Below are 115,343 nucleotides of genomic sequence, written 5' to 3' on the forward strand. Positions count from 1 at the left end.
GTTCTACACCAGACGACGATGTGGGACATGGAACTCATGTGGCGGGTATTATCGGCGCATTGACCAATAACGAGGAAGGTGTCGCCGGCATCAGCTGGTACAACAAAATTCTGCCGGTTAAAGCGCTCGACAACTCGGGAGCAGGCACAACCTACTCCGTTGCTGAAGGCATTATCTGGGCAGCCGACAACGGTGCTAAGGTCATCAATCTCAGCCTCGGTAACTATGCCGATTCACAGTTTTTACATGATGCTATTAAATATGCCTATGATCGCGATGTAGTAATCGTCTCCGCATCAGGGAACGACAACACTGAACGCCCGGGCTATCCGGCTGCCTACGAAGAAGTGCTCGCCGTTGCCGCTACCAATTCCACCGGAGAACGAGCTTCCTTCTCAAACTACGGGGAATACATTGACGTTGCAGCACCAGGAGAAAGCATCGCCAGCACCTATCCCGATAATCAATATGCGGCGTTATCAGGAACTTCAATGGCGAGTCCGCATGTTGCTGCGCTTGCCGGGCTGGTTCGCTCACTGAATCCGGCCTTAACCAACAAGGAGGTCATGGAACTGATGACCGCTAATGCGGTCGATCTTGGTGAGGCGGGGCATGACAAATATTACGGCTGGGGCCAGGTTGATATTTATAAAACACTCCGGGCTGCAGGCGGAAGTGATGTACCTCTTCAGCTGTTCCCCCAGCATGTCGGGCAGCAGCTGAAAAGCCTGCAGCAAAGTCTGGAAAAAGGCCATTAAAGGCCGGAGCCTAGATGCTCTTTCAGCAGCAGGAGGAACTGCCTCAGGCCCTGTTCCATCTCCGTTTCCGTCATTTGTGAATAGCAGAGCCGGATGTGCCGGGAAGGCTTCTCGCCGGAATAACAAACATCGCCCGGAAGAAAGGATATCCCCTCCTGTTCGGCCCGCGCATGCAGCCCTGCGATCCCGTCTGCTGCGGGCAGCTGCAGCCACAGGTTCAATCCTCCTTCCGGAAGGTTCCATGTGACTCCTGGCGGGGCATGCTGCTTCAGCAGCTTTGCCGCTGTCTCCATCCGTCCCCGCAAGGCAGCCCGCAGCTGCTCTGCGTAAGCCTCATATTTCCGGGCAATGAACGGAAGCACTGCCCGCTGATTCAGTAGCGGACTGCCAAGATCACTCGCTGATTTGGCGGCAATCAGCCTGGAGAGGATATTGCCTCCGGCGGCGACACAGGCAATCCGGCAGCCCGGCGCAATGACCTTGCTGAAGCTTTTCATATAGACTACATGCCCCTCCTCATCCAAGGATTTGATTGGCGGCGGCGGGGGCTTGCGGAAATAAAGATCACTGAACGGATCATCCTCGACAATGAGACAGCGGTAGCTTCTGGCCAGTTCCAGCAGCCGCTGTCTTCTTGTTATGCTCATAGTGACTCCGCTCGGATTCTGAAAGGTAGGATTGGTATAGATCAGCTTCGGCGGCCGCCGGTCACACAGCTTGGTCAGTACATCAATTCTCATTCCCTCATCGTCCATGGGTACAAAGATCATCTCCGCTCCCCGTCCAGCGAAAACATCGATTGCTCCTGTATAACTGGGTGCTTCCAGATATACGGTATCTCCCGGGCCCACAAAAGTCCGGGCAACCAAATCAATCCCCTGCTGGGACCCGCTCGTAATCATTATGCCGGAGGCCTGTACAGCAACCCCGTGTTTTCTCAAATGGCGGGACATCACTTCACGAAGCTCCGAATCCCCCTGGAAATTCCCGTAGGAGGCCATCAGCTCAGGCTGTTCAAGTACAAGCCGGGACATCGTCGATCCAATCTCATCTAAAGGAAGCAGATCACTGTGAATTGCTGCTATATGAAAAGGGTATCGCACGTTAGAGTAATCAAAATTCCGCCAAAGCTGGGCCCGGGGCAAAAAATCATCATACCCGTCCTGCCAACCGAACCCGGATTCCTGCGCTTTTTGCGGCTTCTTTGCCACAAAACAGCCCTTCCCCTGGCTGCACAGAATATGTCCGTGGCTCTCCAAATCGTCATAAGCTTTGCTCACCGTGACCTGGCTGACCTTCAAAGAGGAGGCCAGACTGCGTACAGAGGGCAGGCGCATGCCCGGCTGAAGCAGACCGGACGTGATTCGCTGAGCCAGCGTCTCGCTGATTTGCTGCGGCAGGGATTTAGTGCTGCTGCGGACTAACTCAATATGCATTCGGCCTTCCTCCCACTGTTATATTCATCGCTTTACTGTTATACCGCTATGCCGTTATGATACAACAAAATTCAATTGCGGGGAGCTTTTTTTATGAAGATCAATTACGCTGAAATGACAGGTCATCTCGGATCGTCAGCCGTCCGTGATATTCTCAAGGTTACGCAGGGCAAGGACATCATCTCCCTGGCAGGCGGATTGCCCGGAGAGGATCTGTTTCCGGTGGAGGCTGTCCGGGATGCCTACAACCGTGCGCTATCCGGAAGCGCCTCTTCTCTTCAATACGGACTTACCGAAGGATATGCACCGCTGCGCGAGGCTGTAGCCGCCAGATTAACACGCCAGGGTATTCCCGTTCAAGCTGCCGATCTGCTCCTGACCACAGGCTCCCAGCAAGCTATCGATCTGTTCTGTAAAGTCCTGCTTGACCCGGGCGACACCGTACTGATTGAAGCGCCTACTTATCTGGCAGCCCTGCAGGTACTGGGCTCTTACCGTGCTGATCTCCAAACCGTACAAACCGATGAATTCGGAATGCTGCCGGATCATCTGGAGGAACAGCTCCGGCTGCACCGTCCCAAGCTGCTCTACACCGTGCCCACCTTCAATAATCCCTCAGGGGCAAGCTGGAGCAGGGAACGCCGTGAACGGACGGTTGAACTATGCCGGCGTTACAACGTGCTGATTCTAGAAGATAACCCTTATGGCGAAATAACATTCGATGAAACACCGGGAGCTTATCCGCCGACCATGGCTTCCATTGACAGAAGCTCCGGCGAGGATAGCTGTGTCGTGTACACGGGTACCTTCTCCAAAATCGTTGCTCCCGCTCTGCGCACCGGCTGGATTACCGGACCCTCTGAGCTGATCCAAATGATCGCAAAAGCCAAGCAGGCCGCTGACCTGCACTCCAGTGCCATTGACCAGCGCGCCCTGCATGAATTGCTTCAGGGATTTGATATTGATGCGCATATCCGTGTCATATCACGGGAATATCATTCACGGATGAAGCGGCTCTCCGGCGAGCTGTCCGGACGGGGTTGGGAGGGCGCCAGCTTCAGCGAGCCGCGGGGCGGCATGTTTCTGTGGCTGAAGCTGGCTCCGGAGATTAACACTACCGAACTTCTTCCACTGGCCGTAGAGCAGGGCGTGGCCTTTGTACCCGGTGCAGTGTTCTATGCAGCCGATCCGCTTACGAACGCGATGCGCCTGAACTTCACGCATACCCCGCCAGCACTGGTACCGCTTGCTGTACAGCGGCTTGAGACAGCACTCGGGAACTATGCAGAGAAATCTGCAAAGGCTATGGGTACAATCGTCTGAAATCCGAAAAAGAGCAAAAAAAGCGGCCTTCCAAAAGGAAGGCCGCTATCTTGTCGTTTATAAGCTTCGTAATAGAGCTATATCACTATGAGTTGTCAGTTAGGAAAGTTTGCCGTAAGCCGGGTTCTGTGCTCGTTGTGGTTCAACCGGGAACTACCCTCCCACCATAAGCGACAATCATCTATCTAGGCCGTACATTACTGCACAGCTCCAGCGACCAACCTAGACACGCCTCAGGCGAAGGCTGCTCTTCCGGTAAAGGAAGCGCTGTGTCTCATTAGGTCTTGCTCCAGATGGGGTTTACCAGGAACGAAGTCACCAGCGTTCCTCGGGGTCTCTTACACCTCGGTTCCATCCTTGCCTGTGCCGCCCGAAAGCGGCCATCGGCGGTCCATTTCTGTGGCACTATCCTTCGGCTCGCGCCGACTGGACGTTATCCAGCACCCTGCCTTGTGGAGCCCGGACTTTCCTCCCGCGGCTAAGCCGCCGGCGATTGTCTGTCAAACTTCCCGAACAACATTGTATATTATACAGACTTGCACCAGTCTGCACAAGTGTAAAATAAAGGAACTTTACAGAAACTTGAAAGGCTCTGTATCGATTTGCGAAGCATAGACCGCTGTATCATACTTATGCTCAGTCAGCTTTCCGCTCATCCACTCCGCTACATGCTCTTTCATAATCTTCTCCGCATTATGTCCCGGATCGATTAGGGCAATCCCGGCCAGGAACGCATCCTGCGCCGTATGGTAATCAACATCACCGGTCACCAGCACATCAGCTCCCTTAAAGATGGCACTGTTATAGTATTTGGCTCCGGATCCGCCCATCACCGCGGCTTTGCGGACCGGACGGTTTAGGTCTCCAACGACACGTACATGATCCACCTTCAGCCCGCGCTTAACCGTTTCGATGAACTCACCTAATGTCGTCGGCTCTTTAAGCTTGCCTACTCTGCCCAGTCCAAGGCTCCGGCCTTTCAGATCCATCGAATAGAGATCGTAGGCAACCTCTTCATACGGATGTGCCTTCAGCATGGCCTGAACCACCTTATTGCGGATGGAGAGCGGAACAATCGTTTCAATGCGGATTTCCTCGGCACGCTCCATTTTGCCCGCTTCCCCAATATAAGGGTCGGAGCCTTCACGCGGAACAAAAGTACCATAGCCTTCAATATTGAAGCTGCAATGGCTGTAATTCCCGATCCAGCCTGCACCAGCATTCAGGATCGCATCGAGGACCTTCTGATGATGGTCTTTCGGCACGAATACGACCAGCTTGGACAGCTGTTCCGTATGAATATCCTTGATCGGCGCCCCGTTCTCAATCCCAAGCGCATCCGCCATCCAATCGTTCATTCCGCCTTCGGCAACATCAAGATTGGTGTGGCTGATATAGACCGCGATGTCGTTTTTGATCAACTTTTCATAGAGCTTACCCATAGGAGTATCGGTCTGAATTCCCTTGATCGGCCGGAAAATAATCGCATGATGGGCAATAATCAGATTGCAGCCCTTAGCAATGGCTTCGTCCACAATAGCGTCGTTAACGTCGAGGGCAACCAGCACACCGCTGATTTCCTTCTGCAGACTGCCAAGCTGAAGGCCTACATTATCCCATTCCTCCGCCAGATGCTTCGGGGCAAGCTGCTCCATATAGCCAATTACAGTTTGTCCTTTGGCAAACATTCCAGCACCTCCGAAATTTTCTTGATCTGCGCCCGGATTTTGCTCCGCTTTTCTTCCGCCGATTCAAGCTCCGAACGGGACAACGAGCCAAGAATACCTTCCAACTTGGCAATTTCGCCCAGCCATTTAGCGGTAAATACGGCATTGGGCTTCTCCAGCAGCCAAGGTCCCATTTGCAGCAGCATGTCCGGGCTGCAGATAACTCCTCCTGGCAGCACCCGCTCCAGGTACAGCTGCTCATTCGTCAGTCCGAAGGCCTCCCCTTCAGGATAGGCGGTCAGCACTTCGTAGATTTTGCCGTCCTCTTCTAGAATATGCTCGGCAGTCACTACCCAGCCGTTATTCAGCAGCCAGCGGCGCAAAATATCCTCGCCTACATTCGGCTGCAACGCCAGCGTCTTCACACCTTCCAGCTTGCCGAGGGCCTGGCCGCGGCCCAAAATGGCAGCGATCAGCGATCCGCCCATTCCGGCAATCGTGATGCAATCGGCTTCGCCCGGTTCAAGCACTTCAAGCCCGTCACCGCGCCGTACAGCGATTTGTTTGCCGAGTCCGGCTTCTGCAACGCCTTTTAGCGCCGCTTCATACGGACCCTGATTTACTTCACCTGCAATTGCCGAAACGGCTTTTCCGCTCTCTACAGCAGCTACAGGAAGCAGCGCGTGATCGGAGCCGATATCGGCGAGTCTGCTTCCTTCCGGCACCTGATCCAGCAGGAGCTGCAGCCGGTCTGATAATTTTACTTTGTTCATGAGGCCACCCACGTTATCCATTTTTTTCGGAAAATAAACAGCAGAGCCAATCCGGCAGCAACCTTCACTATCAATAACAGTGACACCCAGCCCGGATAGTCCTGTCTTAACCACAATGCATCGATCTCCGGCATTAGCCACAGCGACACGCCAACTCCCAGATAGACACCTGACACTCCGCTGACCTTATGATAAAGCAGCCAGCTTAACCAGACCATCAGCACACACAGCGGCAGCCAGATCAGCTCGAGCTCCAGCATCGAGGCATCCGGACGCATTTGCCCGGAGAATCCGGCATATAGGAGGGCCCAAAAAGCGAATCCGCAGTAGTGCAGCAGGCCAATCCGCAGGGTGAAGCCCAAGGCGCACCACAGCAGCCCGCAGCCTGCAATCAGCAGAGGTCTCCAAAAGTCAGGATCAAGGTCATGAAGTGCGATCAGCCATAGGCCAAAACCCAGTGTCAGCACACTGCCGACTCCAGCCAGCAGGAGACTGATCATATTGTTTCGGTCCCGGTAAATGGCCGAATAACCGTAACAGACCACTAAAACACAGAGCGATGTTGCAAGTTGCAAAGGCCAGGGAAAAACGCTAAAATAAAGACTAATCAAGAAAATCAAGGAAATAATTCCAAAACCAAACAACCAAACTTTGATGCTTCCCTGCTGTAGATTTTGCAGCGATACCGGATTGCTGTCCTTGATCTCCGCCTCATCATTGTAGAGGTTGGTCAAGAAGTCACAATATTGTTCGGGCAGCAGCTTGCTTCTTCTCCAGTACTGAATTTCTCTTATAATAATTTCACGTTTTTCCAGATTCAACGGCTTATCCCTCATTTCACCCTTGCGCTAGATGCTTCTCAAGCTAAAAGAACCTCCTGCCACTATGCAGCAGAAGGTCCGGTTATCGAATCTATTCGAGGAAATCCTTAAGACGTTTGCTGCGGCTCGGGTGACGCAGCTTGCGCAGCGCCTTGGCTTCGATCTGACGAATCCGCTCACGCGTAACACCGAATACTTTGCCGACTTCCTCAAGCGTTCTTGTCCGTCCGTCATCCAGACCGAAACGGAGTCTAAGCACGTTCTCTTCACGCTCAGTGAGCGTGTCCAGCACATCCTCCAGCTGTTCCTTCAGCAATTCATAAGCAGCGGCGTCCGCAGGCGCCAGCGCTTCCTGATCCTCGATGAAATCGCCGAGATGCGAATCATCCTCTTCTCCGATAGGGGTTTCCAGCGATACCGGTTCCTGAGCAATCTTCATGATTTCTCTAACCTTCTCAACTGTCAGCTCCATTTCTGCAGCAATTTCCTCCGGCGAAGGCTCACGTCCCAATTCCTGCAACAGCTGGCGGGAGACACGGATCAACTTGTTGATCGTTTCCACCATGTGCACCGGAATACGGATCGTACGCGCCTGGTCAGCGATAGCCCGGGTGATCGCCTGGCGAATCCACCATGTAGCATAGGTACTGAATTTAAATCCTTTGTTGTGGTCAAACTTCTCCACCGCTTTGATCAGACCCATATTGCCTTCCTGAATCAAATCCAGGAACAGCATACCGCGTCCGACATAACGTTTGGCGATACTTACTACGAGACGCAGGTTGGCTTCGGCCAGACGGCGTTTGGCTTCCTCGTCACCATTTTTGATCCGCATAGCCAGCTCAACTTCATCATCTGCCGAGAGCAGCGGCACACGTCCGATTTCCTTCAAATACATCCGGACAGGATCGTTAATTTTGATTCCCGGCGGCAAGGACAAATCGTCATCGAAGCTGAAATCATCACTATCGCTGTTCTCATTGTCCTCGCTCTGCCGAAGCGGATTGGAGCCTTCTTCATCATTCTCATTGACAACCTCAATCCCGAGGTCGCTGAGCTGCTCGTAGAATTCCTCCATCTGCTCGGGGTCTTGATCAAACGGCGACAATTTTTCCATAATATCTTTGTAATTCAATGATGATCTTTTCTTGCCGTGTTCAATAAGCTGGTCCTTAACCTGATCCAGAGTAAATTCTGCTTCCAGTTCAGTATGCTGATCGTTCGCCATAATTCGACTCCCTCCTCCCTAGGTACATCCTGTCAAATTCTCACTGTCTCTCTAGGGTTATAATCTCACTTGCTATTTGTGCCGCACGTAAAAAGTCACCGGATTTCTCCGCTTGAATCATCTCTTCACGCTTTTGCTCCATCTTGCGCTGTGTAGGATATTTCTTCACTTCACGGATGCAGTCATCCAGAACCTGCGTATTCCAGTCTGGAGGTGTGTCCATCATGGATATTGCTGTAGCAGTCTTCTCCAGACGGTCATCCTGAAGCGATGATAGAAACCGGCTGATGCCGGGTGGTTTGCCTTGCGCGTAATAGGCATATAGATAAGCGGCAATTGCCGCATGATCATCGATGTTGAACTCTTCTCCGAGGCGTTCGCCTACATAAGCAGCAGCTTCCGGATCCTGTATCATAAAAGACAGCAGGCGCCGTTCTGCAGCATGATAAGCGGGCAGCAAAGTTGGTGTCTGCACTTGCCCTTTTTTATGCCTACCATTATTCCACCTTTTGTCGTTATTATCCCCTTCGGGCATGTTTTTTTGCATCGACGCGCGGAGTAAGTTGCAGTCCTGTTTCAAGCTATCATATGACAGCTCGAGCTCGGAGGATATTTCCCGCAAATAAACTTCCCGCTCTGTGGAGGAATGAAGCGTCGCAATAATTTGGAGCGCCTCCTTGACATAGGCTATTTTGCCGTCTTCCTCTAGGAGTATATGGTTTTTTTTCAGATATATAAGCTTAAATTTTATGGCTGAAACCGCCGAGTCAATCACCTGCTCCATGAACCTTTCCCCGCCGTGACGAGAGATAAACTCATCCGGGTCCAGCCCGCTTGGAAGCACGGCAACCTTAACCCTCAGCCCGCTATCCTCCAGCACCGGGATTGCCTTCAGCGCTGCAGCTTGTCCTGCCTTGTCACCGTCATAGGAGAGAATAATCTCATCTCCAAGACTTTTCAACAATGCCACATGGCTCTCCGTCAGTGACGTTCCCATTGTAGCCACACCGTTATGCACACCTGCTTCCCAGGCCGAAATGACATCGCCATATCCTTCGAAGAGGACGATTTGCCGCGTTTTGCGGATGGATGCTTTGGACTGGTGCAAATTGTACAGAATCCGGCTCTTGTTAAATAATCTGCTTTCCGGAGAGTTTAAATATTTTGGCTGACCGTCTCCGAGAATTCTTCCGGCAAAAGCAACTACCTTGCCCGTCCGGTTCGCAATCGGGAAAATGACCCGCCCGCGAAAACGGTCGATATAGCCCTTGCCTTCTCCTCTGGCAGACAGCAGCCCGCCTTTCTCCATTTCGGCGAGATCAAAATTCCGCTTCTCCAGGAATTGCAGCAGCGTATCCCAGCGGTCAGGAGCAAACCCAATCTGGAACTGGTCGATCATTTTGTCGCTGAAGTTCCGGGATCTTAAATAATTCATCGCGGCTGTGCCGTATTCCGTGTTCTTCAGCAGAAAATGATAAAACTTTGCTGACAATTCATAAGCCTGAATCAGCCGGTCCCGTTCTGGATCGGGTGGAGACAATGGCCCACCTTTGCCCTCGGGAATGGCAATGTCGCTTTCTTCCGCCATTATTCTGACTGCTTCGGGGAAGGATAATCCTTCGATTTCCATCCTGAATTTAATGGCATTACCGCCCATTCCGCAGCCAAAGCAATGAAATACACCCCGGTCAGGGGTCACGGTGAAGGAAGGGGATTTCTCCGAGTGGAACGGGCAGAGGCCCCATAAATATTTCCCCTGCTTAGTTAGATGGACGACCTTGCCGACGGTTTCGACAATATCATGCCGAGCCAGCACGCTCTCGATAACTTCTTCCGGAATATTACCGTGTCCGCTTGCCACTTTTAGCCACCTTCATCTCTTAACAAATAAATATAATTCGCTATTGCTGCACATTCTCCTGCAAAAGTGTTAAAAGTTTTGTCAGTTTATGTTGAAAAAGATTTTTCTCTTCGGCCGTGATCGCTTTCGGTCCTTTGGAATAGTGCCCGCGCCGGCGTTCTACAGCCCTGGCATGCCTGCCTTCCAGCATAAAATCCATCTTGGTATCCTCATATTCCTGTCCGCGGTTCGAAAGCACCCTGCAGCGTTTGCCCAGCGCCAGTGCAGCTAGTCCATAATCCTGCGTGATGACAATATCTCCGGCAGAAATATGATTGGCGATGTACAGATCAGCACTGTCAGCTCCGCGGTCAACCTGCACCACTGCCACACCCTCTTCCGCCTGAAGCACATGGTCAAAAGACGAGACCATCAGCACAGGTACGCCGAAGGAACGGGCAACAGCAGCAATTTCTTTTTTGACCGGACAAGCATCCCCGTCGACCACGATTTTTCTTCCGCTGGGCTTTTCCATGATCATCACCAAATTCCCGTGTAATATATATACGCTTTACCCAAACCGAATTCCTTCTTTGATAAAGCATAAATACGGAACGAATGTCAACTTACGCATTGGCACCGTTCCGTATATTTATACCCCAAACCATCGATCTATACCATAAGTTACACAAAATCACAAATTTGCTGTGGCAGCAAAGCTCTAATTCAGCCGGAAACTACCAAACCAGCTTGCCGAAATCGGCAAACACTCTGGAGTCTGCATCTACAGCAGCCAGGAGAGCAAGGCGGTTCGTGCGGACCTGTTCGTCTTCAGCCATAACCATTACGGAATCGAAGAATCCGGTAACGGCATCCTTCAAGCCGGAAAGAATGCTGAGCGCTTCTGCGGCATTTCTGGCTGCGAGTGCTTCCTGGTAAGGCGCGTGGATTTCCTGCCATGTCTCAAATAGCTTCACTTCGGCTGCTTCTTTTAGCAGGGAAGGCTGGATAACGGAACCCTCTGCCGCTTTGGCCGCCAGATTGCTAACACGGGTCAGCGAGTCGACGGTGATTTTGAAATCAGCCTGAGTATTTACAGCCTCTGTGAGTGCACGGCTTCGGTTAACAACATCAACGATGTCATCAAAACCTGCAGCAGTGACAGCTTCCACAACATCGTAGCGGATATTATCGTCGGATAAAAGGCGCTTCACGCGAAGGCCAAAGAACTCGTAAAGGTTTATACGCAGTTCAGGGGCAAAATGTTTCTCTGCGCGCAAATTTTCATGAACTTCCACGGCCGCACTGAAAATTTCCTGCAAACTGACCGGCAGCTTATGCTCCAGTACGATCTGTACGATACCTGCTGCCTGACGGCGCAGTGCGTAAGGGTCCTGTGAACCCGTCGGGATAATACCGAGCGAGAAGCTTCCGACAATCGTATCGATTTTATCAGCGAGGCTGACGACCATACCTGCCTCAGTCGAAGGCACACTGTCTCCGGCAAACCGCGGCTGATAATGCTCGAAAATACCTTTGGCTACATTCTCCACTTCTCCAGCTTTGCGGGCGTAGTCTTCACCCATCGTGCCTTGAAGCTCAGGGAATTCACCCACCATTTGCGTTACAAGGTCGAATTTGCAAATATCCGCCGTACGGCTGACTTCAGCTGCCGCAGTTGGAGAGAGCTCAAGCTTAGCTGCGAGTTTGTCGGCAATAGCGCGGATTCTGCGTACTTTGTCGCCGACACTGCCCAGTTCAACTTGATACACAATGGTTTCCAGCTTAGCCAGGGCATCGCTGATTTGCAGCTTCTGATCTTCTTCATAGAAGAATTTTGCATCCGATAAACGGGCGCGCAGCACTTTTTCATTTCCTTTGGCAATCACATCAAGCGACTCCGCATTACCATTCCGAACGGTAACGAAGAACGGCAGGAGCTTGCCCGCAGCATCAAATACCGGGAAATACCGCTGATGCTCACGCATCGAGGTAATCAGCACCTCCTGCGGAATGTTCAGGAAGGAAGGATCAAAGGTACCGAACAGTACAGTCGGCGTTTCCACCAGGAACAGCACTTCTTCCAGCAGATCTTCCTTGATTGCGATAGTCCATTCTTTTTCTGCAGCCAGCTTATTGATCTGATCCAGAATCAGCGTTTCGCGCTCCTTCACATCAACCAGCACATGCTGGGTCCGCATGGTTTCAACATAAGCTGCAGGTTCTGTAATGACCGTCTCTGCACCAAGAAAACGGTGGCCGCGGCTCACGTTGCCTGCTTGTACACCGGTAATCTCCAGATTGATAATGTCTTGGCCGAACAATGCAACGAGCCAGCGGATCGGACGGACGAATTTGAAATCATAAGCGCCCCAGCGCATATTTTTCGGAAAGCTCATCGAGCTGACGATACCTGTAAGTCCCTCGGCAAGCAAAGAGGAGGTCTCTACACCATCGCTGTTTTTGGTGGCATAGATATACTCCACCCCAGCCAGTTCCTTAAAGGTGAATTGGTCGGGGGATACCCCCTGGCTGCGTGCAAAACCAAGTGCCGCCTTGCTCCATTCGCCGCTGGCATCCAGTGCGATTTTGCGTGACGGGCCTTTCACTTCTTCACTGATATCCGCCTGTTTCTCCGCTGCGTCTTTCACCAGTACAGCAAGTCTGCGCGGGGTGGCGTAGGCTGTTACTCCGCTATGCTCAATGCGCGAAGCTTCCAGCCATTTGACTGTTTTGTCCTGAAGCTGCTCCATCGCCGCCCGGATAAAGCGCGCCGGAATTTCCTCCAGACCAATTTCGAACAAGATATCTTTAGACATGTTCAGCACCTTCTTTCTTCAGCAGCGGGAAGCCCAGCTTCTCGCGTTCCTCCAGATATGTCGCCGCAACGGTACGGGCCAGATTCCGCACTCTTGTAATGAAGCCTGTACGTTCAGTGACACTAATGGCCCCGCGCGCATCCAAAAGGTTGAAGGTATGCGAGCACTTCAGCACATAGTCATAGGCCGGGAATACCAGATGGTTCTCCATGGCTCTGCGGGCTTCTTGTTCGTAGGTGTTGAACAGGGTGAACAGCATCTGGACATCAGATACTTCAAAGGTATAGGTGGAATGCTCCACCTCCGGCTGATGGAATACGTCACCGTAGGTCATTCCGTCTACCCATTCGAGATCGAATACATTTTCCTTTTCCTGAATGTAAGAAGCCAGACGCTCCATACCGTAAGTAATTTCTACGGCTACCGGACTGGTCTCTATTCCGCCCACCTGCTGGAAATAGGTAAACTGTGTAATTTCCATACCGTCCAGCCATACTTCCCAGCCGAGGCCTGCACAGCCCAGGGACGGGTTCTCCCAGTTATCTTCAACAAAGCGGATATCATGCAGCAATGGATCTACACCCAGCGCCTTCAGACTTTCCAGATACAGCTCCTGGATGTTGTCCGGTGAAGGCTTAATGATTACCTGGAACTGGTGATGCTGGTACAACCGGTTCGGGTTCTCGCCATAACGTCCGTCCGACGGGCGGCGGGAAGGCTCAACATAAGCTACTTTCCACGGCTCGGGTCCAAGCGAACGCAAAAACGTCATAGGGTTCATCGTGCCCGCCCCTTTTTCCGTATCATACGGCTGGACGAGGATACAGTTCTGTTCTGCCCAGAACTGCTGCAGCGTCAAAATCATCTGCTGAAAGTTCATACTACCGACTCCTTCGCTTTACAAGTTTGGTGGCAGTCTCTGCCATGAAGCTTCTTACTGTGCCGCGATGGAGGCGGCGCTCTTATAGGCCTGCAGCGTAGACCCGAAGGTCCGCCACAAGGCAAAAAAGCTCCCGCCCCCATGCCTGATTTCCAGACATAGGGACGAGAGCTTAACATATACTCCCGCGGTTCCACCCTACTTGATTACGCACTGCGTCCCCGGCCATTTCGGCTCAGTAAAACGCAAGTTGACGAAATCCACTTTTCATTCTGCCGTTTCCGTACTCCCGGGTGCCCTGTTCATGAACATTGTCCTGCCAGGCTTCCACTATCCCCGGCTCGCTTAAGCGACAACTGGCGTCCACTACTTTCCCGATCACTGCACGTCTCTAAGACTTCAGAGTGACATCGGCTGTAAATTAAAAAGAAACTGATCCCATAGTAACGGAAATTTAAGGATTCGTCAAATGTTGTATTTATCGAGCTGATCAAGGAAACCTTGCGACTTCAATTTCAGCCCGAGCTGCATATCCATAAACGCGCGCATTACTTTTTTAAGTTCACTCCGGGTTGCTTCCTTCACATCCACATTTCCGAGGCGTGTCAGATCAAGTGCTGCAAACAGGCGCAGCAGCTTAAGCGCGCGGGGAGAAATCTCCATCGCCGGCGGATCATTGTGTCTGCAGCCGCGGCATAATACCCCGCCGAGGCGGGGGCTAACGCGCAGTTCTTCATCCGGCTTATCCAGTCCGCAGGCAATACAATGATCGAGTTCCGGCCCGTATCCCGCAGCTTGCAGTATTTTCATCTCAAATACATTAAGAATGACACCGGGTTCCTTATCTTCTTCAAGTGCATTCAAACACGCCGACAGCTGCCGGAACCAGAAGCTGCCGGTTTCCTCCTCATGCAGCACACGGTCAAGCAGCTCGCAGGCATATGAAGCATAGGCTGCTTTGACCAAATCTGTCCGCAGCGAATGATGGGACTGTGTTATTTCTCCTGCGTTCAGGGTTCCTAAGCCCCCATTGTTGCGAAAAAATACAAATTCCCCAACCGTGAACAGCTGGATTAGCGCAGCATGGCGGCTTTTAACCTTCTTGGCACCGCGGACGAGAACGCCTACTTTACCGGCGTTCTCGGTGCAAAGCGTAATAATGGCGTTCCCTTCACCGTAGTCCATGCTGCGGATGACGATCCCTTCCACCCTGTGTAGCATGCCTCTTCCCCCAACCATTCGGCAAGCAACCAGTCCTTATTGCGCTTCTTCATCAAGGGCCTTCTCTTCCTCCGCGAGCAGCGGTCCGCCTTCTTCAAGCGGATCTCCGGCTTCTCTATACAGCAGATAAGCATCGACATCTCCAGTCTTTGCAAAATACTTCCACGAAAAGTCTCGCATTCGTATTCATCCTTTCTTCGGAAACACGATGTCTCTTCAGAAATAGGATGTGCGCTGAGCTGAGGTTTATCCTTGCAATTCCTGCCAAGCAGAAACGGCCTGCCGTCCTGCTTGGCAGGCGGGGCCGTTTCCAGAAGCTGCGGAGCCCAAGTTTTAAAGGTCTTTGTGGAAGCCCAAATCGCGCAGTACGCGTTCCTGATTGCGCCAGTCTTTTTTCACTTTTACCCATAGCTCTAAGAAAATCTTCGAACCCAGCAGGTTCTCGATATCCGTGCGGGCCCGTCTGCCGACTTCCTTCAGCATTGCACCCTGCTTGCCGATAATAATTCCCTTCTGGGAGTCGCGCTCGACAAAAATAACCGCATTAATATGCACTACGCCGTTAGGCTCTACGCGCATATCCTCGATGGCCACCGCAATGGAATGCGGCACCTCTTCACGGGTCATGTGGAGAATTTTCTCACGGATCAGCTCGGCGCAGACGAACTGCTCCGGATGGTCGGTAATCTGGTCGTCAGGATAATACTGAGGACCTTCCGGCAGATATTTGGCCACCTGATCCAGCAGCGTATTGACGTTGCTGCCGAGCTTGGCGGAAATCGGTACGATTTCAGCGAATTCATGCAGCTTGTTGTACTGTGCAATCAGCGGAAGCAGCGCCTCCGGCTCGATTTTGTCGATCTTATTCAGCACTAAAATAACAGGTGTCTTAACGCCGCTGAGTTGCTCAGCGATAAAGCGGTCACCGCCGCCCAGACCCTCTGAAGCATCCACCAGGAACAGTACCGCTTCTACTTCATGCAGCGTGCTCATCGCCGTCTGGTTCATGTAATCGCCCAGCTTCGACTGTCTTTTATGGATACCCGGTGTGTCCAGGAATACGATCTGCGAATTATTCGCCGTATACACCCCGTGAATTTTGTTTCTTGTAGTCTGCGGCTTGTCCGACATTATGGCGATTTTTTGACCAATCACCTGGTTCATTAGTGTCGATTTGCCTACGTTCGGTCTGCCGATAATGGCGACAAACCCTGATTTGAATTTCATATGATCTTCCCTTCTGCATGAAAAAAAATAAAATCTTTTAAAACTTGCTTTTCGATCCCCCTAAATCCCCCTTAGCCAAGGGGGACCCCAAGGGCCCCGGCCCTCTGGACACCCGGAACTGGCGTAGGAGCAGGAATCGGCGTATGGATCGGTCTGGTGGAGCAATGAGCGCTTTCGTTCCCTGCGGGAACACGCTGGACGGCGGCGAGAATCAAATTTGTTAACTAACTTTCGCCCGGAACGCACCAACAGCACTCGAACACTGCTTTAATTGTATTTTGTACAGATATTTCAGATTGAATCTACAACTTTCTCATTTAGTTGTATTTCGTGCAGTTATTATTGGCAATTTGGACGATTTACTAGCAAATTGCAAATATAACTGCAGAAACTGCAATTAAAATCAGATACTGTGCAAATTAAGCTGATTTAATTGTACGTTGTGCAATTAAATCGAAAGTACACTCCATTATCGAAAGCACACTCCATTGCGGCTACTGAATTCCGCCGACTATGTAGAGCCGATTTACTCGGGAGCCTGTCCCTGCTCCAGATCAGCCGGGCCAAACGCGCCGGGAAGCAATTCGCGCACTGTCGTTTCGACGATATCGCCCTTCAGGTTGCCCAGAATAACTTTCATATCTGGACCGCACAGCTCTACCATGACCTGGCGGCAGACGCCGCAGGGCGATACAGGTCCGTCGGTATCAGCAACGACGGCAATAGCTTGGAAAGTGCCGGGTTTGTGGCCGTCTGCAATGGCGCGGAACATTGCCGTACGCTCTCCGCAGTTCGTCGGGCCGTAAGCCGCATTCTCGATATTGCAGCCATGGTGCACATGGCCGTCCTGATCCAGCAGCGCCGCACCGACTCCGAAACGGGAATAAGGTATATATGCATTGGCTCTTGCCTTGATCGCTTCCTGAAGAAGTTGAGCAGATTCCATAGTGGCCCTCCTAAAAGTTTTGTCAGCATACTCTACTTGGATTACTTCGTACAAAACTGGCTTCGTAAGCATTCACTTAGTTTTGTCAGCATACTCTACTTGGATTACTTCGTACAAAACTGGCTTCGTAAGCCTCCGCTCAGTTTGTTTTGTTAGACTTCTCATCATTATTCATCAGCAGGCAACCACGCAATATCCAGCCGTCCTATTTGAGATTTGCCCCTATACACACCTTTGAAATTGAGCTTATCTGCAGGACATTTGCTTCGAAAGAGTATGGCCTAATTAAAGATGACGGAGGGCAAAAAAGCCGGTCCGCCTCTTAGGTCAGCTGAAGTTGTAAACTGATTATGACATAAGTCCGGTGATCCAGTCCATCACAGGATGATAAAAAACATAGATTCCGACGATAACGGCAAAGACCGCCGTAAGCAGCACAGCTCCTGCGGCGGTATCTTTGGCAGTCTTAGCCAGGGGATGAATATCCGGCGACACCAGATCAACCGTCGCTTCAATAGCCGTGTTCAACAGTTCTGAGCTTAGAACAAGCGTAATTGCCAGCAGCAGCAGCATCCAGCTTGAAGGAGGAAGCCTGAAAACCGCGGCGGCGACCAGCACAATAACAGCCAGGCCGCAATGCACCTTCATGTTCAGCTCGGATTTGAACGCTGAGGCAATGCCGTGCGCAGCAAATCTAAAAGAATGCCAGAATTTTTTGTGGCCCACCGCCGTATTTTTGACCATTAGCGGGTCAACCCCACCTGAGCCAGTACATGCTCCTGTTTGGACATCATTTCGGCCTCTGAGGCCGCATCCTGATGATCATAGCCCAGCAGATGCAAAAAACCGTGAACGAACAGGAATCCAAGCTCCCGTTCCAGAGAATGCCCATACTCCAGAGCCTGCTCCTGCGCCCGTGTAACAGAGATAATAATATCTCCCAGCGCATTAGGCACATCCCCGAGTTCATCATTCTCATCAAACGCATATATAATCTCCGGCTCATCTTCTCCGGTTTCATTCATCGCAAAGGATAACACATCCGTCGGACGGTCAATTCCCCGGTACTCGCGGTTCAGTTCATGAATGCGCTCATTATCGACAAAAGTTAGGTCCACCTCACCTTTTTCAATCCCTTCGGCTTCCCCCGCTTTTTGCAGAATGCTCTCCAGCAGTGCGATAAGACCGTCATTGATTTCGTATTCTTCCTGTTCGTTGCTCCAATTGATGGCTAAACTCATGTAGTAGCCGCCCCTTCCTCTTTCTTCGGTTTCTTCACTTCCTCAGGGTATTCGATCCGGGAGTGAAAAATCCCCATTACCGTTTCTTTCAGCGTCCGCGCGATAATGTCCAATTCCTTGATCGTCAGATCACATTCATCGAATTGGTGATCGTCCAGACGGCTCTTTATAATCTTCTCGATCATCGTCTCCACCTGCACAACGGTCGGCTTGCGGAGCGAACGGACAGCAGCCTCCACACTGTCGGCAATTCCGACCACGGCTGCTTCTTTGGACTGTGCCTTAGGTCCGGAATAGCGGAAATCCTCTTCGGTGAAATCCGGCTCAACGCCTTTTTCCTCCGCCAGTTTTAGTGCTTTATGGTAAAAATAATGCAGGAACGTCGTGCCGTGATGCTGTTCCGCAATATCGCGGATCGGTTTAGGCAGCTTATACTCCTTGAGCATTTCCACACCGTCACGGGCATGAGCAACAATGATCGATTTGCTGAGCGCAGGTTCAATCGAATCATGCGGATTTTCCATATTGTTCTGGTTCTCGATAAAATAAAACGGCCGCTTCGTCTTGCCGATATCATGATAGTAGGAGCCGACACGGCACAGCAGGCCATCAGCACCTATCGCCTCTGCCGCAGCTTCCGACAGGTTGCCGACCATTACGCTGTGATGATACGTTCCCGGTGTTTCGGTAAGCAGCTTACGGAGCAGCGGATGATTCGGGTTGGACAGCTCGACCAGCTTCAGCGCCGATAAAATACCGAAGGTAGCTTCGAAGAACGGCATCAGCCCGATCACCAGCACCGCTGTCAGCAGACCGCTGGCAAAAGCAAAACCTACCTCATACAAGGTCTGTGTATCATTCCATTCCCCGCCTCCCAGCAGCTTCAGCATAAATACTGTTACACAGCCGAATAAGGAGACCATAATCCCGCCTTTCAGTAGGGTCGAGCGCTGTCCGGCGCGGTGGGTTGCAAAAATGGCGACATACGAAACTACAAGCGCAAAGAAGCCGAAGGTAAAATCAAATACTGTATTCTGCTGTACATTCAGAATAATGCTTGCAAGCACACCGAACAAAATGGAGCAGAAATATGCCAGAGTCATATCCAGCAGCATGGCAATCAGCATCGCCCCGATCGCGACCGGAGCCAGGAAGCCGACATAGGACCTTACATCGGTCTGCAGGAACGCGGCAAGCTTCATGGTGAAGATGGTAATGATAAAGACGAGCACCAGCATCAGCAGCTGAGAGTTATTATACTTAAAGCCGGCAGTGCCTCCGGAATAGCGGATAAATACCATTAGTCCTGCTGAGAGCATGATCGACAGCAGCAGCAGCCCGAATTGCGGCCAATAGTTAACTTCATTGCTGAGCAGTCCGTTCTCATCCAGCAGCGCGTACAGATCCGGTGTAATCGTATCTCCTTTGGCTACAAGCACATCACCTTGCTCGATAAACACGTCCGGCGTGTTCTCACGGGCCTGCACCTTTGCTTCCTTGGTGGCTTCCTCGTCAAAGAACTTGTTAGGCATAATAACCAGCCGCACCAGCTCCTGTGTAACCTCACGGGCTGTACGCTGGCTGAGGGAGCTTACGCTGACCTGCTCCGCAACCTTGGCGCGCACCGTCTGGGCGTCAACGATCTGATCATTCATCAGCTTAATCACAATTTCCCGGGCAACCTGCTTCATTTCGATGATATCCTGGGAGGTCAGACGCGGGATTTTGATATAAGTCTCTTCCGGAATGGTGTAGGCCTGCTCAGCGATGACCGACTGTATCTCATCTAGGAGTGTATCAGAATAAGTGCCTGAATTACGGCTTGAATTGATAAAATTAAGGATAAAATCATTAGCCCGCTGGGGAATCACATCTTTGTAAATACCGACCTTATCGCTTTGTGAAATCAGATCATCCTGATTCAGGCTGTCAATCCGGTCCAGCAGCGAGGTGACCAGACTGTCGGCTCTAATCGGAATAATCTCATACTTGTTGGGTACATTCTCGGCAGCCGCCTCCTGGGCCTTCAGCTTAGCCTTATTATCAAGGATTTGCTTGGGGGCCGTGATTTCTTTGGCGCTGGTAGTATTCACTTTTATATCATACCGTTTGGGCAGCAGATCAGAAGAGAGACTGAAATAGAAGACAATCCCCAATAACAGGAAAAGAGCATAGCGCGTTGCCGCGCTATACTTCCATCCGGTATTGCTATATACAAATCCGCTTAATTTCGATGGTTGCTTTGAAGCCATGAGGACAGTCCCCTTTGTTAGTCGAGGTTTTCGGCAGAGCGGTCATAGGCTACGATAATTTTCTGCACCAGGGAGTGCCTTACTACATCCTGTTCTGCAAAATAAACAAAACCCAATTCCTCAATACCGGATAAAATCGCCTTAGCTTCGATTAATCCCGATTTCTTACCGCGTGGCAGGTCAATCTGGGTCACGTCACCTGTGATGACCATCTTTGAACCAAACCCTAGCCGGGTCAGAAACATTTTCATTTGCTCAGGGGTCGTATTCTGGGCTTCATCCAGAATGATAAATGAATCATCAAGTGTACGTCCCCGCATATAGGCAAGCGGTGCAATTTCAATTAATCCCCGTTCAAGTGCCTTGGCCACCTGATCTGGTCCCATAACGTCATACAAGGCGTCGTAAAGCGGACGAAGATACGGGTCTACCTTCTCCTGCAAATCACCAGGTAGAAAGCCCAAGCTCTCCCCTGCCTCAACGGCCGGGCGGGTAAGCACAATACGCTTCACAGAACCCTCTTTGAGGGCTGTAACGGCAAGTACAACGGCAAGGTAGGTCTTGCCTGTTCCTGCCGGACCGATACCAAAGACGATATCGCGTTTCTTAATGGTAGTAACATAGTGCTTCTGGCCAATGGTTTTGACACGGATCGGCTTGCCGCGGAAAGTGGTTGTGATTTCACCCTTGAACAGGTCAAGCAGCTGATCGGCGCGAAAATCCTTAGCCAGCTCTACCGCATATTGAATGTCCCGTTCACTAAGGATGTAACCGCTGCGAACCAGGGACAGCAGAACATTGAACAATTGCCCCAGCATGTCCACTTCGCGCTCCGCCCCGCGTATCGTAACCTCTGCCTCACGCGAGTCAATGACCGCCGGAATTTCACTCTCGATTATTTTAAGGAATCCATCCTGCGGGCCGAACAGGGATTGCGCTTCTCCCGCATTTTGCAAAGATATACGAATGCTTGCAGTCTGTTCTGACAAGTAGCCTCATTCTCCTCAGTTGTTTACTATCGGAAGTTCTTCCGCAATTTTCTCTTCCACTTCAAACAGCACTTTCATATAAACTTTACCATTGTCTTTCTTCTCATGCAAAATTTTTTGACTTTTTATGGTGCTGTCAGCGCCGTAACGAGCCAAAATATCATTTTTTGCCCGTGCAATCCCGTCTGCCCTGGCCTCTTCCGCCGTTTTTACAGAAGACGTGTATTGGACCTGCAGTTCCTTCTCCGTCATCACCCCGAGCGGCAGCTGCAGGGACCGCCAGGTGAGCATATTATTCTCTGTGAGCGTGCGTGATTTATCAAAACCGGATTTCCCGTAGCCCCACAACTGAACTGCCCAATCACCAAGCACAAGGTAAGTGCGGTCTTTCCGCTCTCCCGTGTAGGAGCTGCTTGTCGTTTTCAGGGGAACCTCGATATTGTATTCATGCCAGACAAGGCCCTTTACCTCACCTTTAGCCACTACATATTGCGTATTCTCCTCATCGCCCAAAGCTCCGGAGATCAATATCTGCCCTTTTTTGACCCGTGAATGGATTCCCACAACCGGTCTGCCCTGCTCGGCATAGATTTCGGTAACCACAGCATCAGTTCTGCTGACCAAATGACGCTGGCTTAACAAAGGCTTGCTCTCCGGCCGATCAGCCTCGACTACCTGAATCGTAATGCTCGTCCCCGTCCGCTCCACACCGACCCAGGAAATACCCGGGACACGGGAAGCCAGCTTTTTGGAGAGCTTGTCCGGATCTTCCATACGCCAGATCCACTGGTACGGATATACTCCCTCCTGGCGGGCAGCAGCTAATATATCATCGGAGGCAATCAGCTTGTTTCCTTCAACCCGGATGGTCCAAATCATCGAACAAAACAGCAGAAGTGTCACCCCGAACAGGAATATACCTGCGGCAAAAAGCTTGCGTCTCCACAGCCGTGCCGCCCTGAAGGGAAGTCCGTTTCTGGCGGTGACATGCATGCGGCAGCCTGTCTTTTTCAGGAGCGGCCGGAGAGCAAAAAAGTCATCCAGCAAGAGATTCAGGGAAGCGCCGTCTCCGGCAGGCTTCACCTCCCAGATGACGATGCCGGCTTCGGCTACGGCATTGATAAACTTTTCCACCTGCGGTCCCGTCACATGCAGTGTAACGAACCCCCGCAATGTTGACAGAGGCGGCTCTTTCATGGTTTCTCCTCGCTTCCCTTATATCTGATTTCACCGATAATACCTTCAACAGCCAGCTCCTGGCCGAGTATGTTCCGGATCATAAGCCCTTCCCCGGAAATTTCAAGTGATCCATTCACTAACGCGATCGTAAGCTGTCCAGAGGAAAAGTTCAGCACGCCGCGGTGATTCTCAATGTGTAGTTCCTTATTGCCGATCAGGGTGATCCGGGGCAACTCCTGCAGCACATCCTGCGGAAGATCCAGTACCCCGTTTGTCCATCCCCGCAGCCTGCGGCCGATACGGGTCATATGTAGACTTCTCCCCCTTCCTGCCTTCTGTACACCATATGCGGGGATAATGTTTTTTATGAGCAGAAGTCACATGGGAAGCGAGATTCGAGGGCCTTCGTAGCCCGGTAAATACAAAAAAGCCTCCAGGACCTTTAAAGGCCCTGAAGGCTTACCTGTACATGAGAGAACAGCTGCCGCCCTAAACCGCAGCATAGCTGACTCTCGGCAAAATTGTTATCTGCGGGTAGAATGCGGCTGTCGGGAACGCGGGGGACCGAGAATTTCCGACCAGACCAGCCCGTTCTGCAGGGCTTGACGGTTGGTCGCCAGACTGCTCCGGAGAGGGGCTGATCCTGCGCCGCCCTGCTCACGGGCCGCCACAGCGCCTCCTAAGCCCTCTTCCTTCCCCCGACCAGCCATCCCGTCAAATGATGACTGCAACCGCTCCAGCTCACGCTGCATGCGCTCTGTACGCGCCTGTACACTGTCTTCTCTATCCCAGGGCTGCTCCAGAGACATTCCTTCGCCTGTCTCATAATCGGGTGTAGGGATCTCCGGAGATTCTCTCCATGCCGGAGAGAGCTCATGCTCATGCTCCTCATAGGACGCCGTTGTCCGTCCAGGATAAGACGAGGGAACTCCGGGCGCCGGAAACCCGCTGCCTGAGCCTGCCGGGCGTGCTGCCTCCCGGTCAGGCTCAGGGCGCCGTGCCCGGCGCAGCGGATCATCCCCGCCTCCGCCAAAGGTTGGCATGCCGCCCCGTGCGTTAGGCTTTTTCTTGTTCTTAGCCGCTTTATTCACATTGGAAATGATCGCGATAAGAATAATCGCGGCGATATAAATCAAACTGCCCATGGGAACTCACATCCCCTTATTTATTGGTCGGACGGTTCGTATCGTCCCCATCATTTAATTTACCGAGCGAGCCGCGCATCTGGGTGTCGGCCTCGATATTCTTGAGATTCATATAGTCCATAACGCCAAGCTGTCCGGCACGCAGCGCTTCTGCCATAGCCAGCGGTACCTGGGATTCGGCTTCTACGACCAGCGCTTTCATCTCAACAACCCGCGCCTTCATTTCCTGTTCATGAGCCACGGCCATCGCTCTGCGTTCTTCGGCTTTGGCCTGTGCGATGCGTTTGTCTGCTTCTGCCTGCTCAGTCTGCAGATAAGCGCCGATATTCTTGCCGACATCAATATCCGCAATATCGATCGAGAGAATCTCAAATGCGGTACCAGAGTCTAGGCCCTTGGACAGAACAGTACGTGAAATCGAATCCGGATTCTCCAGAACGTCTTTATGCGAATTACTCGAACCAACAGTGGTAACAATCCCTTCACCGACACGTGCAATAATTGTTTCCTCACCCGCACCGCCGACCAGCCGGTCGATATTAGCCCGGACTGTTACCCGTGCTTTAACCTTTACTTCGATCCCGTTCTTGGCTACCGCAGCGACAACAGGTGTCTCAATGACACGCGGATTAACACTCATCTGTACGGCCAGCAGCACGTCACGTCCCGCCAGGTCAATGGCAGCAGCACGCGTGAACTCAAGCGGTATATCAGCCCGCTGGGCGGCGATAAGTGCATTGACCACCCGGTCGACGTTACCGCCGGCCAGATAATGGCTCTCAAGCTGATTAATATTAATACCGAGTCCGGCCTTCGTTGCCTTAATCAGAGGATTGACAATCCGGCTCGGAGTTACCCGGCGCAGCCTCATCGCCACCAGTGTAATAATACTGATTCTTACACCGGATGCCCATGCAGAAATCCACAGCATAACCGGGAAGAAGCTGAAGAACACGCTTAAAACAATGATCACGACAACCGCGATCAGCAAAATAGGAATCAAAGACGCTTCACCCATACTCTTTCTCAACCTCCGTCACATTTTAAAATCCATTCTTACTTTCAAAGGCTCAGCTTATTCCGCCGATTCCTTTACCACTACGCGCCCGCCCTCAACTTTGACGACCGAAATGGGCCTGCCCGAATTGATAAAGCTGCCTTCTGTAACCACATCTATACGTTCTCCACCGACCATGGCAGTTCCTGCCGGACGAAGCGGAGTGATACTCACGCCTGCTGCTCCAAGAAGGTTCAGCTTTTCCAGTACCGGTACAAATCCCTCTTCCTTGGTCAGACTGTCCCGGAGAATAAACCGGTTCCAAATTCCCCGCTCTTTAAAGATAACTGCGACAATCACAATGACCACCGCTGCAGCCGCAAAGGCAATCCCAAGGTTGAGCAGGGCATGAGTATAGCTGAAGGCTGCCCGCACTACACCCGCCACAAGGCAGACTGAACCCAGCAGACCCAGTATCCCAAAGCTAGGGACAAAGAGCTCCAGAACGAGCATCACAAGCCCCAGAATGAACAGCAGCCAGGTCTCGGCCCCGGCGAAGCCGGCAACATAGTTGCCGAAGAAATAAAGGGCAAAGGCCAGCGTTCCGATAATCCCCGGAGCACCGAATCCCGGTATCAGCATTTCAATGACAATTCCGGCAATCCCGATAAAGAGCAGAATGGTCATCACAACCGGATTCGTGAGAAACTGCGACATTTTCTCCGCACCGGTATGTTTTACATAAAAAATATCCTCCGTAGAATACCCAAGCCAGCTTACAGCATCCTCCGGTGTACCTGCCAAATGTTCAGCATATCCGGCTTTCAGCGCTTCATCACTGGTCAAAGCAATGATCTGCCCGGCGGTTTTGTTCACGCCTAGTTCAGGTTTGTTCACCACCAGATTGACATCCATCATCCCTGCGGCGATGTCAGGATCACGGTCGTTCAGCATGGCTGCCCCTACCATTTTGGATTTCCAGTAGGAGACCATTTTGGCATCATCCACGTGATTTCCGTTCATATCTACCAGTGATGCCGCTCCGATCATACTCCCGGGCTTCATGATAATGGTATCCGCATTCAGCGCGATGTAACTGCCTGCCGATGCGGCGTCGCCCTTAATGTACGCAGCAGTAGGAATATCGCTGTCTCTGACCAGCGTGCCTATCTGCTCAGCCGAGTTAACGAGCCCCCCCGGCGTATCAATCTCCAGCACAATCAGAACGGCCCCGTAGCTAGCCGCCTCTGCAAATCCGCGCTCCAGAAAGCTCTGCAGCCCGCGTTCAATTTCCTGGTCTACCGGAATGATAAACACAGGTCCGCTCTTCGTTTGGGCACCTGAATCCGCTGCACCTGACGAACCAGCCGCTCCGCTTGCCCCGGCCAGAACCGGCATACCCAGCATCAGCAGCAGAATTGCGGCGGTAAAGGATAGCAACATTTTTCGTAATCTGCTCATGTTTTAACCTCCCTTCTCCAGGATAACCCAGTTCATACTCCCTAGTACGCCTTTCCCGGAAATTCGTTTCAAACAAACCCAAGTTCCATAGTCTCCCGGGAAAATGCAAATAAAGGACAAGCTAAGCTGCTGCTTATACCTGTCCCTTAATTACGAAAAACACCCCTTATAAAAGGGGTGCTAGCGTTATATTATTGCAGAAATTGCAGAACCGCCTGGTTCACAAGTTTACCATCGGCGCGACCTTTGACTTTAGGCATCAGCGCGCTCATGACCTTACCCATATCACTTTTCGAAGAAGCACCGGTTTCCTGGATGGTCTGCTGTACAATTACTTTAATTTCTTCTTCGGAAAGCTGCGTAGGAAGATACTTAATGATAATCTCGATTTCTGCCTTCGTACTCGCGGCAAGCTCGTCGCGACCCGCTGATTCAAATTCTTGGAGGGCATCTTTGCGCTGTTTGATTTCACGACTAAGGATATCAAGCACTTCGTTGTCGTCTAATGTTCTCTTCAAATCTATTTCAAGATACTTTATCGTAGAACGAACCATTCGAATGGTGGAGAGTGTGAACTTGTCCTTACTCTTCATCGCTTGCTTCATATCTTCGTTCAATCGTTCGCTAAGATTCATGACTCGGTAATCCTCCTAAAACTTTCTCTTACGAGCAGCCTCAGACTTCTTCTTGCGCTTTACGCTTGGCTTCTCATAATGCTTGCGTTTCTTCACCTCAGCCAAGACACCATCTTTAGCGATGGAACGTTTAAAGCGACGAAGTGCAGCATCAATTGTCTCGTTTTTACGAACTTTCGTTTCAGACACCAGTTTTCCCTCCCTCCGACCAGACCGTCCAAGAGCATAACACGGTTCATCAAATTTCATTATAGGTCAAACCGAAATAAGGTGTCAACCTTCGTGTTATTCTTTTTTCTGGCTGGTTATCTAATTTTGAAAAATCCGCTAAGCATGTGAAGCAGAAGTGCCGACAAGGGCGCCCAGTTTGGCACCGCCCAGCAGGTGATAATGAAGGTGAGGCACGGCTTGTCCGCTATCCGGTCCGCAATTGTTGATCAGCCGGTAGCCGGTTTCTGCAATGCCAAGCTCAATGGCAATTTGTTGTGCCACAGCATGAATCTCGCCAATCAGGGGCAAATCCTCCGCTGTGACATCATTCATCGAGGCGATGAATTTCTTAGGGATAATGAGCACATGCACTGGTGCAGCAGGCTCAATGTCATAGAACGCCAGAATCCGCTCGTTCTCAAAAACCTTTTTGGAAGGGATTGTGCCCTCAATAATTTTGCTAAAGACGGTTTCCATACAACGCTTCCTCCTAAAAGTTTTGTGGAGCATGCCTGCCTGATTTCTCTTCGCAACAAAACTCGCTTCGTAAGCTGATACTTTGTTTTGTGGAGCATGCCTGCCTGAATTCTCTTCGCAACAAAACCCGCTTCGTAAGCAGACACTTAGTTTTGTGGAGCGCCTGCTTCGGTCTTACAGCCCGGCTGTCTTCGCCACAATAAATTTATGTCTCTAATCATACAGGATTATAAAGGAATACGAAAGCGGAAGAAGCAGAATACAGCTCTTTTGGAAGATAGATATTTATAATACGGTACGGTCGGGGAGTTGGAGGGCTGCGAAACATCTCATAGAGATCTCACAGTAAAGGAAAGAGCATGAAACAATGTTTAACACAATGGCTGTGGTATAAACAGCGATGACTACGCTTAAAAACAGTAATTACAAGTACGTGCTTAGCCAAGTTGCTGGAACAGCCCTGTTATTACTAGCGAAAACTGTATCAGTAACAGGAAACAAGGATTTCAGTGTGATCTAATTATCTTTTTTTCATAAAACGGCTTTTCAAAGTAATCTGTGTAAATAACTAAGGAATTACTTCCTTAGAGGGAACAGAATTCTCTTTAAGTGCAGCCTATATTCTGCAAAGAGATTCAGAAATCCATAAAAAGGGCGAAACTACGCGGTTTCCCCCCTGCCTGGAGCACCAAAAAAGCCAAAAAAAAAGAAACACCCTAGCAGCTTAAAAAGCTGATTCGGCGGCGGACGTATGAAAAGGAGTTCTTCCCGGTCATACGTCCGCCGAGGTGTTTCTAAAATGATGTCGGCTTAGCTGTATTATAACAGGGGTTTGAAGGTGTCTCTGTGACCGACATCACATCAAACCCCAAGTCTCACATTTTTTCCAAAAGAATGCGCGAACCCCCGCCTCCCTGCTCGGCAGGAACAACAATCAGCTTACGCGGCAGCCGTGCCCTAAGCTCGGGAACATGGCTGATGATGCCGACGGCCAGCTGATCATTATGCAATCTTTCAAGAGAAGTAATGACGGTATCCAGCAGGTCCGGATCAAGTGTGCCGAAACCTTCATCCAGGAAGAAGAATTGCAGCGGATACTGCCCCCGCAGCTGGATCTGTGCCGATAAGGCAAGCGCCAGCGAGAGTGAGGTCAGGAACGTCTCGCCGCCGGACAACGTGGAGACAGGACGTCTCACGCCTCCGTTCCCGTCATCGCGGATAACAAAGCCGCCTCCCGAATCGACCTCCAGCGCATACCGCTGCTTGCTCAGGAAGCGCAGCCGCTGTGACGCGGCCTGGCATACCTGCATCAGCTGTTCCTCAGCGATATATTCAACGAAAGCATTACCGCGCAGCACAGCCTGCAGCTTGGCTAAGTGGTCCTGGAGTGCAGCATGCTCCACCCGCTGGCCCTCAAGCTCCATCCAGCGTACATGACGGTGTTGCAAATCTTCCAGATCGCGCTCGGCGCGCGCCCGGTGCTGCAGCGACTCCTCATCGTCCTCTTTACATCGCTGCAGGGCATTCTGACTCTCCAGCCACTCCTCGCTGCTGAGCACAGCACCCTGCAGCTTGTCCTCAATGCTTCGCAGCTGCAGGTTCACCTCCGCCTCAGCCTCGCGATGACTCCGCACATGTGCAGCGGCGGCACTCCGTTCTTCCGGCGGCAAAGCTGCCGCTTCCACCTCGGAGGCCGAGCCAAACGGAGAAGACTGCAGGCTCTCTTCCCAGCGGGAAGCAGCCTCAGTGTAGTGCTCGTGAGCTGATTCTGCCGCCTGCCGGGCAATGGCAGCTTCCTTCAGCTCATGCTGTGCCTTCTCCGAAGCCTGGCGGTGACTCTGCCTGCTGTTCTCCAGCTCAGACTGCAGCTTCTGCAGCTTCTGCTCACATTCCGCAAGTAGACCAGCCGCAGGACGGCCGCCTGTCCACTGATGCAGGCGCTGCTCTTTCTCTCGCTCCAGGGCTTCTTTACCTTCCAGCTGTGCGTGTAAATGAGTCAGCTCCTTATCCAGACCCGCGATTTCTTCCTGAAGCCCCTGTACAGCCGAGCTCTTCTCCTCCAGGAATTTCACGCTAATCTCCAGCCGTCCTCTGATCTCTTCGGACTGCTCATCCTTGGCCAGCATCGCGCGGTAGGCATCCTCTGCTTCATGCAGCGCCAGCTCGGGGAACAGCGCGGTCCATTCCTGGCGCAAGACACCTAACCGGACATTCAGTTCCTCCGCCTTGGATGCAAGCCCCTGTACCCATGCAGATTCAGCCTGCACAGCTGCGGCCTCCTTATGGCATAGCTGCTGCTGCTCCTGCATGACCCGCTGCCACTCTAGCGCACTGCTGCGCAGCCCGCCGGAACGGGCTTTGCCTTCAGTCAGCCTGGACTCCAGCTCATCCAGCAGATTCTCACCCGGCACCTCCACAAGGGATTGCACAGACCCGGCACCCGCAGCGCCGCTCTGCTCCAGAGCCACAGCCGCCGGAGATTCCGCCGGACTGCCTTGCATGCCTGCTCCGTAGACCTGCTCCAGCCATGCCGCGTCCTGCTCCAGCAGGCTGTGAAACAGGTGGCGCGTCTCCAGCGCCCGTCTTGCCAGCAGGCGGACCTGCTGGAGCCTGCCCTCCAGCTCTTCCCGTTCGCCGCCGTCCTGGGAGGACGCAGGCGAAGGATGGTGGGGGCTGCCGCAGACCGGGCAAGGCAGCCCTTCCTGGAGCTCACCGGCAAGCGCAAGCGAGAGCCGGTGAAGCTCCTGATCTTTGAGCGCGGCTTCCAGCGCGCCGCCGTGCTGCTCCAGGCGCACGGCGGCCTCTCCTGCGGCGGCTTCCGCAGCCCGCAGGTCCTCCAAGTGCAGTGCGGCTGCGGCGACAAGCCCGCCGCGCTGCGCTGCCAGCTCCTGCCGCCGGATCTCGGCGGCGGCAGCACGCGCTTCGGCCGCTGCGAGCACCGCCGCGCGGCCCTGGCGCTCACGCTCAGCCGAGTCCCATTGGGTCTCGGCTGAGCGCAGCCCCTGCAGTCTCTGCATCGCTTCCTGCAGAGACTGCCGCTCCTGGGAGCGGACGGCTAGCGGCTGCAGGCTCTGCTGCAGCTCCTGCTGCTTCTTTTGGCCGCGGGCCAAAAGCTCCCGCTCCCGGGCCATGCGCTCCTGCGAGGCGGCCAGCCCGCCGGAGGCCGCATCACGGCGCGCCAGCACCTCGGCGCGCTCCCGCCGCAGCCCGCCGAGCTCGGCTTCGAGCTCGAGCGCACGGCGGTAGGTGTCGGCCCCCTGCCGGAGGGCCGGCTCCTCCGCCAGCAGCGCAGCCTGCGCCGCAGCTTCGGCCGCGGCAAGCCCCGCCGCTTCCCGCTCGGCGGAAGCGGCCAGAGTCTCCTGGCCCTCCGCCCGGGCCAGCCGGCTCTTCCAGGCAGCCTCCGCACTGCGCCAGGCATTCAGCGCGGGCAGCCGCTGCTCGGCTTCATCGGCCTTGCCGAGCTTCCGCTCCAGGAGGAGGATGCTCTCCTCCTGGGCCAGCAGTGCCTGCCGCTTCGCCTCGCGGCGGGAACGATCCTCCTGCAGCTCGCGGATCTTCGCGAAGCGCTCGGAGCGCTGCTGGGCCGCCTCCAGCAGCTTGCGGCATTCCGCCGCGCGCCGGACCGCTTCCTGCAGCCGTACTGCCGCTGCCTCGACATCCGCTTTACCGGCGCTGCCCAGCCCCTGCTGCTCCGCCTCCAGCGCTCGCAGCGCCGCCTCATTGTCCTTGACCTTGCGGCTGAGCTTAAGAGCCAGCTGATCCCCGTATTGCTCCAGATGAAAGAGCCGCTGGAGCATCTGTCTGCGGTCCACACCCCGCAGCGAGAGGAATTCAGCGAATTTACCCTGCGGCAGCACTACCGCCCGGGTAAAGTCATCCATTTTGAGTCCGATATGTTCCTCTACACAACGGGTAACGTCAGCCAGCTTGTCAGCCATGACATGGTCGCCGTCCTCAGTGATTTGGATAAATCGGCTAATGGTATTGCTGACCGACTGTTCTCCGGTCCGCTTGAATTTCCGTTCCACCCTGTAGCGGCTGGGACCTGCCGAGGAAGTAAGCTCGAAGGTAAAGGCTACGCTGAGCTGGTCTTCGGAGTGATTCATAATGCCCTGCGTGCCGTTGACGGCGCGCTCCACCTTGCCGTACATCGCCAGCGTAATGGCATCCAGCAGGCTGGACTTGCCGCTGCCCGTCGGGCCGAAGATTCCGAACAGCCCTGTTTCGGTCAGGCTGGCAAAATCAATCTCTTGCGGTTCCCTGTAACTCTGAAGCCCCGAGAGCTTCAATAGAATCGGCTTCAAGCTAGTTCACCTCCCCTTCCTCCGGCTGCCGCCGGTCCTCTTCTTCCGCCAGTTCCAGGAAGAGCTTAATCAGGCTGTCCTCCGGCTCCGCTCCCCCGGTCTGCCGCTGGTAGAATTTGCGGAACAGCTCCTGCACGGGCATGCGTGAGCGGGAGATCTCTTCAAGCTCAAGCTCCATCTGCGGATAAACCGGGCGGATATGTATAATCCCTTCCCGTGATTTGCGCAGCCGCTGAATATCATTCATGGACATCGCTTCCGTCAGGCGCAGCTCCAGATCTATAAAGGCTGAAGCGTCCCGGCCTTCATCCAGCCAGCGGTAAACCTCCTCCAGCCCTCCCGAGGACCTCCAGTTCACCAGCGGACGGCCGCAGCGGAGATAGATTTCCTCGAAGACCGGCTCTCCGCCGGGAACGACATCTACCATCGTTACCGACTTCGCCTGTCCGGCTTCGGAGAAGCTATAAGCCAGAGGCGAGCCGCTGTAACGGATCATCCCGTCACCTTTGACCCGCTGGGCGCGGTGCAAATGTCCAAGTGCCGTATACTGTGCCCCGCAGGACAAAGCAGACGGATCTACGGTATACGCTCCGCCAACCTGAATCGGACGCTCTGAATCGCTCTCCACTCCGCCAAGCACATAAATATGGCTCATCGCAAGATTTACGGTCTGCGGTGTGAATTCCCGGCCCAGCAGCTTCATCAGCTTGCCTACCCGGGCGCTGTAGGCGAGCCGGAGCTCATCCTCACCGCTCTCCCCGGCAAGCAGTTCGCCGAGCCGGGCTTCTGAGGGATAAGGGAGCGCAGCGATTTTGGCGGTTTCGCCTGTCCGGACTGCATGCACCGTTACCGGCAATGAAGTCGGCATACCCACAAGGGTAATGCCTTGTCTGAGCACGAGCGGGGAAACCGAAGCTACGCGTTCCGGCTGGTCATGATTGCCGGAGATGACGACCAGCGGCCTGCCGCCTGCCGTCAGTCTTGCAGCAGCATCATAGAACAGCTGCTCCGCCGCCGCCGGAGGATTCACCGAATCATAGACATCTCCAGCCATCAGAATAAGATCCGCCTGTGCAGAGTCGGCAATCTCCACCAGCTCATCGATGAACTGCTCCTGCTCCTTCTGCCGGCTCCGTCCTTCCAGCGTCCGTCCCAAGTGCCAGTCGCCTGTATGCAATATGCGCATTTCCGCCCTCTTTTCCCCGCCCATCATGCGGCATTCATAGATTCATAGATTTTGTACCTATATAGATTAAACTTATAATTTTTCTATTTTGGGGATTAGCCGTGACTACAGAGAATATTTGGGCTTCCGGCCGCTGTTAGGTTTGGATTTCCTTGAATTTAACTGCTTATCGCAGTAGAAATCCAAACCTAAAGGCGGACGCTACCGCTCCTCCAGCTCCAAAATTCCCCTCCGCCACTTTCCCCCTATTGTATATTTTCAAGTTCAATCTATATAATGTGAAAACTAGCATTGATGCCTTATAACAGAAGGAATCATGGCTTAAAACAAATAAATATCGGTTATGAGACTGCACTTTGTGCAATAGAATCCTTATCAAACTGAGACAAAATGCTTTCTGTTGTACTCCGTACAATAGAATTCAGAATTATAGTACAAAATCGCCTAACCCTCAAGATTCTAGTGCACAACATACAATAAATTCAATTCCCGAACGGAGTTAGGGGGCTATCTGCTGCACAAAGTGCAATAGAACACGCCCGCACCCAGCAGAACCCCAAGGGGATTCGGCTCAGTGCAGGCAGCTGCTCATTCATCAGGGGCAGTCATTCTATTTCACATTCAAAAAAATAGATTTATAGTTTCACGGCATGTCCGCCGTCGAAAAAGTACAGCCAAATCTCGCTGACCGGCTCGCCTAATATATCATACAGCGCTTTGCTGTACAGCTCGAGCTGGAACCGGTATTTCTCTTTCAGCGTCTCCACTCCGCCTTGGTGCTCCAGCACGGCATCTGTCTTGTAATCCAGCAGAATCAGCCGCCCCTCCTCGCGGAACAGGCAGTCAATAACCCCCTGGATCAGTACAGCTTCGCTAAGAGCACCGCCGTTTACGGCTGACAGCCCTTCAGCCTCATCGTAATAATCAAGTCCCTGATACGCTTCACCAGCCGGAACCATGTAACTGAACGGCTGCTCTCTGCGCTTCCATTCGGCGTGAAGCAGTCTGTGTCCCAGTTCACTGGCATAAAAGGCTTCTACTTCACCGAGGTCTACCGCCTCCGCCTGCTCTTCGCTGAGAATAGCCACCCGGGTTAGTTCGGCCAGTGAGGCTACCAGTATTGTACGGTCGACAGGCCCCTCCAAGGGGATATGCTGCATTACCGTATGGTAGGCCGTTCCGCGTTCCGTACTGGACAACCCCCGCTTCTCCATGAATTTGGGACGCCGCAGATGAAGGCTCTCGGTACGGGCCGCATTGCCTTGCCGTTTATGTCCTTTCACGGCTGCGACCGGAACCCCCTCCTCCAGCAAGTCATAGGACGGCTGCTCCTGCAGCGACAGCATCGCCTTCAGCTCTGTTACCGAGGTTTTGGCCGGAATGGCGGAAGCCGCAGCCAGCGGATACTGCCATTCCAGTCTGGCGGCAATCTCCGGAGCGGCTGCTGTTCCGTAGGCAGACACGGGTTTACCCTTGCGCAGGGCTTCGAGCACCAGCCGCTTCTCCTCGTTCTTCGCCGTGTTATCTTCACCGGCCAGAAAAGCGCCTGAACCCAGTCCGGCAGCGTCCTGCACCGAGATGCTCCAGTTGGAGCTGTCGTTATGCAGCACAGTAGATCCGGTGCCTTCCGCCCCGGCCAGCTTGCGTAACATGGCCGCGCCGGGATGCCGGATCAGCGCAGGTCCTACCCAATCCAGGTAGCTGCGTCCCCTGGCCAGCAGATGGTCAGGCAGCAGCAGCTCCTCGCGGTTCTGCGTACTGGTCCAAGCGGACACGGCACGCGGCACATCTCTTAGCGTGCCTACGAGAATCATTTTATCCCGCGGCCGGGTTAAGCCCACATACAGCACCCGCATCTCTTCAGCCAGCAGTTCCAGTCGTGATCGGCGGTTAATGGCTAGGTAAGGGAGAGTCGGATAGCTGACTCTAGTCTCCCGTTCCACAAAACGCGGTCCGAAACCAAGCTCCTTATGCATGAGGAACGGAGAATACAGGTCCTGGCGGTTGAAGGGCTTAGCCATTCCGGCCAAAAAGACTACCGGGAATTCCAGCCCCTTGGATTTGTGTATTGTCATAATCCTTACTCCGCCCGCTTCTTCACCGCTTCCTCCGGCAACCCCGAGGTCGCCCCCGTTCTCTCTCAGCCGGTTAATAAAGACGAGAAAACGGAACAATCCGCGTGCCGAGGTGTCGTTCTCGAATTGTACAGCCCGGTCATACAGCGCTTTGAGGTTGTTCTGGCGCTGGAATCCGCCCGGCAGTCCGCCGACCCATTCCAGATATCCGCTCTCTCCGTATATCCGCCAGATTAATGTGCTGAGGCTGCCCTGCCGTGCCGCATTCCTCCAGCTGTCCAGCTGTTCGAGGAAATGCAGCAGCTTCTCCCGCAGCCGCTGCGGAATCTGTTCAGCCGCAGCGGCTGCAGAACCTTCTCCGGAAAAAGACTCAAGGGATACGGCAGTCTCTGCTTCAACCCTATCTCTTCCGTACCTATATTCATCCGCAGCAGGATCCTCATCCCGCTCCAGTCCGGTAAAATAACCGGCTCCGCCGCTTCCCGCCCGCCGCTCCCCAGCAGCTGCCAGGAGAGCATCAAAGAAGGTACCGTTACTGCACAGGCGTACTGTGGCCAACTCCTCCTCGCTTAAGCCGACTACAGGCGAGCGGAGCACTCCGGCCAGCGGAATATCCTGACTCGGGTTGTCAACGATCTGCAGCAGAGAAAGTGCAATTTCCACTTCTGTCGCCTGAAAATACCCTTTGTTCTGATCGCCAAAGGCCGGAATGCCTTCCAGGCGCAGCTCTTCAATCATCAGCGGTGTCCAGATCCGGGCAGAGCGCAGCAAAATTACGATGTCACCATACACCACCGGACGCATGATGCGCAGCGATTTATCGTAAATCAGCAGGGGAGCACTGCCGGTCATCCCGGTCATCTGGGATATACGCCGGGCAATCGCCCGTGCTTCCAGCTGCGCCGTCTCGCTCTCGGCCGCTTCATTCTCCTGCGCCGGGAGCTCCCCGTCTTCTCCGGCTTCCTCGGTACGTCCGCTAGAGGCTCCCCGGTCGATGAGCAGCAGCTCAGGGGCAAAATAAGTATCCGGCCCCTTCTCTTCCGCCCCGGGAAAGTTCGCTCCGTATACCAGCTCTGCACGCTGGTCATAGCTGATTTCGGCAACCCTCTTGTCCATAATCTGCCGGAAAATCATATTAACGGCATTCACAACTTCCATCCGGCTGCGGAAATTGCGCGCCAGGTCAATAACCATGCCGCCCGAACCGCTATTCTCACCAGTCCTACCCTCAGCATTCATATCGGCCCCGTCATCCTCCGGCTCACCGTATCCTGCTGCGTTCACGGGACTGAAGCTGTTATATTTGTCCAGAAACAGCCCCGGCTCAGCCAGCCTGAACCGGTAAATGCTTTGCTTCATATCGCCGACCATAAATCGGTTGCCTGGTGATTCCCGGGAGATCAGCCGCACAATTTCCTCCTGTACGCTGTTCGTATCCTGATATTCATCCAGCAGCACTTCATCGAACTGGTCACGGTATTCCATTGCCGCATCCGATGGCAAGGAGCGGCCCGGCTGTGAGTCGGGATGGCGCAGGATTTGCAGGCAGTAATGCTCCAAATCACTGAAATCCACAAGCGCCCGGCCAGCCTTCTCTGCACGGTAGCGTTCGCCGAAGGCGATGACTGTCTCCGCCAGCTCCTGCATCAGCGGAGCTGCCTCATGCAGTTCAGCCAGATAAGAGGCGGCAGGACGGCCGAACAGCGATTTTTGCAGCTCAAGCAAGCTCTTTTTCACATTGTCGCGCAGTTCTTTAACCGTCTCCTGTAGTCCGGGGTCGGTTGAATCCTTCTTGCAGGCCTTCAGCTTGCCGAACGATATTTCCACAAAGATATCATACAGCTCTCCCCAGGGCCGTGAGGCCACCGCCTCCTGCAGTCCGCGTACCATGGCAAGATCTTCTGCCAGGCTGTCCGCATACGGCGCAGGGCCGCCGGGCTGCAGAGCGATGTCTCGTCCCTGTATCAGCTGGCTGGCCGCACCATCCAGCGTCAGCTTAGCTTCGGCGAGAATGCTCTGCACCCATGCCGTGTGTCCCAGACTCTCCGTGTCCGGGAGCGAAAAATCAGCTGCGGTATCCCGCAGCCACTCCGACGGCCAGGGATGGCTGCGGGCAAAATCATGCAGCCGCTGCACAAGAGAATGCACCGCATCGTCGCTGCGTTCCCCGCTGAACCAGTCAGCCAGCTTCACGAACACACTGTCTGTTCCGTCTTCGGAGATCTCCCCGTATTTCTCTTCCAGCAGTTCTTCCAGCAGTTCCTGACGCATCATCTCCGCCTCATGCTCATTCAGAATCCGGAATCCGGGATCTATCGGGATGAGCTGGTAATAGCGGCGGATGACCTCCAGACAGAAGGAGTGCAGCGTGGTAATGGATGCCCTGCCGAGGAGGGCGAGCTGGCGGCGCAAATGATCCGTATCTTCCCGTTCTTCCCCTGTTGCGCCTTCCGCCTCCTCCAGCTTCCGCTCCAGCGCTTCGCGGATCCGCTGGCGCATTTCCGAAGCCGCAGCTTTGGTGAACGTGGCGACGAGCAGCCGGTCTACACTGAATCCATTCTGGCTGTTACTGATTTTCCGGATAATCCGCTCCACCAGCACCGCTGTTTTGCCTGAGCCTGCCGCCGCCGCTACCAGAATTTCGTCGCCGCTGCCGGCTATGGCCCGCCACTGGTCATCACTCCAAAAACTGCCCTCCGGCTTCTCTTCGATTGTACTTCTAATAGTCACGGCTTCTCTCCTCCTTTGCGGGACAGCAGGTCCCAAATTGCGTCTTTGCCGGGTTTGCCCAGATTGTTGTACCCGTTACCCTCTACTGCCTCATCAAACTGGCATACCGGGCGGAACGAGCAAAAGGTGCAGGCCGTTTCCTGTTGAATCCGGTACGGCTGGATCGCCACATCACCTTCTGTAATGCGTGTCCCGATCTCGGTAATATTGGTTCGTACCGCAGACAGCAAATGCCCCCACTGTTCAGGTGTAGCGACAGATGCGCTGCTATAGAAGGTGCCGTCACTTTTCAGCGCTACCGGCACAATCGAGGAATGTCCTTTATCCAGTGTTGTATCCATCAGGGAGACTACCTCGCGGTCAGCGGTCAGCAGCCCTTTCATTTTGAATCGCTTAAGCAGCTCCTGCTCCGCCTGTTCCCGGTTCAGCCCGTTCGGTGAAGAGAGCAGCGGATCATGCACATGGAAATACAACGTTCCGGCCGGAAGCGCAGTTCTGCCCAGCCACTGCTCCGAGTAGGTGAGCAGCACGTCGAGATAAGTCAGCATCTGCAGCGACAGCCCGTAGTAGACTTCATGCAGCTTCAGGTCCTTCTGGCTGGACTTATAGTCGATAACCCGCAGCAGTACCCCCTGCTCGCTCTCGGCTTTGTCTACACGGTCTATCCGGCCCACAACCTCCATGACACAGCCGTTGGGCAGGGCTATTCTCAGCGGGGGAAGCTCTTTGCCCGGGCCAAAATCCAGCTCCAGCCCTGCTGGCTCAAAGCTGCCCCGGCGGGCATGCTCACCGAGGATAACCGAGGCGCGTCCAACAATGTTCTTCAGCTTGCGGGAAATGTATCCGTATCGCTTGGTGCTCATTAGAATTTCGCCCTGAAGCAGCGGGGACAGCTTGTCCACCGTAGCCCCGGCTTCGCGCCGGCATTCCTCTGCCGTCATACTGCCCCAGCCTCTGCCTTGCTCCTGCAGGCGTTTGGCCATATCACTCAGCGCAGCATGGAACAGCTGACCGATATCAGGCGCCTGGAGCTTATAGAGCTGGCGTTCCTTCAATCTCAGGCCGTAGGAAGCAAAATGCGAGAAGGAGCAGGCGACGAATTTCTCCATACGCGACACGCTGCCCCGCAGAGTTGAGCCTCCATATAACCTGAGGCTGGTATCCCGCCGCAGCGGAACCCCGCTGTTGCGGTAGAATAATGAGCCCAGCAGCCGCTCCAGCGGCAATCTCCGCTGCTTATCCCCGCTGATATACCAGTTGTAGACATCCCACCAAATTCCGGGAATCTCTACGCCCTGGCGCCATTGCCGCAGCTGCATAATCAGCATGCGCAGTGTCTGATCCCGCTGTCCGATAAAGCTAAGATGGAGGTTCTCACCCGCAGCAGCGTCCTCCGGAGACACGGCCGGCGGAAAACCGGACAGGGAACGCTCAGCCAGCGCTCCGGGGAACATGCCATGCAATTGGCGGATAATCTCGGACGGCAGCAGTACCTTACCTTCCTCATCTGCTGCTGCATAGCTGATCCACAGCCTGGTGCTGGCCGTTGTGAGCGCATTATAAATAAGGAAACGTTCGTCGAGCAGCTTGCGGGAAGCCCCGGGAGCCAGCTCCATACCGCTGTTCTCCAGCTGCAGCCGCTCACCCTCGGAGAGTATACCGTCCTCCTTGAACTGTGCGGGCACAACACCTTCATTAAAGCCAAGCAAAAAGGCATACTTCACGCCCGTAGTCCTGGTCCGGTCCATCGTTCCGACCAGCACCTGATCCAGCGCAGGCGGAACCAGCCCCATCCGGAGCTCGGCAAGTCCTGTCTCCAGCACTCCGGCGAACAGGTCAAACTCCAGCCGCTCACCGCCCATCATTTCGGCAATCTGGTCGAGCAAATCAAGCACCGCATCCCATAGCTGGCTGTGCTCACGGGCCAGCACTGGCTCTCCTTGCTCCAAAGCCGCTGCGCTTCGTTTCTCCAGCTTGTGCGCTGCCTCCGATTCTTGGAGTAGCAGATACACCGCTGTACACAGTTCCAGACCGCTACGGCTTTTCTTGACCCGTTTCTCAAACGCAGACAGCGGGCCTGTAATGGCCTCACGGCAGGCCTCCATTCTCGCCAGTAGCACTTCATCCACGACCCTGGCGCCCTCCAGCGACAGGCTCGGAATCCCCCGCCATGATTTGCCGTCGGTCCAGCGGTAGCCCTGAATGCCGCAGGCTAGCACGTAGTTCTCCAGCTGGTCCATATCCTCACGGGTCAGACTGCCGTCAAGCGGAAGCAGCAGTTCAGTCTTCACACAGCGGAACACATCCTCATAACGCCAGCGGCGTCGCACCACATCAAGCGCGGAGCGGATAAATTCCACCAGCGGGTGATGCAGCTCATTGGCCTTCTGGTCAAGAAAGAAGGGTACTCCGTAATCTTCAAACAAAGGGGCAACCAGCGACTCGTAATCGCCGATGTTCCGCATAAACACGGCCATCTCACCATATTTCGCCCCGTCCTCACGCGCCAGGCGGAGCATCTCCCGGAGTGCGCTCTCAACCTCTGTCCGGCGTGAGGAGGCAGCACTGATGGTGATCGCTTCCCTGGCCTGTGCAGCTTCTCCGCTCCAGCGTGCCCGCCGTCCGAAGCCCCGCTCCAGATGGGCCAGGGCAGGACTGTCCGCGAAACGCGGCAGCACCTGCGGAGCCAGCACCTCGTCCCACACCTCAAGACCCGCCTCTTCCGCCATCCCGCGCAGCTTGATATAAGTCACAGCCGCCGGATGAAACAGCTCCAGTTCATGAGGCTGCAGTCCGGAGGCATAAATCCGGTCCAGGGTCAGTGCTATTGTTACCTTAGAGGCATGCAGCATTAACTCACGCAGCACTACAAATTCCTGGGGGGTAAAACCATGGAAGCCATCCACCCAGATCTCAGCGCCGCGGACATACGAGGAATCCTGAATATGCTCGGCAAGCTCGGCCAGACGGTCCTCTTCATCGATATACAGCCGGAACATTTCCTGCTCCAAATCGCTGAATACCAGCTGCAGATCATCCAGCTTGCCTGCCAGAATAGGGCTTGTTATTGGCGACTGCCTGATGCCGGACAACTGCTCTTCCAGATCCGCAGCCCCCAGACAGCACCGCTTCATTTCTGTGTGCAGGCTGCTTAACCGCTCGACGAAACCGGGCCTGTCGCTGGACGCGCCAAACAGCTTCAGCTCATCCTTGCGGCGGCTGATGATTTTGTAGATCAGCATTTTTTTGCCTTCCTCGCTGATCGGCAGACTGGCGCTGCCACCCGTCTCCTGCTTTACCCGGTAGGCAAGCCGCGAGAAGCTGAGCGTCTGGGCGCGGATGCTGCCCTTCACTTTCCCGCTGCTCAGAAGCCCCCGTTCCGCCCCGAATGAGCCCTGCTCAGGCACAAGCACAATAATCGGCGCTCCCAGCGGCTCCGATTCCAGCCGGGAGGAGACCTCTTCCCATATTTTTGTTGTCTTGCCGCTGCCCGAGCGGCCGATCAAAAAGTTTACCGTCATTGCAGTAGACTCCTTCCGTGGCGGAGATGGGGTGAATCCATAACAACACAAGGTGTTGCATTCGTCCCAACATTATAGCATATCTCTACCCCACGGAACAGAACGTACGTTTGCCATTGTTTTCAAATCTCAATATTTACCTGTAGAAAACGCAAAAAGAGCCTGACCGCCTTACGGTGTCATTCCCTTTGTGCTTGCTCATATTTCCAGTCTATTGCAATCCTGTTAAGCCTGGCGCTGGTTACCGGAGTGTTTGGATCATAATAAAGTCGGTTTGTTCTTCATCACCCATATAAAAAGAGTGGGCTCCCATTTGAACAAACCCCATTTTTTTATAAAAGGCAATCGCATTTTCGTTCTTGTCCCATACGCCTAACCAAATACTCTCCAGTTGATGTTCTATAGCAATTTCCTTAGCTTTATTAAGCATATATCTGCCAAGACCATGTTTTTGGAAGGTGTTTTTTATATAAATCCTCTCGATTTCAAGAGATTCCTCACCCATTTCTTCAGTCTGGGCCCCATTCGTATTAACCTTTAGATAGCCGGCGAGCTCATGATTCAAAAAAACAAAAAAGAATTGTGAAAAGCGGTTGGATAATTCCTTTTCCAGTTGATTTAAGTTAAATGCCCTTTCCAGATAGGCCTGCATATTATCCGGTGAATTCTGATGCTTGAAAGTATCATTAAAGGTTTCATAACTTAACTTTTGAAGGTTGTGTAAATCAGCAAGGGTACACTTTTTAACCTCTATGGTCATTCAATAGAACACTCCTTTGTATTATCAATAATCTCTCTTGTTTCCCTTTTTTACATATTCCCAGTCTTTCTCCACATTTTTTCTTACTCTTTGAAGAAATCCGGCCATGGCTTCGGCTTCACTGTCGGAGAAACCCGCTAATGCAACGAGGTTTGAATAATCATTTTCTCTTTTTATAAAAGGATATACCTGTTGTCCCTGTGCTGTCGGATAAAGTTTTTTAATTTTGAGGTTATGCTCATCCGCTTTCTTTTCAATAAAACCGTTCATTTCAAGTTTTTTTATCGCACGGGCTGCTGTTGTCCGGTCTGCTTTTATCATCTCGGCTAACTTTTCTTGAATGATCCCCGGGTTCTCACAAATGCGAACCAGGTACAAATACTGCCCTTTAGTAAGGTCATATTCTTTGAATTCTATATTACTTATCGAATCTAAGGCCCTTGCTATCATTCCAATTTCCCGAAGAATTTCCTTCATAGTAGAACTCCTTAGTACAGATTTTTGTTGCAAATACAATAAAAATTCCCTGAACTAAATTTACTCTAATTTTGTTGTATTTACAACAAACTAATAGAGTTATAGTAAAAAAAGAGCCTCCGCTTCCGGAGACTCTTGTCTACCCAGCCTTACGGCTGCATTATTTCTTGCTGGTCACTTCAAAAATCGCAAATTTCAGGTAATGTCCTTCGTCCACACCGAGGATTTGCGGATGATCCTTGCCTGCGGCCCGCCATTCAATCAGTCTCAGTACTTTACCCGCATCCTTCGCCGCTTCAGCAATGGTATCCAGGAACAGCTGCGGCTGCATATGGTACGAGCAGCTTGCCGTTACCAGGTATCCGCCCTCGTTGACAAGCTTCATGCCGTGCAGGTTGATATCCTTGTAACCGCGGCAGGCTCCTGCTACAGCGCTTTTGGTTTTGGCAAACGCAGGCGGGTCAAGAATGACGACATCCCAGGTGCGCCCGCCGCCGGCTGTCATCGGCTTCGCTGTATCTGTTTTGGCCGCCGGCTTACCGCCGGACTTGGCTTCCCCTGTACCCGTTGCCCGCTCAGAACGCTCTTCCAAGCCTTTTACCTGATTGCGCAGAAAAGCAAAAGCATCATCTACGACAAACTCCACGCGGTCCGTGAATCCGTTCAGCTCCACGTTCGCTTTGGCGCTCTCAATCGCATGCGCGGAAACATCCAGGCAGGTTACCTTTTTCGCACCGTATTTGCAGGCATGCAGCGTGAAGCTGCCCGTATGCGCGAAGCATTCCAGCACTGTCGCCCCGTCCCAGTATGGGAAGGTGACCGGCTTACCGCTTTTATTGACCGGAAGAGTCTTCATGTCCCCGTCTTCCGTCTCTACTTCCTGCAGCGTAATTCCGCTGCGTCCGCCCCAGCCCTTGATCAGCGGAGCAATAGAAGCCCGGTTCTCGCGCTGATCGAAGAAATAACCGGTCTTCTGTCCTTCTTCGATATCGACGATGACCTTCAGACCATTCTCGCTTACCGTAATGTGGCGCGGGCACTCCCCGTACAATACGCCGGTTCTTTGCTCCAGTCCCTCCAGTTCGCGTACAGAAACATCGCTGCGTTCATAAATGCCGCGCGGAGCCATTACCTGCACCAGCGCCTCCACAATCTCGGTACGGCACTTGTCCATGCCCAGTGTCAGCAGCTGCACGACCAGAATCTCGCCGAACCGGTCAATGATCAGACCCGGCAGAAAATCTGCTTCCCCATAGACGAAGCGGTACGCATCTGCTCCCGGCAGAAACCGTTCCCTATGCTGCAGACAGCTCGTAAACCGTTCGATAAAGAATGCCGTATCCATTGCCGCCAGCGGGGCCTGGGATACAATTCGTACCCGGATCTGCGAAGCCGGATTGTAATAACCTGCCGCGAGAAAGCGTCCTTGATGTGTAAGCACATCCACCAAAGCGCCGGCCTGTGGATCTCCGTCCACTGAGGCTACCTCGCTGGCGTACACCCACGGGTGGCCCTGTTCCAGTCTTTTTTTGCGGTTTCGTTCCAGAATAACCGATGCCAATGACTTCAACTCCCTGTTCTTGTTGATGATTTCATACATGTCCACTGCAATGCATTCATATATTGGTGTACAACCCCCGTTCAAAGGAGCCTGTCCTTATGATCCGTGACCTGCTGTTCCCTGTTATATACGGCCTTGTAATTTTCCTTGCCGGCATGAAGGTGATGGAGGCCGCGCTGGCGAGGCTTGCCGGCCCTCTGCTTACGCGGAGCCTGTATAAAGCCACCTCCACACCCTTAAAAGGCCTGATCGCCAGCAGCCTGCTGTCGGCGCTGCTGCAGAGCAGCACTGCCGTTACGGTGCTGACCATCGGCATGGTCAATGCAGGGCTGCTAACCTATGCCCGCACGCTGGGCATCATTCTCGGCAGCAACATCGGCACCTGCCTGACCACCGAGCTGATCGGACTGCAGATCAGCTCGATGGCTGCGCCGCTGCTCACCGCGGCACTGTGCCTCTGGGCTGCGGCGGTCATGCTCGGCGAGCTCCCGCCCTTCTCCTGGCGGGCGGCCGAAGCCTGCCGCCGCATCTCCGGGCCGCTCCAGTTCATCAGCCTGGCGGTAGCCGGCTTTGCACTGGTGCTGTGGGGGATCGCTGTCATGCAGTCGATCGGCCCGGCTCTTCAGGCCAGCGGGCTGTTCCGCTGGTTCCTTGACCATGCGGCGACCAGCGCGCTGTGGGGTCTGGCTGCCGGAGCCTGCCTGACCGCTATGCTGCACAGCAGCGCGGCGGTCATTGGCATGGCAATGGGCCTTGCGGCTTCCGGCACAATGCCGCCCGAGCTGGGTATCGCCATTGTGCTCGGCGCGAACGTCGGCACCTGCGTCACCGCCGTCATCGCCGCCATCGGCGGATCGGCTTCCGGCAAGTTTGTTGCCGGATCGCATGTAGCGCTCAATGTCGGCGGCGCGCTGCTGTTCCTGCCCTTTATCGGGCCGCTCCAGAGCCTTTCCGCTGCGCTTGGCGGCGGCCCTGCCTCGCAGCTCGCCCATGCCCAGACGATCTTCAACGTCGTCTGCTCACTCGCGGTCCTGCCGCTGTGCTACCTGCCGCTCTGGTCCAGAATCGAACAGCGCCTCAGCCGCACATAAGTCTGCACAGAAGGCTTCCTGCCGGAAGCCTTCTTAATCGCCGTATTATTATACTTCAAACCGCCCTGCAATACTAATGGTTTCTCCAGTTTAAAAGATACTGTAGAACCTTGATCCATCGTAAAAGGTAACCACTGTCGATCCTGCAGCAATAGCCAGAATCATTCCTAAGGCGAGATAGTCACTTCGGGTGAATGGACGGCCCCGGTACCAGGTCCGTTTCCTGCCGTTGCCGAAGCCGCGCAGCTCCATCGCCGTGCTAATCCGCTCAATACTTGCCAGAATCAGCGGCAGCAGAATCGACACGATATTCCTCAGCCGTGCCGGCAGCTTCTCCTTTCGGGAAATATCAATCCCCCGGGCCTGCGCGGAGAAGGCGATATTCTCGTAATCCCGCTGAATGTCGGGAATATAGCGCAAAGCCAGCGATACGGAATAAGCGATTTTATAATGAACTCCGATCCGGTTTAGGGACGAGGCAAATTCACCGGGATCTGTCGTCAGCAGGAACAGCAGCGCCATCGGAATGACCACGGCATATTTCAGCGCGATATTGAACTGATAGAACAGCTGCTCAGCTGTTACAGTATATCTCCCTGCCAGATGAAAAAGATCGTGGCGTGTGCCGTAAATCCGCGTTCCCTCCAGCGGAGAGAAGATAAAGATCGCCAGTTGATTCAATAAGAAAAAGAGCAGAATGAAGTAGAGCACAAAGGCATAATCCTGAAATCGCACCCGCGAGATCCTGAAGATCACTAGACTGAATAGTAGCATCAGAATCAGGCACCGGGTATCATATGTAATCATTGCCGAAACCGACCAGACTGCAAACACAATCAGCTTCGTTGCCCCCGTCAGCCGGTGTACCGGTGAATTCTGATTCGTAAACGTCAGCATTTTGGCTTTCATCTGTGGCGGACCCTCCTGTCAAAAGCAATAAACCGGCGGACTAGCTCTTCCGGCTGTCCCACTCCCGCCTTTAACGCCAAGGTAAACAGCGAAGTTTCCTTCAGGTTGGCACGCTCTACCACGGCACGGTCCGTCAGAATCCGCTCCGGCCGGTCGTCGGCAAGCTTTTTCCCGTCCGCCAGTACGATGGTCCGCTGCGCATACTCCAGCATCAGGTGCATGTCATGCGTGATCATGATCACCGTAATTCCCCGGCTGTTCAAGCCCCGCAGAAATTCCATCATTTCATTGTAATGCCGGTAATCCTGCCCCGCGGTCGGTTCATCCAAAATGATCACCTCAGGCTCAAGCACTAGAATAGAAGCGATCGTAACCCGTTTCTTCTGCCCATAGCTGAGTGCAGAAACCGGCCATTCGCGGAATTCATGCAGCCCGCATACCTTAAGCACCTCGTGGACGCGTCCGCGAATGATGTCCTCCGGAATTCCGCGCAGCCTCAGCCCCAGTGCAATCTCGTCGTATATAAGCGTCTTGGAAATCATGTGATTGGGGTTCTGTGTGACAAAACCGATTTTCTCTGCCCGCTCCTTGATCGTATCCCGGCTGATATCCCGTCCGTTCAGCAGAATCGCTCCTGAGGACGGGCGGTAAATGCCGCAGATCAGCTTCGATACCGTCGACTTGCCGGCCCCGTTTCTCCCGGCGATCGCCAGCATTTCGCCCCGGTTAACGGTCAGCGACAGCCGGTGAAGCACCTCCGTATCCCGCTCGTAACCAAAGGAAACCTCTTTCAGTTCAAGCAGCGGGGAAGGCTCCAGAACCTCCGCTTCCTCCGCACAACTGTCCATCCATTGCTGAAGCCTGTCTGCATGTCCCTCCATCCGGAGCTGATCCAGATGCTGAGGCTGCATGTCTGGAGTAATCACAAGACCTGCATATTTGAGTGCCGTCAGATACAGCGGCTCCCGGAGGCCCGCTTCAGCCAGCAGACTGGAGCTTAGCAGCTCCGCCGCAGGCAGATCACCGGCAATTGCCCCGTCCTTCATCACAATAATCCGGTCCACCGGCCTGTGCAGCACCTCTTCCAGACGATGCTCAATAATAATTGCCGTTTTACCGGTTTCCCTCTGGAGCCGGTCAATCAGTTCAATCGTCTTGGTCCCGGTGTATGGATCTAAGCTGGCCAGCGGCTCGTCGAACAGCAAAATATCAACATTGCCGACTAGGACACCAGCGAGCATGGTTTTTTGCTTTTGTCCGCCGGACAGCTCCTGGGGTGAAGCAGCCAGCAGCTCGTGAATATCAACAGCTCTGGCCGCAGCCTCTACCCGCTCCGTCATCTCCAGCTGAGGCACTGCCCCGTTCTCCAGTACAAAGGCGATATCTTCACCAACAGTAAGGCCGACGAACTGGCCGTCCGGGTCCTGCAACACCGTTCCCGTTATTTCCGCTAATCCTGCGATGCTGAGTGCGCTCTGCTCCTGTCCCATAATCCGCAGGCTGCCGCTCATTTCTCCCGGGTAATAAAAGGGAATCAGCCCGTTGATGCAATGGGCCAGGGTGCTCTTGCCGGAACCGGAAGGGCCAACGATCAGCACCTTCTCCCCTTCGTTTATGCTCAAGGTTATTCCGCGCAGCGTCGGCTCCTGCTGAGCACGGTAGGTGAAGCTGAAATCCGTAAATTCAATAACCACTTTACTCATAATTGATCTTCCTTTTTCAGCTGTATCATGAATCTGTATTTTCTCTATTTCAACAGAAAAGCCGGTGATTGTCACCGGCTTTCTGTTAAATCCTATGTTAGTTCAGCTTTCTTAAGCTTCCCTGCCGGGTCCGGGTCTTAGCATAGGCTGCTGCGAGCAGTGTGCCAATGACCCCCACGGTTACAATATTTGCCGCTCCGGCGATCAGTCCTTGCGTAAACACCTTGTTCGCCGGCTCTGCATAAATGAGTATATCCAGCGTTGGTGCTACAGCGAACCAGGCAATGGCATTTGCTGCGATCTGGGCGAGATTGAACCGGATGATTTCTTTTCTGCCAAACTCCCCGTCCTGTATAGAGATTCCAGCCACAAGCAGGCCGATAATCAGCCCGACCAGCCCTGAGGAGATTACCCAGCTGAACCAGGGGGAACCGTAAAAAATGGCATCCTTCAGCGTGTGGCCGATCAATCCGATCAGCAGTCCGGCAACGGGTCCGTACAACAATGCGAACAATGCAAGCAGCGCATAAGTGGTCTCAATATTCGTATTCGGAATGCCGGGGGGAATTGAACCGAACCTTCCCAAAATTACGAATAATGCCGAACCGATTCCAACCGCTACAATCGTTCTGATAGATAATATATCTTTTTTGGCCACCTGCTTCATCTCCCTTATGTATTTTTAGGAATTATACATCGGTTTACTAGGGATTACTATAGATTTATTAAAAAAAGATCTGCGTAGCGCTGTAACAGCCGCTCTGCAGATCTTTATGTTGCTTATTTTACGGTAACGGATACCGTTACCGTTTTGTTGTTCCACTTGCCTTTAATTGACGTTGTTCCTTTGCTTACTGCTGTAATCGTTCCGGATGCATTCACCTTCGCCACAGATGGTTTGGAGCTTGTCCAGACTACACTTCCTGTGACATTGGCAGTTTTGCCGGTATCATATAGTGCCGTCACGACTACACTCTGGGAGGATCCGGCAGCAAGAGCAAGTTTAGACTCATTTACAGTAAGCTTGACCAGCTTAGGAACTACGGTGACTTTGACTGTAGCGGTAATGCCCTGGTATGAACCAGTCAACGTTGCCGTGCCTTCGGCCATAGCCTTAACCGATGTTCCCTTCACTGCAGCCACTTCCGGATTGGAGGATTCCCAGTCCATTCCGCCGGAGAAGTTCGCCGACTTGCCGTTAGCGAAAAACCCGGTTACTTTGATAGTTTTGGATGCTTTGACGTTCAATTCCAGTGTAGCAGGCTCTACAACCAGCTTCACAACCTTCTGCTCAATCGTTACCGGAATGCTGATGGTCTTGTTGGCATAGGTACCTTTGAGGGTAGCTGTACCTTTGGTCAAGCCTTTGATCACTTTGCCGCTAGCAATTTGTTTAATCACGGCATTCGTTCCGGTAACCTCCCAGGCAATCGTACCGGAGACATCAAGCTCGTCACCATTTTCGAGCACTGCGTTCACTGACGGCAGCGGCTGCTCTTCACCAATAACCAGTCCCAGTCCGTCTTCAGGCCCGATCAGGATCAGGACTTTGTTCAGGACTGTCACCTTCAGCTCGACGCTCTTCGCGCGCACTTCCGAGCCCGGCAAGGAGACATTGCCCTTCTTGATCTTGCCGGTAATGGTTACTGTCCCTGCTTTGACCGCAGCAAGCTTGCCGTCTTTAATCTCAGCGATCTCATTATTGGCAGAAGTCCATACGATTTCCGGGCTGATATCCAGCTTGGTACCGTCCAGCTTAGTGCCGCTTACTTTCGGCAGGGTAAGGGTATCGGATGTATACATTTCCTGCTCGGACTTCTCAAGTGTCAGATCCGTAATTGTCGGATACACAGTCACTTTGAGCGTCTTGCTGACACCCAGGTTCTCTGCTTTAATCACTGCCGATCCAACGGCTTTGGCGGTAACAGTCGCCGCGGCGGCATCTGCTGATGCTGTAGCATCCTTTGCCACCGTCACTGCCAGCTGATTGTCCGAAGTCCATGTTGCATCCGCAGACTGGTTCTGGGTTGAGTTAGCGGCATTTCTCATTTTCGCCATAACCTTCAGGCTTTCACCAAGGAAAAGAGTCTGGTCATCCGAAGGCGTCAATAGAATCGCCTCATAAGGAGAACGGACATATACATCCACTGCCTTGGATACCCCAAGGTAGCTTGCTTTAATTACTGTTTTTCCGGAAGCCAGCACGGTGATTGTTCCGGCTTTTACAGTTGCGACGCTCTCATTCGAGCTTGACCATTCGGCCAGACCCGTAACAGATTCTTCCTTACTGCTCTCCGTTGCTTGAGTCATAGCTGTCAATTCCACCGGGTCATCTCCGACCAGCAGTTCCAGCTCCTGGACAACGTCAGTGGCATCTTTCACTTTCAGTACAATCGCTGAATACGGCAGCCCTACCTCTGCTTTGAATGATGCAGTCAAGCCTTTGTATTTAGCCGTAATGGTGGCCGTTCCTTCTCCCACCAGTGTGATTTGTCCATCATCGACAGTCAGCACTCCCGCATTGGAACTGCTCCAGTCGGCATCGGCGGATACCTCCTTAACCGAAGTAGCCGATTCGCCGCCTGTTGCTTTAGCTTTGACCTGCAGCGTTTCTTCGCTGTCGCCTAATTTATAATTTCCGCCGGAGCTGTACTCCAGAGTTAATTCCTTATACGGATGGGTAACGGACACCTCAAGAGTGGCTACCGCATTGTTGTATGTAGCCGTGATCATCGCCGTACCGGTTGCTACCGGTTTGAGCAGGCCGTTGAGTACTGTGACAACATTAGTATTCGAGGATACCCAAGTCGAAGCAGCTGTTACATCCCTTTTAGAGGAGGACCCTTCCAGACTGGCATAGACTTTGATTTGTTTGGGTGTCTGTCCCACGGTAAGCTCTACTTTTGCCGAACTGTCGAAATCGATTGAGATGGTATCGCCTGTAGCTGCAAAGACGTTTACCGGAAAAGCTACGGCAGCGAGCAATATCATAATGAGGAGCATTTTCGTCATTTTCCTGTACACAGTCATCTATTCTCTCCTTAGGCAGTAAGTTTATCGGTGGTCAATTACCACACTCTTCCACTATATCGACAATTACGCCTGAAGTGTTTACTTAATTTTCAGTTTCGAATGAATTCGGGACTTTGTTACTATATAAAATGAACAAAAATATTAGAGTACAGGATCAGTCGCAACTCCGGTGAATATTTGGACTTCCGGCCGCTGTTGTCTTCAGATTTCTTGATTTTAACCGCTTTTAGCGGTAGAAATCCGAAGACAAAGGCGGACGCTGACGCTCCTACAGTTCCAAAATCCCCCTCCATTGCTCTCCTTTTCTCATATTTTAAAGTTCCTCTTATATAGTAAATTTTAGGGTAAGCATAGACAGTGCCTTTTGTAGAATAGGCACGTTGTTAGCGTATAAGCTGCTCTTCCCCCGCTCCCAGGCTGCCTCCGGCTCATGCCATTCCACGGCGTTAATCTCTTCAGCCTGCGCTTTGGTCACCCCGCCCACCGCTTCCACCAGGAAGTAATGGACTTCCTTATCGACTTTACCGTGCAACGGATGCTGAAAAGTATATTTAATAATATCGATGGGTGCCTTGATTATTCCGACGGTGCCTGTCTCCTCACGGATTTCCCGCAGCGCCGTCTCCTCTACGGTCTCCCCGTCCTCCATCTTGCCTTTGGGCAGCGCCACTTTGCCGTAGCGGTCCACGATCAGCTGTATTTCCAGCTGCCCGCTGCCTCTCCGGTACACCACGCCACCCGCTGAAATTTGCTTATGCGCCATGTTGATAGCTCCTTAAAAGTTTTGTAGCATAGCATCACTGAATCATCAGCGTCAAAACTCGCTTCGGAAGCATTCGCTTAGTTTTGCACCATCAGATAGCAAGAAGGACTTCATCTCCCGCGGGAAATGAAATCCTTGCTTGCGGCCATCTATAGATGCTAGTGTGCGATTGAACGAAGCTCAGTCCGGCTGATGCCTACCAGCTCGCCCTTACATTCATTGACTCCGGCTTCGGTAATTTTCACCTGGCAAAGCTCACCCTGCAGCGAATCATCGCCGCGGAAGAATACCTGAAGGTAATTGTCACTGAAGCCGTGCTGGATGCTGCGGCCCGGTGCATCTTTGGCGGACCGCTCGGCAATAACCGATACGGTCTTGCCGACGAAATTACGGGCATACGCAAGCTGCATCTCCTCGGAGAGGTCGATTAGCTGCTGAACACGGGCATTCTTGATCTCTTCATCGACCTGGTTTAGCATCCGCGCAGCCGGTGTGCCTGTCCGCTTCGAATACGGGAATACATGCATCTCGGAGTAGTTCACGGCCTTCATGAAGTCATAGCCGGCACGGAACATTTCCTCCGTCTCACCTGGGAAGCCGACGATTACGTCGGTTGTAATGCCGACATCCGGCATGGCCTGGCGGATCAGCTGCATTTTGGCGTAATATTCCTCAGTCGTATACTTGCGGCGCATAGCTTTGAGTACATCGTTATGTCCGGCCTGGAGCGGAATATGCAGGTGGCGGCACATTTTGGAGCTCCGGTTCAGCACATCCAGCAGTTTCTCGTCAATCTGGCTGGCTTCAATCGAGCTGATGCGCACCCGCTCCAGCCCGTCCACTTTGTCCAGCTCCCAGAGCAGATCAGCGAGACGATAGTTGTCCAGATCATCGCCGTAGCCTCCGGTGTGAATCCCGGTGAGTACAAATTCCTTGTAGCCTGCCTCAACCAGCTGATGCGCCTGGGCAACGATGGATTTCGGGTCACGGCTGCGTGACAGTCCGCGCGACCACGGAATAATGCAGAAAGTGCAGAAGTTGTTACAGCCATCCTGAATTTTCATAAAGGCCCGCGTCCGGTCGGCAAAGCCAGGCACATCCAGCTCCTCAAATTCACGCGTCTTCATAATATTGCGCACGGCATTAACCGGCTGGCGGGATTCCTGTATATTCTTGACATGGGTCATAATATGCTCACGGTCCTGGTTGCCGATGACCAGATCGACGCCGGGAATATCGAGAATCTCGCCGGGAGAGGTCTGCGCATAGCAGCCCGTTACAGCTACGATGGCCTCCGGGTTGCGGCGCACGGCGCGGCGGATCATCTGCCGGCTTTTTTTGTCGCCGGTGTTCGTTACTGTACAGGTATTGATCAAATACACATCGGCAGAGCCCTCGAAATCCACCTGCTCGTAACCTTCATTTTTGAAAAGCTGCCAGATGGCTTCAGTGTCATAGAAATTGACTTTACAACCTAAAGTATAAAATGCTACGGATGGCATTGTTCAAGCTCCCCCCATTTCTCCGGATTCATATAGAATACATGCTGCAGCGACCATACCTGCTGTCTCGCAGCGCAGAATACGGCTTCCAAGTCCAACGGATACTGCCCCGGCTTCTTCGGCCGCACGGCATTCCTCCGGGCTGAAGCCACCTTCGGGTCCAACGACGATCATGACCTTGCCCGCAGACTCCGGAGGGAGCGCGGATAGCCAAGGAGCAGCGGCACTGCGCAGCTGCAGGCCTTCTTCCTTTTCATAACAGAAGTATACCGCATCGTACCCGCTGAAGCTCTGTAGCAGCTGCTTCCAGCTTAGCGGTGAAAGCACGGCCGGCACGATATTCCGGTGTGCCTGCTCGGCGGCTTCCTTGGTGATTTTGCGCCAGCGCTCCAGCCGCTTGCTCTCCTTACGCTCATCATACTGCACGATGGTACGTTCTGAGAGGAAGGGGGCAAAGGCCACCGCACCGATTTCGGTGCATTTTTGAATGACCGTTTCCAGCTTGTCGCCCTTAGGCAGACTCTGGGCCACCGTGATTTTGATACGCGGCTCATGGGTCATCTCCAGGGGTTCCAGGATGTTCACTACAACCTCGCCAATTTCAATCAATGCAATTTCCACCAGGGCTTCACGGGAGACGCCATCGCTTACAATCAGCTTGTCCCCCGCCTTACCGCGCATGACCTTAGCGATATGTCGGGCATCTTCGCCCCCAATGCTCACCTGATCCGTGCCAAACTGCTCGGGTGCTACAAAATAACGCTGCATATTCAACCTCATTCTGTTCGATTATTCAGCGTAAAAACGGCGGCGTTCCTGCTGTCCAGGTCTCCGGCCGCCGCTCCTTACGCACATGTAAACCCTCTAAAAATAACACATTACATCATACAACGTTTGCCTGTCTGTGAACAGCCCCTGTTACAGTGCTCCATATCCGAACAGCTTGAGGAACAGATTGATAAAGTCAGTAGCAATTTGCTGTGACCATGTGTTCAGCGGCCGGATGGTATAAGCGCTCAGTCCGGGAATGAAGATGATCAACAAGAAGATAAAGACCGTCCACTGTTCATATTGCTGTAATTTGCCGCGGATCGGACCCGGGGCGATGTCTTCCACAATCCGGTAGCCGTCCAGCGGCGGCAGCGGAATCAGGTTGAACACAAACAGGAAGAAATTGAACGGAATAAACATTCCGAAGAACCAGTATATCGCTCTTAACAATTGCTCATTCGTTATCGATTCCATTACGCCCGTTGCAAAAAGTGCCGCATAGATCAGCGCACCAAGAATACCAAGCAGCAGATTGCTGATCGGTCCGGCAGCAGATACAATAACCCCCATCAGCCGCGGGCGGCTGAAATTGTCGCGGTTCACCGGAACCGGACGGGCCCAGCCGAATCCGGCAATGAGCAGCAATATAATACCGAACAGATCAAAATGAACGGCAGGATTCAGTGTCATGCGGCCCAGCAGTCTTGCCGTCGGATCACCGAATTTGTTGGCAAAGTAGGCGTGAGCGAACTCATGCACAGTAAATGCGATCACAATTGTAATCAGAAAAAACGGAAGCTGCTGCAGGGGATATACTAAAATACGATCCAATGAATCCATCTCTACCTCTTTCCGGCTGTAATTGCCACCCAGTCTTCTTCACGGGTAATTTCCATAATCTCAAAACCGGAAGCCTCAAGTGCCTGTGTCACAAGACCTTCCTTATCCTTATAGATGCCGGAGGTAATATAAATCCCGCCCGGCTGCAGTGCACGGAATACATCATCTGTGAACAGCACAAGAATCTCCGCCAGAATGTTAGCCACTATCAGCTTAACAGGAAGTGTCACTCCAAGGCCCGAATCTGCCGGAGCTTCAGTCTCCTGCGCATTCGTATAGCCGGGTCTTGCCGCAGGCCACATATCTGCCGCTGCAGTATCCGCTGCGCCTTCGCCGCCAAGCAGCGACAGCAGGTCGCTTTCTTTTACCGTAACCGATGCCTGCAGTCTGTTCAGGACCACATTTTCCCGGGCACTTTCTACCGCGACCGGATCAAGATCCAGTGCAAGTACAGACTTTGCTCCAAGCAGAACCGCACCCACAGCCAGAATACCGGATCCCGTTCCTACGTCGATTACTTCCTCGCCGCCGCTGATTCTCTTCTCAAGTGCACGCAGGCACAGCGCTGTCGTAGGATGCGTACCTGTTCCGAAGGCCATGCCGGGATCGATTTCAATAATTTTCTCATCCGGGCCAGCTGGTGTATATTCTTCCCAGGTAGGTTTAATGGTCAGACGCTCCGATACACGCAGCGGCTTGAAATACGCCTTCCAGGCATGAGCCCATTCGTCCTCGTCCACGGTTTTCCAGGAGATCAGCGCTTTGCCGGGATCAATCCCGAACTCCCGCAGCTCTTCCACACGCGGTGCGACTTCCGAGATCACATCGTCCATCGAAACCGTCTCGGCATAGTAACCTTTAATCACAGCTTCACCGATCGGAATATCATTCAGCGGCTCGTCGTATAATTCGCCGTACCGTGTATCTCTAATTTTACTCAGTGTTCCTGACTCTTCAATGGAAACACCGCCTGCTCCGGCTTCATACAGCAGATTGGATATCATCTCCTGTGCCTCTTCTGTTGTATGTACCGTCAGTTCATGCCATAACATGTGTGTAGGTCCTCCTAAAATAATATGCAGTGGTTGAATATTTAACAGTATAACATTTCTTCTATAGGTAGCGCCAAAACCGCGACTTCTGTGCGATAGTTCCGTTATTTCACCGGCGGCAAAAGCAGTCAGCCGTATGGTCATTCACCATGCCCGAGGCCTGCATAAACGCATAACAAATCGTAGAGCCGACAAACTTCATGCCCTTCTTCTTCAGCGCCTTGCTCATCTCGTCAGACTGGGCGGTGGTAGCCGGAACCTCGGAACGTGTCTTCCACCCGTTAATCAACGGCTTTCCTCCGATAAAGCTCCACAGGTAACCGGCAAAGCTACCCTCATCCCGGCAAATCTGCAAATAGACCTCCGCGTTCCGCAGAATGGCATTGATCTTCAGACGGTTACGGATAATGTCCGTATCCTGCATCAATGATTCAATTTTTGCTTCATCATACTGGACAATCTTCTGCGGATCGAATCCGTCGAAGACTTTCCGGAAATGCTCCCGCTTCTTCAACACGGTATACCAGCTCAGTCCGGCCTGCATGCCTTCCAGCATCAGCAGCTCGAACAGCTTCCGGTCATCGTACAGCGGCTTGCCCCATTCTTCGTCGTGGTAGGCGATATAGAGCGGGTCTTCGTTAACCCAGGCACAGCGTGTGATCTTCAAAGCTTGTCCTCTCCTTTGTCTCTCAAGCTGTTATACAAGCGTCGGTCTGCATCAACCATAATAATATTCTATAATATCATATCAAAAAAAACCGCCCGCCCCTGCATTAGGGTATCGGACGGCTTAAATTCAATTTCATTATGAGTCTGAACAGTCGGCAGAGTTTAAGGCTGCAGCTGTACCCGCGTCTCTTTCTCCGGCTCATCGGTCGTGTAAAAGAACATATAGATCGAAGCTTCTGTCCCTTTGAAATTCTTATAGACGTCGATAGCTTTGTTATTTCCGTCTCCGGTAAAATTGGTCGTAACCGGCTTGCCCAGAATACGATCTTTACCCAAATTGATATGGGTTTGGTTGACTCCGCCGAAACGGGCGTCATCGCTTTGCGTCTCTACGAACAAATCACTTCCCTGCATGTAATAGGTCCATTTCACCGGGTAGCCGCCGGTATCGCGGATCAGCGTCTGTTTGTCAGCAGAGATATTAGTCAGCTGTAGCGGGGTCTTGTCATCGCCATGAAGAGTAACTTTGTATCTGCCGACGAAGGTAACCGGCGTCTGCTTGCCGATCACGAGATCACCCGGACGCTCGAAGCTGAAGGTCGATAAGGAAGGATCATTCCTTGTGCTGTAATACAACCCCTCCAGCGTTTTGCCGCCGACCTCAAGTTCTACTTTATGATAGGGAATCTGCGAATAGTTCTTATTTTTCACTTTAACAGAGACCCGGATCTGGGTGGGTGTAACCACCATACTCTCAATAGTATTCACTGTATCGCCCGGTTCCAGCGGAAGATTCAGCGCCGTTTTGATCGTTCCGCTCTCCATTTGCTGTTTACTTAACTGCAGATCGAAAGACCATGGTCCGGTAATATTTTGTTCCAGCTTGGTATATTGCAGCTTGTAGGCGGTCTGTCCTTCGGGAACCTCAGCAGTCTTAAAATATTGCTTCATGGTGTATTCACCGTTATCCCCAGGCGCGCCAAAGGTACCGGGTATCGAATTCACCAGTTTACCTCCTTTGTAAGCAACAATCTGCGGGTACGTCCACTCCTTCGCCTGTGGATTATCATAAATGACTGCCGAAGACAGCAGCAGCTTACCGTCACTTTGGGTAAAAGGCTGTACCTCCAGGCTTTGCATACCTTCTTGCCCGATCTGGAAGGTCTGGAGCGCCGAAGAGCCACTGTCAAGAGAGAGTTCCTGCTCCGTTTGAGTAAAGGACTGCACTGCTGCCGCTGTCAAAGTAACCTTAGCTTCCTCCGACTTTGAGGTCCAGTCACTCTCAAAATAGCCATTGTACCGCTGGTTTTTTTCATCCCACTGCTGGTAGCTGTACTCGCCCTCGCTGCTGTTTCCTTTTTCATCCTTTAAGGAAAGGCCTTTTACATTCCAAAACTCCTGATCCGCCCGTTTCCCTACATCCAGACTATATAGAATCACAGTCCGGTTCTCATCGACAATTGCCGTTCGCAGCGTCAGCGTTACCCCGTCCCTGCTGATAGATTGACCCAGCTGCTGGCCCAGATTCTGGTCAAGCGCAGCTTGGACACCTTCCCTGTCGCGCAGCAGATTTCCCCAGTCATATTGAATAGCCGCATATACCGGGGCGGCAGCAAGCAGCGCACTAAGGGAGGCTGCGACCATTACCCTGCGCCAGTTTTTCACACGGTACGAACCAGCGCCCCCAGCTGCATCCGTCTTTAACGGTACAGTATTTGTCGCCTGCTCTACCCGGCCCCACATGCTATCGAAATCCGGATAGTTAACGGCGATTTCTTCATTTAACTGATGCTTCAGCATATTTTCCAGCTTCTTCAAAGGGGGCTCTCCTCCATTCTTCATCTTGTATTCCGGCTTCCAGCAGAATCCGCCTCATCATTTTCAGGCCCTTGTGCTGTCTTGATTTCGCTGTACCGAGCGGTATGGACAGTGCTTCTGAGATTTCAGCCAGACTGAAATCATGCATGTATCTTAGTGTCAGCACCGCACGGATTTTCACAGGCAGCCTGGACAAGTACCCTGCCCATTCCAGCTCCGTCTCCTTTTGTTCAATCAGCCGCTCTACCGGAGTTTCACTATTTCCGTTCCAAAGATGCAGATTCTGTGTGACCTTCTGCTGCAGGCTGCGCGAGCGTTTCAGATGATTCAGGCAGGCGTTGACCGCTATTTTCATAATCCATGCCCGGACATGCTCGACATCCTGCCAGTGGCTGCGAAAAACGGTGATAAACACCTCCTGGCACAGATCCTCGGCATCAGCCGCATCATGCACCATGTAGTAACAGGTCCGGTATACAGCTTTGTTATAGGCTTCAAATAATTCCCGGTTGCTCTGCAATTCTGGCCCTCCTTTCTTGTGTGATCTGTCTATTTAACAATCCGGCTCCGGAAAAGGTTCATTTCTCTGAGCATAAACATTTACCGCTGCTTTGACCAGGGCAGGAAGCAGGCTTAGCAGTGCTACGGAACACAAAAAAGGCACACCCCGGAGGACAATGTCATTAAGTTAAGACGTAGGGCCAAAAATCAAAAAAAAGAGCAGGTTATCGAAAAGATAGCCTGCTCTTTTTTTGCACAAATATATTCTAGTGCGCAATAAACTCAGTTCACTTCTTACTCATTTTAATCTTAATTACATCCCCTGCCTCGCCTCCAAGAACGATCAACCCGCCTTCTGGCAAGATTATGGAGCGCTCATCACTTACAGCAGAGAAATGTACAACCTTGCCTTGTGCATCATACACAGCAAATCCTCCGCTAACTGGTACATCAACCGTCATACTTTTATTCGCGGATTGTTTACCAATCTTGAACCAAACGGCATGACCATTAGAGGGAATCGTAACCTTGGATGATTTGCCTGCATAGATCGGTTTAACAGCCTCTTCACTAATATAAGAGAAGCCTTCGACTTTCAAATACTCCACATTGTTCACCTTGTAGAAATTCAGGTCGAACGCATCTCGACCGCTCATTACTGGAATTTCAGCGACATTCAGCGCCTGGTTCGCATCTACAATACGAGCACCCGAGACATAGCCTTGATCAATCGTGATATTTTTCGTAAGAATCGAAGGTTCCATATACATGATTGATGTGATTTTCTCGTTCACCGCGTAATAATTTTTACCGTTTCTCTTCTCCCATGCTTTCTGTGTTGTTTGGTCTAAGGGATTGGGATTCAGCTTCTGATATTCATAGGTTACCATAATCATCTGGCCGATTCCCGGGATTGTTAAATATGCTTTGAGCTTCAAGTAAGTTTTGCCATTCTTCTGCTCGTCGAAGCTTACGGCTGCACTGCCATCCATGCTGGTAAATTGTCCATCACCTGTATACACATATTTCTGCGGAGGAATCATCCCTGCTAATACAGACAGTTCCAATTCTCCATCCTTGATCTCTATATTCGCTGTAGATCCCACAGCCCCATATCGTCCCGAATAAGCTTGTAGTTGAGCGGGCATCTCCACTTTTACTGCAGGCTTGAAGGTCTTATCTGGTTGGATCTCTTTAATCTTCCCGGTGTCCTCCAAATATTCCAACAATACTTCCGATGCAAAAATCGTATTATAGATCGAGCTTCCACCGGAAGTGAGTACTGCAATGCTAAGGTCATATTCGGGGATCGTCGTTAAAGCGGCGTGGTACATCGTCGTATCTCCGCCCTTGTTTAGTGCCGTGATCCCATAATCGCTGAATGGGGCCAAGCTGACTGCATCCCAGCCTAGACCGTAGTTAAACGCGTTCGTCTCCTCAGGCACCCACAGTCCTCTCCTGTATTCAGGATTCTGCATAGCCTTGGCTGATTGCTCCGATAGAATATCTGTCCGGTTGCCAATTAACACTTCTCCGAATGCCGTCAACTCCTCCGCAGTGGAGAAGATTCCTCCCGCTCCAAGGACGTTCGCATATTCGACGGGTAGAGCCTTTTCTATAGTTGGAAAATAGGTTTTGGCCAGCTGTTCTCTATCAAACTCGTCTAATGGGGTTTTCGTAGAGCTTAAATGTAATGGGCTGCTAATATATTGATCCAGAAATTCTGAATAGCTTAAACCGCTCACTCGTTCTACTAAGAGCTCCAGCAGTTGGAATCCATCATTACAATAGACGGAGTATTCACCTGGATCAGATTTCAATCGTTCAGATTGTAATCGTGACAGCAGCTCATCATGATTCTCTGTGTCGGTGTCGTCGAATAGCATACTGTTCCCGTAATGTGTACCGAACAGACCTGAGGAGTGATTCATCAACATACGAGGTGTAATGTCCTTATAGCGTTCATCCGCCATCTTAAACTCTGGAATATAAGTAGTCAGCGGTTTATCGATATCAACCTTCTTGGCATCTGCTAGAATCATGGTTGCTGCAGATACATACATTTTGCTCACCGAGCCGATCCCAAACATGGTGTCTTCGGTAATCTGTTCTCCATTTGCTTTGTCAGACACCCCGGCACTATCTGATAGGACAATGGAGCCTTGATCCCGAATCGCATACTGTATCCCACTCACCCCATAAGAGGATACGATCTCCTCCGCCAACCGCTGCGCTTTGTCTTTGGCCGTTCCCTTCTCACTCTCAGCCGAGACTTGGGTCACCGGCACAACGAACATCGCAGCCGCGAGCACCGACATCATCATTTTCTTCAACATCAACTTCTTCATCATCATTCATTCCTCCTCAAATTCACCCATGGAATTTTTTACTAAATTCATCATACAAGGAATAGACCTCTGCCTTTGGAAAAAACCCTGAAACGAAAAAAACAATCCCTAAACAACAAGTTGTCTAAGGATTGTTCGTGTGGAAAGGTAGCACAACCATATTGTTAAACACCTTATGCTCTGCCTCAATCGTCATGTTTCCACCATACTTCTCGCATATTCTTGCGATATTGGTTAAGCCGATACCATGATACTCGGGGCTTGATTTCTGGCTGCGCAGCTGAGCAACCTCATTCTCCATATGATTGACGATTTGAATGAAGAGCGCATTCTCATTGGAATGGATCTTAATACGAACGTACCGGTCCTCCGCAAGTTTGATCTTCTTAGAGGCTTCGATGGCATTGTCCAGCATATTTCCCAGAACGACGCACAAGTCATAACGGTTAATGTGGACATCCTGGGAGTACAACTGCAGCTTCGTATCTATTCGAATTCCATTGGCTTGCCCAATATTAAGAGTATTCGTTACCAGAGCATCAATCGCGAGATTCCCCGTATTTACTCGTTGATAAGCCTCTTCTACTTTATTCTGTGTTACCTTGATATGCTCTAGTGCCGCTGCTGGATCATTACGTTTAATACACTCTTCAATATATAGAAACTGTTGGTTCGTATCATGAATGATTCTTTTAATCGATTTGAAGCTATGGACCGTCTTCTCATAGTTCGCATCCTGATAATCCATCTGATCTTGCAGCTGAGCTTTCTCGTGCAACAATTGAAATTTATCAACGATATTATCGAAGAGATAGATGACCATCACATTCAAGAGAAGGAATCCAATAATCGCGATGAAATAGTAAATATTCTTCTCACTATAAAAAGTGAGTAAATGAACCTGATACATGCTGATCAGAGGGACGAATAAGAATAAAAGATAATAACGATAATGCACAGAGAAGCTTCTGCGTTTCGCAATGAGTCTAATAATCTGAATGACAGCGAACATGATCATGCAGCTAAGCAAAATCGTCTTCGTAAAGATCAAACGGCCATTCTCGTTACTAGGATCAAGGGTGGTGAAGTCTATAGAATCTAATGAGGCGAAAATATATAACGAGATCATATTAGTCATTGTCACCAGAACTCCATACAGAACTGTAAAAATCACCTTGTTTTTGATTTCTACCTTGTAAGAATGCGCAATACTAAAAATCATAAGTAAAGCGACTAGCGAAGATAAGTAAGCGGACATCTGCACGACTAAATAGAGGTAATTAAGAATGCTATAAATGATAAAGTAACCGATTCTATTCGGCTTTCTAGTGGACTTATCAAATACGGAGTTAAAGAAGAAGTTGATCTGGAAGCACATCACTAGTATCACACAAATGATAATTGGTAAATGATATTGAATCATATTAGTTAACCTTCATAATCATATATTTGGTGTAGAAATCTTTAACCTCTTTAACCTTCGAACGACCAATCGGCAGCTCCATCCCATTAGACATGAGAACAACCCCGCTGGCGAACTTCTTCACATGCAGCAGGTTGATGAGGATCGAGCGATGGATTTGCAAGAAGTTGCTGTCTCTTAATGCAGTTGCATAATCCGCGATAATACCTTTGCTCTCGTAGGTTTGACTGGTGGTAATAATGTTGAGCTTGCTTTTGATCGTTAAGCTTTTCGCAGCCTCAATCCCAATGATGTCATCATATCTTAAGACGACCTCTTCGTAACCTGACTTAATGACCATAAATTTCTTGTCTTGCGCTTGGAAGTATTGGTACAGTTTGATGATCTTCTCCTCTAGAATCTCAGGCGCAATAGGTTTTATCAGATATTGGAAGGTGATCACATCGAAGCTCTCTATCATGTATTCAGGATAACTCGTTAGAAACACGATTTGCTCGTCGAGGTGATTCAAGCTCCTGAGCTTTCGGGCGGTCTGAATCCCATTGATCTCCCCCATCTCTACATCCAGAATAAGAATATGGAAGGGAGCTTCATTACGCTCATAGTGGGACAGTAATTGCTCTCCTGAGCTGAACAGCTCGATTTCGAACTCCACATTTGTTTTGATAGATAAGGCAATGAGTATACTCTTAACCCGCTCTCTTTGAATCTCATCATCATCGCATATCGCCACCCTATACATCCAAGACACCTCGCTTTACTGCAGTTCTCTTAGCTTTATATTCCATCAGTATACAACAATTATTGAAGAGGAGATGAACACTCTTGGGTTGAAATGCAGATTCTGATCCTTGAAATGCAGATGGCGCACCGCGGTATGGGTAAATGAGGTGGGAACTGGCATCTGATATTTCTAAGCGATATTGAGCGAGGTTCTTGGCGAGCTGCAGCCTGTTATGGCTTCGGTGCAAAAAAATTTCAGTCGAGCTTCTTGCTGGGTAAAATATTATCAGAGCTAATCCTTGATCTGCTTACCGAACATGACGATCCCGCGTTCTAAACTCAAATAACAACGATACGCATCGATCTCATATATCTTTTGCTGTTCCACATTAAATAGCACCCATATGCATCTATTTGTCTCTGGAGGAACTATTGCCGATTCGACCCATCCGACCAGGGCAGAAGGATACGCGCAAAATCCGCTGTAAATCAGTCGTAAGCTTCGTTTACAGACTAATATAATTAGGTTCACATGAACATTTTTTTAGCGGGTATTCCATCCGGTTTTATTGCTATACACTTTGTTCCTTGCTTGGACCAAAAAATAAACGGCACAGGACTTTTTCCCATGCCGTTTCGGATTTCATTACTTCTGCTCCAAAATCATCAGCTGTCGGTTCAGATCAGATAATATTAAGTACTTCCCGTGCTTGGGTATCCAGCTCCTGGGCGGAAACCGCAATTCCGGTGAACTCCTTCAGAGCCGTGTCTATCTGCCGCTGGCCTTCTTCTACATTGCTCTGCACTTGATCCAGGCCGGTCGACATTCTGCTAATTTCTTCTGTGATTGCATTGACACTGTCCCGAACCTCGGCAATGGAATGCTGTACTAGACCCGACAGCTTCCTGACCTCTTTAGCCACCACATCAAAACCGCGTCCGAACTCTCCGGCATGCGCCGCTTCGATCGCTGCATTAAGTGCCAGCAGATGCGTCTGTGATGCAATATCACGGATGGTCTGTACCACCCCCTGAATATCTCCGGCTTTATTCTGCAGATTCACCAGCGTAACCGAATTTTCATCTGAAACTCCCGCGATTTTGTCGATGCTCTGCAGCAGCTCACGGCTCCGTTCAATGCCTTTTTCTGCGCGCTGGTTCAGACTATCCGCCATCTGCTGCATCTTTTCCACCACATTATTCATGTTGATTTGCCTATGTGTGATATTCGTCGCAACCTTAGTTACTCCGATAACCTGTTGATTCGCTTCATTAAAAATCGGCATATAAGTTGCTTCGAGCCAGACCCTGTTACCCTCTGAATCCATTCGTTCAATTTTGTCCTGAAAGCTTGTCCCGGAAAGCAGATTTCCCCAGAACACTTCATACTCGGGACTATCCGCAAATTCAGGAAAACACAGCTCCCGGTGGCTCATTCCATACATATCCTCAGGCTTGTATTTCATTGATCCCGCGAACACCTCATTAACATATGCCACCCTGCGGTCCAGATCAAAGCGGATCAGGGCAAGATTTTTCTCTAAAGCTTTGACAACCAGCGCATCTGTGACTGTTTGGGCTGAACCGTTCTCCATAGTAATTTCTCCCTGTCTAACTTAATTTGTGATCTGTGACTTCCCGATATCATCAAGCCGCTATATTTGTTTGCATGCTATATTAACGGTAAAACTGCAGGTTTGGATTACATACAACATCATTTATTTCTAAAATATAGCAATAACCCCGGAACAAAAGCACCCGGCGTCCATTAGGAAGATGGAGGCCGGGTGCTTTGGCGGTTCATAGCTCTCTGGTCTGGTCATTGCGCCCCAAACCTTATTTTCACTTCTTCGGGCCATAATCCCCGAATTTAATCCCCCAGACTGAATCCTTCTGATGGGCTGCCGCCTCCTGCAGATCAGGAAGCCTTACATCCTGCGGATAATGCCGCTCCAGGTACATCACAAATCCACGGCGTAGGCCGATTTCGTAATCCAGCTTGTTAAACTCATTCGGGTGCTTCTCCATCTCCGCAAGCGCGGATTCCCAGCTCACCAGATCAGCAGCTTCAGAGCGGCCGTCACGCACCCGCTCCGTAAGCTCCCGCAGCTCGCGGTAAGCCCGCTTTACTTTAGAAGAATAGACCTGCTTCTGGTTCAAAAAAGTAAGCAGAGCAACCAGCAGCGCCAGGCCGCCCCATAATATAAAAGTGTTCATTCCAGTTCCCTCCAAGCATTGCTTATCCACCTCATTATACACGGCAGAGCACAAAAAAACCCCACAGTTCGTGGGGTGTGTCAGAAGATAACCTTCAAGCGCTTAGGCTCAGCTATTCCTTCTTCAAAATTTCATGGAGCTGCCGTTTATCGGCCTCACGCGAACGGTCAAGCGCTTCAAGATCATCCTGATCAGCCTCCGCTGCCGAAAACTCCACATCCTCTAATTTGGCTTCGTAGAGCATTTTTTGTTTGTCTGTTTTGGAGAATATTTTTGAGTTTTCTCTATCCATATCGGGATCAGCCTCCGTGTTGTTCTAATTGCAAAACTTCAAATCATTCCGCCGGCATCTTCAATGATTTTTAAAGCCTGGTCAAAAGAATCGGAGTCCACAACTACGGTCAATAAAATATTTCTGCCTGTGGGACCGCCGTCTCCTCCGTGGCTCATTCCGCTCGCACTGGAATCTGCTGCCGCCAGTATCCCCGCTGAATGGCTGTCCATCGTGGAGTTCAACGTCATAGTCGCCAGGCTGGGAATATCTCCAGTCAACGGATTATTTCCCGAGTACTGCGCATTGCCGGGGTATTTACTGAAGGTGTCTATGGACATGTCGATTACACGAAGCGCCTGAAGCTTCCGGGAGACGCCTTCTGCTTCTTCGGGAGCTTTAAAATAAGCAAGTATGTTTTTTTCGGACAAGGGTAATCCCTGCTTTCTACCTGGAATGCACAACGCAAATTCACAGTGTTATTTTGTATTGAAGCATTCCGGTTTATGCATATGCTTCAAATTTAAAAGCTTCTTGTGTCATTTGCTGCATACTCAAACTTACTTTCTCCTATTCCCAGACTCGGGATTATTACCAGCCTCAGCCAATTCGTGCCTAAATCGGACAAAGTAATAAAGTTAGCGTTACTTTAGACTCATAAAAATTTAAATATCCAAATGTTATTCATGTCATAAAATCTTACTTAATGTCAAAAAAACAGAGATGAAGTTTTGATTTAGTTCTTTGTATCTAGTTTTTTACGGGGAACAGACGGTATACATGTCATATTTTACATCACAAAAGAACCTGCACTTTAGAAATTTGATAAATTTTATGTAGATTTTACATTTTACCAATGGTAAAATCTTCTTAATATTTTTCCTACTAATCTAGATGGAAATAAAAGATTAATAGAAAGGAGAATCAACCTACTGTCTACAGCGGGAAAAATTGGAATCAGAATAATACACATCTGGAGGGGATTACATTTGGAGTGGACTAAACTACCACGCAAGCTGTCTATCGTAGCCTTGTCACTGGGAGTGACAGCAGGCATGATTCCGGGAGCGGCATTTGCCGCCAGCAGCTTGCAGACGCCATCATCGAGTAAAACATTAACTTCTTTGACTCAGACCTCGAATCAGACGTTTATCTCACCACAGATCAACACCAAATCCTCAAACAATGTCCGCGTTATCGTGCAATTGAGCGGCCAGCCTGCAGCAGTAGGTAAATATGCAGCGAAGCAGGGAATTTCCGCCCTTTCCAAGACAGCTACGGAAGCTGCGGTCAAAAGCCAGCAGACAGAAGTGCTGGACAAAGCGGATGACCTGGGAATCAATCTGACCGTAAACTACCAGTATGATACGGTGCTTAACGGTTTTGAAGTTTCCGTTCCAGCCAATGAAATCCCGCAGCTGGCTAAGATCTCCGGCGTTACCTCCATTTATCCGAACAGCACCTGGTATGCGCTGCCGGAAGAAACGGTGACTGAAGCTACTTACAGAAATGACAATGCCCCACTGGAGCAGGTTCATGCTGACTGGGCTTGGGCACAAGGCCTTAACGGAGCCGGATTGAAAGTCGGCGTTATCGATACCGGTGTAGATTATCATCATCCCGATATCGCAGCGGCTTATAAAGGCGGATACGACTCCTTCTATAATGATAACGATCCCGCTGAAGAACCGCCGTTGGAAGCAGATAAAGATCCTTACGGAACCGGTTATGCCGGTACCTCCCACGGAACCCATGTATCCGGTACAATTATCGGCCAATACGCAGCAAAAGGTGATGTTGCCCAAAAAGGTATCGCTCCCGGGGCAGAGCTTTACGTGTATAAGGTACTGGGACGTAACCTCAATGATCCTAGTAAATCTTCAGGTTCATCCGCCCAGGTCATCGACGGTATTGAACGTGCGGTGAAAGACGGTATGAATGTTATTAACCTGTCGCTGGGCTCCGATTCCGAGAAAGATGTGAATTCTCCGGATTCCATCGCCATTAATAACGCAGTACTTTCTGGAGTTGTAGCAGTTATTGCCAACGGCAACAACGGAGAAGCCGGATATTTCTCCCTTGGATCCCCTGCGGTTTCGCAGCTGGCCATTTCTGTCGGTGCCGTGACCAGTCCGATCAAAGCTTATTCGGGCAGCTTCAATGCAGCGATTGAAAACTCGGTGACATCGGTGACCTATAGCACCTATTATCCGTTTAACGTTATGGCGTTTGAACTCGGACAAGAGAAATTTGCCGATATTATCGGTACTAAGCCTCAGAAAATTGTCTATGCCGATCTTGGTGCAGAAGATGATTATCCGGCAGAAGATATTAAGGGATCAATCGTTCTATTATCACGTGGTGATCTGACATTTGATGCTAAGATCGCAACCGCGAAAGAACACGGCGCCAAGGCCGTTGTTATTTTCAATGGTAATGCCAAAAAAGATCCAAGTGATCCAACTGGAAAACGTACGATAGCTAATTTGGACGTTTCCTATACAGAGCGCGAAGGATTTATCGGCAGCAACCTTAGCAGCGGATACGATTATATCCCAACGTTTGATATTGAAGGCAAGACCGGACGTCAGCTGGCAAGAGCCATTCTGGCCAGCAAAAGTGACTCCGTCTACTTTACATTCGGTGCTAATTATAATCTCAAATACACTACTGGTGACGAAATCACTTACTTCTCCTCACTAGGCCCAAGTGTTGATGGTAACCTTAGCATCAAACCTGATATTGTGGCTCCTGGAGACGGCGTACTCTCCACATACCCTGCATATGGCGGAGATTATTCCCAGGCCTACCACCGCAGCAGCGGTACCAGCATGGCGACTCCGCATGTTGCAGGCCTGTCTCTTCTGATCAAGCAAGCACATCCGGATTATTCACCGTTTGATATTCGGGCTGCGCTGGCTAATACTGCAGACACGCTCTTATATAAGGGTGATCCTGTAGATCTGTATGCACAAGGTCCGGGACGGGCAAATGTTGAAAATGCAATTAAAACACCAGCGCTGCTCGAGGCACTCGAACCGATTTCGATTCTGGATAAAAACTATGTTCCGCAAAGTGTTATTAACTACAATCCTTCCACAAGCTTTGGAACACTGCAGCCAGGATCATCTGCAAGTAAAGCTTTGCAGCTCAAGAACATTAGCGGCAGCGAAGTAGCTTACACTGCACTTGTAGACTGGAACTACGGTGATCCTGAGCATGTAACTGCAAAGCTGGATAAGACTACCGTAACGGCTTCCGCTTACAGTGCCAGCAGCTTTAATCTGACTGTGAATGTTGCCGCCGATACGGAAGCGCAAATGCTGCAGGGCAATATCGTTCTGGTACCGGATGACGAAAGTCTGCCAGTTCTGCACCTGCCGTTCGCGATCAACGTCGATAAATCTGCAGAACAGCCGGATTGGGGCACAGGTATTCAAGAAGCTGAAATTGTTTCACCTATTGTGTACAACAACTCAAACACCCTTCTTTCCTACAAACTGAAAGCCGAAGATATTAACTACTATGAAGTAGATCTGGTTGGCCTGGATGATGTAACCAAAGGTTACTTCCAATACTACGCCACAGAATCTGCGAACAAATACTTCCTCCCTGGCAAGTACAGTACTGTCATCGGAGCCACTTATCACCCGTATGACAGCAATGGAGATCCAATTCTCGATGCGGACGGTAAACCAGCTGTAGCTAATTTGACAGAAGGGGTTTACAAGCTTCAAGTTATAGGAATCAATGCAGAAGATAACACTAAGCTCCCGATCAAGATTGATCAAAACGATGAAGATTTAGAATTCTATACCGCCTATACCTCATTCCGCTTCGTTAATGGTGTGCAACCAATTGGCGGAAGCAATGGTGGTGGTGGCGGTGCAGTCACACCAACCACACCAACTGTGCCTGCTGCTGCAGCTGCGCTAGTTGAAGAAGGAGCTGCACAAGTATCCTTGACTCCATCGACAGCTTCCAAAGATGGTGTTACCACAGTAACTGTGACCGACAATGATCTGAAGACTGCTCTGGCTAAAGCCACAGCTTCCAAGACAGCTGTCGTGATCTCCGTGGCCGCAATCACTGACAAGGCAGCTGTACTGAGCCTGACTGCGGACCAAGTGAAACTGCTGGCCGGTATCCATGCTGACAGTTCCGTTGTAATCAGTGTTGGCGGATCTGCAGTTTCCCTGCCGGTATCCTTGCTGAAATCTGCTCCTGCAGGTGAAAGCCTCAAGCTGGATATCAAGCAGGCACCTGAAGCCGCAAGCAAATTGACTACCAGCGTACCTGGTTCTACGGTAATCGGAACTCCGGTTGCTTTTGAAGCTTCTTGGACTACCGCTACAAGCAGCACTTATTTGAACACACCAAGCAATGTATTCATTAAGAGATCCTTTACAGTTCCAGGCACGATTCAGCCGAAAACTGCAGGCGTGCTCTTCGAAGAGAAGGGAGTGGTAACTCCGGTTGCTTCCGTGTTCAAGTCTCAGACTGACGGAACAACTCTTGTTACTGTAAACCGCCCAGGCTTCTCAACTTATGCTGCCGTAAGTAAACCAGCAGCAGCCTTTACGGATATCGCTTCTTCGAAATCGGCTGAAGCCATCCAGGCGTTGGCTAACAAGCTGATCATCCAAGGTACATCGGCTACGACCTTCTCGCCGAAGAATAACTTGACCCGTGCTGAGTTTACAGCACTCTTGACCCGCGCACTCGGTCTGCGTACGGATGCCAAAGTTACCTTCTCTGATGTGAAAGCAACAGACTGGTACGCTGCTGACGTAGCTGCCGCTTCCAAAGCCGGCCTGATCCTGGGCATTGGCAACGGTAAATTTGCTCCAACCCAGAAGGTAACCCGCCAAGAGCTGGTTGTTATTCTGGACAGAGCGCTTAAATTGACCGGAACCGAACTGAAGAGTGCGAACCCTTCCTTCACAACCTATACAGACAGCGCTAAAGTAGCTGCCTATGCGAAGGACAGCCTGCAGTCCCTGTCTGCAGCCGGCATCATCAGCAGCGACCAGGGAACCAGCTTTAACCCAGTCGCTCCGGCAACCCGTGAAACGGCTGCTGCCGCGCTGTATCAACTGCTGAGCAAGATTGGTCTGATCGAATAGTTATAAGTCCCTGTCAGTTCCGGTCTCCCCGGAGGCCGGAACTGAGCAGTGATGCTTGTCCCAGGACCGTGCATGGCTTAACAGCCATGCACGGTCCTTTTTTAACCTACTCCATACAACACAAAAAACCCCCAATTCCGTTTAGTGATACGAAATTGGGGGTTTGATCTGTCTTCTTATGAATTCACTGAAAATGCTGGATGAAGAGTTACTCAATCACCACGGAAGGCACGCTTCACACGGTCAAAGAAAGATTGCTCCTGCTCATGCGTGTTCTCTCCATTGTAGGAAGCGAACTGGCGCAGCAGGTCCTTTTGCTCATCGCTAAGCTTGCTTGGGGTCACTACAATAACCCGCACATGCTGATCACCAGTTCCGTTACCGCGCAAGTGCGGAACACCTTTGCCTTTGAGGCGGAAGAAGGTGCCGGTCTGTGTTCCGGCCGGAATTTTGAGCTTCACTTTTTCAGTTAAAGTAGGGATTTCGATTTCATCACCAAGCGCTGCCTGGGCGAATGTCAGCGGAACCTCGCACATAATATCGTCGTTCTCGCGCACGAAGAAGTCATGGCTCTTCACACGGATCACGATGTACAGATCTCCGGCCGGGCCGCCGCGTGTACCGCCTTCACCTTCGCCGGTCATGCGCAGCTGTGCGCCGTCATCGACACCGGCAGGAATGCGCACATGAATCTTGCGCTGCTTCTTAACCTTACCCTGGCCTGCGCAGGTCGTACATTTTTCCTTGATGATCTTGCCTGTGCCGCTGCAATGGGAGCAGGGACGGCGGTTGCGCATTTGTCCAAGCGGAGTATTCTGCACGAATTCCTGCTGGCCGCTGCCATGGCAGACGGAACAAGTCTCCGGTTTGGTGCCCGGTTTAGCGCCGGAGCCGAAGCAGGTATCGCAGGCTTCCGTCCGGGGAATGGTAATGTCGGTCTCTTTGCCGAATACCGCTTCCTTGAATTCAATGGTCATCGTGTACTGCAAATCGCCGCCGCGCTGCGGAGCGTTCGGATCGCGGCGTCCACCGCCACCGCCGAAGAACATGTCGAAGATATCACCGAGTCCGCCGAAATCTCCGCCGCCGCCAAAGCCGCCGCCCATACCCTGATTAGGATCGATATGACCGTACTGGTCATAACGGGCCCGCGCTTGGCCGTCACTCAGCACGTCGTAAGCTTCCTTCACTTCCTTGAACTTGGCTTCAGCATCACTGGCTTTATTGACGTCCGGATGATACTGGCGCGCCAGCTTGCGGTAGGCTTTCTTCACTTCATCGTCTGATGCATCTCTTCCGAGGCCCAGAACCTCATAATAATCGCGTTTCTCTGCCACTGCTTTCACCTCCGTACATCCATACTGATCAATCTTGACAATTTAAAGGGAAAGTCAAAACACGGGATGCCCCGGTTTGACCTTCCCTTTCTTCCACAATAGTGTTTATCGTTTAAGGTTACCCTTGATTCTTCTCGTCGTCAACAACCTCATAGTCTGCATCAACAACATTGTCCTTCTTAGCGCCTTCAGGAGCGCCTTCAGCACCTTGTTCAGCCTGTGCAGCCTGTTCATACAGCTTCACGGACAACTGCTGTACAATCTCAGTCAGCGCTTCTGTAGCTGCGTTGATTTCTTCCAGGTTGTCAGTTTCCAGTGCCGCTTTTACTTTGTCCTTAGCAGCGTTTGCTTTCTCGATTTCGGAAGCATCCACTTTGTCGCCGAGGTCTTTGATTACTTTATCTGTTGAATACACGAGCTGGTCAGCATTGTTTTTCGCTTCAACCAGTTCTTTACGCTTGCGGTCTTCCTCAGCGTGCAGCTCGGCATCCTTCATCATTTGTTCAACTTCGGCATCGCTCAAGCCGCTGGAAGAGGTGATCGTGATCTTCTGGCTCTTGTTCGTGCCTTTGTCTGTTGCAGATACATTTACGATACCGTTGGCGTCGATGTCAAAAGTAACTTCGATCTGCGGTACACCGCGAGGTGCCGGCGGAATCTCGTTCAGCATGAAGCGGCCCAGCGTTTTGTTGCCGTTCGCCATTTGGCGTTCACCCTGCAGCACGTGAATTTCAACGCTCGGCTGGTTGTCGGCGAAGGTCGAGAAGACCTGGGATTTGCTTGTAGGGATGGTAGTGTTGCGTTCGATCATCTTCGTGAACACGCCGCCCGCAGTTTCAATACCGAGGGACAGCGGAGTTACGTCGAGCAGTACGACGTCTTTAACATCACCAGTCAATACACCCGCTTGAACAGCAGCACCCAGGGCTACCACTTCATCCGGGTTAACGCCTTTGTGCGGTTCTTTGCCTGTAAGCTTCTTGATGGCATCCTGTACGGCAGGAATACGTGTAGATCCGCCTACCAGTACGATCCGGTTAAGGTCAGCCGGAGTCATGCCAGCATCACTCAGGGCTTGACGTGTAGGTCCAAGCGTACGCTCTACGAGACCTGCAGTCAGCTCATCGAATTTCGCGCGGGTCAGGTTGATTTCAAGGTGCTGAGGCACGCCGTCAACCACAGTGATGAACGGAAGCGATACAGTAGTTGTCAGTACGCCGGACAGCTCTTTTTTCGCTTTTTCCGCTGCATCCTTCAGACGCTGTACAGCAGCTTTATCCTTGCTCAGGTCAATACCTTGCTCTTTCTTGAATTCAGCTACGAGGAAATCCATAACTACCTGGTCAAAGTCGTCACCGCCAAGGCGGTTGTCACCGCTGGTAGCTTTTACTTCGAAGAAGCCGTCGCCCAGTTCAAGAATCGATACGTCGAATGTACCGCCGCCCAAGTCATAGACGAGGATCGTTTGATCTTCGGATTTCTCCAGACCATAGGCAAGCGCTGCAGCAGTTGGCTCGTTTACGATACGCAGAACTTCAAGGCCCGCGATTTTACCGGCATCCTTGGTAGCTTGACGCTGGCTGTCGTTAAAATATGCAGGAACCGTAATAACGGCTTGGGTAACAGGCTGTCCCAGGTATGCTTCGGCATCGGATTTCAGCTTTTGCAGAATCATGGCCGAGATCTCTTGTGCAGAGTAATCCTTGCCGTCAATGCTTTCTTTGTGGTTCGTGCCCATGTGGCGTTTGATGGAAGCGATGGTGCGGTCAGGGTTCGTAATAGCCTGGCGTTTGGCTGTTTCGCCGACGATACGCTCGCCGTCCTTCTTAAAGCCTACAACCGATGGGGTTGTGCGCGCGCCTTCCGGATTTGGAATAACGACGGCTTCCCCGCCTTCCATAACGGCAACGCAAGAGTTGGTGGTTCCAAGGTCAATCCCGATAACTTTACTCACTGTAATGTGCCTCCTCAAAAATATTATGGAGCTTAGGCTCCTGCGGAATAATCAATAGTTGCATAATGAACACAAATGCTTAAATGGCACCCGCACATGACCGTACGGCCGGAATATCCGGCAGCGCCGTATCATAGCAGGATTAGTAATGCCTTAGGTATATAGACAGACTACATGCTGACTTTGACCATGGCCGGACGAAGAACCTTATCTTTCAGAAGATAGCCCTTCTGGACCTCTTCCGTCACGATACCTTCTTCGTACTCCTCGCTCTCCACCTGCATAATCGCCTGATGATATTCAGGGTTAAAGGGCTGTCCTACCGTTTCCATTGCTGCAAGTCCTTCTGACTTCAGTACCCCTTCAAGCTGGCGGAAAATCATATTGATGCCTTTGGTGAAGGCTTCAGATTCCGCGTTACCTGGAGCAGTTACCAGCGCACGCTCAAAATTATCAAGTACGGACAGCAGCTCGCCTACGAGCTTGGAGGTGGCGTACTGGGCCAGCTCTTCCTTCTCCTTCTGGGTACGGCGGCGGAAGTTGTCGAAATCAGCCTGCACGCGCAGCGCTCGGGCCTGAGCCTCCTCAGCCAGCTCCTGGAGGCGCTTAGCGGCTTCACCGCCTGAAGCCTCCTCGAAGGCTGCATCGTTCTCCTGTACGGCTTCTGCCTCATCAGCCGCCTTGGTTTCGTTTATAGCTTCATCATTCATCTCATTCGAATCTTGAACCTGTTCCTCTTTCAAGTTGTCTTCACCTCCTTCAAATCATTCACGAAAATCATTTACACTCTGTTCACTTATACCAGTGTGCCAGCATCGCTGTCAAATCCCGGGAGATAATCCCCAGTATGCCCATCACGCGCGCGTATTCCATTCGGGTCGGTCCCAGGATGCCAATACTACCCAGCGCCTTGCCGTCCAGTGAATAGGAGGCTGTAATCAGGCTGCAGTTGGCAAAGGCCTCATGCTTATTCTCCGTTCCGATGCGCACCTGTATACCGGTTCCGCCGGATGCGGGGGCCAGCATTTTAAGCAGGGTCGGCGTTTCTTCCAGCAGATCGAGAATGGTTTTGACCTTGTCGACGTCCTTGAACTCCGGCTGGGTCAGCATATTGGTCGCTCCGCTGAGATAAATGCGCTGTTCATGATCGCTTTCGAGCGCCTTGTCCAGCACCTGCATTAATTCTTCATAGTGGGAGATGTGACGCTGCATTTCCTCGCCCAGCTCGGAATAGAGCTGGCTCTTCAGCTTGTAGAGCGGCACATTCACCAGCTTGCTGTTAAGCAGATTAACCACCTTTTCCATTTCGGAAAGGGAAATCTCCGGCGGAATCTGAACCGTACGGTTCTCTACCTGCCCGGTGCTGGTAACAATAATCGCTACGGCATTATTGCCGTCGAGCGGAAGCAGCTGAAAATGGCGCAATGAAGTATGAAAAACCTCCGGTCCGAGTAGGATGGAAGTGTAATTCGTCATATTGGAAAGTATCATTGCCGCATGCTGGATAACCTGCTCTGTAGCGTTCAGCTTCTCGGCGAAAAAAGCGCGGATCGTGCCCATCTCTGCCGACTCGGCGGAATTCCACGGTACCAGATGATCCACATAATAGCGGTAGCCTTTATGGGACGGAATTCTTCCCGCCGATGTATGAGGCTGCTCCAGATAGCCTAGCTCCTCCAGATCGGCCATTTCGTTACGGATCGTTGCCGGACTGTAGCCCACATCGCCCCGTTTGGAGATGCTGCGCGAGCCTACCGGCTCAGCGGAAGAAATATAATCATCTACGATAGCGTTAAGTATCATTCTCTGGCGTTCAGTTAACATGTAATTCCCTCCTATCGGCTGTGGCTCCGATTCGTTAGCACTCTGTCGAGATGAGTGCTAACCACTAATACAAAAATACCAAACTGACCTTGGCATTGTCAAGTCAGTTCGGTATCTTGAGTGCGTTAACATTGCGTCTTTTCCCGACTATCTCGGGTCTAACTTGGCCTCCCTTGCCGTCTTACAGACAAACTGCATAACTTTGCGGTGTAAACCGGGACACAGCGTGAACATTATATCCATTGTCCGGCGAAGTGGCATCGGATTGACCAGCACATCATTTTTATCCAGCCCCCTGATGGCAAGCGCCGCAAAATGTTCGGGCGTCATCAGCTTTTGCTTTCTCACCTGGGCGATCACCTTGCTCTTATCCATCTGAATCGCCTCTCCGGAATCAAATATCGGAGTATCCACAAAAGCGGGGCACAGGCAGCTCACGCTGACCCCGTAGGCTTCAGCCTCATAATGGAGAGAAGTCGTCAGCCCCACCACCGCATGCTTGGTCGCTGAGTAGGCCGCAGTCGTCGGAGCAGGCCCCAGGCCTGCAGCAGATGCAGTGTTTGCTATCTTCCCGAAGCCTTGCTCCTTCATCAATGGATACGCCGCCTGTACACCATAAATTACTCCCCACACATTCACATCTATAATCCGCTTCCAGTTCTGCTCTGTCATGTCACAGAGTTCTCCGTACATTGCGATTCCCGCATTGTTAAACATATAATCCAAACGGCCGAACTCCCCGTATACGCCGTATACCAATTCCTCCACCTGTGCAGCATCTGTTACATCGACCTTTGCAAAGGTGCTTTCACCGCCAAGCTGGCGGAGTTCAGCTGCCGTTATATGCCCTTGCTCCGTATTCATGTCAGCAATAACCACATGCACGCCCCGTTTGATCAATTCTTTGCCAATCGCCTTGCCGATACCGGAAGCCCCGCCTGTTACGATGCCTACCTGTCTGATCTCCTGCATTGTCATCTCTCCCTTAGCTGAGTATGTAGTCCATCCTGAAACACATTGGAACAAAATAGTACGATCGTTCTAATTAGAGCAAGCAAAAGACTAGCCCAATGCTCATCCCTTGCCGCGTATACCCTCCACAAAAATCTTTACACTTTGCCGAAACAGTGCCTCCAGCGGCTCCGCTTCCATCGTAAACAAATGCTGGCATAGTCCGCCCATCAGAGTGCCGAACAAGAAGCCAGTAGTCTGCAGCTCCGATTCTTCAAGCCCGAATTCCCCGGTCTCCACACCCAGCTTAAAAATCTCATAATAGGCATGCATGGGCGTTGCCGCCAGCCCCATCAGCTGAGCTACCGTCTCCGGCGAGGTTGCAGGATTGCTGGCCACTTCCTGCCCTGCCTGCAGCAGCGGTGTTTTATAGTTGTTCTGCACAAAATGAGCCATCGCATAAAGCTTCTGAGTAGCCGTCCCGTAACCTGCAGAGACCGATTCCCAGCGTTCCTTCCAGGAGGACATCGTTTCCAGTGCAAGGTACACTAAGAGCTTCTCTTTATTCTCAAAGTGATAATAAATATGTCCTTTACTGAACCCGGATTCCCTGGAAATATCGGCGATAGAAGTACCGGCAAATCCCTTCTGCGAAAAAAGCCTTGCTGCCTTCTCAGCGATGACCGACCTTGTCTCTTCACTATCATAATGCCTTTTGTTCATTGCATAGCCATCCCCGATCAAAATTGAACGAACGTCCTATTTTTAAGGTACAGCAGAATTACAGATTTTTCAAGATAAAGTTATTATTTCGTAGGGATTCCGCAACCTCTTTCCCTGTCATTCGTCTGATAATAAAAAGGGGGGGGGCTGATTGGCTTCATGAATCTAAAACGGTATTCCGTGTTTGCGATACTTGCAGCTGTGCTGCTCTTGGTTAGCGGTATTTGGATTGTTCTGCGGGATCCTGCCGGTCAGAATAAATGTTTCTTCGGTGAAGTGGAGTATGCTCCTGTCCTGCAGTGGAACGGTGTTATTTATAATGAAAATTGGGATACTCCGCTCACTGGCCTTAAGAAAGGTAAACCCGTAGGCGAGATCACTTACACTAAGGCAGACCATAAATGCCCGCGTAAGGTCATGCAGGATGGAGACGCTACTCTCCTGGATGTCGGCACGAAGCTGTATGAAGTGACTGGCTATAAGGCATCCGCCAGACTATGGGCGGGGGACAGGCTGTATGAAGCCAACAGCAATCCTAATGCTAAAACGCTTAATGATCTGTTAGATGTTGCCGGCAAAATAAAGACGGTCCGCTTCATCAGCGGGATGGACGGAACCACTCACCTGATGGACTTCACGCCAGAGGCTGCAGAGATATTTATTAGGGAATTCCCCAAGCTGAAGTATATTCCGTTCCAAGAACTATATAAACAAACCAAAGGCTGGGTCGGAGCCAACTACTGGCTTGAAATTGAAATGAAGGACGGGTCCACGATGACAATCGTATATAATACACTTTCCCCCTCCTTCAACCCTCCTGCGTACGCTACGCCGGAACTTGCAGCACTTGTAGAGCAGCAGCGCAAGCTGATCTATACCAAGTAAATGACGGATTAAAAAAACCACTTTTCTCCCGGAACCGCGCCCCGGACGAATAGTGGTTTCTTTTAATATAGATAACGAAGCCAATCCGCTCCGGTTAATCCAATCTCTTCATCACAGCGATTTCATCGCAGGCATGCTGCTTCTTGCAGTTCACGCAATCGGTCCAGACCTTCTCCGGGAAGATTTCTTTCTCCACCACGGTGAACCCGTTTTTGAGGAAAAAATCAACTGCATAGGTCAGAGCCATAATCTTCGGAATGCCCTGGCGTCTTGCTTCTTCCGTCAGCTTCTCCAGAATCATGGTGCCTACACCCTTGCCCTTGCCTTCGTCGTTCAAGCCGATGGAACGAACCTCAACGAGATCATTGCCCAGTCTGAACAGCGATCCGCAGCCCACAAACCTGCCGCCGATTTCGGCTATGACAAACTGATCAATCTGGCGGGTCAGTGCTTGCCTGGAACGGGGTAGCATGATACCGCGCTGGGCGTATTCCTCTATCATTAAATACAGCGGTTCAACATCCTCCACCGTAGCATTTCTGCATATCACCTTGTGATCTCCCGCAGGAGCCGCCGACTGGCGGATCATTTCCGTCTTGACAAGCACTTTGACTCACCCCTCGTTGTTAATATGAATAAATATACAACAGAGTGAATTACAATTCAAGAGGTATTTTAAAATTAAACCTCTGTCAAAGCGCCGACAAATTCGCCGAATACATCATTGCCAAACAGGATTCCCTGCTTGCTCAGCCGGTAGGTGTCACCGTCATGCTCCAGCAACCCGGCATGCAGCATCTTATGCAGCGAAGCCCCAAAAATCTCCTCAATCTTTTTACCGAACTGCGCCTGGAAGGCACTGCCCAATACCCCTTCACGCATCCGCAGACCAACCATCATGAAATCCTCCATGGCCTCCTGTTCGGAGATCTCGAAAGAGTCCAGGCGCGGCAGGCCGCTGCGTGAAGCTTCAATATAAGGATTGACGCCTTTAATATTCATATGCCGCTGGCGTTTGACGTATCCGTGCGCACCAGCGCCAAGGCCGTAATAATCCTCATTGCGCCAATACGTAATATTGTGGCGGCTCTCCATGCCCGGTTTGGCAAAGTTGCTGATTTCGTATTGGGTATAGCCGGCTGCCTCCATCGTTGACATCAGCAGAAGATACATCTCCAGCTCATCCTCTTCACTCGGCAGCGGAAGTTTATTCTTGTTAAACAGCGTGTGGAAAAGCGTATTCTCCTCCACCTTCAAGCTGTAGATCGAATAATGCGGCAGGTCCAGCTCCAGCGCCTTGCGGATACTCTCTTTCAGCATATCCACGGTCTGGTTAGGCAGCCCGAACATGAGATCGACCGACAGGTTATGCAGCCCAACACTACGGGCATTCTCCAGACTGCGGTAAACGTCGTCCACATTATGAATCCGCCCGATGCCGGTCAGCAGTTCATTCTGGAAAGCCTGTACGCCAAAGCTTACCCGGTTAACGCCGCCTTCCTTCATCACCGTCAGCTTATCTATATCTGTCGTACCGGGATTGGCCTCCATAGAGAACTCGATATTGTCATCCCACTGCGGGAAATGCTTGCGCACCGAGCTCAGGAAAAAGGCCATTTCATCCGGCTTCAGCACGGTTGGTGTTCCGCCGCCGACAAAGATTGTCTTAATCACACCCGGAGGGGTCTCTTTCACAGTCAGTTCCATCTCCCGGTCAAGCGCGTGCAGATAATCCATCACCGGCTGGTCCTTCAGCACATAGGAATTAAAATCACAATAAAAGCACTTATTCGTACAAAACGGGATATGAATATATACGGCCTCAGGGGGACGGCCACTTAATTGAGTTGTCATAGCAGTCTCCTTTATCTTATATTGCGCCGGAGCAGCGGCGCAGTCATTGATCCAAAAAGTCAGAAAAGGGAAGCCTTAAGGCTTCCCTTGCAGATCAGTTACTCACAACAGATACAGTGCAGCGCACTGCTAATCAGACTTGATTTACTCGTCGATCTTCAGAACCGCCATGAACGCTTCCTGCGGCACCTCAACGCTGCCGACCTGCTTCATGCGTTTCTTACCTTCCTTCTGCTTCTCCAGCAGCTTCCGCTTACGCGAAATGTCACCGCCGTAGCATTTGGCAAGTACGTTCTTGCGCATCGCCTTAACGGTCTCACGCGCAACAACCTTGGTTCCGACAGAAGCCTGAATCGGCACCTCGAACATTTGGCGGGGAATAATGCCGCGCAGCTTCTCACAGATGATCCGTCCGCGGTTATAGGCACGGTCACGGTGAACGATGAACGAGAGGGCATCGACCTGCTCGCCGTTCAGGAGAATATCCATCTTCACCAGATTGGACTGGCGGTAGCCGGAGATTTCGTAGTCGAAGGAAGCATAGCCCTTCGTACCTGATTTCAGCTGGTCGAAGAAGTCATATACAATTTCCGAGAGCGGAATCTGATAAGTAATCGTTACCCGGTTGGAATCGAGATATTCCATATTGACGAATTCGCCGCGTTTATTCTGGCACAGCTCCATTACGGTACCTACGTAATCGTTAGGGACAATAACCCCGGCTTTGACGTAAGGCTCTTCCACATAATCAATGGTTCCGATTTCCGGATAATGCGACGGGTTGTCGATGGTCAGCATCTCGCCATTGGTCAGCATAATCCGGTAGATAACGCTTGGCGCAGTTGTAATCAGCGGCAGGTTGAACTCGCGCTCAATCCGCTCCTGAATGATTTCCATATGCAGCAGGCCAAGGAATCCGCAGCGGAAGCCGAAGCCGAGCGCACTGGAGCTCTCCGGCTCGAAGCTGAGCGAAGCATCATTCAGCTGCAGCTTCTCCAGCGCTTCACGCAGGTCGTTATAATCAGAAGTTTCAATAGGATACAGGCCGCAATAAACCATCGGGTTGATCTTGCGGTAACCCGGCAGCGGCTCCGGTGTCGGATTCTTTGCATCCGTCACTGTATCCCCGACACGGGTATCACCGACATGCTTAATTCCGGCTACAATAAAGCCTACATCACCGATATTCAGTTCGTCGACAATGGTCATACGCGGCATGAAGGCACCGACTTCAATGACATCGAATACTTTCTCGGTTGCCATCATCTTAATCTTCGAACCGGCGCGGATACTTCCGTCCATTACCCGGACATAGACGATAACGCCTTTGTACGGATCATAATGGGAGTCAAAAATCAGCGCTTTTAGCGGCTCTTCGGAATTGCCGGTTGGTGCAGGGACCTGCTTAACCACCTGCTCCAGAATTTCCTTAATACCGATGCCTGCTTTGGCAGAAGCAAGCACTGCTTCACTGGCATCAAGTCCGATCACATCCTCGATCTCCTGCTTCACCCGTTCCGGGTCAGCGCTTGGCAGATCGATTTTGTTGATGACGGGCAGAATTTCCAGGTTGTTGTCCAGCGCCAGGTATACGTTAGCCAGCGTTTGCGCTTCGATCCCCTGTGCAGCGTCTACTACCAGCAATGCGCCTTCACAGGCCGCAAGACTACGGGAGACCTCATAAGTGAAATCGACATGTCCCGGTGTATCGATCAGGTTCAGCAAATACTCCTGACCGTCGTCAGCACGGTAAGTGAGACGTACAGCCTGCAGCTTAATGGTGATCCCGCGTTCACGCTCCAGATCCATCTGGTCAAGCACCTGCTCCTGCATTTCGCGCGAGCTGAGTGCGCCTGTATACTCAAGAATACGGTCGGCCAATGTCGATTTACCATGGTCTATATGTGCAATAATCGAGAAATTGCGGATTTGTTGTTGTCTTTTCTGAACGTCAGTCATTCCTTACCCCCACAGACAGCCTAATGTTAATCCACTTATTATAACAGTACGGGCTCCCCCCATCAATCCCGTGCAGCAGGGAAAGTAAAGAAACAGGAGCACCGTCCTGCAATAAGTCTGCTACTCGGCTGAATCAAACAGGGACACAACCCAGCGGATACTTTTTTGCGAAGCCTGCTGCAGCAGACCCGCTGTTTTATCCGCAAGCACATCAATTGTGGGTTTCTGTTCCTCGGGAATCAGAATCTGTTCCGGAGTCAGCGAACTGTAATCCTGTACCTCCTGCTGCGGAAGCCCGGCAGGCGTCTGGACGGTTGTCTGCGTTTGAGCCACCGGAAGAGCTGTGTAAGCACCTGTAGCCGGATCTATGGCAACCGGCACGTAAACATAGGTTTGTCCATTCTGGGCAATCCCCGTTCCCGTCCCCGGTGTTGCCGGTGCTTGCCCCGTCTTCGCCACCCCGGTTACCCCGTTCCAGCCAGGCAGCACCGTGGAGGTTCTGGTTCCGCCGCTGCTGCCGAATTGCATGCCCACCAATATGCCGATGCCCGCCCAAATGCCGACCATGACCAGCTTTTTGCCGAAACGCGACATGTTGATTCCTCCTTTAGATGCTTGTTAGTAGTTCTGTTTATTTAAAAGAAGCAGAGCTTCCGGCTGTCACCCTGTTAGCTTTCAGGGTGACAGCCAGCCAGTCTGCCCTTTTCTGTCTGTAAATTTTCCGGTATCGGTTTGTGCCTTTAGTCCGCCTGACCGCTGCTCTCTTGTGTGCCGCCATCGCTTTTTTCAGGGGCAGCCGCTTTTTCAGCATCATGACTGTTCCAGTACACATCCGCAATCGCATCGGCCAGCACATCTGCGGTCCGTTTCAGCTCTTCAGCAGAATTGTCGATTCCGCCCACTTCTATTAAGACGCTGTTAGGGGAAAGGGTCTGATTGTATTCCCCGTTATTCCCATTACCGGAGGATTTGCCCCAGATACCGCGCGACAGTCCCGGATAGCTCTTCTCCAGCACCTGATGAATCGAATTGGCGAAGGCTTCATTCTTCTTCCAGTCTTTGTTGGCATGACCCAGGATAAAATAGACCTGTGCGTAGCTTTTTCCATCAATGACTGCGGTTGTTTTGCTATGCCGCTGCGAATCACGGTGAATATCGATCAGTTCAGTCATTTCCTGATTGGCAGCCATTGCCGCTTTAATGGTGATCCGGGAATATTTATAGGAAAAGTTCCAGTTGTAATCCGGCACTTCTGTCGCATAATCCTCCTTCGCATGCACCGTGCCAATCCCGCGTTTTTCCAGTCTGTCGGCGATATAGGAGCCTACCAGCATTACATTTTTGGAAGGCGCGCTAGAGCTGGGATTATCACTCTCCGCTCCTAGCAGCGGATTATATGCTTCACGGGGATGCGAATGGTAGATAAGGATGCGTTTGACCGAAGTATCCTGTTCAGTGCCGCTGTCCTCACCAGTGCTGCTATTGCTGCCTTGTTCTCCGGCAGTGCCGGCATCCGGTGCAGTTGTCGGCTGCGGCTGTGCAGCAGGATCATCCGCAGGCTTGTCCGTGCCTTCACCCGCCGAAGGATCATTTCCGGATGTTCCCGGATCCGTTCCAGTACCCGGCTGCGGATCTTCGCCTGCTGCCATCTCATCCGTGCCCGGATGATAGTCGGCGGGTGCGCCCGCGGTTCCTCCCGAGCCTTCCCGCAGCAAAAAAGGATCATCTGCCGCAAGCCCCGGCACCTCACGCGAGAGCAGGCTCTTGGGATTGCCGGGATCGACGCTGGTCAGCATCCGGAACACAAACGAAGTTACCTTGGGGGCAGAGAAGGCAGAGGGCTCTTCGCCCTTCGGCAAATGCGGAACCTCCATCCCCAGAAGCTCCATGAAAAATCCGCTTGATAGTGAAGCGGCCAGTCCTTTCATAGAAGGAACAGGGGAAGAATTCAGCTTTTGTCCGGCCAGACCGCCAGCTCCAAGCAGCATGAAAAATACAAGTGAGCCTCCGGCCAGCAGCAGCATCGTTTTTCCCAGCGACAGAACGTCCAGCACTTTTCCCCGCAGTCTGCCGATATTCCATAGCTGAAACCATTTTCTGTTCATTATTGTTATGTCCTCCTCCAGCCCTCTGTAATCTCTTATACTTCAAATCTATGAGGAGGGAGGGAATACTAGAACCGAAAAAAGAGACAAGAAGAGAGAGTCACTGGATGAGTAGAAAAACCAGCTGCTATAAATAAAGCCCGTATAAGCTATGCCACTAAGGCAGCTTGTACGGGCCTTTCAAATAGAAACGGATTAGTGGGTATATGCGCCGACATTCCCCGGGTCAACCGCGTCATGCAGTGCGGCGTTCAGTCCACTGGCCACAATGTTGGCGATTTCCTCAATAAATTCATCGATCTCCTTGGGTGTAACGATCAGATCATGGCCCAGGGGCTCAAGCACTTCCTTCACCAGCTGCAGGCGTTCCTGCTCTGAGATATCATCCAGCATGCCCATGATCTCTTTGGTATGCGCCTTGCCGTCCCCCATCTGACCAAAATGATTCTTCATCATTTCCAGCACATTGTTGACGATCGTAGAAGCATAACAAACGGTAGGCACACCGATGGCTATACAGGGGACCCCAAGAATTTCCTTCGTCAACCCCCGGCGCTTGTTGCCGATACCTGATCCGGGATGAATCCCGATGTCGGCGATTTGAATCGTTGTATTGATCCGCTCCAGCGAACGGGAGGCCAGCGCATCAATCGCAATGATCACATCCGGCTTAGTGCGGTCCACAATGCCCTGAACGACTTCACTGGATTCAATCCCGGTAAGACCAAGCACACCCGGAGCGATGGCGCTGACATTACGGTACCCTGGAGACACCTGATCAGGAACCAGCTCATAAAATTGCCGCGTGATCAGTGCATTCTCCACAACCAGCGGACCCAGCGAATCGGGAGTCACATTCCAGTTCCCGAGGCCGACGATCAGCACCGAGGAATTTTTATTGATGCCGATTCTATTCATAAACTGCTCGAATTCACGGGCAAACACGACGGACACCTTCTGCTGGAGGCCGGTATCTCCGCCGCGCAGCGCCGGAACCTCCAGGGTTACATAGTTTCCGATCGCGCGCCCAATGGCCTGAGAGCCGGCATTATTCGCCACGCCAAGCCGCGTAACCTTGATCCCATCCGCTTCTTCCACCTCTTCGTTCACACCGGGAATCGGCGTTTTGAGCGGTCCTTGGGCCATTTCTTTCGCCTCTACCGCCAGGTCCGTGCGTACCGAATACAGCTGAAGATCCAGTTCCATCGCTAGTTCAGCCTCCTAAAAGTTTTGTGAGCCTATGCACCCTTGATGAACTTCTTTTTGTCCAGTAGTGTGCGAGAGAAGTGCATTGTTTATACAAACGGGACGGATATATAATTGCAGCTCAAAAAAATTTCATTCATGAACATGCGAATAGACAGAGCGCCGGGCCTTATCTCTTGGAGTTCACCTGTAGAAGCGCAGGCTTTATCAATAGTATTTAGTGTTGCATTTTACTACCGGTCATGCTAAACTATTTTAAGTTGTGAATCATTTGATTAATGATTTCGAATGTCTTTCAGGAGGTGAATGCAATGCCAAATATCAAATCCGCGGTTAAACGCGTCAAGACGACCGAAAAACGCCGTGCACTGAACGCTTCCCAGAAATCCGCGCTTCGTACAGCTGTGAAAACTGCTGATGTAGCACTGACAGGAACGGAAGTTGAAACTGCTCATGCTGCTTTCCAAGCTGCTTCCAAAAAGCTGGACAAGGCCGTAACTAAAGGTCTGGTTCATAAAAATGCGGCTGCCCGCAAAAAATCCCGCTTGGCGAAGAAATTGAACGCTCTTAAGGCTCAAGCCTAAGCCAAGGGCGACATTCATAATGAGCACTATAAGAACCTGACCGCTATGCTGCATACGGTTAGGTTTTTTTGTTCCCATTAGAATAAGAAGAGCCTGTCCTGCGCTGAATAAGCGTCTAGGGCAGGCTCTTTTGTATATTCCCCTCACCCAAAACAGTTATCTCTGTAAAATCCCCAAATATAAACTGCAGCTCTGGAATAGCGGCAATAGCATCAGAACTTCATCGTGGTAGTATACCCGAGCTTAGAGGAATAGACCTGGGCAATTGACAAAATTACAGAAATTAGGTATATTTACTTTTGCTAAATTAGATTTTGTAAAATATAATTTGAATACTAATATTAAATTAAGAAAGGAGCTTCATGATGTCCGAATCCAATTCTGCTTTTGGTTTAGCTCTTGTGAAATCGTTAATTGGAGAACGCGGACATATTCCGATTGCCAGAGCTTTGCCGGATATTACACCCGAGCTCGCCGGACAAACTACGGAGGGGATTCCGTACAGCATTTATCAATTAATAAAGCATATGAGCTATTGGCAGGATTTCATGCTGACCTTCCTGGAGGGGGGTAAACCGCAAGCGCCAGGAAGTGTAATGGAGAGCTGGCCTGAGGAGCAAACCCCGGGAGACGAAGCAGAATGGCAGGACACCGTGAGGCATCTGCTGCAAGGTGTGGAGAAAGCTGTTGCTTTTGCCCGGACCGTACAGCTGGACGAACCGCTCCCCGGTTTCCCAGGGGAGACTAAGGGCGGAATCCTACGTAATATCGCCTCTCATAATTCCTACCATCTAGGAGAAGTTGTTTTGCTTCGCCGTCTACACGGGGCCTGGCCGCCGCCCGGCGGAGGTTATCCCGCTTAATCCAACACAAGAGAGGGAAAATTAAAATGATGATTTTGAGTACAATACTTGTAGCGCTAGTAGCGTTAGAGCATGTGTATATTTTAGCCTTGGAGATGTTTCTTTGGACTACCCCCAGAGCGCAGAAGGCGTTCGGAATGACCAAGGAGTTAGCGCAGGACACGAAATCTCTCGCAGCCAACCAAGGTCTGTACAATGGATTTCTGGCCGCCGGTCTGGTGTGGGGCTTACTCCATCCGAACGACACATTCGGATTTCAGCTTCAGCTGTTTTTTCTAATCTGTGTCGGAGTTGCAGCCGTCTATGGCGGTATGACGGCCAAGAGATCCATTCTGTTAGTCCAGGGCCTCCCTGCTTTTCTGGCTATTATCGCCCTTCTTCTGGCGAATCTGTAAATCCGGTTTTGTCCATCAGCTTGTAAAACTGCCCCCGATGCAGCATCGGGGGCAGTTTTATTGCTGGATCAATAGAAAAAGCTGCTCTAGGCAGACTCTTTCAGTATAGGTCACTTACACATCCGGGGTACTAGGCGCCCAGACGCAGCATAAACATCTCCAGCCCGAGCACCTTGTCGATGGCACCTGTTTTCATCTGATAATCCAGATCCGCCAGGATGCTCAGAATTTGCCGCAGCCGCTGGCTCTCAAACTTGCGGGCCTGCTCTCCGGCCAGCTTAACGGCATAAGGATGCAGTCCGACTTGAGCGGCAATCTGGCCCTGTGAATAGCTGAGCGCAGACAGATCCTTAACCTGCAGGATGATCCGGAACTGCCGGGCAATCAGCGCGGCAATCTTAATCGGCTCCTCGCGTTGCTTCAGTAGCTCATAGAGTGTATTAAGTGCCTTATCCAGGCGCAGATTCGCTATATCTTCCACCAGCGTGAACACATTTTGCTCGGTTCCCCGGTGTACAAGGCTCTCCACAGCTGCTGCATCTACAGTACCGCCAGCTCCGGCGAACAGGCACAGCTTGTCCATTTCGGCGGACAGGTTCTGCAGCCCTGTGCCAGCACTTGCTACAAGGGCCTCCGCGGTTCCCGGAGCCACCGCACAGCCGCGGTCTTTAAAACCTTTTTCCACCCATCGCAACAGCTCTTCTGCACCCAGCGGATTAAAAGCCAGTACCGTTCCGGCCGTTTTGGCTGCTTTGACTATCTTTTTGCGTTCATCCAGCTTATCGTTATTGACCAGAAACACAATTACACTAAAATCGGCCGGAGCCTGCATGTATTCACTTAATAGCTCTACCCGGTGCTCAATTTTCGCATTCTCTTTGCCCGCCGTAAACAGCGAGGCATCCCTTACCAGCAGCAGCTTGCGCTCTACCATGAACGGGACCGTCTCCGCTTCTTCCACCACCGCCTGCACCGGCGTCTCGGAGAGGTCGAAGGGTATTACCGCAAAATCACGATCCTCTTTGGCGATCAGATGATCCTCCAGCAAGGCCGCAAATTCATTCATCCGGAATTTCTCACTGCCGTAGAGCACATATAGCGGTGAAATCTTCCCCTGCCTGATGTCCTTGGCCGCCGTTTTGGCATCCATCCTGCCACTTCCTTTTCCATTTCATCATAACCATTTTTATAGTTTAACAAAAAAAACGTTATAAACATAGGGAGTTTCGCTGCTTGGTTACATGCAAAAACGGAGCAACCTCGGCACAAAAGCCAAAGTTGCTCCGTTTCAGCGGCGCATCTATATAAACGACGGAAGGAGAAGCTCTAGAAACTTCACTTCCGGCGGTCATACCGATGAAACTCGCAAGTCCTGTAATTCCTGTCCTCTTACCATAGCATATTCCGTATGCCCCTAAAAAGTTCCAACTATAATTATTTATTACCCGGGAGGGCTGTCGCCGAAGCGTCCGGCGAAGCTGACGGCGCCCCGGCAGCTCCAGCATCCGGAACCGTGTATACCTTGGAAACTTCGGAGCCATCCTTCAAGGTTACATACGTAAACTGGAGGCTGTCCTCCGACCAAGTACCGGATACCCAGGTGCCTTCCAGCGGAAGCGAGGTTACCGCGGTCCGTTCTTCCTGAAGGCCGCTTGACGGAACGCTGTAGATTACCAGCTGCTGTCCGGCAAGCTCGGCAGAATACTTTCCGTCCGGTGAGGTCCAGGGGGACTGGGCTTTCAGCATAGGCAGCAGCCCCATCGTCCCAGCCTCTTCAGCCGCCGGAGTCTGCTCAACATCCTGCGCCGGTGCTGAATTGTCTGCAGCCGTATCCTCCTCATTAAAAATCCGGGCGTCCTGAGCACTCATATTGCCGCCGCCGCTTTTGATGTCAGACCGGGGGGCCGGAGTAGCCTGTTCACTGTTACGGGTAACTGACGTGCTCCGCTTTGCCGAAGCGGGTCCCTCGCTCACAGCAGGGCCTGCTTTTGTAGCTTCCGCTGCCGGTCCGGCATCTATCGTAGCCGGAGCCGCACTGTCAGCTGCTCCACCATCAACTGTTCCACTGTCGCCTGCGCCGGCGGATTCAGAGAGTTGAGCGTTAGGCGCAGCAGCGTTATCCGCATTCTCTTTCGTTGCTGTATCCGAATTCCCCGTTGTCATCTTGCTCATGGTTTCATTGCTTCCAGCCATATCAGCCGCCTGGTTCAATGATTGCTCCACATCTGCCGCCGGCATGCTGTCCGGCATATTAAAGATGGCAATCACCAGAATAATCGCTGCAGCAACTGCGCCAATGCCTGTCCGCGCAGCCATGGAAGCTGCTCTGGAGGTTCCTTTGACTGTTTTGCCATGCGTACCTTTGCGTGTCATTGGAATGACTTTAGTGTCCTCCGAAGCTGCTGCATCCTCCGCTTGAACACCAAGATCAATCTTCTCAAGCTGAGGCATAATTGAATCAACCAGGCTGAAAGGAGGCTTAACATCCGGCAGCTGTTCCAATTGTTCGGAGAGCAGAGTCAACCGATTAAAGACTTCCGCGCAAGAAGGACAATTGTCGATATGCCGATACATCTCTATAGTTTCATCTGGACTGAGATCATGATCCAAATAACGGTGCATCCATTCTATCACCTCCGTGCACTTCATCCTGATACACCACCTTTCTGATACTCCTGAAGTCTATTCTGCAGCTGCTGCCGGGCCCGGAACAGGTAGGATTTCACCGTGTTCAGCGGCAGGTCCAGACAGTCTGCAATCTCGTTGTAAGAAAAATCCTGTAAATACCGCAGTACAATCACCGTCCGGTGATGCTCCGGCAACTGTTCGATTGCCTCGCGGATATCCTCCGCCAGATAACCGGACATGACTTCGCGCTCTACGTTATGTTTATTATCCTGGAACACCATCTCGTGCTCATCGATAGAAACGGTAGGCTTCGTTCTCCTGAATTTGTCAATGCAAATGTTGGTCACGATCCGCTGAACCCATGTTTTGAATTGGGCCTTCTCTTCATAGGAACCAATTTTGGTATACACTCTGATGAGCGCTTCCTGTGAGGCATCCAGAGCGTCCTGTTCATTATGCAAAATGTAGAAGGCCGTCTTATACACATGTCCTTCAATTTCCCGCAATAGGGTGATTAGAGCGTCGCGATCGCCCGCTTGAGCGGCTCTGATGAGTCCCTGCTCCACCACGAAGGTTCCCCCTCTCTATGCAATCTTACTGACGCGCAAGACTGCGAATTTGTTGCAAGCCTGTAATCAATATTTTAAGAATACCAAACTTTACATGTTACGTCTTGGAGACCCATTGGTTCCGTCCGGAAACCGTCAATAATCCTTACTAAGCATACAAGGGAAGCGCCCAATCTTCAAATATTCTTTTACAGAAGTTTATTACAAAATTGAAATCAAATAAGGGCCGCCTCCGCAGCAGATTTCGCTACACTGGAGACAGCCCGGATTATCGATATAGTATGGAAGCACACAGCATCAATACTGCGTAATTGTCCTTGGAGTCATCATCCACTACATACATTTCACCCTGTTCAAAAATATGCGGATTATTATAATTCCGGTGCAATTTATACATCTTACCGGCAGTCACCCGGCAGCCGCGCACAGCGGACAGAATCTGCACATATTCGGCTTCTTCTTCATTTAAGGTCCGGTACAGCGTCCTATGATCATCATTCCCGCGCATGACGGCTCCTTTCTTAGATCAGAGACATTCTTCAGAGCTTAAGCATGTTCTTCAATGCCTTCTCTGTAAGTATTGCCCTGATCTGAGGGAAAACCATCATTTAGCTTCATTTAGATGTAGGAATTTCACAAAAAAACTGCCTGGACGCTAAGTGCGGCCAAGCAGTAATGGGATTTCTGCAAATGTACATGATCAGAGGCTGAAGCCAGTGATTACGCGCCTTTAATCTCTTTAAACTTAGCTACATACTGCGCAGCCAGCTCAGTGATCTGGTCGTAGCGGCCTTCCTTGGCCGGAGCGGTCAGGTTGCCGCCGATGCCTACTGCGATGCAGCCGTTCGCAATCCATTTCTCCATATTGTTCAGATCCACACCGCCTGTAGGCATGATGTTGACATGCGGCATCGGGCCTTTGACTGCTTTGACATAATCAGGTCCGAAGGCGCTGCCCGGGAACAGCTTCAGTACGTCTACGCCCAGCTTCAGCGCTTCCTTCATTTCATTCAGCGTCATACAGCCCGGCATGTAAGGAATCCCGTAAAGATTGCACATCTTGGCAGTATCTTCTTCAAAAGAAGGGCTGACCACAAACTCCGATCCGGCTAGAATGGCAATTCTAGCTGTAAGGGGGTCGAGTACTGTACCTGCACCAATTACTGCACGGCTGCTGTATTCGGCTACCAGGCGCTTGATCGCCACATCTGCATCCGGAGTCGTAAAGGTAACCTCAATGTTGTTCAGTCCGCCCTCGATACAGGCAGCTGACATTTTATAAGCATCGTCGGCATTATCCGCACGGATAACCGCGACTACACCAACAGATGAGATGTTTTGCAAAACTTTTATTTTCTTCATGATTTAACTTCCTCTCCTAATAAAAAATAGATTCCATTGCAAAAATCAAAAGCATTAAATATTATTTTAGATAAACTATTTTATCTAATTTACTAACACACTCATAAATACTTCTATGGAAATAGTAATAATAATACCGTTAACAGTCAATAAGTTTTTATACAAATCTGCTGACTCCGTTAAAAAAACCGCGAAAAACCTTACCCACAAAGGGTTTTTCGATCAAATATATTATTATTCACAAAATTCTCCCTGCGGAATGAGTAATGTCTTATTGTACAAAACCGATTTATATGATAATTTCAAATTACTAATCAATATACAGGGCTTTGTATTACCCTGAGGAGGAATATTAATGAGTAAACAACTGAACGCCGTCACCTTCGGAGAACCGATGGCGATGTTTTATGCCAATGAGACAGGCCCGCTGCATGAGGTCACCTCATTCTCTAAGGCACTGGCCGGAGCAGAGAGCAATGTAGCAACCGGACTGTCGCGTCTGGCCCACAAGACCGGATACGTAACCAAGCTTGGTGAAGATAACTTCGGCCAATTCATCGCCATGGCCTTGAACAAAGAGGGCATTGACACTGACAGCATCACTTATACCAAAGAATTCTCAACCGGAATGCTGATCAAATCCAAGGTGCTTACCGGCGATCCCAAGGTAGAATATTTCCGCAAAAATTCCGCTGCCTCCAAGCTTAGCCTGGCTGATTTTGATGAAAGCTATTTTGCATCCGCAGGCCATCTGCATGTAACCAGCATTTCTTCGGCCCTTTCGAAGTCCTGCCATGAATTCTCCCTGCACGCGATGGAATTTATGAAAAAGAACGGCAAAACCGTTTCCCTGGACCCGAATCTGCGTCCAACCCTTTGGCCAGACACAGAGACGATGGTAAATACGATCAATGATCTCGCTACACGCTGCGACTGGTTCCTGCCGGGCCTTAGCGAAGGCAAAATTCTGACCGGCCTGGAGACACCGGAGGAAATCGCCGGTTACTATCTGCAGCGGGGAGTATCGCTTGTGGTGATTAAGCTGGGCCCGGAAGGCGCTTATTATAAAACGGCCACCGGAGAAGAAGGTTATGTGAACGGCTTCAAGGTGAAAGAGGTCGTTGATACGGTAGGAGCCGGGGATGGATTCGCCGTTGGTGTGATCAGCGCAATGCTTGAACAGCTTACCGTAGCCGAAGCTGTGAAACGCGGCAATGCAATCGGCGCACTGGCGGTTATGTCTCCCGGAGATATGGATGGTCTGCCAACCCGTGAAGGATTGGAACAATTCATGAATGCCAGCGTTTAGGAAATTGCGAATATCCGGCACCGCAGAAATAGTATGACAACAAAAAGAGCAGCGTTCCCCGTTATTGAGGGATCACTGCTCTTTGTTTTTGACCATTGGAGGTAGAACAAGTTGTTACCGGCGGAGATATAAACCGGTTTATTCCGCTGCTGACGGCGGCTGTACCGACTGGCCCAGCTGGAGTGCAGGCGGAAAACGGTACGTAATCGGGACGGCGGCATCCTGATCCTCAATCAATGAGAGCATCAGCTTCGCCGCCTGCATTCCCATCTCATAAGCCGGCTGGCGGATCGTCGTGATGGCCGGATTGTATATCCGGGCAAACTCAGCATCGTCTATGCCGATGACGGACAGACGGCTCGGGATGGCAATGGAGTGACGGTTCGCATACTTGAGAATTTCGCCCAGCACCAGGTCGTTGGCGGCGAGTAGCGCTGTGGGAGGCTGCGGGTGGCGCAGCAAATCATCGAGCGCAGCGGAGATCTCTTCCCGCGGCACGCTGCGCATGTACCGGTCATTCAGCGGCAGACCAGCTTCCTCCATTGCCTTTTTGTAGCCGCTCATTCTTTCCTTTCGCGGTGTAATTGCATGCGGCCCAAGCGGCAGCGAAAGAATCGCAATCGCCTCATGACCGTGGCGCGTCAGCTCCTTAACCGCTGTCTTGACGGCCATTTCATTATCCAGCAGCAGACTCTGGGTCGTTACCCCCTCCACCAGCCGGTCCATGAAAACAAGCGGATATTCCGCATCAATTAACTTACTATAAGCTGAAGACTGATCGCCTGTAGGGAAAATAATCAACCCGTCCACCTGGCGCGCGATTAACGTTTCCACATAAGTATTCTCTTTATCAGCGTTCTCATCGGCATTGCAGATAATGACCTGAATGCCGCGCAGTGACAGCTCATTTTCGATCGCCCGGATGCACTGGATGGACAAGGAATAGTCGATATTCGCTACAATAATCCCGACCATATGGGTACGGTTCTGCTTGAGGCTGCGGGCCAGGCCGTTCGGCTGATAGTTCAGCTCCTCGATCACATCGGCAATCCGGTTCTTCGTGGCCTCGCTCATATATTTAAACCGTTTATTCAAAAATTGCGAGACTGTGCTTTTGGACACTCCCGCTTTTTGGGCGACATCCTCAATCGTTAATTTCTTCATTTTTCCGCTCCACTCTGCCTAAATAAAAAAGCCATACCTTTGATATTATCAAAAGTATAGCTTTTTTTTAGTAAATTATCTAGTAATCAATTATCGGAGCTACAGGTTATACGGAATTGGTTAGTACTGCGGCTCATACTTTACACCGTATTCTTCAAGCCACCAGTCGTAGAGCCATTGCTGGCCAAGCGGCAGCGTGAATTCAGGTGAGCGTTTCTCGCCGTTTACTTCATAGTGTGCAGTTAAGATCTTACTTTGGAGCAAAGTATTCAAGTCGCTGTCTGCAAACGAGGTCGTTATTTTAGCACCTGAATCCTTTTGATCTATAGTGATCTCTCCCGTAAGCACCTGCGATTCGCCGGATTCGAGATTATACAGCTTGTTATGGGTAACCCACTTCTCATTATCGCCGGGGGTATAGTACACCAGCAGCAATTCCTCATGCTCCAGGTCGATAGAGATTAATGACTTGTAGTATCCATATTCCTTTTCAAAAGTCAATATCTCTCTTGGCGTTACAGTTGCTCCCGCAGCTGCCTTTTGCACATCAAGGACAGACAGCTTCGCTTTGGAATGATTGGCGATTCCTTGCCCTAAGGTATATGTGCTGCTGAACAAAACGGCATACTTCCCGGCACCATAAATCCCGCCCAGGTTATAGTATGTCTGTGCCCCACCGGCATAAAGCGGGAAGGTATAGATGCGTTTGGCTGATGCAGCCGACAGCTCAGGGTGACCTTTGGGAGTCAGATAAAGCGAATATGGTTCTGTGTTATGTGTATATTTTGGCTTCATGTAGTCCACCATCGGCGGAGGAGGTGACCAGACAATCCCTTCCACGGTTTCAGCAGCGTAAGCCAGAATCTTATTCCGGTCCAGCGGCAAAGGCATGTAATACTTCTGTCCCCTGATTTCGAACTCTGCCGAACCAACAGGCGGGTTATAATCCTTCGCAGCTGCTGAAGGAGCAGGCACGGCCGATGGCTGCACCGCAGAAGCTGTAGATTTACCGAACAAGGAGGCAATCTGGCCAGCGTAATCGCCCTTGCCGAAGCTTCCAAGCGGCCAGACCAGAACACCGAGCAACAGGAGGGCTGATACCCCGGCGATACTGAGGCTTTTGCGTGAAAAGAATCCTCTGCCTGTTCCAGCGCGGCTTTCGGCTGCCAGCTCGATCCGGGCCATTAGCTCCGGGGTGAAGCCGTCTTCCTGAAACGGACCGCGTCCGGCCTGACGGTACCATTCAGGCTTTTGATCTGACGTGTTTGCTGAGTTCTCAAACTGTTTGTTCTTCATCGCTTTTCCTCCTCCTCCAGCGCCTTTCTCACTTTGTCTCTGGCCCGCGACAGCCGGGATTTGACCGTTCCTTCGGCCACACCGAGCAGTAGAGCCATTTCCGTGGTGGACAACCCCTGCTGAATCTCCAGCACCAGCACTTCCCTGTGCTTATCCGGCAGCTCCATAATCAGTTCCCAGATCCTGCTTACATACTGGTTGCTGATCGCTTCCTTCTCTGCAGACATCGCTTGGCGCATATCCTGCTCGTTCCCAAGCGGGGCGAACCTGCGCCAAAAGCTGCTCCGTCTCCAGCTGAATGCCGTATTGCGGGTAATCGTCAGCAGCCAGGTTTTCAGGGAGGCGTTTCCGCGGTATTTTCCGATGCTCCGGTAGGCTTTCAGGAACACCTCCTGGCTGATGTCATTCGCCTGCTCGCGGCTGCGTGTCAGAAAAAACGCATAATGCCACACATCCGAGCCGTACGTCTCCATCATCTCCCGCAGCGTCATGGACGGTGCATAAGCCACGGCATAAGGTAATTCTTCACTGTGCATGTTCTCCCTCACCTCTCGCCCAATAAGACTCATCAGGCTGCAAATGGTTCCCTAAATTTTCCTATACTCTATGTAAATATCTGAATAGACCAGTAATGCCGTAATACTTAATAAAAACTTACCTCTCCGGTACCGGTCAGCAGAGCGCTGGCGAATCAGGCGGGGACCCAGTGACAAACCTTACCAGCATAATAACAGCAATTCCAGCTACAGGGTACAGGGAAATATGCATGCAATTGATGGGTGCCAGGTGCTTAAAGCTTATGCCTCACAGTCACCCCTTCCTTCCGTACCCTGAGCTGGATCTCTCCCTGCAGATCCGTCCGGTATACCGCCGCAGCCGAGTCTGACAATCGTTCCAATACACCAGCATTGGGGTGCCCGTACAGATTGTTGACCCCGGCAGAGATCACCGCTGCAGCGGGATTCCAGAACTTCAGCCAGGCTGCGCTTGTTGCGGTTTTGCTGCCGTGGTGCGCTACTTTCAGTACGTCGACAGGCCCGCTCTCACCTATACCAAACTGCTGCCCTGCTTGAATAATGTCTTCCTCCGCCGCATGATCCATATCTCCTGTAAAAAGAAAGCTGTGGCCGTTCATCTCCAGCCGGAATACGACCGATTCATGATTCTGATCCTCCACTTCATGGAGTAGTGTATGACTATCCTCCTCTGGCTCCGGCCAAAGGAAGAATAACCGCGTCTCATCATCCGGAGCAAGCATCTGCCCCTGATGTACGGCGTATATCCGGACACCTTTCGCAAGCGCCGTATCCATCAGTTCGCCATACTCCTCCGTGCCGGTCAGCGTTCCGTTGAACAGCAGTGACGAGACCGGCATACCTTCCAGCACAGCCTGCAGCCCGCCCGCGTGATCCTGATCGCCATGGGTTAAGATCACTGCGTCCAGCCGGTGGATGCCCCGCTGCTTCAGCAAGGGCAGCAGCGTTTTGGCCCCGACCTCAAACGGGCTGCGGCGGATGCGCCATTCTTCCCGGTCCCCGAAGCTAACCGTCCCCCCACCGTCGACCAGAATATGCGCTCCCTCCGGTGTAGTGATCAGGATGCTGTCACCCTGGCCCACGTCCAGATAGCTGATAGCTCCTGTGCCACTACTCAGGTCCTCCGCATAATAGCCTCTGTACAGCAGGAGCGCCATCCCGGCGGCGCACAGCACAGCAGCCGGACCGCTCCAGCGGAATGAACCCGGAATGGGGAACAGTTGATGCGGCGATAACGCTCCGCCACTTCTGTCTTTGTGATGGAGGCGATTGTCATCCCCCGGGTGCTCAAGCTCTGACAACGGTCTGGTTTCATCCTCCATGTACTGGGGAGCTAGCTTCACTTCCGTCCGCCGCTTCAAGATATACAACACGCCATAGAGCAGCGCGTAATAACCGCAAATCCATAATAGTGAAGGTGAACCCCAGATCAGGACACCGGCACTAAATCCGTTCACCCGCTCCACCCCTGCAAACGTAACGTTATTCAAAAACTCTGCAAACCGTGCAACGACAAGTGCTGCCGCGTTCCAGAACCTTCCTAGCAGCAGCGTCAGCGTTCCGAGTGGCAGTACCAGAAAAGTGATAAACGGAACAAGCAGCAGATTTGCGAGAAAGGACAGCAGCGAAAATTGATTGAAGTAATAGATGGTGAGCGGAAAAGACACCAGCTGTGCGATTAGTGTTACCGAAACGGTGCTGCCCAGCCACCTGGGAAGACGTCTAAACAAAGGCGCAGCCAGAGGCGTGTAAACCATGAGCCCCGCCGTTACCAGAAAGGACAGCTGAAAGCTGACACTGAGCAGAAGATAGGGATTCCAGACCAGCATCAGCAGCGCTGATGCAGCCAAAATGTTCATCCCGTCTTTAAGCATCCCGAACCTTGCCGCCAACAAGGCGATCATGCTCATCAGCCCGGCGCGAACAATCGACGGACCGGCACCGGATAGCAGTACATATACCGGAACAAGCAGCAAGGTTATCGTTATAGCCGTTTCCCTGGTGACGCGGCAGCGGCGCAGGACAAATAAGATCACCCCGACGTAAACGGCAACATGCATCCCCGAGATGGCCAGAATATGCGTCAGGCCCAGCTGCGAGAACTGCTTGAAGGTTTCCGGGTCCAGATCCTTCTGGATTCCTATGACCAGCCCCTTCATATATCCGGCATGCGGCTCGTGAAATAAGCGATCCATTTCAGCACCGAGCGCAGCGCGCACCGCATCACTCCAGCGGAGGATCTCGGATGGCTGCCAGGATGCCGGAGGTTTAACCTTAACGCTGGCCGTTCCCGCCCCTTTTAGCAGCCAGTGGATTTTCTGGGTCAGCAGATATGCACGGTAGTCGAATCCGCCAAAATTCCGCGCCGCCTGCGGCTGCTGCAGCTCTCCTTCAATGAGTACCTTATCTCCCCGCTGCCATCCGGCAGCCACCGCAATTTCACTTTCAGCCTGGAGCTTAATTTGCACGGCGACAAGTTCACCTGCTGCGTCTTTTGTCTGGCCCCCTTGCTGATCCATTCCGATCCGGGACAGCTTTACCGTAAAATCCACCCGGTCCCCGTCCCGCTCCACCGGAGACGTTATAACACCTGCGGCTGTAACGTAAATCTCATTCAATTCGATTGCCGGTTTTCCCAGTGCCTCCGGCAGCAGGCTGACATTGCGGGCTTCGTTCCATTCCCAATACAGGGCTGCCGCAGCGATTGCCAGACCGAACACCGCAGCTGTTCTCCAGCGTATCCCCCTGCTGGTTGCCCAGATCCCGACCAGCAGCAAACAGCCGACGATGTAGATCAACAGTCTGTGACCGGAGAATAAATAGCCTGCCGAACTGCCGGCAATCCAGCAGATTGTGAAGCTTAAGAGCGGCCTTCTGTTCATGAGCATCCCTCCTTCTGTAATCGCCTCTTCACAGAAAAAGAACCCCTGCATACGCAAACATAGCGTGTGCAGAGGTTCTTCCCCTGAAGCTTATTCTTACTCCGGCTGCGGCAGTGCCGCCGGTTATTCTGATACAGTGATCATGGTCTCCTTGGGCGGCTCATAGTTCTCCAATTGGCGGAACACGATCCCTTTGGAACCCAGCATTGCCTCTACCTTCTCCATATCCTTGCGGTAAGGACGCAGATAGACGATCTCCACAATCCCGCTGTTAGCCAGCATATTAGCACAAGTCCAGCACGGCTCGTCCGTGACATAGACTGTACTGCCTTCCCGGTCACTCCGGTCGGTGAACAGCAGCAGATTCTGCTCAGCATGAATAGTGCGGATACAGCGCTGCTTTTTCACCATCGTCTCTACGCCGCCAACGATCTCCCGCTCATATTGCTCAGAGACCATACAGCCAGCTTCTGAGCAGTCCGGAACACCCATGGGTGCGCCGTTATAGGCGGTGCCCAGCAGCTTCTTGCCTTGCACCAGCACAGCGCCGACATGGCGGCGGGGACAGCGTGAGCGGGTGGAGACCATGCAGGCAATGTCCATAAAGTATGTATCCCAGTTCTTACGGTAGGCCACAGTCATCAGCAATCTCCACTTCCTCATAAAATAGTTGTTCATTATTGTAACATAATGCGGCATTCTTTCACTATAAAGCATGTCCGGGAAACAAGTGAAATGGCCGACAATCGAACTATAAACTACTTCCAATCCGATTGCTCCAGTTCCCGCCAATATAACACACGGAGCTTTCTGCCTCAAAAAACAACCAGCGGCTCCAGTTGCTCCAGCATCTTGGGGCCGATCCCTTTCACCTTGCCCAAATCGGCTACGCTGCGGAACGCCCCTATGCTGCTGCGGTAGTCGATGATCGCCTGCGCTTTCTTCTCCCCGATGCCCGGCAGGTTCATCAGCGCTTGGGCATCGGCTGTGTTCACATTTATCCTGCCGTCCGCCGCTGGCGGAACTGCAGCTGGCGGAACTGCAGCAGGGGGTGCCGTACCTACACTTCCCCCGTCCGCTGTGCTGCTTGCGCCTCCACCGCTACCCGCCGATCCAGCCGACACACTCCCGCTCACTGCACCTGAAACTGCGGCTCCGCTGCCCGCTGCTGCACCGTCAGCCACTGATCCGCCCGCGCTACCGCTTACGGCATCCGATGCCCCGGCCTCGTTATCCACGTCGCTTTCTAACGCACCATTACCGGAAGCAACGTTACGAGCAACACCACCTTCTCCTGTTTCCGCCCCACCATCACCCGCCCCCAAAGCCTGCGCCATTCCGGCGTTCAGCGTTTCCCAGCCTGCAATCCCCTCTTCTGCCCTGTGGTCCGCAGCCCAGACCAGCCCTCCGCCCAGCAGCGCCGCGGCGATAGCTGAAGCAATCGTTCTTTTGTTCATCAAGCCGTCCTCCTTCAGTTAACTGGAATTTTATTCAAAAATACGTTTAAAAACCTGTCATTTGTCCAAGACTGCCCCGCATACATTTAACGAAGAGTATTCCTGTAAGCCCAGCAACATAAGAAAGGAGGTAACCACAGGATGAAAGTGGGATTTATCGGAACAGGCAGCATGGGCGGTCTGCTCATTGAGACCTTTCTTAGTTCGGGAGCACTTGATCCATGTGATGTGCTGGCCAGTAACCGCAGCCCGGGCAAGCTGCTGGAGCTCAAGAAGCTTCACCCCGGCATTACGGTTTGCGCTAACAACAGCGAAACCGCGTCAGGAAGCGATATTGTCTTTTTATGTGTCAAACCCCTGCAGTTCAAAACACTAACTGATGAAATTGCTCCTTGTCTGCGCAGCGAGCAAATCGTGGTATCCATTACAAGTCCTGTCCAGCTCTACCATCTGGAATCCGTTCTGCCATCCAAAGTTGCCAAGATTATTCCCAGCATCACTCATTCGGTCAAGAGCGGGACTTCTCTTTGCATCTTCGGCAGCAGGTTAAATAAAAAAGACAGACTGGTGCTGCTCCAGCTATTATCATTTATTGGCGTCCCTGCGGAAATCCCTGAGAGTCATACCCGGATTGCCTCTGATTTCTCCAGCTGCGGTCCGGCGTTCCTCAGCTATTTTTTGGAACGGTGGATTGAAGCAGCTGTAGAAGCGACCGGCATCGACGAGGCACTGGTCAGCCGGCTGGCCGGTGAAATGCTGCTTGGCACAGGCAAGCTGCTGACAGAAGGGGGGTTCACTCCCCAGGAGCTGCAGGAACGGGTTGCCGTCCGCGGAGGAATCACGGCGGAGGCGCTGAACCACCTGCGTTCCAGTCTGGAAGGCGTATTCGAACGGCTGATCACCACAACTCACGACAAATACAATGAGGATCTGCACATTCTGGATGCTCTCTTTGGCCAGGGCGGGATCGTTCAAGGTCCATTGGACCGCTAGTCTGCCTCTGTAAGGTACTGTCCCTAAGTTCCTGCACTCATTCTTCTAGCAACAAATAGAAATGTCATGGGAAACAAAAACCCGCAGCACGGAATCATCCGTAGCTGCGGGTAGAGTTGCGTTCTTCGCTTAACCCACTACAATATTTACAAGCTTGCCGGGAACGGGAATGATCTTGTGAACGGTTTTGCCCTCTACAGCTGCTTTCACATTCGGCAGCGCCAGTGCATGCTCCTGCAGTTCCTGCTGGCTCATATCCGCTGCTACCAGTGCACGCTGTACGATCTTGCCGTTCACCTGTATAACGATTTCAACCTCAGCATCCACCGTCCAGGCTTCTTCATAAGCCGGCCATGGGACATAGCTGATGCTTCCTTCGTGGCCAAGCAGCTGCCACAGCTCTTCGGCAATATGCGGTGCCAGCGGCGACAGCATCTGCACGAAGTGCTCTGCCGCTTCCTTGGACAGGCTCTCCTGCTTGTAGGCATCGTTGATGAAGATCATCAGCTGGCTGATCGCTGTGTTGAAGCGCAGGTGTTCGAAATCATCACCCACCTTTTTCAGCGTCTTGTGCCAGGTGCGCTTGAACTCATCAGTACCACCGCCCGCCGTAATTTTAGCGCTGAGGCTGCCGTCTTCGTTCACGAACAGGCGCCATACACGGGAGAGGAAGCGGTGGATGCCTTCCACGCCTTTTTCATTCCATGGCTTGGTAGCTTCCAGCGGCCCCATGAACATTTCATAGACACGCAGGGTATCTGCCCCGTAGGCTTCCACAATCTCATCCGGGTTGATGACATTGCCGCGCGATTTACTCATCTTCTCATTGTTGTTCCCCAGGATCATGCCCTGGTTCACCAGCTTGTGGAACGGTTCTTTCGTATCCACTACACCGATATCGTAGAGCACTTTGTGCCAGAAGCGGGCATACAGCAGGTGAAGCACCGCATGCTCAGCTCCGCCGATGTACAGGTCAACCGGCAGCCATTCCTTTTGCTTCTCCGGTGAACACAGCTCTTTGTCGTTACGCGGATCGATATAACGCAGGTAGTACCAGCAGCTGCCGGCCCATTGCGGCATGGTGTTGGTCTCGCGGCGGGCTTTCATACCGGTCTCCGGATCAACCGTCTCTACCCACTCGGTAACGTTCGCCAGCGGGGATTCGCCGGTACCCGAAGGCTTAATCGCATCTACATCCGGCAGCATCAGCGGCAGCTGATCTACTGGAACAGTCTTCATCGTGCCGTCTTCCAGATGCAGAATCGGAATCGGCTCACCCCAGTAGCGCTGGCGGCTGAACAGCCAGTCGCGCAGGCGGTAGGTTACTTTACCTTTACCGCTTCCCTTTTCTTCCAGCCAGGAAATCATTTTGGCAATAGCCTCTTTATTGTCCAGACCATTCAGGAAGTCAGAGTTCACATGCGGGCCGTCGCCGGAGTAGGCTTCTTCCTCAACATTGCCGCCCTGTACGACTTCGATGATGTTCAGACCGAACTGCTTGGCGAACTCCCAGTCACGGGTATCATGTCCCGGAACAGCCATGATCGCTCCGGTTCCGTAACCAGCCAGTACATAATCGGCAATCCAGATCGGTACTTTAGCGCCGTTTACCGGATTAACCGCATAAGCGCCGGTGAATACACCGCTTTTCTCCTTGGCGAGGTCTGTACGTTCCAGATCACTCTTGCGGGCCGCTTTGTCACGGTAGTCTGCAACCGCAGCAGCTTGGGCTTCTGTTGTAATGATATCGACCAGTTTATGCTCAGGTGCCAGTACGCAATAGCTTGCTCCGAACAAGGTATCCGGACGGGTAGTGAATACTTCCAGACTCGCTTCATGGCCGTCAATGGCAAAGTTCACTTCCGCACCGGTGGATTTGCCGATCCAGTTGCGCTGCATATCCTTGATGCTTTCTTCCCAGTCCAGCTCATCCAGATCCTCAAGCAGACGTTCAGCATACTCGGTAATTTTCAGAATCCATTGGCGCATAGGTCTGCGGACGACAGGATGGCCGCCGCGCTCGCTTTTGCCGTCAATAACCTCTTCATTAGCCAGCACGGTTCCCAGCGCTTCACACCAGTTGACCGATACTTCGGCCACATAAGCCAATCCGCGGTTGTACAGCTGGATGAAAATCCACTGGGTCCATTTATAATATTCCGGATCCGTTGTGCTGATCTCGCGGTCCCAGTCATACGAGAAGCCCAGCGATTTGATCTGGCGGCGGAAGTTGTCGATGTTCTTGAACGTAATATCGCGCGGATGCTGTCCCGTATCCATCGCATACTGCTCTGCCGGAAGGCCAAAAGCATCCCAGCCCATCGGATGAAGCACATTGTAGCCGCGCATCCGTTTGTAGCGGGAGATGATATCTGTCGCCGTATATCCTTCCGGATGGCCTACATGCAGCCCTGCGCCTGAAGGATATGGAAACATATCCAGCGCGTAAAATTTCGGTTTGTCTTGGGCTTCGCCGGTCTTGAAGGTTTTGTTCTCATCCCAGAATTTCTGCCATTTCGGCTCGATGGTCTGGGCGCGGTAGCCGGTCCCGGCTGCCGCACTTGTCTGATTCTCGCTCATCTAATTCTCCTCCTTGGAGTAATGCTGCTTGTAAGTGAAAACGGCTTCGCCGTCTTTGAAGGACGACATCCGTTTTCGCGAGAGATATAAGGGTGATTTATAGCTTAAAGTCTATAAATTCTTATATTCGCAAAAAAACCTCCCATCCCTAGCGTATTTACGCTAGGGACGAGAGGTTTGAATTCCCGTGGTACCACCCTAGTTAGCGGCTGGACATGCTCTGCCTGCCACTCACTTTGACACCCTTTATCGGAGGTGAGGCGACGACGGTTCACACGCCGGATACTGTAAAAACCTTTTACAGGCACCCTGCGGCTTGCGCCGTTACTCCGAGGTGAGTTCATCCGCTTCGTTAACCGGCTTGCACCTATTACACCGGCTCTCTGAACTAACGTCCAGCGAATTAATACTCCTCTTCATCGATAGGTATTTCGATATGTTAATCGTAATATTACACAATATTATATACAACTTTGTCGTCTATAGTCAATGTTTTTGCCAGCTCATACCGGCTTACGCCGGATATAATACGTAAAGATATGCTGGATGACGACTTTTCCGGCTGCAAAAACCGGCACCGCGAGGATTAAGCCGATCATTCCTGCAACCTCCCCGCCGACCAGCAGGGCAAAAATGATCATCAGCGGATGCAGATGCAGTCTGCGTCCCACCACCTGGGGAGAAATGACGTTGCTCTCCAGCATCTGGCACAGCATATTCACGACCGCGACCAGCAGCACAAGCCGCAGCGAGACCGTAGTTGCCATCACAATCGCAGGAGCCGCCCCGAGAAACGGGCCCATATAAGGAACGATATTGAACACTGCCACCACGCAGGCAAACAATAGGGCGTAGGGCATCCCAATAATCGCGTAACCGATATAAGCCAGCACTCCGATGATGAAGCAGACCAGAAACTGGCCGCGGATATAATTGCCGAGCGCATCATCAATATCCTTCAGCAGCTTTACCATCGATTTGCGGCGGGAGCGGGGCAGACAGGAAACCACCGTCCGTTCAAAGACATCGAAGTCCTTCAATATATAAAAAACAAGAAACGGGACGATAAAGGCATTGAACAGCACGCCTATCGTCGTTCCGATATTATCGAGAAAATGGGAGATCCCCTCTGCAAGCCGGTTCTCCAATTGAAAAAACCAGTTATTCATCCCTGTTTCTACACCCGGCGGGATCAGCCTGGTATTCATCTTCCGCATTAGGCCCTGCGCATGCAGCGTCATTTCCGGCAAATGCTCATTTAGCTCCTCCAGCTGTTCGATGAACATCGGGATCAGGTTAATAGCTATGACGGCGAGCGTGGTCAGGAATACCGTATATATGAGCAGCACCGCCACACCCCGCGGCATTTTCCGCCCGGCCAGCATACTGACCACCGGATTCAGTACATAGGAAATGATCATCGCAGCCAGAAAGGGCGCCAGAATCGCTTTTAAAAAAACGAATATCCCATGCAGCATCGGACGGAGTAGCCAGACAAAATATAGAATGATCAGGGCGAGCAGCACACCGATCATCCAGCGGAACCATTTGCTTTGCGACCATTGCTCCACGTTATCCCTCCTGATCGTATTCGCCTAAGACAGACATACGATATCAGTATGTGTGGGAGAAAAGCAAAATACTCTTGTTGTCCAACAAATAATTGTTTTTTTGTTATCCGGGTTCGAATGTTGGTATGGTGGACAGAATCGGCGTTGGCTAAAATCATATTGTAAAACGCTTTCATTTTGAGGAGGGATGTTTTTATTATGAAAAGCTTAAAAAAATTATGCGGTGCAGGTCTGACTTTGCTGCTTGCCGGATTGCTGGCAGGGGCTCCGTCTGTTTCGGCGGCCACCGTCTTTTATGAACCTCTGACCTACTTCAATTCCGCAACTTGGCAAAAAGCAGACGGCTATTCCAATGGCGGTATGTTTAACTGTACCTGGCGCGCCAACAATATCTCGTTTACCAGCGGAGGACAACTCCGTCTAGCACTTACCAGTTCCAGCTACAATAAGTTTGACGGGGCAGAATACCGGTCTACAAACAAGTACGGCTACGGCAAATATGAGGTCAGCATGATGCCGGCCAAAAACAGCGGAATCGTCTCCTCCTTCTTCACGTATACTGGTCCTTCCGACGGAACACCATGGGATGAGATTGATATCGAATTCCTTGGCAAGGATACGACTAAAGTACAGTTCAATTATTACACTAATGGCGTTGGAGGACATGAAAAGGTTGTCGATCTGGGCTTTGATGCTTCACAAGGTTACCATACGTATGCTTTCGATTGGCAGGCAGGGTCGATTAAATGGTACGTAGATGGAGTGCTCAAGCATACGGCCACCAGCAATATCCCCTCCCATGCCGGTAAAATCATGATGAACCTTTGGAACGGTACAGGTGTCGATTCCTGGCTCGGATCATATAACGGGGCTAATCCGCTGTATGCCTATTACGATTGGTTGAAATATACAGGCAACTAATAGCGAGAAAAAGGACCCCGGCGGCTGTACAGGGGTCCTTTTTCTTCTGTTTAAAAATATTATCTTCAGAATTTGTTATCCGGATTGACACATTGGTATGGCGGGTGCAGCCTTCATTCAGTACGATATTAGCAAGAAAACATCACAGGAGGAACAGGTTTGATACGCAGCAGGTTAATCACAACATTCGCAGCGGTTGCAGCTCTCTCGGCCGCTGTATGGGGGATATGGGCTTTCACTTCAGCATCCAGCTCAGAAGCCGGGAGCGTCAAAGACAATTTCACCACATTCAACACAGAGTTCTGGAAGAAAACGGATGGCTATTCCAATGGAGACATGTTCAACTGCACCTGGCGTGAGAACAACGTTTCATTCGCCGGAGATGACCTCATGACCCTGTCGCTCACCAGCCCCTCTCCCGGAGAGTATGACGGTGCGGAGTACCGTTCGCTGAATAAGTACAGCTATGGCAGGTATGAAATCCGGATGAAGCCGGCGGCCAATCCTGGTGTGGTGTCCTCTTTCTTCACTTACACCGGCCCCTCGGAAGGCGAGCCTTGGGACGAAATTGACATTGAATTTTTGGGCAAAAATACGCGCCAGGTGCAGCTTAATTACTTCACTGGCGGGACAGGCGGGCATGAGCAGGTGATTGACCTCGGCTTTGACGCCTCGGAGGAATTCCATCGTTACGCCTTCGACTGGAAGAGGGATTCCATTACCTGGTACATCGACGGCCGGCCCGTTCACACAGCCACCGAGAACATCCCCTCCACCCCGGGCCGCATTATGATGAATCTCTGGAACGGGACCGGCGTGGACTCCTGGCTGGAGCCCTTTGACGGCAAGGTCCCGCTCCACGCTTACTATGACCAGTTCCGCTATACTCCGGATCAAGCGTCGGGCGAGTAAAAATTCCCGGCGCCATTCCGACAAGAAACCGCCTTAATCAAGGCGGTTTCTTGTCCCTGCGGCACTCATTGGCGGCTGCGGTCCCAGGCATTGACCTCTGAGGTTTCGGTTAATCCCCCGTAGGCTTTCCATTTGTCGACAAATTCGTCAAATTCCCCGATGCCGCTGTCCGCAAAGATGATTTTTTGATAGCTTTTTTGTTCCAGCTTCTTCAGTAGCTCCCCGGCGCTCTTCATCGTGACGGTTGGCGGTCCCGTGAACTGATCCTTACGGGAAGCCTCCTTCTGGCCGAGCAGCACAGGAGCTATGTCCTCCGGAATTTCCTTGATGACCTTGGACGGAATTCTCGCTCCATCGAAGGTCAGCGTGTAAGAAGCGACCCGGATGCCGCCCAGCGGCAGAGCAGAAGGCATAATGGTCGGATTGCCGTCGACGATTGTCCAATCATATCCCTCTGCAAGGCCATTGACGAATTCGCCGGTCGAGGTAGCGTAAGAATCAAACAAATAATTCTGATAAGTAAAAAAGATTTCAGGATGCTTCATCTTCTTGTTAATCAGAATAGCACCGTTGACAGGCAAGGTGCCTCTTCTCATGGCGGTGCCGTCCGGTCCGGAAGGTATGGCGACAGCCTGGACGCGTGCCTGCGGGTCAGTATCGGTCAGGAATGATAAGGGCCAGCCGCGCATCCAGTACGGACCGGCAATGATGCCGGCCTTGCCCGAAACGAACAGATTGGCGGCACCCTCTTCATCCAGCCACGCACTGTCGGTGGACAAATATCCTTGCCGCACCCAATGCTTCATGAGTGCGACAGCCTTCCGGGCGCCTGGCAGCACGGACCCGTATTCCAGAGTTCCGTCGCTTTGGCGGTTCCATTGCTCAGGAACCGTGCCGAACGCGCCAAAAATCCAGCTGCTGTCTCCCATCCAGGTATTGGCACCATTCCTGAAACCGACTGCAAGGCCGTAGGTATCCTTAAGCCCGTTACCGTCTGGGTCCCGGTTGACAAAGGCATCCATGACCTGTTCCAGTTCGTCCAGAGTCCGCGGTGCAGCCAGATTCAGCTTGTCCAGCCAATCCTGGCGGATCCAGAGCAGCGGATCAGAGTTATATTCATAGTCCATGATTGGAATTGCATACTTGTGTCCGTCCCGCACGAAGGGATCCCATGCCGAGGGGTCCTCGGCCACGGCCTTCTTCCATACAGCGGAAGCATACTTTTCAAACAAACTGCCAACTTCCATGAATTGTCCGGAGTCGATCAGTTCCTGGATGATATCGGCATCCCTTGTCGTTACGACATCGGGCATATTGCCTTTGGCCAGCTCAAGCCTCAGCTTGTTGGCATAGGTCTCCGAGGTGCCGGAGATGGTCCAAAGATAACGAATGCGGATACCCAGCCGTTCCTCAGCCCATGTCGTATGCACGTTATGTTCTAGGCTCTCTCCCTTTTTAAAAGTCAGATTGGGGTTGACGGAGCCTACTGTATACAGATCTACAGGAGGAATATATTTACCTTCATTGACATCGAAATGAGGCTTTATGCTCTCCTTGGAAGCTGCCGGGAGACTTTCTTCTGTACTATGAAAGCCGCAACCAGACAACGTCAAGAGCAGTATGAATAGCGATAAACGGATTTTCACGGAACCACCTGCTTTTCGTAAAATACTCGGGAGTTGAACCGATTGTATCACAATCGTCTTCAGTATCGTGTGATACACTTCTTTTAATAGATTGAAGTCTTTGTAAAGGATGATCTTATGACCCGGCGGCCGAACCTATTCATTAAAATGCTTGCGATTCTCCTCTCTCTCATTTCGGTTACGCTCTTATTCTACGGATTGTCATACCGAAAGGATATCGGCGTCATTACCAGTCAGATTAAGACGACCGACTTGAATCATCTGGAGTTCCTAACCCAACAGCTGGATAACAATATCAACCAATTAGCAGGAAGCATGTATGCGTTACAGAGAGATCCGACCGTCCGTGACTATGAGCAGATCCGGCAACTGGGCCATCTCATTGATCCTGCCCAGACCATTATGACCGTGCTGGAGAAGCTTTCCCTTCAGACCAGCTCCAGCACGTGGGAGAACCGGATTGTTCTGTACAAGCCGCTGAGCGGCGAGACCCTGGGCTCGGATTCCTCTCTCTCCTTTGATTCCTCCGTACTGAGTAAGCCTCTGCCTTCGGGCTGGGAGTATATTCCGGAGGACAATGGCAGTGCTGAAGCGGGCTTCCGCCTGCTGCTGTCGGACCCTATCGAGAGAAGAAATGAGCCAAGCGAGGCGGGACTCCTGGTGTCGATGTATTTTCCTGTATCCAATATTGAGCGGTTGTTCGATGCTTACCAGTCGCAAAACAAGGGTGACACTTTCCTATTTAATCCATCATTCGGGGTGATTCTTTCCCGCAATACCGATCCTGAAATGGCGAAGCAGATCGTTGCAACGCTGACTTCTTCGACCGGTCAAGGAACTTCAGAAATCTTTAGCCTTCAGGGAGGCAGCTTCCTCGTCAGTTCAGTCCCATCATCTGCCATCAATTGGCAGGTAGTACATTATTCGCCCCTGAAGCAGATTCTTCAGCCGATCCGGAGCAGCCGCTATTCCTTCCTGACAGGTTCGGCTATCCTTTTGGTCATGAGCCTGCTGTTCTCGCTGCAGCTCTACCGCCAAGTTCAGCGTCCGGTAAGCCTTTTGCTGCGCTCCCTTAACAGAATGAAGGAAGGACGCTGGTCTACCCGTATTCATGCCAAGACCAATCCTGAGTTCACGATGCTCAACGAAGAGTTTAACGAGATGGCGGAAAAGATTCAGTCGCTAATTGAGCAGGTCTATCTGGAACAGATCCGGGCCAAGGACGCTCACCTGAAGCAGCTGCAATCACAGATCAACCCGCACTTTCTCTATAATTGCCTGTTCTTTATCAAGAGCAAGGCCGTTGTAGGCGATACGGATTCGGTGGAGGCGATGGCGCTTAATCTTGGCGAGTATTACCGCTACATCACCAAAGTCGACCATTCCCTCACCACGCTTCAAGATGAACTCAAGCTGCTGGAGAATTACCTGGAAATTCAGAATTTGCGGAAACAGCGCATCCATTATGAGATGGATATTGCCGATGATTTGCTCGGTCTGCAAATTCCCCGGCTGCTGATTCAGCCCTTAGTCGAGAACAGTATCATCCATGGCATTGAGAAAAAAATCGGCCAGGGCTTCATCCGGATCACCGCCAGCCAAACGTCTGCAGCAGTCACAGTCACCGTTGAGGACAACGGAGCCGGTATGACCGATGAGGAGATTGCCTCTCTGTATGCCAGAATATCCGAATCGAAGCGTGAGGACGGAGGGTGCGGATTATGGAATATCCAGCAGCGTCTTAAGTCTCATTATGATGATTCTTCCGGCCTTCTGATCGCCTCTTCACCTGACGGCGGTCTAAAAATCACACTCCGTATGGAGAAGAAAGAGGACAACGATGCACCAAATTCTGCTGGTTGATGATGAACCCTATGTTGTTGATGACCTATCCATCTCGCTTCCTTGGGCGGAAATGGGGTTCGAACAGGTTCACAAAGCCTACTCCGGGTACGAAGCGCTGGAGCTGCTTCAGCGCTATCCTATCGACATTGTAGTTACTGACATCAATATGCCGGAAATCTCGGGCATTGAACTGATCACGTCCATCCGCAGCCGCTGGAAGCATATCCGGGTTGTTATGCTGACCGGTTATGCCGAATTTGAATATGCCCGTAAGGCGATAGAAGAGCAGGCCAGCGCCTATCTCCTTAAGCCGATTGCAAATAACCAGCTAATCGACGTCATCGTTAAGCTCCAGCAGGAGCTACGAACAGAATGGGAGACATGGTCCTCCTATCAGCGGACGATGCAGACCTTCCGCGAGCATCTTCCCCTCCTGCGGGACCGCCTGCTCAGCGAACTGCTCCAGGGACGGAAGCTGTCCGGGCCGCAGCTGCAAGAGCGGCTGGCCCAGTTCGATCTGCCGCTGCGGACCGACTTGCCGGTATGCCTCGCAGTCGTCAGACCGGAGGAATTCTTCCGGCGCCAGGACATGAACAGTATGCTGCTGTTCGAATACGCGATCATCAATATCGCACAGGAGCTGTTCCAAGACCTATTCCGCATATGGTCCTGCAAGGATGTGCATGATTATCTCGTTTTTCTGCTGCAGCCCAGGGATGACATTGAACCCAGCGGTAATCCGGGGTATGATGTCGCGCAGGCAGCCTATCAGTTGCAGAACCATGTCAGCACGCTGATTGGAGGCGGCCTCTCCGTTGTAACCACAGGCTGGGGAGAATTTCCTGACCAAGTCTATTCGCTCTATCAATCCGCCATAATGGCCATCCGCCAGCATATCGGCAGCGAAACAGGTATTTATCTGGACGTGACGGACACCAGCGGCTCCCAGCCTGTGGAGATTCTCCAGCCGCTCTATGAGCCTCCGCTGCTCTTTCATATGTTCGAAGCAAACAACTGGCAGGGTATCGAAGACAAGCTCAATGCCATCACTTCGGAGCTGGCCCGGAATCCAGACCGCTCACTGGAGCATATCCATGAAGCCCGCCTGCATCTGGAGACGGCATTCTATTATTTCGCCCACAAGAACAACAAAATGCTTAGTGAGATTGTAGGCAATCCGCTGCTGGAGCAAGCTTCCTTCCAGACGCCGGACAAGCTGCGGGAGTGGGCGCTTGAGGTCATCGTTCTGCTGAGAGAGCATTTTGAATCGGAACGCCTGAATAGCCGGACTGTCCTGATTCGCACAGTTCATGAGTATATCAACAACAATCTGCATTACGTCTCACTCCAGGCCATCGCCGATCATGTCCGGATGCACCCGGTCTACTTGTCCAAAATGTACAAGCTGGAGACAGGCAAGCGAATCAGCGACTATATCAGCCAGATAAAGATGGAAAAAGCGGCGTATCTGCTGATCCATACGCCGCTGAAAATTTATGAAGTTTCCGCTGAGCTTGGTTATTCCAACGCTCATTATTTCATTAAGCTCTTCAAGGAATATGCCGGCATGACCCCGCAAGAGTTCCGCGACCGGGCGTTGTAACGATCTTAACCTTCAAATCGCAGTTCCACCTCATGGGAGAGGCCATCATCCGCCGCCGGTACAAGCCCTTCCTCAAGCGCCCGGCCATCCAACGTCAGGCAGGCTGCTCCGTCTTGTATCCGGCGGAAGCCCTCCGGCTTGCGGATCGAAATCCGGTAAGAGGAGCCGCCGAGCTTCAGGGTGTAGGCGAAGTCGGTCTGCTCTTCCCGCAGGATCGGATTAAGCTTAATGCCTTGCGCCGTATATTCAATACCCAGCGCTTCCATCAGCGAGAGGGTGAGCCAGGTCGATGTGCCGCTTAGCATCGGACCGATGTTCTCACCGGTCTCGCTGTTGTTGTATTGGGTGCAGAATCGCGGATTTCCGCAGATCGCAAACGGATCCTCCATGGTCTTAAACGGCATGATCCGGTCCAGCAGCCAATAGCCGAACCGGCCCAGTTCAGCGGCGAGCCCCGCATCTGACACTTCCTTCGCTCCCTTGAACATTGCAGCAGCAGCCATCATGCAGGCATGCTTGAATACGCCGCCGTTCTCCCGGTCGCCCGGAAAGTATTCGTCCGAAGCCGTATGGGAGGACACCCGTCCCAGTGCAACAGGCGAGACCAGCTTCAGGCCGAAAGGAGTCATGAGATGCGACTTCATAGTGTCCAGCATCACAGCAATCTGTGCTTCATCGGCACAGCCGGACAGGATGCTCCAGCTGAAGGAGTTCAGGAAATAAGAACCGTCGGATGCCGGATCCGAAGACAGACCATCCCCGGTCGCTCCCAAATAGGTGTATTCGCCGTTCTCATACCGGTTGAACAGCACGCGCGCGAAGAAGTTTTCCTTCCAGGCATGATATTGAATACGTCCCCGCAGCTCTGCCCCGAAGCGGTCCAGCTCCGCGGCATATTCCTGCTCTCCCTTCCGGGCAGCCAGTACGGACAATTCATCCACCGCTACCTTCAGCAGGAAAGCATTCATGACGCTCTCGGAATAATCGCTGTCCAGCGGATCGCCGAAGACTCCGCCTGCCTGCAGCTGTTTCCGGTATCGTTCTTCCTTGGCCGGGCCGTTCAGATACGTATCGTCGAGCTTCAGGCAATCGTTCCAGTCTGCGTAATCCAGCAATGGAAGACCGTGGCGGCCGACCGAAATCCGCCCCGAATATACAATGATCGCCTTCAATGTCTCGAAGACCGGACGACTGGTCTCTTGTCCCGCCACCGGGCAAGACTCGTCCAGGAATTCGAGATCTCCTGTGAGCATTACATAGCGGTAGACGGCTTGAACAAGCCATAACGCATCGTCGGACCATTTGCCCGGCTCCTTGCCGACCCAGAAGAAATTGTGATAGGCATAGCCCAGTTCGAACACCATACTGGTCCATTCCTTCAGCAGGCTCTTCACCAGACCGCTTCTTCCCATACCAACGAAATAATACATCGAGGCGTACAAATCCTGGATTTCGCGGAAGCCAATCTCCCTGTACCCCTTCTGTGTCTGGCAAAAGGAACGGGAGACAAATGATTGGTAGAGCACTTGAAACGGCAGATTGCGGTTGACAAACACATCAAAATCCCCGTCACCGGAGGATACCTGCAGGAACTTGCCATACTCGCGCACGAAGCCGGACGATTCCGCCAGCGCCGATTCCGCCGCGCTGCGGTCAGAGAAACGGGCGAGCAGCGCCCCTACCTCATCCGCCAGCACCGTTTCGCTCCAAGGCGCACCGCTCTTATCCGAGACAAGTCCGGTCAACTGGTCGACAGTTGCCGCGCTTCCGGCGGGAATATGAATCTCACCGGCTACAGCGAAGAAGCCCGGTCCCTTGCGGTGCAGAATGCTGCTCAGCCTGAGCGCACCGGTCGGCCGGTGCAACGAACCTGTACCGACGAACTCATTGTAGCTAACACAATATTCGCGCGGCAGCACCGGACCTTCAGCGCCGTGAATGATCATCGTGTGGAAGCGCAGATCGTGACGGCCGCCTTCCGGATAATAGTCGGGACTGATGGCAGCTACGCCTCCCGAGGAATCTTGAAGTACGCCGCCCTGCATGATGACATTGCTGTACAACACATCCTCGAACAGTGCACCCGGAGCAGCGGAGCCGAACATTCCCGTATACACCAGGCGGAGTTTACGGTTGCCCTCCCCGTGGTTCACAATCTCAATCCGCTGCATTTCAGTAGCCAGAGGCAGCCCTTCGGAATGCGGCAGAATAAAGATAGTCCGTACAATTTCAAGCCCGCTGTACAGGCGGTACGTTATGATGGTTGCGTTCTGCGAATGCCGGCAGACCGCCGATTCAATGCCTGCCTCGCCGGGGTCGGCGGAATAGAAGATCTGCTTCCCTTCCTCGAACAGATAAAATTGCCGGTTGGCCGGGAAGCCGTTCTCTTCCTGGCGCATATCCCAGCGTGTTGCCAGCACTTGGGTTGCCGCATGGGAGCGGAAGCTGCCGCCGCCAAACCGGTCAACAACGCTTTTGGGCGTAGTCTGAAGCGGGTGGGGGAACTGCAGACGGTTGCCCAGCAGAAGAT

The 115,343-nt window shown here is 51.8% G+C and carries 92 protein-coding genes and 1 other RNA gene (2 of these 93 only partly in view); 14 read left to right on the top strand and 79 right to left on the bottom strand.

Annotation, left to right across the window (positions count from 1 at the left end; all coding sequences use genetic code 11):
• Positions 1–758, top strand: the end of a protein-coding gene (locus tag L6H70_RS10960) for a S8 family peptidase (RefSeq protein WP_236332699.1). The gene continues 1,141 nt to the left of window position 1, outside the view; 758 of the gene's 1,899 nt are visible here — the last part of the coding sequence; its start codon lies beyond the left edge, outside the window; the stop codon is at positions 756–758.
• On the opposite strand, the gene pdxR is transcribed toward L6H70_RS10960, so the two are convergent.
• Positions 755–2,194 carry a MocR-like pyridoxine biosynthesis transcription factor PdxR gene (pdxR, locus tag L6H70_RS10965; protein WP_236332701.1) on the bottom strand — a complete coding sequence of 480 codons (1,440 nt, stop codon included), beginning with the start codon at positions 2,192–2,194 and terminating at the stop codon, positions 755–757. The genes L6H70_RS10960 and pdxR overlap by 4 nt on opposite strands.
• Positions 2,195–2,287: 93 nt before the next feature.
• Between pdxR and L6H70_RS10970 the strand changes: the two genes are divergently transcribed.
• Positions 2,288–3,517, top strand: coding sequence for an aminotransferase-like domain-containing protein (locus L6H70_RS10970; RefSeq protein ID WP_236332703.1), 1,230 nt, complete (start codon positions 2,288–2,290; stop codon positions 3,515–3,517).
• Positions 3,518–3,617: 100 nt separating this feature from the next.
• Here the strand turns inward: L6H70_RS10970 and rnpB are convergent.
• The 32 genes from rnpB to L6H70_RS11130 all read right to left on the bottom strand — a co-directional run bounded on the left by rnpB (position 3,618) and on the right by L6H70_RS11130 (position 44,139).
• An RNA gene (gene rnpB / locus L6H70_RS10975) (RNase P RNA component class A) lies at positions 3,618–4,026 on the bottom strand.
• A gap of 63 nt (positions 4,027–4,089) precedes the next feature.
• Complete coding sequence (locus L6H70_RS10980; RefSeq protein WP_236332705.1) at positions 4,090–5,205, bottom strand: Nif3-like dinuclear metal center hexameric protein; 1,116 nt, start codon at positions 5,203–5,205, stop codon at positions 4,090–4,092.
• Positions 5,181–5,957 carry a tRNA (adenine(22)-N(1))-methyltransferase gene (locus L6H70_RS10985; RefSeq protein WP_236332707.1) on the bottom strand — a complete coding sequence of 259 codons (777 nt, stop codon included), beginning with the start codon at positions 5,955–5,957 and terminating at the stop codon, positions 5,181–5,183. Before L6H70_RS10985 ends, L6H70_RS10980 begins: the two co-directional genes overlap by 25 nt.
• Complete coding sequence (locus L6H70_RS10990) at positions 5,954–6,778, bottom strand: hypothetical protein (protein WP_236332709.1); 825 nt, start codon at positions 6,776–6,778, stop codon at positions 5,954–5,956. The genes L6H70_RS10985 and L6H70_RS10990 overlap by 4 nt, the downstream gene beginning before the upstream one ends.
• Positions 6,779–6,869: 91 nt before the next feature.
• A complete protein-coding gene (rpoD, locus tag L6H70_RS10995) occupies positions 6,870–8,006 on the bottom strand; it encodes an RNA polymerase sigma factor RpoD (RefSeq protein WP_054941783.1) in 1,137 nt (378 codons plus the stop codon).
• 40 nt (positions 8,007–8,046) lie between these two features.
• Positions 8,047–9,867, bottom strand: coding sequence for a DNA primase (gene dnaG / locus L6H70_RS11000; RefSeq protein ID WP_236332711.1), 1,821 nt, complete (start codon positions 9,865–9,867; stop codon positions 8,047–8,049).
• Between the two features lie 40 nt (positions 9,868–9,907).
• Complete coding sequence (locus tag L6H70_RS11005; RefSeq protein ID WP_423802791.1) at positions 9,908–10,387, bottom strand: YaiI/YqxD family protein; 480 nt, start codon at positions 10,385–10,387, stop codon at positions 9,908–9,910.
• Between the two features lie 196 nt (positions 10,388–10,583).
• The gene (gene glyS / locus L6H70_RS11010; RefSeq protein WP_236332713.1) at positions 10,584–12,665 is read right to left on the bottom strand and encodes a glycine--tRNA ligase subunit beta; all 2,082 of its coding nucleotides are present in this window, start codon (positions 12,663–12,665) and stop codon (positions 10,584–10,586) included.
• Entirely contained in the window at positions 12,658–13,545 is an 888-nt protein-coding gene (gene glyQ / locus L6H70_RS11015) for a glycine--tRNA ligase subunit alpha (protein ID WP_054941785.1), read from the bottom strand. Before glyQ ends, glyS begins: the two co-directional genes overlap by 8 nt.
• Before the next feature lie 465 nt (positions 13,546–14,010).
• Complete coding sequence (recO, locus tag L6H70_RS11020; protein WP_236332715.1) at positions 14,011–14,766, bottom strand: DNA repair protein RecO; 756 nt, start codon at positions 14,764–14,766, stop codon at positions 14,011–14,013.
• 36 nt (positions 14,767–14,802) lie between these two features.
• Positions 14,803–14,946, bottom strand: a complete 144-nt coding sequence (locus L6H70_RS11025) for a YqzL family protein (protein ID WP_082451906.1) — start codon at positions 14,944–14,946, stop codon at positions 14,803–14,805.
• Positions 14,947–15,099: 153 nt separating this feature from the next.
• Complete coding sequence (gene era / locus L6H70_RS11030) at positions 15,100–15,993, bottom strand: GTPase Era (RefSeq protein WP_054941788.1); 894 nt, start codon at positions 15,991–15,993, stop codon at positions 15,100–15,102.
• A gap of 526 nt (positions 15,994–16,519) precedes the next feature.
• Positions 16,520–16,939 carry a cytidine deaminase gene (locus tag L6H70_RS11035; protein ID WP_236332717.1) on the bottom strand — a complete coding sequence of 140 codons (420 nt, stop codon included), beginning with the start codon at positions 16,937–16,939 and terminating at the stop codon, positions 16,520–16,522.
• Between the two features lie 348 nt (positions 16,940–17,287).
• On the bottom strand, positions 17,288–17,683 hold the full coding sequence (locus L6H70_RS11040; protein WP_236332719.1) for a diacylglycerol kinase family protein: 396 nt from the start codon (positions 17,681–17,683) through the stop codon (positions 17,288–17,290).
• The gene (gene ybeY, locus L6H70_RS11045) at positions 17,683–18,180 is read right to left on the bottom strand and encodes an rRNA maturation RNase YbeY (protein WP_236332721.1); all 498 of its coding nucleotides are present in this window, start codon (positions 18,178–18,180) and stop codon (positions 17,683–17,685) included. Before ybeY ends, L6H70_RS11040 begins: the two co-directional genes overlap by 1 nt.
• On the bottom strand, positions 18,177–20,432 hold the full coding sequence (locus L6H70_RS11050; RefSeq protein WP_236332723.1) for an HD family phosphohydrolase: 2,256 nt from the start codon (positions 20,430–20,432) through the stop codon (positions 18,177–18,179). Before L6H70_RS11050 ends, ybeY begins: the two co-directional genes overlap by 4 nt.
• A gap of 17 nt (positions 20,433–20,449) precedes the next feature.
• Positions 20,450–21,421 (bottom strand): PhoH family protein, encoded by a 972-nt coding sequence (locus tag L6H70_RS11055; protein WP_236332726.1) that lies wholly within the window; start codon positions 21,419–21,421, stop codon positions 20,450–20,452.
• Positions 21,422–21,436: 15 nt separating this feature from the next.
• On the bottom strand, positions 21,437–22,618 hold the full coding sequence (gene yqfD / locus L6H70_RS11060) for a sporulation protein YqfD (protein ID WP_236332728.1): 1,182 nt from the start codon (positions 22,616–22,618) through the stop codon (positions 21,437–21,439).
• Positions 22,615–22,908: a sporulation protein YqfC gene (gene yqfC, locus L6H70_RS11065; RefSeq protein ID WP_236332730.1), complete on the bottom strand. Its 294-nt coding sequence runs from the start codon at positions 22,906–22,908 to the stop codon at positions 22,615–22,617. Before yqfC ends, yqfD begins: the two co-directional genes overlap by 4 nt.
• Before the next feature lie 216 nt (positions 22,909–23,124).
• Entirely contained in the window at positions 23,125–23,745 is a 621-nt protein-coding gene (locus L6H70_RS11070; RefSeq protein ID WP_236332732.1) for a hypothetical protein, read from the bottom strand.
• 16 nt (positions 23,746–23,761) lie between these two features.
• Positions 23,762–24,763 (bottom strand): flotillin-like protein FloA, encoded by a 1,002-nt coding sequence (gene floA / locus L6H70_RS11075; protein ID WP_236333251.1) that lies wholly within the window; start codon positions 24,761–24,763, stop codon positions 23,762–23,764.
• A gap of 57 nt (positions 24,764–24,820) precedes the next feature.
• Positions 24,821–26,203, bottom strand: coding sequence for an NfeD family protein (locus L6H70_RS11080; RefSeq protein WP_236332734.1), 1,383 nt, complete (start codon positions 26,201–26,203; stop codon positions 24,821–24,823).
• Positions 26,204–26,394: 191 nt separating this feature from the next.
• Positions 26,395–26,838 carry a GatB/YqeY domain-containing protein gene (locus L6H70_RS11085; RefSeq protein ID WP_054941798.1) on the bottom strand — a complete coding sequence of 148 codons (444 nt, stop codon included), beginning with the start codon at positions 26,836–26,838 and terminating at the stop codon, positions 26,395–26,397.
• A 15-nt stretch (positions 26,839–26,853) separates the two neighbouring features.
• Positions 26,854–27,027: a 30S ribosomal protein S21 gene (gene rpsU / locus L6H70_RS11090; RefSeq protein ID WP_005547957.1), complete on the bottom strand. Its 174-nt coding sequence runs from the start codon at positions 27,025–27,027 to the stop codon at positions 26,854–26,856.
• A gap of 138 nt (positions 27,028–27,165) precedes the next feature.
• A complete protein-coding gene (locus L6H70_RS11095) occupies positions 27,166–27,525 on the bottom strand; it encodes a histidine triad nucleotide-binding protein (protein ID WP_054941799.1) in 360 nt (119 codons plus the stop codon).
• 875 nt (positions 27,526–28,400) lie between these two features.
• Positions 28,401–31,829 carry an AAA family ATPase gene (locus tag L6H70_RS11100; RefSeq protein WP_236332736.1) on the bottom strand — a complete coding sequence of 1,143 codons (3,429 nt, stop codon included), beginning with the start codon at positions 31,827–31,829 and terminating at the stop codon, positions 28,401–28,403.
• A 1-nt stretch (position 31,830) separates the two neighbouring features.
• On the bottom strand, positions 31,831–33,015 hold the full coding sequence (locus tag L6H70_RS11105) for an exonuclease SbcCD subunit D (RefSeq protein WP_236332739.1): 1,185 nt from the start codon (positions 33,013–33,015) through the stop codon (positions 31,831–31,833).
• A 635-nt stretch (positions 33,016–33,650) separates the two neighbouring features.
• Positions 33,651–37,820, bottom strand: a complete 4,170-nt coding sequence (locus L6H70_RS11110) for a UvrD-helicase domain-containing protein (RefSeq protein WP_236332741.1) — start codon at positions 37,818–37,820, stop codon at positions 33,651–33,653.
• Positions 37,817–41,341: a helicase-exonuclease AddAB subunit AddB gene (addB, locus tag L6H70_RS11115; RefSeq protein ID WP_236332743.1), complete on the bottom strand. Its 3,525-nt coding sequence runs from the start codon at positions 41,339–41,341 to the stop codon at positions 37,817–37,819. Before addB ends, L6H70_RS11110 begins: the two co-directional genes overlap by 4 nt.
• Positions 41,342–41,582: 241 nt before the next feature.
• Positions 41,583–42,101, bottom strand: coding sequence for a spermidine/spermine N(1)-acetyltransferase (gene paiA, locus L6H70_RS11120; RefSeq protein WP_236332745.1), 519 nt, complete (start codon positions 42,099–42,101; stop codon positions 41,583–41,585).
• 24 nt (positions 42,102–42,125) lie between these two features.
• Positions 42,126–42,578, bottom strand: coding sequence for a MarR family winged helix-turn-helix transcriptional regulator (locus tag L6H70_RS11125; RefSeq protein WP_236332748.1), 453 nt, complete (start codon positions 42,576–42,578; stop codon positions 42,126–42,128).
• 160 nt (positions 42,579–42,738) lie between these two features.
• Positions 42,739–44,139 (bottom strand): class I SAM-dependent rRNA methyltransferase, encoded by a 1,401-nt coding sequence (locus L6H70_RS11130; RefSeq protein ID WP_236333253.1) that lies wholly within the window; start codon positions 44,137–44,139, stop codon positions 42,739–42,741.
• A gap of 98 nt (positions 44,140–44,237) precedes the next feature.
• On the opposite strand from L6H70_RS11130, the gene L6H70_RS11135 reads away from it, so the two are divergent.
• On the top strand, positions 44,238–45,230 hold the full coding sequence (locus L6H70_RS11135; RefSeq protein ID WP_236332750.1) for a Na/Pi cotransporter family protein: 993 nt from the start codon (positions 44,238–44,240) through the stop codon (positions 45,228–45,230).
• Between the two features lie 90 nt (positions 45,231–45,320).
• Here L6H70_RS11135 and L6H70_RS11140 read toward each other — a convergent pair whose 3' ends face one another.
• From L6H70_RS11140 to L6H70_RS11235, 19 genes are all read right to left on the bottom strand, one after another.
• On the bottom strand, positions 45,321–46,139 hold the full coding sequence (locus L6H70_RS11140; protein WP_236332752.1) for an energy-coupling factor transporter transmembrane component T family protein: 819 nt from the start codon (positions 46,137–46,139) through the stop codon (positions 45,321–45,323).
• Entirely contained in the window at positions 46,136–47,842 is a 1,707-nt protein-coding gene (locus tag L6H70_RS11145; protein ID WP_236332754.1) for an ABC transporter ATP-binding protein, read from the bottom strand. The genes L6H70_RS11140 and L6H70_RS11145 overlap by 4 nt, the downstream gene beginning before the upstream one ends.
• Before the next feature lie 97 nt (positions 47,843–47,939).
• Positions 47,940–48,509: an ECF-type riboflavin transporter substrate-binding protein gene (locus tag L6H70_RS11150; protein WP_236332756.1), complete on the bottom strand. Its 570-nt coding sequence runs from the start codon at positions 48,507–48,509 to the stop codon at positions 47,940–47,942.
• Between the two features lie 113 nt (positions 48,510–48,622).
• Positions 48,623–50,872, bottom strand: coding sequence for an Ig-like domain-containing protein (locus L6H70_RS11155; RefSeq protein WP_236332758.1), 2,250 nt, complete (start codon positions 50,870–50,872; stop codon positions 48,623–48,625).
• Positions 50,873–51,200: 328 nt separating this feature from the next.
• A complete protein-coding gene (locus L6H70_RS11160; RefSeq protein WP_236332760.1) occupies positions 51,201–51,638 on the bottom strand; it encodes an NUDIX hydrolase in 438 nt (145 codons plus the stop codon).
• Positions 51,639–51,796: 158 nt separating this feature from the next.
• Positions 51,797–53,140, bottom strand: coding sequence for a tRNA (N(6)-L-threonylcarbamoyladenosine(37)-C(2))-methylthiotransferase MtaB (mtaB, locus tag L6H70_RS11165; protein ID WP_236332763.1), 1,344 nt, complete (start codon positions 53,138–53,140; stop codon positions 51,797–51,799).
• Between the two features lie 3 nt (positions 53,141–53,143).
• Positions 53,144–53,908: an RsmE family RNA methyltransferase gene (locus L6H70_RS11170; protein WP_236333255.1), complete on the bottom strand. Its 765-nt coding sequence runs from the start codon at positions 53,906–53,908 to the stop codon at positions 53,144–53,146.
• 150 nt (positions 53,909–54,058) lie between these two features.
• On the bottom strand, positions 54,059–54,751 hold the full coding sequence (locus L6H70_RS11175) for a site-2 protease family protein (RefSeq protein WP_236332765.1): 693 nt from the start codon (positions 54,749–54,751) through the stop codon (positions 54,059–54,061).
• 2 nt (positions 54,752–54,753) lie between these two features.
• On the bottom strand, positions 54,754–55,803 hold the full coding sequence (gene prmA, locus L6H70_RS11180; RefSeq protein WP_236332768.1) for a 50S ribosomal protein L11 methyltransferase: 1,050 nt from the start codon (positions 55,801–55,803) through the stop codon (positions 54,754–54,756).
• A gap of 109 nt (positions 55,804–55,912) precedes the next feature.
• Positions 55,913–56,464, bottom strand: coding sequence for a DNA-3-methyladenine glycosylase I (locus L6H70_RS11185; RefSeq protein ID WP_236333257.1), 552 nt, complete (start codon positions 56,462–56,464; stop codon positions 55,913–55,915).
• A gap of 170 nt (positions 56,465–56,634) precedes the next feature.
• A complete protein-coding gene (locus tag L6H70_RS11190; protein WP_236332770.1) occupies positions 56,635–58,290 on the bottom strand; it encodes a DUF4179 domain-containing protein in 1,656 nt (551 codons plus the stop codon).
• Complete coding sequence (locus tag L6H70_RS11195) at positions 58,250–58,810, bottom strand: RNA polymerase sigma factor (protein ID WP_236332771.1); 561 nt, start codon at positions 58,808–58,810, stop codon at positions 58,250–58,252. The genes L6H70_RS11190 and L6H70_RS11195 overlap by 41 nt, the downstream gene beginning before the upstream one ends.
• A gap of 268 nt (positions 58,811–59,078) precedes the next feature.
• Positions 59,079–61,142: a serine hydrolase domain-containing protein gene (locus L6H70_RS11200; RefSeq protein ID WP_423802792.1), complete on the bottom strand. Its 2,064-nt coding sequence runs from the start codon at positions 61,140–61,142 to the stop codon at positions 59,079–59,081.
• Between the two features lie 121 nt (positions 61,143–61,263).
• Positions 61,264–62,562, bottom strand: a complete 1,299-nt coding sequence (locus tag L6H70_RS11205; RefSeq protein ID WP_236332773.1) for a sensor histidine kinase — start codon at positions 62,560–62,562, stop codon at positions 61,264–61,266.
• 1 nt (position 62,563) lies between these two features.
• The gene (locus L6H70_RS11210) at positions 62,564–63,304 is read right to left on the bottom strand and encodes a LytR/AlgR family response regulator transcription factor (RefSeq protein WP_236332775.1); all 741 of its coding nucleotides are present in this window, start codon (positions 63,302–63,304) and stop codon (positions 62,564–62,566) included.
• A 664-nt stretch (positions 63,305–63,968) separates the two neighbouring features.
• On the bottom strand, positions 63,969–64,880 hold the full coding sequence (locus tag L6H70_RS28690) for a methyl-accepting chemotaxis protein (protein ID WP_279306744.1): 912 nt from the start codon (positions 64,878–64,880) through the stop codon (positions 63,969–63,971).
• 247 nt (positions 64,881–65,127) lie between these two features.
• The gene (locus L6H70_RS11225; RefSeq protein ID WP_236332777.1) at positions 65,128–65,502 is read right to left on the bottom strand and encodes a hypothetical protein; all 375 of its coding nucleotides are present in this window, start codon (positions 65,500–65,502) and stop codon (positions 65,128–65,130) included.
• Between the two features lie 112 nt (positions 65,503–65,614).
• Positions 65,615–65,794, bottom strand: coding sequence for a YfhD family protein (locus tag L6H70_RS11230; protein WP_054941820.1), 180 nt, complete (start codon positions 65,792–65,794; stop codon positions 65,615–65,617).
• Positions 65,795–65,832: 38 nt separating this feature from the next.
• Complete coding sequence (locus tag L6H70_RS11235; protein WP_054941821.1) at positions 65,833–66,204, bottom strand: hypothetical protein; 372 nt, start codon at positions 66,202–66,204, stop codon at positions 65,833–65,835.
• Between the two features lie 558 nt (positions 66,205–66,762).
• On the opposite strand from L6H70_RS11235, the gene L6H70_RS11240 reads away from it, so the two are divergent.
• Positions 66,763–70,899, top strand: coding sequence for a S8 family serine peptidase (locus L6H70_RS11240; protein ID WP_236332779.1), 4,137 nt, complete (start codon positions 66,763–66,765; stop codon positions 70,897–70,899).
• Positions 70,900–71,111: 212 nt separating this feature from the next.
• Here L6H70_RS11240 and dnaJ read toward each other — a convergent pair whose 3' ends face one another.
• From dnaJ to L6H70_RS11270, 6 genes are all read right to left on the bottom strand, one after another.
• On the bottom strand, positions 71,112–72,236 hold the full coding sequence (dnaJ, locus tag L6H70_RS11245; RefSeq protein WP_054941823.1) for a molecular chaperone DnaJ: 1,125 nt from the start codon (positions 72,234–72,236) through the stop codon (positions 71,112–71,114).
• Between the two features lie 118 nt (positions 72,237–72,354).
• On the bottom strand, positions 72,355–74,190 hold the full coding sequence (gene dnaK, locus L6H70_RS11250; RefSeq protein ID WP_236332781.1) for a molecular chaperone DnaK: 1,836 nt from the start codon (positions 74,188–74,190) through the stop codon (positions 72,355–72,357).
• A 170-nt stretch (positions 74,191–74,360) separates the two neighbouring features.
• The gene (gene grpE / locus L6H70_RS11255; RefSeq protein WP_236332783.1) at positions 74,361–74,933 is read right to left on the bottom strand and encodes a nucleotide exchange factor GrpE; all 573 of its coding nucleotides are present in this window, start codon (positions 74,931–74,933) and stop codon (positions 74,361–74,363) included.
• 49 nt (positions 74,934–74,982) lie between these two features.
• Positions 74,983–76,014, bottom strand: coding sequence for a heat-inducible transcriptional repressor HrcA (gene hrcA / locus L6H70_RS11260; RefSeq protein WP_236332785.1), 1,032 nt, complete (start codon positions 76,012–76,014; stop codon positions 74,983–74,985).
• Between the two features lie 147 nt (positions 76,015–76,161).
• Positions 76,162–76,986 (bottom strand): SDR family NAD(P)-dependent oxidoreductase, encoded by an 825-nt coding sequence (locus L6H70_RS11265; protein WP_236332787.1) that lies wholly within the window; start codon positions 76,984–76,986, stop codon positions 76,162–76,164.
• 102 nt (positions 76,987–77,088) lie between these two features.
• Positions 77,089–77,688 carry a TetR/AcrR family transcriptional regulator gene (locus L6H70_RS11270; RefSeq protein ID WP_236332789.1) on the bottom strand — a complete coding sequence of 200 codons (600 nt, stop codon included), beginning with the start codon at positions 77,686–77,688 and terminating at the stop codon, positions 77,089–77,091.
• A 159-nt stretch (positions 77,689–77,847) separates the two neighbouring features.
• Here L6H70_RS11270 and L6H70_RS11275 point away from each other — a divergent pair, with 159 nt between their 5' ends.
• Positions 77,848–78,573, top strand: coding sequence for a hypothetical protein (locus tag L6H70_RS11275; protein ID WP_236332791.1), 726 nt, complete (start codon positions 77,848–77,850; stop codon positions 78,571–78,573).
• A gap of 94 nt (positions 78,574–78,667) precedes the next feature.
• Here the strand turns inward: L6H70_RS11275 and L6H70_RS11280 are convergent, their stop codons facing one another.
• The 6 genes from L6H70_RS11280 to gpr form a co-directional block, all read right to left on the bottom strand.
• On the bottom strand, positions 78,668–79,162 hold the full coding sequence (locus L6H70_RS11280) for an N-acetyltransferase (RefSeq protein ID WP_236333263.1): 495 nt from the start codon (positions 79,160–79,162) through the stop codon (positions 78,668–78,670).
• A 92-nt stretch (positions 79,163–79,254) separates the two neighbouring features.
• Positions 79,255–80,427: a radical SAM family heme chaperone HemW gene (hemW, locus tag L6H70_RS11285; RefSeq protein ID WP_236332793.1), complete on the bottom strand. Its 1,173-nt coding sequence runs from the start codon at positions 80,425–80,427 to the stop codon at positions 79,255–79,257.
• Positions 80,428–80,571: 144 nt separating this feature from the next.
• A complete protein-coding gene (gene lepA, locus L6H70_RS11290; protein ID WP_236332795.1) occupies positions 80,572–82,386 on the bottom strand; it encodes a translation elongation factor 4 in 1,815 nt (604 codons plus the stop codon).
• 120 nt (positions 82,387–82,506) lie between these two features.
• Complete coding sequence (locus L6H70_RS11295) at positions 82,507–82,980, bottom strand: hypothetical protein (protein WP_236332797.1); 474 nt, start codon at positions 82,978–82,980, stop codon at positions 82,507–82,509.
• A 146-nt stretch (positions 82,981–83,126) separates the two neighbouring features.
• A complete protein-coding gene (locus L6H70_RS11300) occupies positions 83,127–84,491 on the bottom strand; it encodes a stage II sporulation protein P (protein WP_236332799.1) in 1,365 nt (454 codons plus the stop codon).
• Between the two features lie 195 nt (positions 84,492–84,686).
• Entirely contained in the window at positions 84,687–85,697 is a 1,011-nt protein-coding gene (gene gpr / locus L6H70_RS11305) for a GPR endopeptidase (protein WP_054941830.1), read from the bottom strand.
• Positions 85,698–86,008: 311 nt separating this feature from the next.
• Here gpr and rpsT point away from each other — a divergent pair, with 311 nt between their 5' ends.
• From rpsT to L6H70_RS11320, 3 genes are all read left to right on the top strand, one after another.
• Positions 86,009–86,281, top strand: a complete 273-nt coding sequence (gene rpsT / locus L6H70_RS11310; RefSeq protein WP_054941831.1) for a 30S ribosomal protein S20 — start codon at positions 86,009–86,011, stop codon at positions 86,279–86,281.
• Between the two features lie 365 nt (positions 86,282–86,646).
• A complete protein-coding gene (locus L6H70_RS11315; RefSeq protein ID WP_236332801.1) occupies positions 86,647–87,144 on the top strand; it encodes a DinB family protein in 498 nt (165 codons plus the stop codon).
• A 26-nt stretch (positions 87,145–87,170) separates the two neighbouring features.
• Complete coding sequence (locus L6H70_RS11320) at positions 87,171–87,539, top strand: DUF1304 domain-containing protein (protein ID WP_236332803.1); 369 nt, start codon at positions 87,171–87,173, stop codon at positions 87,537–87,539.
• A gap of 130 nt (positions 87,540–87,669) precedes the next feature.
• On the opposite strand, the gene holA is transcribed toward L6H70_RS11320, so the two are convergent.
• The 5 genes from holA to L6H70_RS11345 all read right to left on the bottom strand — a co-directional run bounded on the left by holA (position 87,670) and on the right by L6H70_RS11345 (position 92,098).
• Positions 87,670–88,689 (bottom strand): DNA polymerase III subunit delta, encoded by a 1,020-nt coding sequence (gene holA / locus L6H70_RS11325; RefSeq protein ID WP_236332805.1) that lies wholly within the window; start codon positions 88,687–88,689, stop codon positions 87,670–87,672.
• Between the two features lie 284 nt (positions 88,690–88,973).
• The gene (locus tag L6H70_RS11330) at positions 88,974–90,188 is read right to left on the bottom strand and encodes an anti-sigma factor family protein (RefSeq protein ID WP_236332807.1); all 1,215 of its coding nucleotides are present in this window, start codon (positions 90,186–90,188) and stop codon (positions 88,974–88,976) included.
• Complete coding sequence (locus tag L6H70_RS11335) at positions 90,185–90,736, bottom strand: RNA polymerase sigma factor (RefSeq protein WP_054941836.1); 552 nt, start codon at positions 90,734–90,736, stop codon at positions 90,185–90,187. The genes L6H70_RS11330 and L6H70_RS11335 overlap by 4 nt, the downstream gene beginning before the upstream one ends.
• Positions 90,737–91,004: 268 nt before the next feature.
• Complete coding sequence (locus L6H70_RS11340; RefSeq protein ID WP_236332809.1) at positions 91,005–91,244, bottom strand: hypothetical protein; 240 nt, start codon at positions 91,242–91,244, stop codon at positions 91,005–91,007.
• 212 nt (positions 91,245–91,456) lie between these two features.
• The gene (locus L6H70_RS11345) at positions 91,457–92,098 is read right to left on the bottom strand and encodes a bifunctional 2-keto-4-hydroxyglutarate aldolase/2-keto-3-deoxy-6-phosphogluconate aldolase (RefSeq protein ID WP_236332811.1); all 642 of its coding nucleotides are present in this window, start codon (positions 92,096–92,098) and stop codon (positions 91,457–91,459) included.
• A gap of 355 nt (positions 92,099–92,453) precedes the next feature.
• Between L6H70_RS11345 and L6H70_RS11350 the strand changes: the two genes are divergently transcribed.
• Positions 92,454–93,407, top strand: coding sequence for a sugar kinase (locus L6H70_RS11350; protein WP_236332814.1), 954 nt, complete (start codon positions 92,454–92,456; stop codon positions 93,405–93,407).
• A gap of 138 nt (positions 93,408–93,545) precedes the next feature.
• Here L6H70_RS11350 and L6H70_RS11355 read toward each other — a convergent pair whose 3' ends face one another.
• The 6 genes from L6H70_RS11355 to L6H70_RS11380 form a co-directional block, all read right to left on the bottom strand.
• Positions 93,546–94,571 carry a LacI family DNA-binding transcriptional regulator gene (locus tag L6H70_RS11355; protein WP_236332816.1) on the bottom strand — a complete coding sequence of 342 codons (1,026 nt, stop codon included), beginning with the start codon at positions 94,569–94,571 and terminating at the stop codon, positions 93,546–93,548.
• A gap of 120 nt (positions 94,572–94,691) precedes the next feature.
• A complete protein-coding gene (locus L6H70_RS11360) occupies positions 94,692–95,867 on the bottom strand; it encodes a hypothetical protein (RefSeq protein ID WP_236332818.1) in 1,176 nt (391 codons plus the stop codon).
• Positions 95,864–96,403: an RNA polymerase sigma factor gene (locus tag L6H70_RS11365; protein WP_236332820.1), complete on the bottom strand. Its 540-nt coding sequence runs from the start codon at positions 96,401–96,403 to the stop codon at positions 95,864–95,866. The genes L6H70_RS11360 and L6H70_RS11365 overlap by 4 nt, the downstream gene beginning before the upstream one ends.
• A gap of 254 nt (positions 96,404–96,657) precedes the next feature.
• Positions 96,658–99,285, bottom strand: a complete 2,628-nt coding sequence (locus tag L6H70_RS11370; RefSeq protein ID WP_236332823.1) for a ComEC/Rec2 family competence protein — start codon at positions 99,283–99,285, stop codon at positions 96,658–96,660.
• A 123-nt stretch (positions 99,286–99,408) separates the two neighbouring features.
• A complete protein-coding gene (locus L6H70_RS11375) occupies positions 99,409–99,963 on the bottom strand; it encodes a deoxycytidylate deaminase (RefSeq protein WP_423802793.1) in 555 nt (184 codons plus the stop codon).
• Positions 99,964–100,100: 137 nt separating this feature from the next.
• Positions 100,101–100,742, bottom strand: coding sequence for a ComEA family DNA-binding protein (locus L6H70_RS11380; protein ID WP_236332827.1), 642 nt, complete (start codon positions 100,740–100,742; stop codon positions 100,101–100,103).
• Between the two features lie 141 nt (positions 100,743–100,883).
• On the opposite strand from L6H70_RS11380, the gene comER reads away from it, so the two are divergent.
• Positions 100,884–101,735 carry a late competence protein ComER gene (gene comER / locus L6H70_RS11385; RefSeq protein ID WP_236332830.1) on the top strand — a complete coding sequence of 284 codons (852 nt, stop codon included), beginning with the start codon at positions 100,884–100,886 and terminating at the stop codon, positions 101,733–101,735.
• Positions 101,736–101,864: 129 nt separating this feature from the next.
• Here the strand turns inward: comER and leuS are convergent, their stop codons facing one another.
• Both leuS and L6H70_RS11395 read right to left on the bottom strand, forming a co-directional pair.
• Positions 101,865–104,315: a leucine--tRNA ligase gene (leuS, locus tag L6H70_RS11390; protein WP_236332832.1), complete on the bottom strand. Its 2,451-nt coding sequence runs from the start codon at positions 104,313–104,315 to the stop codon at positions 101,865–101,867.
• A 503-nt stretch (positions 104,316–104,818) separates the two neighbouring features.
• Positions 104,819–105,886: an AI-2E family transporter gene (locus tag L6H70_RS11395; protein ID WP_236332835.1), complete on the bottom strand. Its 1,068-nt coding sequence runs from the start codon at positions 105,884–105,886 to the stop codon at positions 104,819–104,821.
• Positions 105,887–106,084: 198 nt separating this feature from the next.
• Between L6H70_RS11395 and bglS (L6H70_RS11400) the strand changes: the two genes are divergently transcribed.
• Positions 106,085–106,807, top strand: coding sequence for a beta-glucanase (gene bglS / locus L6H70_RS11400; protein WP_236332838.1), 723 nt, complete (start codon positions 106,085–106,087; stop codon positions 106,805–106,807).
• Positions 106,808–107,032: 225 nt separating this feature from the next.
• The gene (gene bglS, locus L6H70_RS11405) at positions 107,033–107,719 is read left to right on the top strand and encodes a beta-glucanase (RefSeq protein ID WP_236333267.1); all 687 of its coding nucleotides are present in this window, start codon (positions 107,033–107,035) and stop codon (positions 107,717–107,719) included.
• Between the two features lie 65 nt (positions 107,720–107,784).
• Here the strand turns inward: bglS (L6H70_RS11405) and L6H70_RS11410 are convergent, their stop codons facing one another.
• Positions 107,785–109,365 (bottom strand): extracellular solute-binding protein, encoded by a 1,581-nt coding sequence (locus tag L6H70_RS11410; protein WP_236332840.1) that lies wholly within the window; start codon positions 109,363–109,365, stop codon positions 107,785–107,787.
• A 117-nt stretch (positions 109,366–109,482) separates the two neighbouring features.
• On the opposite strand from L6H70_RS11410, the gene L6H70_RS11415 reads away from it, so the two are divergent.
• Both L6H70_RS11415 and L6H70_RS11420 read left to right on the top strand, forming a co-directional pair.
• The gene (locus L6H70_RS11415) at positions 109,483–111,228 is read left to right on the top strand and encodes a sensor histidine kinase (protein ID WP_236332842.1); all 1,746 of its coding nucleotides are present in this window, start codon (positions 109,483–109,485) and stop codon (positions 111,226–111,228) included.
• Positions 111,206–112,813 carry a response regulator gene (locus L6H70_RS11420; protein WP_236332845.1) on the top strand — a complete coding sequence of 536 codons (1,608 nt, stop codon included), beginning with the start codon at positions 111,206–111,208 and terminating at the stop codon, positions 112,811–112,813. The genes L6H70_RS11415 and L6H70_RS11420 overlap by 23 nt, the downstream gene beginning before the upstream one ends.
• A gap of 5 nt (positions 112,814–112,818) precedes the next feature.
• Here the strand turns inward: L6H70_RS11420 and L6H70_RS11425 are convergent, their stop codons facing one another.
• Positions 112,819–115,343: the 3' portion of a GH36-type glycosyl hydrolase domain-containing protein gene (locus L6H70_RS11425; RefSeq protein ID WP_236332847.1), read on the bottom strand. It continues 445 nt past the right edge of the window; 2,525 of the gene's 2,970 nt are visible here — the last part of the coding sequence; its start codon lies off the right edge, out of view; its stop codon occupies positions 112,819–112,821.

It is taken from the genome of Paenibacillus auburnensis (assembly GCF_927798115.1).
Classification (GTDB): domain Bacteria; phylum Bacillota; class Bacilli; order Paenibacillales; family Paenibacillaceae; genus Paenibacillus_AQ; species Paenibacillus_AQ auburnensis.

What these genes read in the sequence shown, in the direction of transcription:
- pdxR (WP_236332701.1), bottom strand. Translation starts at nt 2,194, where the DNA reads ATGCATATTGAGTTAGTCCGCAGCAGCACTAAATCCCTGCCGCAGCAA.
- L6H70_RS10970 (WP_236332703.1), top strand. Translation starts at nt 2,288, where the DNA reads ATGAAGATCAATTACGCTGAAATGACAGGTCATCTCGGATCGTCAGCC.
- L6H70_RS10980 (WP_236332705.1), bottom strand. Translation starts at nt 5,205, where the DNA reads ATGTTTGCCAAAGGACAAACTGTAATTGGCTATATGGAGCAGCTTGCC.
- L6H70_RS10985 (WP_236332707.1), bottom strand. Translation starts at nt 5,957, where the DNA reads ATGAACAAAGTAAAATTATCAGACCGGCTGCAGCTCCTGCTGGATCAG.
- rpoD (WP_054941783.1), bottom strand. Translation starts at nt 8,006, where the DNA reads ATGGCGAACGATCAGCATACTGAACTGGAAGCAGAATTTACTCTGGAT.
- L6H70_RS11005 (WP_423802791.1), bottom strand. Translation starts at nt 10,387, where the DNA reads ATGATCATGGAAAAGCCCAGCGGAAGAAAAATCGTGGTCGACGGGGAT.
- glyS (WP_236332713.1), bottom strand. Translation starts at nt 12,665, where the DNA reads ATGTCTAAAGATATCTTGTTCGAAATTGGTCTGGAGGAAATTCCGGCG.
- glyQ (WP_054941785.1), bottom strand. Translation starts at nt 13,545, where the DNA reads ATGAACTTTCAGCAGATGATTTTGACGCTGCAGCAGTTCTGGGCAGAA.
- recO (WP_236332715.1), bottom strand. Translation starts at nt 14,766, where the DNA reads ATGCTACACAGGGTGGAAGGGATCGTCATCCGCAGCATGGACTACGGT.
- L6H70_RS11025 (WP_082451906.1), bottom strand. Translation starts at nt 14,946, where the DNA reads ATGCGAGACTTTTCGTGGAAGTATTTTGCAAAGACTGGAGATGTCGAT.
- era (WP_054941788.1), bottom strand. Translation starts at nt 15,993, where the DNA reads ATGAAATTCAAATCAGGGTTTGTCGCCATTATCGGCAGACCGAACGTA.
- L6H70_RS11035 (WP_236332717.1), bottom strand. Translation starts at nt 16,939, where the DNA reads ATGGAATCTGCTCAACTTCTTCAGGAAGCGATCAAGGCAAGAGCCAAT.
- L6H70_RS11040 (WP_236332719.1), bottom strand. Translation starts at nt 17,683, where the DNA reads ATGGTCAAAAATACGGCGGTGGGCCACAAAAAATTCTGGCATTCTTTT.
- ybeY (WP_236332721.1), bottom strand. Translation starts at nt 18,180, where the DNA reads ATGAGTTTAGCCATCAATTGGAGCAACGAACAGGAAGAATACGAAATC.
- L6H70_RS11050 (WP_236332723.1), bottom strand. Translation starts at nt 20,432, where the DNA reads ATGGCTTCAAAGCAACCATCGAAATTAAGCGGATTTGTATATAGCAAT.
- yqfD (WP_236332728.1), bottom strand. Translation starts at nt 22,618, where the DNA reads ATGAAAGAGCCGCCTCTGTCAACATTGCGGGGGTTCGTTACACTGCAT.
- yqfC (WP_236332730.1), bottom strand. Translation starts at nt 22,908, where the DNA reads ATGACCCGTATCGGCCGCAGGCTGCGGGGATGGACAAACGGGGTACTG.
- L6H70_RS11070 (WP_236332732.1), bottom strand. Translation starts at nt 23,745, where the DNA reads ATGGGCAGTTTGATTTATATCGCCGCGATTATTCTTATCGCGATCATT.
- floA (WP_236333251.1), bottom strand. Translation starts at nt 24,763, where the DNA reads ATGGGTGAAGCGTCTTTGATTCCTATTTTGCTGATCGCGGTTGTCGTG.
- L6H70_RS11080 (WP_236332734.1), bottom strand. Translation starts at nt 26,203, where the DNA reads ATGAGCAGATTACGAAAAATGTTGCTATCCTTTACCGCCGCAATTCTG.
- L6H70_RS11085 (WP_054941798.1), bottom strand. Translation starts at nt 26,838, where the DNA reads ATGAATCTTAGCGAACGATTGAACGAAGATATGAAGCAAGCGATGAAG.
- L6H70_RS11095 (WP_054941799.1), bottom strand. Translation starts at nt 27,525, where the DNA reads ATGGAAACCGTCTTTAGCAAAATTATTGAGGGCACAATCCCTTCCAAA.
- L6H70_RS11105 (WP_236332739.1), bottom strand. Translation starts at nt 33,015, where the DNA reads ATGCGCATATTGCATACAGGCGACTGGCACTTGGGACGGACGCTGGAA.
- addB (WP_236332743.1), bottom strand. Translation starts at nt 41,341, where the DNA reads ATGACGGTAAACTTTTTGATCGGCCGCTCGGGCAGCGGCAAGACAACA.
- paiA (WP_236332745.1), bottom strand. Translation starts at nt 42,101, where the DNA reads ATGACCATAGAGGTTAAAAAGTGTACCCTTGCTGATTTACACAACCTT.
- L6H70_RS11125 (WP_236332748.1), bottom strand. Translation starts at nt 42,578, where the DNA reads ATGAAGGAAATTCTTCGGGAAATTGGAATGATAGCAAGGGCCTTAGAT.
- L6H70_RS11135 (WP_236332750.1), top strand. Translation starts at nt 44,238, where the DNA reads ATGATCCGTGACCTGCTGTTCCCTGTTATATACGGCCTTGTAATTTTC.
- L6H70_RS11140 (WP_236332752.1), bottom strand. Translation starts at nt 46,139, where the DNA reads ATGAAAGCCAAAATGCTGACGTTTACGAATCAGAATTCACCGGTACAC.
- L6H70_RS11145 (WP_236332754.1), bottom strand. Translation starts at nt 47,842, where the DNA reads ATGAGTAAAGTGGTTATTGAATTTACGGATTTCAGCTTCACCTACCGT.
- L6H70_RS11150 (WP_236332756.1), bottom strand. Translation starts at nt 48,509, where the DNA reads ATGAAGCAGGTGGCCAAAAAAGATATATTATCTATCAGAACGATTGTA.
- L6H70_RS11155 (WP_236332758.1), bottom strand. Translation starts at nt 50,872, where the DNA reads ATGACTGTGTACAGGAAAATGACGAAAATGCTCCTCATTATGATATTG.
- L6H70_RS11160 (WP_236332760.1), bottom strand. Translation starts at nt 51,638, where the DNA reads ATGGCGCATAAGCAAATTTCAGCGGGTGGCGTGGTGTACCGGAGAGGC.
- mtaB (WP_236332763.1), bottom strand. Translation starts at nt 53,140, where the DNA reads ATGCCATCCGTAGCATTTTATACTTTAGGTTGTAAAGTCAATTTCTAT.
- L6H70_RS11170 (WP_236333255.1), bottom strand. Translation starts at nt 53,908, where the DNA reads ATGCAGCGTTATTTTGTAGCACCCGAGCAGTTTGGCACGGATCAGGTG.
- L6H70_RS11175 (WP_236332765.1), bottom strand. Translation starts at nt 54,751, where the DNA reads ATGGATTCATTGGATCGTATTTTAGTATATCCCCTGCAGCAGCTTCCG.
- prmA (WP_236332768.1), bottom strand. Translation starts at nt 55,803, where the DNA reads ATGTTATGGCATGAACTGACGGTACATACAACAGAAGAGGCACAGGAG.
- L6H70_RS11200 (WP_423802792.1), bottom strand. Translation starts at nt 61,142, where the DNA reads ATGATGAAGAAGTTGATGTTGAAGAAAATGATGATGTCGGTGCTCGCG.
- L6H70_RS11205 (WP_236332773.1), bottom strand. Translation starts at nt 62,562, where the DNA reads ATGATTCAATATCATTTACCAATTATCATTTGTGTGATACTAGTGATG.
- L6H70_RS11210 (WP_236332775.1), bottom strand. Translation starts at nt 63,304, where the DNA reads ATGTATAGGGTGGCGATATGCGATGATGATGAGATTCAAAGAGAGCGG.
- L6H70_RS28690 (WP_279306744.1), bottom strand. Translation starts at nt 64,880, where the DNA reads ATGGAGAACGGTTCAGCCCAAACAGTCACAGATGCGCTGGTTGTCAAA.
- L6H70_RS11225 (WP_236332777.1), bottom strand. Translation starts at nt 65,502, where the DNA reads ATGAACACTTTTATATTATGGGGCGGCCTGGCGCTGCTGGTTGCTCTG.
- L6H70_RS11230 (WP_054941820.1), bottom strand. Translation starts at nt 65,794, where the DNA reads ATGGATAGAGAAAACTCAAAAATATTCTCCAAAACAGACAAACAAAAA.
- hrcA (WP_236332785.1), bottom strand. Translation starts at nt 76,014, where the DNA reads ATGTTAACTGAACGCCAGAGAATGATACTTAACGCTATCGTAGATGAT.
- L6H70_RS11265 (WP_236332787.1), bottom strand. Translation starts at nt 76,986, where the DNA reads ATGCAGGAGATCAGACAGGTAGGCATCGTAACAGGCGGGGCTTCCGGT.
- L6H70_RS11270 (WP_236332789.1), bottom strand. Translation starts at nt 77,688, where the DNA reads ATGAACAAAAGGCATTATGATAGTGAAGAGACAAGGTCGGTCATCGCT.
- L6H70_RS11275 (WP_236332791.1), top strand. Translation starts at nt 77,848, where the DNA reads ATGAATCTAAAACGGTATTCCGTGTTTGCGATACTTGCAGCTGTGCTG.
- L6H70_RS11280 (WP_236333263.1), bottom strand. Translation starts at nt 79,162, where the DNA reads ATGATCCGCCAGTCGGCGGCTCCTGCGGGAGATCACAAGGTGATATGC.
- hemW (WP_236332793.1), bottom strand. Translation starts at nt 80,427, where the DNA reads ATGACAACTCAATTAAGTGGCCGTCCCCCTGAGGCCGTATATATTCAT.
- lepA (WP_236332795.1), bottom strand. Translation starts at nt 82,386, where the DNA reads ATGACTGACGTTCAGAAAAGACAACAACAAATCCGCAATTTCTCGATT.
- L6H70_RS11295 (WP_236332797.1), bottom strand. Translation starts at nt 82,980, where the DNA reads ATGTCGCGTTTCGGCAAAAAGCTGGTCATGGTCGGCATTTGGGCGGGC.
- L6H70_RS11300 (WP_236332799.1), bottom strand. Translation starts at nt 84,491, where the DNA reads ATGAACAGAAAATGGTTTCAGCTATGGAATATCGGCAGACTGCGGGGA.
- gpr (WP_054941830.1), bottom strand. Translation starts at nt 85,697, where the DNA reads ATGGAACTGGATCTTCAGCTGTATTCGGTACGCACGGACCTGGCGGTA.
- rpsT (WP_054941831.1), top strand. Translation starts at nt 86,009, where the DNA reads ATGCCAAATATCAAATCCGCGGTTAAACGCGTCAAGACGACCGAAAAA.
- L6H70_RS11315 (WP_236332801.1), top strand. Translation starts at nt 86,647, where the DNA reads ATGTCCGAATCCAATTCTGCTTTTGGTTTAGCTCTTGTGAAATCGTTA.
- L6H70_RS11320 (WP_236332803.1), top strand. Translation starts at nt 87,171, where the DNA reads ATGATGATTTTGAGTACAATACTTGTAGCGCTAGTAGCGTTAGAGCAT.
- holA (WP_236332805.1), bottom strand. Translation starts at nt 88,689, where the DNA reads ATGGATGCCAAAACGGCGGCCAAGGACATCAGGCAGGGGAAGATTTCA.
- L6H70_RS11330 (WP_236332807.1), bottom strand. Translation starts at nt 90,188, where the DNA reads ATGAAGTGCACGGAGGTGATAGAATGGATGCACCGTTATTTGGATCAT.
- L6H70_RS11340 (WP_236332809.1), bottom strand. Translation starts at nt 91,244, where the DNA reads ATGCGCGGGAATGATGATCATAGGACGCTGTACCGGACCTTAAATGAA.
- L6H70_RS11345 (WP_236332811.1), bottom strand. Translation starts at nt 92,098, where the DNA reads ATGAAGAAAATAAAAGTTTTGCAAAACATCTCATCTGTTGGTGTAGTC.
- L6H70_RS11350 (WP_236332814.1), top strand. Translation starts at nt 92,454, where the DNA reads ATGAGTAAACAACTGAACGCCGTCACCTTCGGAGAACCGATGGCGATG.
- L6H70_RS11355 (WP_236332816.1), bottom strand. Translation starts at nt 94,571, where the DNA reads ATGAAGAAATTAACGATTGAGGATGTCGCCCAAAAAGCGGGAGTGTCC.
- L6H70_RS11360 (WP_236332818.1), bottom strand. Translation starts at nt 95,867, where the DNA reads ATGAAGAACAAACAGTTTGAGAACTCAGCAAACACGTCAGATCAAAAG.
- L6H70_RS11365 (WP_236332820.1), bottom strand. Translation starts at nt 96,403, where the DNA reads ATGCACAGTGAAGAATTACCTTATGCCGTGGCTTATGCACCGTCCATG.
- L6H70_RS11370 (WP_236332823.1), bottom strand. Translation starts at nt 99,285, where the DNA reads ATGAACAGAAGGCCGCTCTTAAGCTTCACAATCTGCTGGATTGCCGGC.
- L6H70_RS11375 (WP_423802793.1), bottom strand. Translation starts at nt 99,963, where the DNA reads ATGAACAACTATTTTATGAGGAAGTGGAGATTGCTGATGACTGTGGCC.
- L6H70_RS11380 (WP_236332827.1), bottom strand. Translation starts at nt 100,742, where the DNA reads ATGAACAAAAGAACGATTGCTTCAGCTATCGCCGCGGCGCTGCTGGGC.
- comER (WP_236332830.1), top strand. Translation starts at nt 100,884, where the DNA reads ATGAAAGTGGGATTTATCGGAACAGGCAGCATGGGCGGTCTGCTCATT.
- leuS (WP_236332832.1), bottom strand. Translation starts at nt 104,315, where the DNA reads ATGAGCGAGAATCAGACAAGTGCGGCAGCCGGGACCGGCTACCGCGCC.
- bglS (WP_236332838.1), top strand. Translation starts at nt 106,085, where the DNA reads ATGAAAAGCTTAAAAAAATTATGCGGTGCAGGTCTGACTTTGCTGCTT.
- L6H70_RS11415 (WP_236332842.1), top strand. Translation starts at nt 109,483, where the DNA reads ATGACCCGGCGGCCGAACCTATTCATTAAAATGCTTGCGATTCTCCTC.
- L6H70_RS11420 (WP_236332845.1), top strand. Translation starts at nt 111,206, where the DNA reads ATGCACCAAATTCTGCTGGTTGATGATGAACCCTATGTTGTTGATGAC.